At 67.9% G+C, this 111,992-nt stretch carries 107 protein-coding genes, 1 tRNA gene and 1 other RNA gene (2 of these 109 cut by a window edge); 61 read left to right on the top strand and 48 right to left on the bottom strand.

Features of this window, described 5'->3' with window-relative positions:
• Positions 1-402 carry the final stretch of a MocR-like transcription factor YczR gene (yczR, locus tag ACUYM2_RS02175; protein ID WP_481598578.1) on the top strand. The gene continues 1,095 nt to the left of window position 1, outside the view, so the window shows 402 of its 1,497 coding nt (coding positions 1,096-1,497); its start codon lies beyond the left edge, outside the window; the stop codon is at positions 400-402.
• A gap of 25 nt (positions 403-427) precedes the next feature.
• Here the strand turns inward: yczR and ACUYM2_RS02170 are convergent, their stop codons facing one another.
• Both ACUYM2_RS02170 and ACUYM2_RS02165 read right to left on the bottom strand, forming a co-directional pair.
• Positions 428-1,120 carry an SRPBCC family protein gene (locus tag ACUYM2_RS02170; protein WP_481598577.1) on the bottom strand — a complete coding sequence of 231 codons (693 nt, stop codon included), beginning with the start codon at positions 1,118-1,120 and terminating at the stop codon, positions 428-430.
• Positions 1,121-1,138: 18 nt separating this feature from the next.
• Entirely contained in the window at positions 1,139-1,753 is a 615-nt protein-coding gene (locus ACUYM2_RS02165) for a helix-turn-helix domain-containing protein (protein WP_481598576.1), read from the bottom strand.
• A 225-nt stretch (positions 1,754-1,978) separates the two neighbouring features.
• On the opposite strand from ACUYM2_RS02165, the gene ACUYM2_RS02160 reads away from it, so the two are divergent.
• Together ACUYM2_RS02160 and ACUYM2_RS02155 are read left to right on the top strand one after the other, a co-directional pair.
• Positions 1,979-2,959: an RluA family pseudouridine synthase gene (locus ACUYM2_RS02160; protein ID WP_481601381.1), complete on the top strand. Its 981-nt coding sequence runs from the start codon at positions 1,979-1,981 to the stop codon at positions 2,957-2,959.
• Positions 2,960-3,029: 70 nt separating this feature from the next.
• Positions 3,030-3,674 (top strand): DedA family protein, encoded by a 645-nt coding sequence (locus ACUYM2_RS02155; RefSeq protein ID WP_481598575.1) that lies wholly within the window; start codon positions 3,030-3,032, stop codon positions 3,672-3,674.
• Positions 3,675-3,703: 29 nt separating this feature from the next.
• Here the strand turns inward: ACUYM2_RS02155 and ACUYM2_RS02150 are convergent, their stop codons facing one another.
• From ACUYM2_RS02150 to ACUYM2_RS02140, 3 genes are all read right to left on the bottom strand, one after another.
• Positions 3,704-4,009, bottom strand: a complete 306-nt coding sequence (locus ACUYM2_RS02150; RefSeq protein ID WP_481598574.1) for a hypothetical protein — start codon at positions 4,007-4,009, stop codon at positions 3,704-3,706.
• A 238-nt stretch (positions 4,010-4,247) separates the two neighbouring features.
• The gene (ppc, locus tag ACUYM2_RS02145) at positions 4,248-7,067 is read right to left on the bottom strand and encodes a phosphoenolpyruvate carboxylase (RefSeq protein WP_481598573.1); all 2,820 of its coding nucleotides are present in this window, start codon (positions 7,065-7,067) and stop codon (positions 4,248-4,250) included.
• A gap of 218 nt (positions 7,068-7,285) precedes the next feature.
• Positions 7,286-7,966 carry an NADPH-dependent F420 reductase gene (locus tag ACUYM2_RS02140; RefSeq protein WP_481598572.1) on the bottom strand — a complete coding sequence of 227 codons (681 nt, stop codon included), beginning with the start codon at positions 7,964-7,966 and terminating at the stop codon, positions 7,286-7,288.
• A 186-nt stretch (positions 7,967-8,152) separates the two neighbouring features.
• On the opposite strand from ACUYM2_RS02140, the gene ACUYM2_RS02135 reads away from it, so the two are divergent.
• Together ACUYM2_RS02135 and ACUYM2_RS02130 are read left to right on the top strand one after the other, a co-directional pair.
• A complete protein-coding gene (locus ACUYM2_RS02135) occupies positions 8,153-8,788 on the top strand; it encodes a TetR/AcrR family transcriptional regulator (protein ID WP_481598571.1) in 636 nt (211 codons plus the stop codon).
• Between the two features lie 79 nt (positions 8,789-8,867).
• On the top strand, positions 8,868-9,695 hold the full coding sequence (locus ACUYM2_RS02130) for a DUF1684 domain-containing protein (RefSeq protein WP_481598570.1): 828 nt from the start codon (positions 8,868-8,870) through the stop codon (positions 9,693-9,695).
• 154 nt (positions 9,696-9,849) lie between these two features.
• Here ACUYM2_RS02130 and ACUYM2_RS02125 read toward each other — a convergent pair whose 3' ends face one another.
• Both ACUYM2_RS02125 and ACUYM2_RS02120 read right to left on the bottom strand, forming a co-directional pair.
• Positions 9,850-11,064: an acyl-CoA dehydrogenase family protein gene (locus ACUYM2_RS02125; protein WP_481598569.1), complete on the bottom strand. Its 1,215-nt coding sequence runs from the start codon at positions 11,062-11,064 to the stop codon at positions 9,850-9,852.
• Entirely contained in the window at positions 11,061-11,903 is an 843-nt protein-coding gene (locus tag ACUYM2_RS02120; RefSeq protein ID WP_481598568.1) for an SDR family NAD(P)-dependent oxidoreductase, read from the bottom strand. Before ACUYM2_RS02120 ends, ACUYM2_RS02125 begins: the two co-directional genes overlap by 4 nt.
• Positions 11,904-12,062: 159 nt before the next feature.
• Here ACUYM2_RS02120 and ACUYM2_RS02115 point away from each other — a divergent pair, with 159 nt between their 5' ends.
• From ACUYM2_RS02115 to ACUYM2_RS02095, 5 genes are all read left to right on the top strand, one after another.
• Entirely contained in the window at positions 12,063-13,301 is a 1,239-nt protein-coding gene (locus ACUYM2_RS02115; RefSeq protein ID WP_481598567.1) for a glycoside hydrolase family 76 protein, read from the top strand.
• Between the two features lie 166 nt (positions 13,302-13,467).
• Positions 13,468-14,520: an iron ABC transporter substrate-binding protein gene (locus ACUYM2_RS02110; protein ID WP_481598566.1), complete on the top strand. Its 1,053-nt coding sequence runs from the start codon at positions 13,468-13,470 to the stop codon at positions 14,518-14,520.
• Positions 14,521-14,523: 3 nt separating this feature from the next.
• Positions 14,524-16,116, top strand: coding sequence for an ABC transporter permease (locus ACUYM2_RS02105; protein WP_481598565.1), 1,593 nt, complete (start codon positions 14,524-14,526; stop codon positions 16,114-16,116).
• On the top strand, positions 16,113-17,288 hold the full coding sequence (locus ACUYM2_RS02100; RefSeq protein WP_481598564.1) for an ABC transporter ATP-binding protein: 1,176 nt from the start codon (positions 16,113-16,115) through the stop codon (positions 17,286-17,288). The genes ACUYM2_RS02105 and ACUYM2_RS02100 overlap by 4 nt, the downstream gene beginning before the upstream one ends.
• Before the next feature lie 96 nt (positions 17,289-17,384).
• Complete coding sequence (locus ACUYM2_RS02095; protein WP_481598563.1) at positions 17,385-19,301, top strand: glycogen debranching N-terminal domain-containing protein; 1,917 nt, start codon at positions 17,385-17,387, stop codon at positions 19,299-19,301.
• A gap of 79 nt (positions 19,302-19,380) precedes the next feature.
• On the opposite strand, the gene ACUYM2_RS02090 is transcribed toward ACUYM2_RS02095, so the two are convergent.
• Positions 19,381-19,998: a YdeI/OmpD-associated family protein gene (locus tag ACUYM2_RS02090; RefSeq protein ID WP_481598562.1), complete on the bottom strand. Its 618-nt coding sequence runs from the start codon at positions 19,996-19,998 to the stop codon at positions 19,381-19,383.
• Between the two features lie 42 nt (positions 19,999-20,040).
• Between ACUYM2_RS02090 and ACUYM2_RS02085 the strand changes: the two genes are divergently transcribed.
• From ACUYM2_RS02085 to ACUYM2_RS02060, 6 genes are all read left to right on the top strand, one after another.
• A complete protein-coding gene (locus tag ACUYM2_RS02085) occupies positions 20,041-20,835 on the top strand; it encodes a VOC family protein (RefSeq protein ID WP_481598561.1) in 795 nt (264 codons plus the stop codon).
• Positions 20,836-20,881: 46 nt separating this feature from the next.
• Entirely contained in the window at positions 20,882-21,421 is a 540-nt protein-coding gene (locus tag ACUYM2_RS02080; protein ID WP_481598560.1) for an NUDIX hydrolase family protein, read from the top strand.
• Between the two features lie 122 nt (positions 21,422-21,543).
• On the top strand, positions 21,544-22,620 hold the full coding sequence (locus ACUYM2_RS02075) for a DUF6707 family protein (protein ID WP_481598559.1): 1,077 nt from the start codon (positions 21,544-21,546) through the stop codon (positions 22,618-22,620).
• Between the two features lie 60 nt (positions 22,621-22,680).
• A complete protein-coding gene (locus ACUYM2_RS02070) occupies positions 22,681-23,406 on the top strand; it encodes an SRPBCC family protein (RefSeq protein WP_481598558.1) in 726 nt (241 codons plus the stop codon).
• 33 nt (positions 23,407-23,439) lie between these two features.
• A complete protein-coding gene (gene tgt / locus ACUYM2_RS02065; protein WP_481598557.1) occupies positions 23,440-24,738 on the top strand; it encodes a tRNA guanosine(34) transglycosylase Tgt in 1,299 nt (432 codons plus the stop codon).
• Positions 24,739-24,760: 22 nt separating this feature from the next.
• Positions 24,761-25,510: a dienelactone hydrolase family protein gene (locus tag ACUYM2_RS02060; protein WP_481598556.1), complete on the top strand. Its 750-nt coding sequence runs from the start codon at positions 24,761-24,763 to the stop codon at positions 25,508-25,510.
• Positions 25,511-25,540: 30 nt separating this feature from the next.
• Here ACUYM2_RS02060 and ACUYM2_RS02055 read toward each other — a convergent pair whose 3' ends face one another.
• Positions 25,541-26,236: a queuosine precursor transporter gene (locus ACUYM2_RS02055; protein WP_481598555.1), complete on the bottom strand. Its 696-nt coding sequence runs from the start codon at positions 26,234-26,236 to the stop codon at positions 25,541-25,543.
• A 269-nt stretch (positions 26,237-26,505) separates the two neighbouring features.
• On the opposite strand from ACUYM2_RS02055, the gene ACUYM2_RS02050 reads away from it, so the two are divergent.
• The gene (locus ACUYM2_RS02050; RefSeq protein ID WP_481598554.1) at positions 26,506-27,369 is read left to right on the top strand and encodes a hydroxymethylpyrimidine/phosphomethylpyrimidine kinase; all 864 of its coding nucleotides are present in this window, start codon (positions 26,506-26,508) and stop codon (positions 27,367-27,369) included.
• Positions 27,370-27,507: 138 nt separating this feature from the next.
• On the opposite strand, the gene ACUYM2_RS02045 is transcribed toward ACUYM2_RS02050, so the two are convergent.
• From ACUYM2_RS02045 to ACUYM2_RS02035, 3 genes are all read right to left on the bottom strand, one after another.
• The gene (locus ACUYM2_RS02045; protein ID WP_481598553.1) at positions 27,508-28,779 is read right to left on the bottom strand and encodes a serpin family protein; all 1,272 of its coding nucleotides are present in this window, start codon (positions 28,777-28,779) and stop codon (positions 27,508-27,510) included.
• A gap of 183 nt (positions 28,780-28,962) precedes the next feature.
• Positions 28,963-30,711 carry a pyruvate dehydrogenase gene (locus ACUYM2_RS02040; RefSeq protein WP_481598552.1) on the bottom strand — a complete coding sequence of 583 codons (1,749 nt, stop codon included), beginning with the start codon at positions 30,709-30,711 and terminating at the stop codon, positions 28,963-28,965.
• Between the two features lie 210 nt (positions 30,712-30,921).
• Positions 30,922-32,313 carry an MFS transporter gene (locus ACUYM2_RS02035; RefSeq protein ID WP_481598551.1) on the bottom strand — a complete coding sequence of 464 codons (1,392 nt, stop codon included), beginning with the start codon at positions 32,311-32,313 and terminating at the stop codon, positions 30,922-30,924.
• A gap of 193 nt (positions 32,314-32,506) precedes the next feature.
• Between ACUYM2_RS02035 and ACUYM2_RS02030 the strand changes: the two genes are divergently transcribed.
• From ACUYM2_RS02030 to ACUYM2_RS02020, 3 genes are all read left to right on the top strand, one after another.
• On the top strand, positions 32,507-33,175 hold the full coding sequence (locus tag ACUYM2_RS02030) for a response regulator transcription factor (RefSeq protein WP_481598550.1): 669 nt from the start codon (positions 32,507-32,509) through the stop codon (positions 33,173-33,175).
• 64 nt (positions 33,176-33,239) lie between these two features.
• Positions 33,240-34,676 carry a sensor histidine kinase gene (locus ACUYM2_RS02025; protein ID WP_481598549.1) on the top strand — a complete coding sequence of 479 codons (1,437 nt, stop codon included), beginning with the start codon at positions 33,240-33,242 and terminating at the stop codon, positions 34,674-34,676.
• Complete coding sequence (locus ACUYM2_RS02020; RefSeq protein ID WP_481598548.1) at positions 34,669-35,679, top strand: TAXI family TRAP transporter solute-binding subunit; 1,011 nt, start codon at positions 34,669-34,671, stop codon at positions 35,677-35,679. The genes ACUYM2_RS02025 and ACUYM2_RS02020 overlap by 8 nt, the downstream gene beginning before the upstream one ends.
• A gap of 15 nt (positions 35,680-35,694) precedes the next feature.
• Here the strand turns inward: ACUYM2_RS02020 and ACUYM2_RS02015 are convergent, their stop codons facing one another.
• Positions 35,695-37,206: a helix-turn-helix domain-containing protein gene (locus ACUYM2_RS02015; protein WP_481598547.1), complete on the bottom strand. Its 1,512-nt coding sequence runs from the start codon at positions 37,204-37,206 to the stop codon at positions 35,695-35,697.
• A gap of 141 nt (positions 37,207-37,347) precedes the next feature.
• On the opposite strand from ACUYM2_RS02015, the gene aceA reads away from it, so the two are divergent.
• A complete protein-coding gene (gene aceA, locus ACUYM2_RS02010) occupies positions 37,348-38,664 on the top strand; it encodes an isocitrate lyase (RefSeq protein WP_481598546.1) in 1,317 nt (438 codons plus the stop codon).
• 208 nt (positions 38,665-38,872) lie between these two features.
• Positions 38,873-40,537 (top strand): malate synthase A, encoded by a 1,665-nt coding sequence (gene aceB, locus ACUYM2_RS02005; RefSeq protein ID WP_481598545.1) that lies wholly within the window; start codon positions 38,873-38,875, stop codon positions 40,535-40,537.
• Positions 40,538-40,754: 217 nt separating this feature from the next.
• Here the strand turns inward: aceB and ACUYM2_RS02000 are convergent, their stop codons facing one another.
• Positions 40,755-41,903, bottom strand: coding sequence for an MFS transporter (locus ACUYM2_RS02000; RefSeq protein WP_481601380.1), 1,149 nt, complete (start codon positions 41,901-41,903; stop codon positions 40,755-40,757).
• Positions 41,904-42,097: 194 nt separating this feature from the next.
• Between ACUYM2_RS02000 and ACUYM2_RS01995 the strand changes: the two genes are divergently transcribed.
• Together ACUYM2_RS01995 and ACUYM2_RS01990 are read left to right on the top strand one after the other, a co-directional pair.
• Positions 42,098-42,634 carry an N-acetyltransferase family protein gene (locus ACUYM2_RS01995; RefSeq protein WP_481598544.1) on the top strand — a complete coding sequence of 179 codons (537 nt, stop codon included), beginning with the start codon at positions 42,098-42,100 and terminating at the stop codon, positions 42,632-42,634.
• Positions 42,635-42,826: 192 nt separating this feature from the next.
• Entirely contained in the window at positions 42,827-43,537 is a 711-nt protein-coding gene (locus tag ACUYM2_RS01990) for a DsbA family oxidoreductase (RefSeq protein ID WP_481598543.1), read from the top strand.
• A 160-nt stretch (positions 43,538-43,697) separates the two neighbouring features.
• Here the strand turns inward: ACUYM2_RS01990 and ACUYM2_RS01985 are convergent, their stop codons facing one another.
• Positions 43,698-43,955 carry a hypothetical protein gene (locus ACUYM2_RS01985; RefSeq protein ID WP_481598542.1) on the bottom strand — a complete coding sequence of 86 codons (258 nt, stop codon included), beginning with the start codon at positions 43,953-43,955 and terminating at the stop codon, positions 43,698-43,700.
• Positions 43,956-44,180: 225 nt separating this feature from the next.
• Here ACUYM2_RS01985 and ACUYM2_RS01980 point away from each other — a divergent pair, with 225 nt between their 5' ends.
• Positions 44,181-44,828 (top strand): TetR/AcrR family transcriptional regulator, encoded by a 648-nt coding sequence (locus ACUYM2_RS01980; protein ID WP_481598541.1) that lies wholly within the window; start codon positions 44,181-44,183, stop codon positions 44,826-44,828.
• A 51-nt stretch (positions 44,829-44,879) separates the two neighbouring features.
• Here ACUYM2_RS01980 and ACUYM2_RS01975 read toward each other — a convergent pair whose 3' ends face one another.
• The gene (locus ACUYM2_RS01975; protein ID WP_481598540.1) at positions 44,880-45,560 is read right to left on the bottom strand and encodes a LytR C-terminal domain-containing protein; all 681 of its coding nucleotides are present in this window, start codon (positions 45,558-45,560) and stop codon (positions 44,880-44,882) included.
• Positions 45,553-45,852, bottom strand: coding sequence for a type II toxin-antitoxin system VapB family antitoxin (locus tag ACUYM2_RS01970; RefSeq protein ID WP_232084840.1), 300 nt, complete (start codon positions 45,850-45,852; stop codon positions 45,553-45,555). Before ACUYM2_RS01970 ends, ACUYM2_RS01975 begins: the two co-directional genes overlap by 8 nt.
• A 213-nt stretch (positions 45,853-46,065) precedes the next feature.
• On the opposite strand from ACUYM2_RS01970, the gene ACUYM2_RS01965 reads away from it, so the two are divergent.
• Positions 46,066-46,977: a hypothetical protein gene (locus ACUYM2_RS01965; protein ID WP_481598539.1), complete on the top strand. Its 912-nt coding sequence runs from the start codon at positions 46,066-46,068 to the stop codon at positions 46,975-46,977.
• A gap of 38 nt (positions 46,978-47,015) precedes the next feature.
• Positions 47,016-48,656: a stealth family protein gene (locus ACUYM2_RS01960; RefSeq protein ID WP_481598538.1), complete on the top strand. Its 1,641-nt coding sequence runs from the start codon at positions 47,016-47,018 to the stop codon at positions 48,654-48,656.
• Positions 48,657-48,675: 19 nt separating this feature from the next.
• Here the strand turns inward: ACUYM2_RS01960 and ACUYM2_RS01955 are convergent, their stop codons facing one another.
• The 4 genes from ACUYM2_RS01955 to ACUYM2_RS01940 form a co-directional block, all read right to left on the bottom strand.
• Positions 48,676-49,620, bottom strand: coding sequence for a phosphodiesterase (locus tag ACUYM2_RS01955; RefSeq protein ID WP_481598537.1), 945 nt, complete (start codon positions 49,618-49,620; stop codon positions 48,676-48,678).
• A 197-nt stretch (positions 49,621-49,817) separates the two neighbouring features.
• Positions 49,818-51,029: a formaldehyde dehydrogenase, glutathione-independent gene (gene fdhA, locus ACUYM2_RS01950; RefSeq protein ID WP_481598536.1), complete on the bottom strand. Its 1,212-nt coding sequence runs from the start codon at positions 51,027-51,029 to the stop codon at positions 49,818-49,820.
• 286 nt (positions 51,030-51,315) lie between these two features.
• Entirely contained in the window at positions 51,316-51,801 is a 486-nt protein-coding gene (locus ACUYM2_RS01945; RefSeq protein ID WP_481598535.1) for a glutathione peroxidase, read from the bottom strand.
• Between the two features lie 98 nt (positions 51,802-51,899).
• Positions 51,900-53,258 (bottom strand): M23 family metallopeptidase, encoded by a 1,359-nt coding sequence (locus tag ACUYM2_RS01940; protein ID WP_481598534.1) that lies wholly within the window; start codon positions 53,256-53,258, stop codon positions 51,900-51,902.
• A 217-nt stretch (positions 53,259-53,475) separates the two neighbouring features.
• Between ACUYM2_RS01940 and ACUYM2_RS01935 the strand changes: the two genes are divergently transcribed.
• The gene (locus tag ACUYM2_RS01935; protein ID WP_481598533.1) at positions 53,476-54,387 is read left to right on the top strand and encodes an oxygenase MpaB family protein; all 912 of its coding nucleotides are present in this window, start codon (positions 53,476-53,478) and stop codon (positions 54,385-54,387) included.
• A 57-nt stretch (positions 54,388-54,444) separates the two neighbouring features.
• Here ACUYM2_RS01935 and ACUYM2_RS01930 read toward each other — a convergent pair.
• A tRNA-Ser gene (locus tag ACUYM2_RS01930) sits at positions 54,445-54,529 on the bottom strand.
• A 214-nt stretch (positions 54,530-54,743) separates the two neighbouring features.
• On the opposite strand from ACUYM2_RS01930, the gene ffs reads away from it, so the two are divergent.
• From ffs to ACUYM2_RS01905, 5 genes are all read left to right on the top strand, one after another.
• Positions 54,744-54,840, top strand: an RNA gene (gene ffs / locus ACUYM2_RS01925) — signal recognition particle sRNA small type.
• Between the two features lie 27 nt (positions 54,841-54,867).
• Positions 54,868-57,927 carry a DNA polymerase III subunit gamma and tau gene (locus ACUYM2_RS01920; protein ID WP_481598532.1) on the top strand — a complete coding sequence of 1,020 codons (3,060 nt, stop codon included), beginning with the start codon at positions 54,868-54,870 and terminating at the stop codon, positions 57,925-57,927.
• Positions 57,928-57,978: 51 nt separating this feature from the next.
• Complete coding sequence (gene recR, locus ACUYM2_RS01915; RefSeq protein WP_481598531.1) at positions 57,979-58,578, top strand: recombination mediator RecR; 600 nt, start codon at positions 57,979-57,981, stop codon at positions 58,576-58,578.
• Between the two features lie 6 nt (positions 58,579-58,584).
• A complete protein-coding gene (locus ACUYM2_RS01910; RefSeq protein ID WP_481598530.1) occupies positions 58,585-59,157 on the top strand; it encodes a GNAT family N-acetyltransferase in 573 nt (190 codons plus the stop codon).
• Positions 59,158-59,388: 231 nt separating this feature from the next.
• Complete coding sequence (locus tag ACUYM2_RS01905) at positions 59,389-60,747, top strand: aspartate kinase (protein WP_481598529.1); 1,359 nt, start codon at positions 59,389-59,391, stop codon at positions 60,745-60,747.
• Positions 60,748-60,844: 97 nt separating this feature from the next.
• On the opposite strand, the gene ACUYM2_RS01900 is transcribed toward ACUYM2_RS01905, so the two are convergent.
• Both ACUYM2_RS01900 and ACUYM2_RS01895 read right to left on the bottom strand, forming a co-directional pair.
• Positions 60,845-61,078, bottom strand: a complete 234-nt coding sequence (locus tag ACUYM2_RS01900) for a hypothetical protein (protein WP_481601379.1) — start codon at positions 61,076-61,078, stop codon at positions 60,845-60,847.
• 176 nt (positions 61,079-61,254) lie between these two features.
• Positions 61,255-61,479 (bottom strand): hypothetical protein, encoded by a 225-nt coding sequence (locus ACUYM2_RS01895; protein WP_481601378.1) that lies wholly within the window; start codon positions 61,477-61,479, stop codon positions 61,255-61,257.
• A gap of 81 nt (positions 61,480-61,560) precedes the next feature.
• On the opposite strand from ACUYM2_RS01895, the gene ACUYM2_RS01890 reads away from it, so the two are divergent.
• From ACUYM2_RS01890 to ACUYM2_RS01875, 4 genes are all read left to right on the top strand, one after another.
• Complete coding sequence (locus ACUYM2_RS01890; RefSeq protein ID WP_481598528.1) at positions 61,561-62,055, top strand: MarR family winged helix-turn-helix transcriptional regulator; 495 nt, start codon at positions 61,561-61,563, stop codon at positions 62,053-62,055.
• 69 nt (positions 62,056-62,124) lie between these two features.
• A complete protein-coding gene (locus ACUYM2_RS01885) occupies positions 62,125-62,673 on the top strand; it encodes an SSI family serine proteinase inhibitor (protein ID WP_481598527.1) in 549 nt (182 codons plus the stop codon).
• The gene (locus tag ACUYM2_RS01880) at positions 62,645-63,619 is read left to right on the top strand and encodes a 3-methyladenine DNA glycosylase (protein ID WP_481598526.1); all 975 of its coding nucleotides are present in this window, start codon (positions 62,645-62,647) and stop codon (positions 63,617-63,619) included. The genes ACUYM2_RS01885 and ACUYM2_RS01880 overlap by 29 nt, the downstream gene beginning before the upstream one ends.
• The gene (locus tag ACUYM2_RS01875) at positions 63,616-63,996 is read left to right on the top strand and encodes a serine protease inhibitor (protein ID WP_481598525.1); all 381 of its coding nucleotides are present in this window, start codon (positions 63,616-63,618) and stop codon (positions 63,994-63,996) included. Before ACUYM2_RS01880 ends, ACUYM2_RS01875 begins: the two co-directional genes overlap by 4 nt.
• A 68-nt stretch (positions 63,997-64,064) precedes the next feature.
• On the opposite strand, the gene ACUYM2_RS01870 is transcribed toward ACUYM2_RS01875, so the two are convergent.
• Together ACUYM2_RS01870 and ACUYM2_RS01865 are read right to left on the bottom strand one after the other, a co-directional pair.
• Entirely contained in the window at positions 64,065-67,325 is a 3,261-nt protein-coding gene (locus tag ACUYM2_RS01870) for a S8 family serine peptidase (protein WP_481598524.1), read from the bottom strand.
• 298 nt (positions 67,326-67,623) lie between these two features.
• Complete coding sequence (locus ACUYM2_RS01865; RefSeq protein ID WP_481598523.1) at positions 67,624-67,809, bottom strand: hypothetical protein; 186 nt, start codon at positions 67,807-67,809, stop codon at positions 67,624-67,626.
• 231 nt (positions 67,810-68,040) lie between these two features.
• On the opposite strand from ACUYM2_RS01865, the gene purS reads away from it, so the two are divergent.
• From purS to purL, 3 genes are read left to right on the top strand one after another with little or no spacing between them, the layout of a single operon-like run.
• A complete protein-coding gene (gene purS, locus ACUYM2_RS01860) occupies positions 68,041-68,292 on the top strand; it encodes a phosphoribosylformylglycinamidine synthase subunit PurS (protein WP_481598522.1) in 252 nt (83 codons plus the stop codon).
• A 1-nt stretch (position 68,293) separates the two neighbouring features.
• Positions 68,294-69,049 (top strand): phosphoribosylformylglycinamidine synthase subunit PurQ, encoded by a 756-nt coding sequence (gene purQ / locus ACUYM2_RS01855; protein WP_481598521.1) that lies wholly within the window; start codon positions 68,294-68,296, stop codon positions 69,047-69,049.
• Positions 69,049-71,382, top strand: a complete 2,334-nt coding sequence (gene purL / locus ACUYM2_RS01850; RefSeq protein WP_481598520.1) for a phosphoribosylformylglycinamidine synthase subunit PurL — start codon at positions 69,049-69,051, stop codon at positions 71,380-71,382. The genes purQ and purL overlap by 1 nt, the downstream gene beginning before the upstream one ends.
• A gap of 74 nt (positions 71,383-71,456) precedes the next feature.
• On the opposite strand, the gene ACUYM2_RS01845 is transcribed toward purL, so the two are convergent.
• From ACUYM2_RS01845 to ACUYM2_RS01795, 11 genes are all read right to left on the bottom strand, one after another.
• Positions 71,457-72,419 (bottom strand): endonuclease domain-containing protein, encoded by a 963-nt coding sequence (locus ACUYM2_RS01845; protein WP_481598519.1) that lies wholly within the window; start codon positions 72,417-72,419, stop codon positions 71,457-71,459.
• A 140-nt stretch (positions 72,420-72,559) separates the two neighbouring features.
• Complete coding sequence (locus tag ACUYM2_RS01840; protein ID WP_481598518.1) at positions 72,560-72,853, bottom strand: DUF503 domain-containing protein; 294 nt, start codon at positions 72,851-72,853, stop codon at positions 72,560-72,562.
• Positions 72,854-72,929: 76 nt separating this feature from the next.
• Positions 72,930-73,247, bottom strand: a complete 318-nt coding sequence (locus tag ACUYM2_RS01835) for a putative quinol monooxygenase (RefSeq protein WP_481598517.1) — start codon at positions 73,245-73,247, stop codon at positions 72,930-72,932.
• A gap of 60 nt (positions 73,248-73,307) precedes the next feature.
• Positions 73,308-73,910, bottom strand: coding sequence for a hypothetical protein (locus tag ACUYM2_RS01830; RefSeq protein ID WP_481598516.1), 603 nt, complete (start codon positions 73,908-73,910; stop codon positions 73,308-73,310).
• Positions 73,911-73,922: 12 nt separating this feature from the next.
• A complete protein-coding gene (locus tag ACUYM2_RS01825) occupies positions 73,923-74,474 on the bottom strand; it encodes a DUF1990 family protein (RefSeq protein ID WP_481598515.1) in 552 nt (183 codons plus the stop codon).
• The gene (locus ACUYM2_RS01820) at positions 74,471-74,884 is read right to left on the bottom strand and encodes an MmcQ/YjbR family DNA-binding protein (RefSeq protein ID WP_481598514.1); all 414 of its coding nucleotides are present in this window, start codon (positions 74,882-74,884) and stop codon (positions 74,471-74,473) included. Before ACUYM2_RS01820 ends, ACUYM2_RS01825 begins: the two co-directional genes overlap by 4 nt.
• A 45-nt stretch (positions 74,885-74,929) precedes the next feature.
• Entirely contained in the window at positions 74,930-75,355 is a 426-nt protein-coding gene (locus ACUYM2_RS01815) for a CoA-binding protein (protein ID WP_481598513.1), read from the bottom strand.
• Between the two features lie 117 nt (positions 75,356-75,472).
• On the bottom strand, positions 75,473-76,921 hold the full coding sequence (locus ACUYM2_RS01810) for a hypothetical protein (RefSeq protein WP_481598512.1): 1,449 nt from the start codon (positions 76,919-76,921) through the stop codon (positions 75,473-75,475).
• A 156-nt stretch (positions 76,922-77,077) separates the two neighbouring features.
• Positions 77,078-77,863 carry an amino acid ABC transporter ATP-binding protein gene (locus ACUYM2_RS01805; RefSeq protein ID WP_481598511.1) on the bottom strand — a complete coding sequence of 262 codons (786 nt, stop codon included), beginning with the start codon at positions 77,861-77,863 and terminating at the stop codon, positions 77,078-77,080.
• Positions 77,850-78,509 (bottom strand): amino acid ABC transporter permease, encoded by a 660-nt coding sequence (locus tag ACUYM2_RS01800; RefSeq protein WP_481601377.1) that lies wholly within the window; start codon positions 78,507-78,509, stop codon positions 77,850-77,852. The genes ACUYM2_RS01805 and ACUYM2_RS01800 overlap by 14 nt, the downstream gene beginning before the upstream one ends.
• A 39-nt stretch (positions 78,510-78,548) precedes the next feature.
• Positions 78,549-79,370 (bottom strand): amino acid ABC transporter substrate-binding protein, encoded by an 822-nt coding sequence (locus ACUYM2_RS01795; RefSeq protein ID WP_481598510.1) that lies wholly within the window; start codon positions 79,368-79,370, stop codon positions 78,549-78,551.
• 534 nt (positions 79,371-79,904) lie between these two features.
• Here ACUYM2_RS01795 and ACUYM2_RS01790 point away from each other — a divergent pair.
• The 7 genes from ACUYM2_RS01790 (at position 79,905) to ACUYM2_RS01760 (ending at position 87,861) form a co-directional block, all read left to right on the top strand.
• Positions 79,905-80,744, top strand: coding sequence for an ABC transporter ATP-binding protein (locus ACUYM2_RS01790; protein WP_481598509.1), 840 nt, complete (start codon positions 79,905-79,907; stop codon positions 80,742-80,744).
• Between the two features lie 127 nt (positions 80,745-80,871).
• Complete coding sequence (locus ACUYM2_RS01785; RefSeq protein ID WP_481598508.1) at positions 80,872-81,924, top strand: aliphatic sulfonate ABC transporter substrate-binding protein; 1,053 nt, start codon at positions 80,872-80,874, stop codon at positions 81,922-81,924.
• Complete coding sequence (locus tag ACUYM2_RS01780) at positions 81,924-82,835, top strand: ABC transporter permease (RefSeq protein WP_481598507.1); 912 nt, start codon at positions 81,924-81,926, stop codon at positions 82,833-82,835. Before ACUYM2_RS01785 ends, ACUYM2_RS01780 begins: the two co-directional genes overlap by 1 nt.
• A complete protein-coding gene (acs, locus tag ACUYM2_RS01775; protein WP_481598506.1) occupies positions 82,826-84,823 on the top strand; it encodes an acetate--CoA ligase in 1,998 nt (665 codons plus the stop codon). Before ACUYM2_RS01780 ends, acs begins: the two co-directional genes overlap by 10 nt.
• Positions 84,816-86,009, top strand: a complete 1,194-nt coding sequence (sfnG, locus tag ACUYM2_RS01770; protein WP_481598505.1) for a dimethylsulfone monooxygenase SfnG — start codon at positions 84,816-84,818, stop codon at positions 86,007-86,009. Before acs ends, sfnG begins: the two co-directional genes overlap by 8 nt.
• Positions 86,009-87,367, top strand: a complete 1,359-nt coding sequence (locus ACUYM2_RS01765) for an O-acetylhomoserine aminocarboxypropyltransferase/cysteine synthase family protein (RefSeq protein ID WP_481598504.1) — start codon at positions 86,009-86,011, stop codon at positions 87,365-87,367. Before sfnG ends, ACUYM2_RS01765 begins: the two co-directional genes overlap by 1 nt.
• Positions 87,364-87,861 carry a CoA-binding protein gene (locus ACUYM2_RS01760; RefSeq protein ID WP_441417916.1) on the top strand — a complete coding sequence of 166 codons (498 nt, stop codon included), beginning with the start codon at positions 87,364-87,366 and terminating at the stop codon, positions 87,859-87,861. Before ACUYM2_RS01765 ends, ACUYM2_RS01760 begins: the two co-directional genes overlap by 4 nt.
• 55 nt (positions 87,862-87,916) lie before the next feature.
• Here the strand turns inward: ACUYM2_RS01760 and ACUYM2_RS01755 are convergent, their stop codons facing one another.
• From ACUYM2_RS01755 to ACUYM2_RS01740, 4 genes are all read right to left on the bottom strand, one after another.
• The gene (locus tag ACUYM2_RS01755; RefSeq protein ID WP_481598503.1) at positions 87,917-88,600 is read right to left on the bottom strand and encodes a hypothetical protein; all 684 of its coding nucleotides are present in this window, start codon (positions 88,598-88,600) and stop codon (positions 87,917-87,919) included.
• The gene (locus tag ACUYM2_RS01750) at positions 88,597-89,145 is read right to left on the bottom strand and encodes an RNA polymerase sigma factor (protein WP_481598502.1); all 549 of its coding nucleotides are present in this window, start codon (positions 89,143-89,145) and stop codon (positions 88,597-88,599) included. The genes ACUYM2_RS01755 and ACUYM2_RS01750 overlap by 4 nt, the downstream gene beginning before the upstream one ends.
• An 88-nt stretch (positions 89,146-89,233) precedes the next feature.
• Positions 89,234-89,764, bottom strand: coding sequence for a hypothetical protein (locus ACUYM2_RS01745; RefSeq protein WP_481598501.1), 531 nt, complete (start codon positions 89,762-89,764; stop codon positions 89,234-89,236).
• 399 nt (positions 89,765-90,163) lie between these two features.
• A complete protein-coding gene (locus ACUYM2_RS01740; RefSeq protein ID WP_481598500.1) occupies positions 90,164-91,453 on the bottom strand; it encodes an adenylosuccinate synthase in 1,290 nt (429 codons plus the stop codon).
• A gap of 379 nt (positions 91,454-91,832) precedes the next feature.
• Between ACUYM2_RS01740 and ACUYM2_RS01735 the strand changes: the two genes are divergently transcribed.
• Positions 91,833-93,041, top strand: a complete 1,209-nt coding sequence (locus ACUYM2_RS01735) for a cobalamin-independent methionine synthase II family protein (protein WP_481598499.1) — start codon at positions 91,833-91,835, stop codon at positions 93,039-93,041.
• A gap of 199 nt (positions 93,042-93,240) precedes the next feature.
• On the top strand, positions 93,241-93,873 hold the full coding sequence (locus ACUYM2_RS01730) for a uracil-DNA glycosylase family protein (RefSeq protein ID WP_481598498.1): 633 nt from the start codon (positions 93,241-93,243) through the stop codon (positions 93,871-93,873).
• 65 nt (positions 93,874-93,938) lie between these two features.
• Here ACUYM2_RS01730 and ACUYM2_RS01725 read toward each other — a convergent pair whose 3' ends face one another.
• Together ACUYM2_RS01725 and fbaA are read right to left on the bottom strand one after the other, a co-directional pair.
• Positions 93,939-94,364, bottom strand: coding sequence for a DUF3151 domain-containing protein (locus ACUYM2_RS01725; RefSeq protein WP_481598497.1), 426 nt, complete (start codon positions 94,362-94,364; stop codon positions 93,939-93,941).
• A 2-nt stretch (positions 94,365-94,366) separates the two neighbouring features.
• The gene (gene fbaA / locus ACUYM2_RS01720) at positions 94,367-95,386 is read right to left on the bottom strand and encodes a class II fructose-bisphosphate aldolase (protein ID WP_146335914.1); all 1,020 of its coding nucleotides are present in this window, start codon (positions 95,384-95,386) and stop codon (positions 94,367-94,369) included.
• 262 nt (positions 95,387-95,648) lie between these two features.
• On the opposite strand from fbaA, the gene ACUYM2_RS01715 reads away from it, so the two are divergent.
• The 11 genes from ACUYM2_RS01715 (at position 95,649) to ACUYM2_RS01665 (ending at position 107,402) form a co-directional block, all read left to right on the top strand.
• A complete protein-coding gene (locus tag ACUYM2_RS01715; protein WP_481598496.1) occupies positions 95,649-96,659 on the top strand; it encodes an ROK family protein in 1,011 nt (336 codons plus the stop codon).
• Positions 96,656-97,444, top strand: coding sequence for a DeoR/GlpR family DNA-binding transcription regulator (locus ACUYM2_RS01710; RefSeq protein ID WP_481601376.1), 789 nt, complete (start codon positions 96,656-96,658; stop codon positions 97,442-97,444). Before ACUYM2_RS01715 ends, ACUYM2_RS01710 begins: the two co-directional genes overlap by 4 nt.
• A complete protein-coding gene (nagA, locus tag ACUYM2_RS01705; RefSeq protein WP_481598495.1) occupies positions 97,441-98,616 on the top strand; it encodes an N-acetylglucosamine-6-phosphate deacetylase in 1,176 nt (391 codons plus the stop codon). Before ACUYM2_RS01710 ends, nagA begins: the two co-directional genes overlap by 4 nt.
• Before the next feature lie 149 nt (positions 98,617-98,765).
• Entirely contained in the window at positions 98,766-100,070 is a 1,305-nt protein-coding gene (locus ACUYM2_RS01700; RefSeq protein WP_481598494.1) for a sugar ABC transporter substrate-binding protein, read from the top strand.
• 92 nt (positions 100,071-100,162) lie between these two features.
• The gene (locus ACUYM2_RS01695; protein WP_481601375.1) at positions 100,163-101,047 is read left to right on the top strand and encodes a carbohydrate ABC transporter permease; all 885 of its coding nucleotides are present in this window, start codon (positions 100,163-100,165) and stop codon (positions 101,045-101,047) included.
• Positions 101,044-101,874, top strand: coding sequence for a carbohydrate ABC transporter permease (locus ACUYM2_RS01690; protein WP_481598493.1), 831 nt, complete (start codon positions 101,044-101,046; stop codon positions 101,872-101,874). Before ACUYM2_RS01695 ends, ACUYM2_RS01690 begins: the two co-directional genes overlap by 4 nt.
• Positions 101,871-103,382: a glycoside hydrolase family 3 N-terminal domain-containing protein gene (locus tag ACUYM2_RS01685; RefSeq protein WP_481598492.1), complete on the top strand. Its 1,512-nt coding sequence runs from the start codon at positions 101,871-101,873 to the stop codon at positions 103,380-103,382. The genes ACUYM2_RS01690 and ACUYM2_RS01685 overlap by 4 nt, the downstream gene beginning before the upstream one ends.
• Positions 103,379-104,644: an anhydro-N-acetylmuramic acid kinase gene (locus tag ACUYM2_RS01680; protein ID WP_481598491.1), complete on the top strand. Its 1,266-nt coding sequence runs from the start codon at positions 103,379-103,381 to the stop codon at positions 104,642-104,644. The genes ACUYM2_RS01685 and ACUYM2_RS01680 overlap by 4 nt, the downstream gene beginning before the upstream one ends.
• On the top strand, positions 104,641-105,561 hold the full coding sequence (locus tag ACUYM2_RS01675) for an N-acetylglucosamine kinase (protein WP_481598490.1): 921 nt from the start codon (positions 104,641-104,643) through the stop codon (positions 105,559-105,561). Before ACUYM2_RS01680 ends, ACUYM2_RS01675 begins: the two co-directional genes overlap by 4 nt.
• Entirely contained in the window at positions 105,554-106,528 is a 975-nt protein-coding gene (gene murQ / locus ACUYM2_RS01670) for an N-acetylmuramic acid 6-phosphate etherase (protein ID WP_481598489.1), read from the top strand. Before ACUYM2_RS01675 ends, murQ begins: the two co-directional genes overlap by 8 nt.
• A complete protein-coding gene (locus ACUYM2_RS01665; protein ID WP_481598488.1) occupies positions 106,518-107,402 on the top strand; it encodes a MurR/RpiR family transcriptional regulator in 885 nt (294 codons plus the stop codon). The genes murQ and ACUYM2_RS01665 overlap by 11 nt, the downstream gene beginning before the upstream one ends.
• Here ACUYM2_RS01665 and ACUYM2_RS01660 read toward each other — a convergent pair.
• Both ACUYM2_RS01660 and ACUYM2_RS01655 read right to left on the bottom strand, forming a co-directional pair.
• Complete coding sequence (locus ACUYM2_RS01660; protein ID WP_481598487.1) at positions 107,399-108,184, bottom strand: glucosamine-6-phosphate deaminase; 786 nt, start codon at positions 108,182-108,184, stop codon at positions 107,399-107,401. The two genes, ACUYM2_RS01665 and ACUYM2_RS01660, sit on opposite strands and share 4 nt — an antisense overlap.
• An 87-nt stretch (positions 108,185-108,271) precedes the next feature.
• The gene (locus ACUYM2_RS01655; protein WP_481598486.1) at positions 108,272-108,958 is read right to left on the bottom strand and encodes a TrmH family RNA methyltransferase; all 687 of its coding nucleotides are present in this window, start codon (positions 108,956-108,958) and stop codon (positions 108,272-108,274) included.
• Positions 108,959-109,010: 52 nt separating this feature from the next.
• On the opposite strand from ACUYM2_RS01655, the gene ACUYM2_RS01650 reads away from it, so the two are divergent.
• Positions 109,011-109,877, top strand: coding sequence for an HAD-IIA family hydrolase (locus ACUYM2_RS01650; protein WP_481598485.1), 867 nt, complete (start codon positions 109,011-109,013; stop codon positions 109,875-109,877).
• A 24-nt stretch (positions 109,878-109,901) separates the two neighbouring features.
• On the opposite strand, the gene ACUYM2_RS01645 is transcribed toward ACUYM2_RS01650, so the two are convergent.
• From ACUYM2_RS01645 to ACUYM2_RS01635, 3 genes are all read right to left on the bottom strand, one after another.
• A complete protein-coding gene (locus tag ACUYM2_RS01645) occupies positions 109,902-110,942 on the bottom strand; it encodes an alpha/beta fold hydrolase (protein WP_481598484.1) in 1,041 nt (346 codons plus the stop codon).
• Between the two features lie 99 nt (positions 110,943-111,041).
• Complete coding sequence (locus tag ACUYM2_RS01640) at positions 111,042-111,593, bottom strand: hypothetical protein (RefSeq protein ID WP_481598483.1); 552 nt, start codon at positions 111,591-111,593, stop codon at positions 111,042-111,044.
• 108 nt (positions 111,594-111,701) lie between these two features.
• On the bottom strand, positions 111,702-111,992 hold the 3' end of the coding sequence (locus ACUYM2_RS01635) for a GAF and ANTAR domain-containing protein (protein WP_481598482.1). The gene runs 477 nt beyond the window's last position; 291 of the gene's 768 nt are visible here — the last part of the coding sequence; the start codon falls outside the window, past its right edge — the gene reads right to left on this strand; its stop codon occupies positions 111,702-111,704.

Genomic DNA, 111,992 nt, shown 5'->3' with positions numbered 1-111,992 from the left:
CTGGCCGCGGCGCATCTGGTTGACGACATGGCGGAGCCGCTGCCGGCCCGGCTCGCCGGACTGCGCGGTAACCGGGACACCCTGCTGGACCTGATCCGCGGGCACCTCCCGGAGTGGGAGCCGGAACGGCCCGTCGGCGGCCTGTCGATCTGGTGCCGGCTACCCGCGCCGGTCAGTACCGCCCTGGCGGTCATCGCCCCGGACTTCGGCATCCGGCTCGCCGCCGGGCCCAGGTTCGGCGTCGGCGGCGCCTTCGAGCGCTACCTGAGGCTGCCGTTCACCCTGCCGCCGGACCAACTGGAGTCCGCGGTGCTGGCCCTGCGCGCGGCCCAGGACCGGCTGGACCGCTCCCCGCAACTGCGCCGGAACCTGCCCGCCCCGGCCGCCGCAGCCATCGCCTGAGCCGCGGCCGGCGCAGGGGCGGGGCCTAGGCGTAGACCTTGTCGACGAATCCGCCCCACGCCTTGGCTGTCGCCCCGGAGTCCCCGCGGCCGCCAAAGTCGTGCACCGTCATGCCCACCGGCGCGCCGAAGGAGTTGCGCCCGAAGAACCGGTACATCGCGTCCGCGGACCGCAGTCCGAGGAAGTTCTCGTTGGAGAAGTCCACTTCACCGGCAAGGTGCCCGACGCCGTCGACGTCCAACTCCACGGTTTCCCCCTGGGCCGAGGCGGCGACGCCGAGTGCCTTCTTGAGCCGGTCGAAGCCGTCCGGGGACTGCGACGCGGCCGGCGCCTGGACATCCGTGAAGACCACGGGCTTGCCGTCGAAGTGCTTCATGTACTGGCCGAGGGTGTGCAGGTAGAACGCCGTGTGCTTGCTGGCGCCGTCGTACTGCCCGTCCCAGTTGTCCGTGAAGATGCCGCTGTGGACGTAATGCAGCCGCGCCCGGCCGCCGTCGAGCGGTTCCATCACGTGTTCGAGCTGGTTGAACCAGCCGTCCGGGCCCTCCATCCGCGACACCAGGTGGGACGGGTACTCCTCCACGGTCTTCACGTCCGGCCACTGGTCCGTCGGGAACATCCAGGCGGCCGTGCCGCGGGTGACGGCCTCCCACACCCGTTCCGGGGTGCCGGGCAGTTCGGTGTCATAGACGATTTCGAATTCCCGCTTCTCAGTCATGGTCCTGCTCCTTAGCCTTCAGGGTTTTAGGTGGGTTTTCAGTGCCGGGTGGAGTGCGACGACGAGGCGGTGCTTGCGTCCCGCTGGCGGGGAAGCTGCCGGGCCATGGGCCCCGCCGTCGTGGTACTTTTCCACGAGCCCGGCCACGGCGACGCCGAGTTCTTCGGCAAAGGCCGCACGGTCCGCCGCGGAACGGAAGGTGATCCCGCCGTCGATCGCGAAGGTGGCGAGTTTCTGCCTGGCCGCCGCGGCGCCCGCGATGAGCTGGCCCATTTCCTGGACCATGCGGGCCGCGAGCGCCAGCAGCCAGAAGGCGGAGAACCGGTCCGAGAAGCGGTGCGGGTCCGGGGCCACCGAGGCCAGGGCCGCCGGCGAAATCAGGTATGACGCCGCCGTCGCTCGCAGGATGCGTTCGGTGACGTTGCCGCGCCGCCGCTCCTCAACCAGCTCCACCAGGCCGTGCCGCTCCAGGGCCTTGAGGTGGTAATTCACCTTCTGCCGCGGCAGGCCCACCCTCGCGGCGAGCTGGGTTGCGGATCCCGGCTCGGCCAGCTCACGCAGGATCCGGGTCCGGATGGGGTCCAGGGACGCCTCCGCCGCGGCCGGGTCCTCGATCACCTCGATGTCCAACATGCTTCGAGTCTGCCCGCCGACAAATTTATTTGTCAAGAACTATTTTGTCGTCGGCACTGCCGGTTCGATGGTTTCCTGTCGATCCGATGCTGGGGAACGTCGTGCGGGGACGGGATCGTCAAATCGGGAGGAGATGGCCGACGGGGCGGCGCTGCGGGAGGGCCGGCGGCGGGCTGACTGGCGGTTCGCCGGGGTCGGGAGGGGGCAAAGTAGAATGGAGCGGTGATGCAATCCCCCCTGCCGGTGCGCGACGGCGTGAACGCGACCCGCCTGCGCCTGCCGGATGAGGGGCCGTGGGACACCGCCATGGACTACATGATGCACCGCTGGGGGCATATCGACCCGCAGGGCATCGAGGACCGCTTCGACGCCGGCGAGATCGTGGGCGAGGCCGGCGTGCCGTTGGACCGCACCACTCCGCTGCAGCGCCACACCTTCATCTGGTACTACCGCTCGTTGCCGCCGGAGACCCGCATCCCGGTGGAACTGGACATCCTGCACCAGGACGAGCACCTCCTGGTCGTGGATAAACCGCACTTCCTGCCCACCACCCCGGGCGGCACCTATGTCCAGGAGTCGGCCCTGGTGCGGCTGCGGAACCAGCTGCAGCTGCCGGACCTGATCCCAATGCACCGCCTGGACCGCATGACGGCCGGCATCCTGTTGCTCTCCACGAACCCCGAGACCCGCGGGAAGTACCAGGTGCTCTTCGAGAAGCGCCAGGTCCAGAAGGAATACGAGTGCGTGGCCGCCGCGGAACCCGCGCCTGGGCACCCCGCCGTCGACTTCCCCGTGGTGGTGCGGAACCGCATGACCAAGTCACGCAGCTATCTGCTCGCCGAGGTGATCGAGGGCGAACCGAACGCCGAAACCCGGATCGAGCGGTTGCGCACGTTCGCCGGGCCGGCCGACGTTGCCCAGACCGGCAGCACCCGGGCCGACGGTGCCCCGGCCAGTGCCGCGTCGCGCCGCGCGCTCTACCGGCTGGAGCCGCACTCCGGCAAAACCCACCAGCTCCGCGTCCACATGGCGTCGCTGGGACTCGGGATTGTCAACGACGCGTTTTATCCAGAGCTACTGGACAAGGCGCCGGACGACTACGCCAAGCCGCTCCAGCTCCTGGCCCGCGGCATCCGCTTCGTTGACCCCATCTCGGGCAACCCGGTGGAATACCGCAGCCGGCTCGAACTTTCCGAAGCCCGCTAGGCAGCACTCCAGCCGCCGCCACCCTCGGCCGGCATCAGCCGTGCAGCCGGATATGCGGTACCTTGTGCCCATGGACCTGGCCAACGCGGACACCTGGGGAGCCGCGATCTATTTCTGGATCATCCCTGTTGTCCTTGGCGACGCCATTTTCCCGCCGCTCCCCTCCGAAATGGTGGTCATCACCGCCGGCGCCCTGTCCGCCGACGGCCGCGCCAACGTGTTCCTGGTGGCAGTCCTCGCCGCCTTGGCCTCCTGGATCGGCGACCTTGTGGTCTTCCAGCTGTTCAAACGCCGCCTCAGCCACGTGCTGGACCGGTGGAGCTGGGGCCGGAAGTTCCACAGCGGCGTGCACCTGGCCATCGCCCGCGCGGGCCGTTCCTCGACCTACGGGGCCATCATCGGGATCCGTTTCATCCCCGGCGGAAGGTTGGCCACCACGGCCGCGGCGGGGATCGCCAACGTGTCCACCCGGGGGTTCAGTTTCTGCGCGGCGCTGGGCGGCTCGCTGTGGGCAGTCTGGTCGGTGGGCCTGGGGTACGTCACGGGCTCGGCCACCAAACTGCCGTTTTGGGCGAGCTCAATGATCGGGGTGGGTCTTGGCCTGGTGATCGGCGCCGTCGTCGGCGTGATCGTCACCCGCCGCCGCGGCGACCGCTCCCCCGTGGTGGAACCCGGCTCCCCCGCCGCGGACCCGGACGCGGAACTGGACTTTTAGCCCGGCAGCCCCTGTGCCCGGGGCCGCGGCTAGACCGGGGCCCAGCGGCCCCGGTTGCGCCGCAGCACGGTCAGCGGACCGGTCACGGCGACGCGTTCGACGGCGTCGCGCATCATGGCGGCCGACTCCAACGCCTGGCTGTTCTCCGCCGTGTAGGCCGTGGCCTCCACCAGGAAGCGCAGGTTTAGCTGCGGGACACCGCCGGCGATCTCCAGCTGGTTGGACTCCACATGGTGCCGCGTCCCGAGTGCCTCCACGGCCGCGGCCATCACGGCCTCCGGCGGGGTGCCCGGCTTGAGCGCGGTGATCTTGAGTCTGGTCTGGAACGACGGCATAAACCAACCCTAGCCGCCCCCTGCTGCGACCCTCCCGCAGATCCTGCCCGACTCGAACCGACCCTCCCGCAGATCCTGCCCGATTCAAACCGACCCTCCCGCAGATCCTGCCCGATTCAAACCGACCCTCCCGCAGATCCTGCCCGATTCAAGGGAAACGCCCACCACACCTGAGGGAGGATCCGGGAAACACCCACCACACCTGAGGGAGGATCGAAATTGGGGCGCGAGCTGAAGACTAGCCGGTGTTGCGCAGGCCCGCCGCGACGCCGTTGACGGTGATCAGCATGGCGCGCTGGAGGCGTTCGTCGATCTCGGCGTTGGGCATGTCCTCCCCGGTGGCGGCCTCGGCCCGGACGCGCCGCAGCAGCTCTACCTGCAGGTAGCTGATCGGGTCTAGGTACTGGTCGCGGATCTCCAGCGAGCGCTTGAGCGTGGGCTGCGCGTCGAGAAGAAGATCCTCGCCGGTGAGGTTTTGGATTTCGGCAACCGTCAGCTCGTACTCGGCCCGGATGGTGTGGAACAGGTGGTGCAGCTCCTCCGGGACCAGGGTCGAGACGTAGTAGCCGGCGATGTCCATGTCCGTTTTGGCGAGCGTCATCTCGACGTTGGAGAGCACCGAGCGGAAGAAGTGCCAGCCGTCCATCATCTCCGCAAGCTGGGCCGAGTGGCCCGCCTCGCGGGCGGCCTTGAGCCCGGAGCCGACGCCGAACCAGCCCGGCACGATCTGCCGTGACTGGGTCCAGCCGAACACCCACGGAATCGCCCGCAGGCCCTCCAGCCCGGCCCCGGAGTCGGGGCGTTTCGACGGCCGGGAGCCGATGTTCAGCGAGCCCAGCTGCTCCACCGGCGTGGACGACATGAAGTACGCCGGCAGGTCCGGGTCATCGATTAGCGTCCGGTAGCGGGCGAACGCGGCGTCGGAGATGGTCTCCATCACGTGGCCGTACCGCTCACGCTGGTCCTCCGAGGTACGCGGGGTGCGGTGCAGCGCCGAACCCTGCAGCACCGCGGCGAGGGAGAGCTCCAGGTTTTCGCGCGCGAGCTCGGGCAGCGAGTACTTGTCCGAGATAACCTCACCCTGTTCGGTGAACTTGATCTCGCCCTCAAGCACGCCGTTGGGCTGCGCCATGATCGCGTCGTAGGTCGGCCCGCCGCCGCGTCCCACGGAACCGCCGCGGCCATGGAACAGCCGCACCCGGACACCATGTTTGGCCGCCACATCGCGCAGCTTGCGCTGCGTCTTGTGGATTTCCCACTGGCTCGTCATCACGCCGGATTCCTTGTTGGAGTCCGAGTAGCCGAGCATGATTTCCTGCACGTCCCCGCGCAGCCGGACCAGCTCGCGGTAGGACGAATCGGAGAGCAGGGCGTCCACAATTTCGGCCGACGCGCGCAGCTCCTCCACGGTCTCGAGCAGCGGAGCGAAGCCGATCCTGGCATACGGCGCCTCGCCGAAGAGGTTCACCAGCCCGGCCTCGCGGGCCAGCACGGCCGCGGCCAGGACGTCGTCCGCGCCGCGGGTCATCGAAATGATGTAGGTCTCGATCACGTCCGGGCCGTAGGTGCGCAGGGCGCGGCGGATCTCGCGGAAGACGTCGTACGTACCGTCCGCGACGCCGTCGAGCTTGATCGGGTGGCCGGAGAGCGGGCGGCGGGACGCGAGCTCGGAGCCCAGTACTTCGAGCCGCTCGGCCCGGCTCAGCTCGGCGTACCGTACGCCCGGGCCGCCGAGGCGGTCCATCAGCTGGCCGACGGCGTCATGGTGGTGGTCCGCGTGTTCGCGGATGTCCAAGGTGGCAAGGTGCAGACCGAAGGACGCAATCGCGCGCCGGACCCGGGCCAGGGCGCCGTCGGCGGCAAGGCCGGCGTGGTGGTTCCGCAGCGAGGACTCGAGCAGGCCCAGCTCGGCCAGGAGCTCGGCGGTGGCCGCGTAGTCCCGGCCGGGCTCGTGGGCCGAGCCGGCGGTGACCCGGCGGCCGGTGTTCAGCAGTTTTGCCTTGATGCAGGTGAGCTTGAGCCGGTACGGTTCCTGCGCGTTGAGCTCCAGGACGCGCCGGTCCAGCCCGGGCAGGTTCTTGAGGTCGACGTCGATCGAGTCCAGCAGCGCCTGGTCGGCACCGGCCAGCGCGGTGGAGTTGGACAGGATGGAGATCAGCCCGTCGATCAGGCCGATGCTGATCCGGACGGCGTGCTGGTTCTGGATCTGCAGGATTTCGCGGGTGACGCCAGCGGTGACGTTGGGGTTGCCGTCCCGGTCGCCGCCGATCCAGGAGCCGAAGCGGATTGGCGCCTTGGCGGCCGGCAGGGTGACGCCGTGCTCGGTGAGGAGGTCGGACAGGTCCGAGAGCATCTCCGGCATGGCATCGCTGAGGATGCCGGTCAGGTAGTAGATCGCGTTGCGGGCCTCGTCCACGGGGGTGGGACGGACCTGGCGGAGCTCGTCCGTTTGCCACATCTGGTCGATCACCTCGGCCAGCTGGCGGTCCTGGCGGCGGCGGGCCGAGGTGCCTTCCGCAGTGGATTCGGCCAGCACGTCGGAGAGCCGACGGATCTTATCCAGCACTGACCGCCGGGACGCTTCGGTGGGATGCGCGGTGAAGATCGGCCGGACGTCGAGTTCGTTCACGACGTCCTGCAGCACCGCGGACCCGGCCTGGTCCGCGATCTCCGTGACGGCTTTGGCCAGCCAGCCGTCCTTTTCCTGCCGGCTGCGCAGCCCGCGGACCCGGTGGACCTGCTCGGCGGCGTTGGCCAGGTGGAAGTAGAAGGCAAAGGCCCGGACGAGGTCGGTGGCCTGGTCCAGCGGCAGGGAGCCGAGCAGTTCGCGGACCTGGGCGACGACGTCGTACGAGCTCCACGGCCCGGTCGCATCGGCGCCACCCCGCGCGGCCTCCTTGGATTCCTTGGTCAGCAGGCGCACCTGTTCCACCAGGTCAAGGAGTTCAGGGCCGTGCTGGCGGACCAGGGATTCGCCGAGGAGGGTGGACACCCGGCGGACGTCGGCGCGCAGTTCGGAGGCGAGGTCCGTGCCGGAAGTCAATGCAGTGTCAGCCATGGAAATCATCTTTCGAGGTTCGACTTGGCTCGTACACTGCGCTGGATACTGTGAGCCGGGTTACTTGTACCCATGGGATGTTACCCGGCTCACGCGGCGGCCGGGAATCCGTCTCAGATAGTGTCCGGCCCCTTGACGGCGGCGGCCCCGCCCAAGTAGTTCGCAGTTGTTGTCGTTCCGAACCACCAACCGACAACAACTGCGAGCCACGCAGGGCTTTAGCGGGCGATCTTGAAGTTGAAGTCCGCGTTGCCGAAGGCACCCCAGAGCCGCAGCCAGATCGGCAGGAGCATCTCCGTGCCACGGGCCGTGGTGATGTCACCCAGGTCGATGATGTCGCGGTGGCCAAGGTCCGCCAGCAGGCCGGCCACCACCGTCTTGGCCTCCGCGTCGTTGCCGGAGACGAACACCGAGTGGTCGCCGCCGGCCACACTGGCCGGGTCCACCATGACGCTGGCGTTCATCGTGTTGAGCGTCTTGACTACGCGGGCGTCGGGGAAGGCGCGCTGGATCTGCTCGCCGAGGCTGTCCGTGTTCACCGGGTTCAGCGACGGCGGGAAGCCCTGGGAGAAGTCGAGCGGGTTCGCGATGTCCACAACCACCTTGCCGGCCAGGTTGGCGGCGCCGGCTGCGGCCAGGGCGTCCAGGGAACCGGTCCCGTTGGTGGCGTTGACAATGATGTCGCTGCTGGCGGCGGCCTCGGCGAAGGCAGCCACGGAAATATCGCTGTGCGCCGCGTGCCACTGGGCGAACGGGACGCCGCCCATCGGGCCCGCCTCCGTCCGGGCCAGTGTGGCTTCCGGATCGCGGGTTCCGACCACGACGTCGTGGCCGAGCTTTGCCAGGGCGGCTGCCACGGCGGGACCGACAGCGCCGGTGCCGAAAACTGCAATTTTCATGGGGACCTCATTCGTGAAGGGTGCGTGGGGATACCTTGGAGTAGACAAGTTCGTCTACCCTCGTGCGGGACGCTACCAGACAGAACTGTCTACTGCAAGCGTCTCCGGCGGCAAGGCGGGGCCGGCGCCCTGTCGGCGCCCCGTCCCGGCCCGGCCCGAACAGACTGGTCTGTGTACCATGAAGTTATGACGCCGACAGCAGCCACCGCACCAACTGCCGCCGGGCCGCGCACGGTCCGGACCCCGGCGGGGCAGGCGAAAGACAAGATCCTGGCGACGGCATTCCGGCTCTTCTATGCCCAGGGCCTCCGGGCGGCCGGCATCGACACGATCATTGCCGAATCCGGCGTCGCGAAGGCCACCTTCTACAAGTACTTCCCGGCCAAGGACGACCTGATCCTCGCCTATCTGGAACAGGTGGACGGCGTCTGGACCGGGCAGCTGCACGCCGCCGCGGCAGCCGCGGGACCGGACCCCGCCGATCAATTGGTAGGCCTGTTCGACGCGCTGTCCACCGCCTGCCGCCGCGACGGCTACCGCGGCTGCGCCTTCATCAACGCCGCCGCCGAGTCGGCCTCAGGCACCCGCGTGCACGAGCGGACCGTCGCCCACAAACAGCACATCCTGGCCTGGATCCGTGACCTGGCGGAGAAGGCCGGCGCCCCGGCCCCGGACCGGCTGGCCCGGAGTCTGACGCTGGTCCTCGACGGCGGCCTCGCCAGCGGGGTGCTCGACGCCGACCCCGCCGCTGCCGCCGCCGCCCGCACCACCGCGGCCCAGCTGGTCGCAGCCGCCCTGGCACCTTCGCCCACCCCCAACTAACTCGCCGTTGCTGTCGTTTAGAGCCCTCAAAACGACAGCAACTGCGAGTTAGTTGGGCTGATCCCACTGGAGGGTTCCCTTGACCACCGATGTCTCCCCCACCGATGCCCAGCTTGCACGCTGGCAGCGCTTCCGCAACAGCCGTAACACGGCCCTCGCCAGTGATTACGGCTGGCTCACGCTGACCTCCTTCCAGTGGCTGCCGGAGTCCCCGGCCGCCGTCGAGCTCGTCCCCGGCCTGTGGTCCACGGACGGCACGACGGCGTTCCTCACCGCCGCCGCGGCGGACGGGCTGACGCTGGTGGAGACCGGAGAGCCCGTCGACGGGACCATCAGCACGGCGCTGGCCAACGAAGAGTCGCTGCTGTGGGTCCAGTTCGGCGGGCCGGACGGCCGGCAGGTCAGGGTGGAGCTCGCCATGCGGGCGGACAAGTACGCGCTCCGCACCCGGGATTCGACGTCGCCGGTGTTCACCGGGTTCGACGGCGTACCCACCTTCGATTACCGGCCGGACCTTGTCATCGAGGCGCGCTTCGAGCCCTACCCCGCACCCGTGGACGTGCCCATCGGCACCGCCAACCCTTTGGTGGACGGGGTGCACCGTTCCGTGGGCGAGCTCGTGTTCCGGCTTCCCGGCCAGGACCATGAGTGCCATCTACACGCCGAGGAGGAAAAGCTCGGCGCCCTGACGGTGACGTTCCACGACGAGACCAACGGGATCACGACGGACGAGTGGCGCAAGGTCTCCACCGCCAGGCCCAGGCCGGACGGGACCGTCATCCTGGACTTCAACCGGGCGATCAACTACCCCAGCGCCTTCACCCCGTACGGCACCTGCCCCATGCCGGTGAAGAACAACAGCCTGGATTACCGGATCGAAGCCGGCGAAAAGCAGCCCTTCACCTAACCGCCCGCAAGCGCGCACGGACACTTGAGGCCCCGCCCGCAAGCGCGAACGGACACTTGAGGCCCCGCCCGCAAGCGCGAACGGACACTTGAGGCCCCAAACCTCGCAGATTCAGGGGCCCCAAGTGTACGTTCGCGCTCTAAGGCGGGCGGGGCTAGACGATCGCGGACACCCCGGTCACGGCGCGGCCGACGATCAGGGTGTTGATCTCGTAGGAGCCCTCATAGGTATAGATCGCCTCGGCGTCGGCGAAGATCTTGGCCATCCGGTAGTCGGTGACGATCCCGTTGCCGCCCAGCAAGGACCTCCCCATCGCCACGGTTTCGCGCATCCGGGCACTCACATAGGACTTCGCCAGCGCCACCTGGGGCATGTCCGCCGCGCCGGTGTCCTGCAGCTGGGCAATCCGGACCATCATGCCCATGCTCGCCACCGCGTTGCCGAGCATGGTCACCAGTTGTTGCTGGACCAGCTGGAACTTGGCCAGCGGCCGGCCGAACTGGCGGCGTTCGACGGCGTACTGCCGGGCAACGTCGAACGCGGCCAGCTGCTGCCCCACGCCCTGCCAGGCGACCATGATCCGCGAGCCGCGCAGCAGCTCGTTGGTGTCCTCGAAGCTGTTGATCCCGGCGAAGCGGTCCGCCTCGGCCACCTGAACGTCGGTGAAGACGATGTCGGCGTTCTGCACGGTCCGCAGCGCGATCTTGTTTTCGATCCTGCTCCGGCGCACGCCGGGCAGTGTGGCGTCCACGATGAAGCCGCGGATGCCGCCGTCGGCCTCGTCGCGGGCCCAGACCAGCATGTAGTCGCAGAACGTTCCGTTGCCGATCCAGCGCTTGGCCCCGTTGAGCACCCAGTAGTCGCCGGACTCCCCGGACACGCGCCGCGCGGTAGTCTCCATCCCGCCGGCCACATCGGAACCGTGGTCCGGTTCCGTCAGTGCGAAGGCGCCGGTGGTGCGCAGGTTCGCCGCGTCCTCCAGCAGCCGGGCCTTCTGTTCCTCGGACCCGAAGCCGTAAAGCGATTCGACGAACAGGTCGTGGTGGACCAGGAAGAAGGTCGCCAGCGAGGTGTCCACCCGGGTGATCTCGCCGATCACGAGCCCGGCAAAGAGGTTGCTGTAGCCACGCTGGGCGGGGGTGCTGAGCTCCAGCGCGGCCAGCTTGGGCAGGATGTGCGCGGGGAACTCCGCCCGGTTCCACCATTCCGCGGCGTACGGCGCCACCTCGCGGGCCAGGAATTCCCGGAGCTCGGCCAGCTTCGCCTGCTCGGCGGCGCTGAGCAGGGATTCGAAGTCAAAGAAATCTGCGGACGGCAGACCGGCGAGGGCCGGGTCGACGGGGGCATCGCTGTCCACGGCGAGGGTCACTTCGGTCCCATCCGGATGGCGCCGTCGAGCCGGATGGTCTCGCCGTTGAGCATGGCGTTGTCCACGATGTGCGCGGCGAGGTTCGCATACTCGGCGGGCCGGCCCAACCGGGACGGGTGCGGCACTTGCCGCCCCAGCGAGTCCTGCGCCTCCTGCGGCAACCCGGCCATCATGGGGGTCTCGAAGATGCCGGGCGCGATCGTGACGACGCGGATCAGCGAGCGCGCCAGTTCACGGGCGACCGGCAGGGTCATCGCCGCCACGGCCCCCTTGGAAGCCGAGTAGGCCGGCTGCCCGATCTGCCCGTCGAACGCCGCAACCGACGCGGTGTTGATGATGACCCCGCGCTCTTCGCCGCCCAGCTCGGTGGCGACCGGCTCGGTGGCAGCCATCGCGGCAGCGGCGAGGCGGATGACATTGAAGGTGCCGACGAGGTTGATCTGGATGACCCGGCTGAAGGTCTCCAGGGGCAGCACACCGTCCCGACCCAGCACCTTGCCCGGAGTCGCGATCCCGGCGCAGTTCACCACGATCCGCAGCGGCCCCAGGGCGACGGCGGCGTCGACGGCGGCCTGCACCTGATCCTCGCTTGTGACGTCCGCGGGCACAAAGACGGCTCGGTGCGCCGGTTCCGGAGCAGAGCCGCCCGCCGGCGCGCCGCCACCGGCAGCACCGGCACTGGCAGACGCGTTGAGCTCGTCCGCGAGGGCGTCCCCGGCGGACGCCGGTAGATCCACGAGCACCACCGAGGCGCCGGCGCTGAACAGCCGCCGGGCCGTTGCGGCCCCCAGCCCGGAAGCGCCGCCCGTAATCAGCGCGACTGTACCCATGACGTCCATACATCCTCCTTGATGTGGCACCGCAACCCGGCCGTGGAACTGCGCGCAGCCGCCGGCACCGGGGAACATTAGTTAGTTCAGGTTAACTGGAATGCAAACATAGCGCACCTTCGGCCCCAGATTCCGCGCCGCAGCGGCCGCCGACACTAGGCTTGGCCCATGACCGCAGAAGCCGCCCACTCCCCCGCCCCGAACTGGTCTTTCCGCGCCGATGAAGCCGCGCGTTCGGTGACCCGGCTGTTCGGGCAGCGCCTCTTCTTCCTCCCCGGCACCCACATCGCGGCGATCAGCCGCCCCTCCGGCCGGCTCAGAAACCTGGCCCGGCCATGGCATTACTGGTGGCAGGCCCACTACGTGGACTGCCTCGTGGATACCGGCCGCCGCGAATTCGACGCCGAGGGCCACAACCCGGCCAAGTTCGACGGCGACAACTTGCCGAGCGCCGGCAAGCTCGCCTCCAGGCTGGTCACCGGCATCCGGCTGCGCAACTTCCTGACAGTCGTCAATAGCTACTACGACGACATGGCCTGGCTGGCCCTGGCCACCCTGCGGCTGGAGACGCTCGCCGAGGACACCCGCAAGACCTCCGGCCGACGGCGCAACGCCAAGGTGCTGAGGAGCCTCACCCTGCAATTCGATTCGGCCTCTACCGACGACCTCGGCGGCGGCACGTTCTGGAGCAAAAAGCGCGACTTCAAGAACACCCCGGCCACGGCGCCGGTGGCGCTGTACTACGCCCGGACCGGGCAGGCGGCGAAGGCGCAGGCCCTGCTGGACTGGTTGGACGCCAAGCTCTACGACCCGGAGCAGGGCATGTACCGGGACGGCCTCCGGATCGTCCCTGGCGGGGAGCTGGTGCTGGAGGGCGCCATCTACACCTACAACCAGGGCCCGGTCCTCGGTGCCCTGCTGGAGCTTGGCGGCGAGGCGAACCTGGAGCGTGCGGCGGCGCTCGTGGCCGCAGTGGGGCGCGGCCTCACCGTTGAGGCACCGCTGCTGGGTCGCCAAGGCACGGTGCTCCGCTCGGAGGGAACCGGCGACGGCGGACTCTTCACCGGGATCCTCGTCCGTTACCTGGCCCTGGCCGCCGTCGACGAGCGGCTGCCCGCCACGACCCGGACCGAGGCCGCCCTGCTGGTGACCGATACTGCGGAGGCTTTCTGGGAGGGCCGGCGCCTGGTCGCGGCGCAGGAGCCGCTGGCCCGCAACGGCGCCCGGCTGGTCTTCTCGGCCCGCCCCGAGCTGCCGGCGCGCCGGAGCTACCCGGCGGGGTCCGCCGTCGAGCTCTCTACCCAACTACAGGGGTGGATGGTGCTGGAGGCGGCGGCATCCATCGCGGATAAGCTGCCCGCTGCCGTGCCGCCGCCCGCGGCCCCGGAAGCCTCCCCCGGTAATTAAGTCACGCAATGGTTTCGTAATTCGTGTGATCCTCCTCACTTAAGGCACTCTCGGCTTGGTTGCTTAGGTTTGGCTAACCTACAGTTTTTCGTAGTGAGCATGCCCTAACTTCCCCGCTCACAGGGGGTTAGGCACCTACGACCTTTTCCTTGCAGAAAGTAGCCTCATGAAGATCCGCACCAATGCGCTGGCAGGCATTGCCCTCGCCGCCACCGCCGCGCTCGGCCTCGCAGCCTGTGGCTCCGGCGCCTCGACCTCCGGCAGCACTACCGGGGCCGACGGCAAGCCGGCCGGCGAGATTACGGTCTACAACGCCCAGCACGAATCCCTGACCAAGGAATGGGTGGACGCCTTCACGGCGGAGACCGGCATCAAGGTCACCCTGCGCCAGGGCGACGACACCGAGATGTCCAACCAGATCATCCAGGAAGGCGCGGCCTCCCGCGCCGACGTGTTCCTCACCGAGAACTCCCCCGCCATGGCCCAGGTGGAAAACGCCGGCCTGTTCGCGGACGTGGACCAGGCCACCGTTGACCAGGTCCCTGCGGAGTTCCGGCCCTCCACCAACAAGTGGACCGGCATCGCCGCCCGCTCCACCGTGCTGGTCTACGACAAGACCAAGCTAAGCGCGGACAAGCTGCCCAAGTCCATGCTGGACCTGGCCAAGCCCGAGTGGAAGGGCAAGTGGGCGGCCTCGCCGTCCGGCGCCGACTTCCGGGCGATCGTCTCCGCCCTGCTGGAACTCAAGGGCGAGGCTGCCACGGAGGAATGGCTCAAGGGCATGAAGGAGAACTACAAGTCCTACAAGGGCAACAGCACGGCCATGAAGGCCGTCAACGCCGGCGAGGTGGACGCCGCCCTGATCTACCACTACTACTACTACGGGGACCAGGCCAAGACCGGCGAGAATTCCAAGAACGTCACCCCGTACTACTTCAAGAACCAGGATCCCGGCGCGTTCGTCTCCGTTTCCGGCGGCGGCGTACTCAAGTCCTCGAAGAACGCGGCGGCCGCCCAGGCCTTCCTGAAATTCATCACCGGCAAGAAGGGCCAGGAAGTACTGCAGAAGGGCACCTCCTTCGAGTACGCGGTCGGCTCCGGCGTCCCTGCCAACGACAAGCTGGTGCCGCTCGCCGAACTCCAGGCGCCCAAGGTCGACCCGGCCAAGCTGAACTCCGCCAAGGTCACCGACCTGATGACCAAGGCAGGACTGCTCTAACCAGTGACGAAAACGCTGGCGGCTCCCGGGACCACCGGAAGCACGACGACGGCGGGCCGGGGCAAGCGCCCCCGCCCGCCTTTCGGCGTCTCCGTGGTAGCGATCCTGGCGGTCCTGATCGCCCTGTTTTCGCTGATCCCGCTCGGCTACGTGGCGGTCATGACGGTGGCCACCGGCTGGGACACCGCCGTCGGCCTGATCTTCCGCGCCCGGGTGGGCGAACTCCTGCTCAACACCGTGCTGCTCATGCTGATCACGGTGCCGCTCTGCGTGGTCCTGGGGGTCGGCGGCGCCTGGCTGGTGGAACGCACCAGCCTCAAGGGCCACAAGGTGTGGGCCGTGCTGCTCGCGGCGCCGCTGGCGATTCCGGCCTTCGTCAACAGCTACGCCTGGGTTTCCGCGGTGCCGTCGATGGGCGGGCTCTGGTCCGGTGTGCTGATCGCGACGCTGTCCTACTTCCCGCTGGTCTACATCCCTGCCGCCGCGACGCTCAGCCGTCTTGATCCGGCCATCGAGCAGTCCGCCGCCTCGCTGGGCCTGGGCGCCTGGCGCGCCTTCTTCCGTGTGGTGCTGCCCCAGCTGCGGATCGCAATGACCGGCGGCGCGCTGCTGGTCTCACTGCACCTGCTGGCCGAGTACGGTGCCTTCGCGATGATCCGCTTCGACACCTTCACCACCGCGATCATGGTCCAGTACCAGTCCACTTTCAATGGGACGGCCGGGAACATGCTCGCCAGCGTGCTCGTCTTCTTCTGCCTGATCCTGCTCCTGGTGGAGGTCCGCGGCCGGGGCACGGCCCGGTACGCCCGCGTCGGCTCCGGCGCCCAGGCCCGGGCGCTGCGCCTGCCGCTGCACTCCTACCAGCTGCCCGCCCAGCTGGCCCTGCTGGCTCTCACCGCCCTGGCTTTCGGGCTTCCGCTGACCTTCGTGCTGCGCTGGATCTACGCCGGCGGGCCGGACATCTGGGCCGCCGACGAGTTCCTGCCGGCGCTGCTGCAGACCCTCGGCTACGGGCTGGTCGGCGCGGCGGCCACCACCGTGGTCGCCTTCCCGATGGCCTACCTCGCGGTGCGGCATCCCAGCTGGTTCAGCAAGGCCCTGGAACTGTCGAACTATGTCACCAGCTCCATGCCCGGCATCGTGGTCGGCCTGGCTTTTGTGACCGTGAGCATCCGGGTGGCGCCGGACCTTTACCAGACCACCGCCCTGCTGATCTCCGCCTACGTGCTGCTGTTCCTGCCGCGGGCGCTGGTGAACATCCGTTCCGGGCTCGCGCAGGCGCCCAAGGAGCTCGACGAGGCCGCGCAGGCCCTCGGCAAGCCGCCGCTGCTGGCGTTCCTCCGGGTCACCCTGCGCCTCACCGCCCCGGCAGCGGCCGGCGGAGCCGCCCTCGTCTTCCTCGCGATCGTGAACGAACTGACGGCCACCCTGCTGCTCTCACCCAACGGGACCCGCACCCTGGCCACCGAATTCTGGAGCAAGAGCAGCGAAATCGACTATGCCGGTGCTGCGCCGTATGCCCTCCTGATGATCCTGATCTCGGCGCCGATGACCTACCTTCTCTTCCAGCAGTCCAAGAAAGCAGCGGGACAGTGACCGAACAAAACCCCTCACGGCTACCGGAACCCCGGATCGCCCCCTCGGTGGCGCCCAGCACCAACAGCCACCTGGAAGTCGAGGCCGTCACCAAGAACTTCGGCTCCCAGGCCGTCCTCAAAGGCGTCAACCTCTCCGTCGCCAAGGGCGGAACGACGGCGATCGTGGGCCCGTCCGGTTCGGGCAAGACCACGCTGCTGCGGCTGATCGCCGGCTTCGAACACCCGGACACCGGCAGCATCTCGCTCAACGGCACCAAGGTGGCCGGAGACGGCGTCTGGGTTCCCGCGCACAAGCGGCACGTCGGCTACGTGGCGCAGGATGGCGCCCTGTTCCCGCACCTGTCCGTGGGCCAAAACATCTCCTTTGGCCTGGATGCCGGCAAACTCCCCGGCGGCCACCGCGGGGTCAAAGACCGGGTCGCCGAGCTGCTCGAGATGGTCGCGCTGGACCCGGCCATGGCCCGACGGCGGCCCCACCAGCTCTCCGGCGGCCAGCAGCAGCGCGTCGCACTCGCCCGCGCCCTGGCCCGCGAGCCGGAGCTGATGCTGCTGGATGAGCCGTTTTCCGCCCTCGACGCCGGCCTGCGCGTCGCCACCCGCCGGGCCGTCGGCAAGGTGCTCCACGACGCCGGGGTGACCACCATCCTGGTCACCCACGACCAGGCCGAGGCGCTCTCCTTCGCCGACCAGGTGGCGGTGATGCGCGGCGGCAAGCTCGCGCAGATCGGCAACCCGTTTGTCGTCTACACCCGCCCGGCAGACCGGGCCACCGCGGAGTTCCTGGGCGACGCCGTCATCCTGGACGCCTGGATGGAGGGCTCCCTGGCCACCTGCTCGCTGGGCGGCATCCCGGTCCGGCGGCCGCCGGCGCAGGGCCGTGTCCAGCTGATGCTCCGGCCCGAGCAGATCCGGATCGCCGAGGACGGCCCCATCCGCGGCACCGTGGTGGACACGGACTACTTCGGCCCGGAAACCACGGTGCGGCTCAAACTCGCGGTCCCCCCGGTCCTGGCCGAGGGCGCCGTGGCCGACCACCGCTACCCCGGCGGCGGCGAGGTCATCACCATCCGGCACTGGAACGCGTCCATCGCCCGGCCCGGGACCGAACTGTGCCTGCGGGTGGTGGGGGAGGCCGTGGCCTTCCCGATGGACGACACCGCGCAGGACTGAGTCCTGACCGCTGGGCCGGCGGGGTCCGCGGGCGGAGCCGCTGCCGCACAGTGCGGTCCTAGGTCCGCCCCGGCCCTCCGGCATAGGCTGGGGCGCATGACTGTTCAGCCAGCACTTCACCGTCAGCACTGTTCCGTGGCCGCCCCCACCCAGGTGTGGCTCGACGCCGAGGGCCGGCTGGCCGGCGGCGGAACCGGCGGCAGCGGAACCCGCGGGCCAGGTACCGGCGCCGGCGAGTGGTTCACCGGACTGCTGCACGGGGACACCCGGATGCTGTGCCGCGCCGAGGTGACCGTCAACGGATTCGCGCCGGAACCGGCCACGGTGGAGGCCTCCCCCGGCGGCGTGCTCCGGGTCCGCGGACTCGTCCGCGGCATCGAGGGCCCCACCGAGGATCCCGCCGTCGAACTCCTGCAGACCTGGACCGTCACGCCCGGAGCCGTCCGGGTCTCATTGCGGCTGAGCACCTCGCTGGACGCCCTGGACGCGGAGATCGAGGTGCGGCTCGCGGCGGACTTCACCGACATGGCCGCCATCCGGCTCGGCCGCTACCGCGAGCCCATGCAGCCCTCCGCGGCTGACGATTCGACGCTGCGCTGGAGCGAGGGCGGCAAGACCCTGACGGTGTCGGCGCCCGGCCGGGTCACCGGCGGCGAGCGGCTCACCTGGCGCGGGACGGCGGGCCGCGGCAGGCCGCTGGAGGCCGAATGGCAGGCCGTGCTGGCCGACACCGACGACGCCGTGGTGGCCGCCCCGCCGCTGGCCTCCCGCCGCGTCCGGGCCGAGCCGGAGGGGCCGCTGGGACTGCTCCTGGAAAACTCCCTGGACGAACTCGACGGCCTCCGGCTGGCCACCCGGAAGGCACCCGACGCGCCGTTCCTGGCCGCTGGCGCGCCCTGGTACTTCACCCTCTTCGGCCGGGATTCGCTGTGGGCCGCCCGGCTGCTGTTGCCGTTCGACGCCGCCCTGGCCGCCGGAACCCTGCGCGCCCTGGCCGCCCACCAGGGCACGAAGACCGACGCCGCCGCGGCCGAGGAACCGGGCAAGATCCTGCACGAACTGCGCGCCAAGGAGCTGGTGCTGGAAAGCCAGGCGTTGCGGCTGCCGCCGGTGTACTTCGGGGCCGTGGACTCGACCCCGCTGTGGCTGTGCCTGCTGGGCGAACTGGGACGTGCCGGCACCGACGACGCCGCGGTCCGTTCCCTGCTGCCCAACGCCGCCCGCGCCGCGCAGTGGCTGCTGGCAGCCGGCACCGCCGGGAACACAGCCAACGGCGGCTTCCTCAGCTACCAGGACACCTCCGGGCACGGCCTGAGCAACCAGGGCTGGAAAGACTCCCGGGACGCCATGCAGTTCCGCGACGGCCGGCAAGCGGACGGCCCGATCGCCCTCGCCGAGGTGCAGGGCTACGCCTACCAGGCGGCGGTGGAGACGGCAGATCTCTTCGACGCTTACGGCGAACCCGGGGCCCAGGAGCTGCGGGACTTCGCCGCGGCGCTGCAGCGCAACTTCCGCGAGCGCTTCTGGGTGCAGGACGACGACGGCCGATTCCCCGCGATGGCGCTCGACGGCCACGGCGAACCGCTGGACATCCCGGGCTCCAACATGGGCCATTTGCTCGGCACCGGGATCCTGGACGCCGCGGAGGCGCGCCTGGTGGCGGACCGGCTGCTCAGCCCGGAGCTGTTCTCCGGTTACGGCCTGCACACCCTGTCCCGGCGGGCGGCGGGGTTCTGGCCGTTCAGCTACCACTGCGGCTCGGTCTGGAGCCACGACACCGCCATCGCGGTCAGGGGCCTGCTCAGCGAGGGGTTCACCGCCGAGGCCAGGGTTCTCGCAGAGGGACTGCTGGCGGCCGCAGGCTCACTCGGGCACCGGCTCCCGGAGCTTTTCGCCGGTGTCACGGCGGCGGAGTCGGGACGCGCGGTGCCGTATCCGGCCTCCTGCCATCCGCAGGCGTGGTCCTCCGCGTCCGCGGTGGTGCTGGCCCAGGCCCTCGGCGTGGCGTTCTAGAATTTTCGCGCGGCGGAGAGGCCGTCGTCCGGATCCGTCAGGAAGTCGGCTGCCGACGGCCTGCCGGGGCCCCGGACGGTTACTGGGCGGTTCCTGAGGGTCCCGGGTCCGGCCGCCGGGTTTGCGGGTACGGCGTCTCGTAGCGGGCGAGCATCTCCACGAAGCCAGCGATCTTACGCTCCCGGGTGGATGCCTGCTTCACCGCATTGGTGCGGTAGATCAGGGCGTACCGGTTCACCGACGTCAGGACCTCGAACATCGCCTGCGCCCGCGGGTCCGCCGCGATGGCCGCGGCCAGATCGTCCGGCACTTCGGCCGATGCCTGGCCGGCGTACGCCGCCTCCCAGCGCCCGTCGGTCTTGGCGCTCTCGACGGCGGCCCGTCCGGCCGGGGCCATCCGGCCGGCCGCCTCAAGACGTCCGACGCGCTCCACGTTCCGGGCCGACCAGACGCTTTTCGGGCCGCGGCGGGTCATCCGCTGGAAGGAAGTCTCGGCGTCCCGGCGCCTGCCCTGGCCGTCGATCCAGCCAAAGCAGAGCGCCTCCTGCAGGGCGGCCTCGTAGTCGAGTTCCGTCACCGAGCCGCCCTTCTTGTGCAGCACCAGCCACACCCCGGGGCTGTCCGCGTGGTGCGCTTCCAGCCATGCCCGCCACTCGGCGGCATCTTTGACCAGCAGTTCCTTTAGCTCGGCAGCCATGGCACCATTGTGCTCCCAGCCCGAACCACCAGGGAGATACCGATGCTGCGTGTCCGTCCCATTCATTTCACCTCCCGACTGGACCAGTGGGAGCGCCTGCTGACCGACCTGGGCATGGTCAAGACCGTCGACGAGCCCACCTGGCGGGAGTTCGACGCCGGTGCGGGCCGCCTGGCGCTGCATTTCGTCGAAGAGGGGTCCGCGGAGGATGGCACCACCTCGTTCGGCGTCGAGGTCGGCGACCTGGCGGAATTCGCCCGGCGGACCAGCGAAGCCGGCGCGCCGGCCGGCCCGGACACCGCCGCCAGCACCACCGCAGAACTCATTGAAGCGGACCACGGCCCCTCGTGCCGGGTCACCGCCCGGGACGGGTTCAGCTTCCTCGCTGACCCCGCCACGCGCGCGTCCGACGGCAGCTGGGCCGGCGCCGCGGACGCGGAAGCGGGGCTCGCCGTCGTCGCCGTCTGGTTCGCGGAGGACCCGACGGCGGCGACCGAGACCCTGCGGGACATCGGCGCGCGCCCCCGGCCGGTGCCGGACGCTGGCGGCGCCCGGACTGACACCGGCGAGAGCGAGGCGTTTACGGCGAAGAACGGCGGGGTCCTGATGGTCGGTGCGGCTGCCGGATCCGCGCCGGGCACCGCGCGCGCCGGGCTGGGTTTCGAGTACGACGGCGACCTTGAGGGGCTGCGGGAGCGGCTCGCCGAGGCGGGACATGAGGTGGCGGCCGTGGAGGATGCCGCCGTGCCCCTGCTGCACGTGGGCAACCCGGATGCGGACGGCAACGCTGCCCACCCGCACGCCCTCTGGATCTCCGCGGCCCCGGCGGACGCCTAGTCCAGCCGACCACGCCCGGGGAACGCGGATGGGGTAGAACTTAACCATGAACGTTCGCACTCCCGACCCCAATCCCGGCTGGCTTTCCGACGACGATCTGTTTGAAGCCCGCGGCCGGCTTCCCATGGTTTACGTCGAGGCCGTGCCGGTCCGGCTTGACCCGCTCGGGTTTGTGAACGAAGTCGGCACCCTGCTGCAGGCCGAAGCCGACGGCACCATGGTCCGTTCCCTGGTGTCGGGCCGGGTGCTGTACCGCGAGACCATCCGGGCCGCCCTGCTGCGCCACATGGAAAAGGACCTTGGTCCGCTCGCCTTCCCCCAGCTTCCGATCAGCCCGGTCCCCTTCACGGTGGCCGAATACTTCCCGTCCCCGTCCCACACCGGATTCACTGACGACCGGCAGCACGCCGTCGCGCTGGCCTACATCATCCCCGTTACCGGCGAATGCTCCCCGCGCCAGGACGCCCTGGAACTGACCTGGATGACGCCGGAGGAAGTGATGAGCTCGGACGTGCAGCTGGAGTTCAGCGGCGGCCGCGGCGCCCTGATCCGGCAGGCTCTGGCGTTCGCCGGCGTCGGCCACTAGGGGTCTCCGCTCCGGAGCAGCCGGACCGCGCCGGGACGCCCGGACTTCCACCGCGTCCCCGACTTCGCACACCGGTCTTTGTAGACTGTTCAGCGGACCGAATGAGAATTTAAGGACTCCAGATGACCCACCCCACAGCCTCACTGAACTACAGCGAACGGCAGGCGGGATCTCTGCGGACCGGGGATCTGCTACTCCTGCCCGATGCCGTGCGCACCGCCGAAATCCAGCGGGTCGACGTCGACAACGACGATTTTGGCTCCCCCGCGATCGTGCGCGCCACCCTCACCGGAGGCGGCGTGCTGCGGATCGCCGCCGGCTCCGTGGTCCTGGTCCGGGACGCCGCGCCGGAAGCGCCGGAGTTGTCCTCCGCTGACTCCCCTGCCGACGACGCCGGCCAGCTGGCCGACGATACTCCCGGGTCGGCCGCCGGCGAACCCTCCTCTCCTTCCGCCGACGACGGCCCGGACCTACAGCTGGTCCAGCCCCGCGCCCCGGAGGACGGCAGCCCGACGGCGGCTTCCGCCGTCGTCGTTCCTCCCCTGCCGGTAGCCCCGCCGGCTACCAGCGGTCCCAGCGAAGCGGACCTGGCCCTGATCCCCTTTGCCGGGGGGACCCCCGAGTCTGTCGTGGCGGCCGCAGCCGAGGCGCACCCCGATGCGCTGGGTGTGCTGCTGCTCAGCGACCGGCTCACCAAGGGCATCAACACCAAGTCAGGCAGCTGCCTCAAGGACCTCAGCGACCTGGCCCACGAGCTGTTCGTGGCACTTAAGGACGCCGACAACGCCCTCGCCGTGGCGGACCTGCTCAACGTATTGCCTTTCGACGGCAACCCCGGCCGCTGGGCTTCCGTGGGGGCGTCCCTCGCATTAGCCAGTTACATCTGCCGGCAGCGCGGCGAAGAGGAACGCGCGGCGGTCTACGAGAAGTTCCTCCGGGCGCCGGACGCGATGGAAACCGACCCGTTCAAGGCCCGGATCAACGCCAAGGTGCGCCAGCGCTCACTCAACGAACCGAACCTGTACGACAAGGAAATTTTCCGCGCCATCGACAGTTCCAACCCCGACGCGGAACGCGAATGGCGGCTGCTCCGACTCGAGGCGCTCCTTTTCCTGCGCGCCCACGGAGGCTCGCAGACCATCGGCGGCCCCGAACTCGAACGCCGGATCGGCAACGAACTCGAGTCCGTCCGCGGCTGAACGCGGCCGGTGAACGTTCGGCCCTACCCCGGCACGCCCGGCCGCGGTAAATTCACCCTCATGACGAACAATCTCAGCGTGGTGATCAACTCTGACGCGGCGCAGGTCTGGACGATGCTGCGCGAACCCGCGAAGGTGGCCCAGTGGCACGGATGGGAGGCCGACGACCAGGCCGCCGAGATCAACGCGATCTACTTCAGTCCCAACGTGGTTGAGAGTGCGGACCACACCTCCCTCGTCGTCGACGGCGGCGACATTTTCACCCTCAAACCGGTCCCCGCCGGCACCGAAGTCAGCGTGACGCGCGCGGCGATCGACCACAACTCGGAGTGGGCGGCCTGGGACGAGGACATCACCCAGGGCTGGCTGACCTTCCTGCACCAGCTCCGCTTCGCGCTGGAGCGGCACCCGCACGGCAAACGGCGGACACTCTTCTTCTCAGTGCCTGGCACCGGGGGCTCCGCGATCGACAAACTGGGCCTGTCCGAGGTTCCCGCCCCTGGCGAGCCGTATTCGCTCACCCTGGCCACCGGCGAGGAGATTGCCGGGAAGGTCTGGTTCCGGAGCGACCACCAGGTGGGCCTGACGGTCCACGGCTACGCCGAGCACGGCGACGGCCTGGTGATCGTGGCGGACCAGCCCGCCATCCCGGATGTCCGGCCCGACGGCGGCTCGCTGGTGATCGTCTCCACTTACGAGCTCGGCGCGCACCAGCTGGAGTCCATCCGCACCCACTGGGACAACTGGCGGGCTGAGAACTACCCCACATCGGAACCGCTGCACTGAGGGTTCCGCCGTGTTAGCTGGCACACTTGAACGGTGCCAGCGAATTCTGAACCCGCCTCCTCGTCCCTGCAGCCTGCCCGGCAATCCGAGTTTTCCTTCCGGGTGGGCAAGCGCCTGAGCGAAACCTGCGCGCCGTCGGGCCCGCAGATAGCGGCAAACGGCGGGGAGTTCCTGGGCCGCACCGGCACCATCACCACCCCGCACGGCGAGATCCAGACCCCGGCGTTCATCGCCGTCGGCACCAAAGCCACGGTCAAGTCCGTGCTGCCCGAAGCCGTCGCCGACCTCGGCGCGCAGGCCGTGCTGGCCAACGCGTACCACCTCTACCTGCAGCCCGGCGCGGACGTCCTGGACGAGGCCGGCGGGCTGGGCGCATTCATGAACTGGCGCGGGCCCACGTTCACGGACTCCGGCGGCTTCCAGGTGATGAGCCTGGGTTCGGGGTTCAAGAAGGTCATCGACATGAAATCGGTGGACACGTCCGGGCCGGACGACGCCGTGGCCCCCGGCAAGGAGCGGCTGGCCCACGTCGACGAGGAAGGCGTGTGGTTCAAGAGCCACCTCAACGGCGACCGGCACCGCTTCAGCCCCGAGATTTCCATGAACGTGCAGCACCAGATCGGCGCCGACATCATGTTCGCCTTCGATGAGCTGACCACCCTGCAGAATTCCCGGGGCTACCAGGAGGAGTCCCTGGAGCGCACCCGGCGCTGGGCCGAACGCTGCATCACCGAGCATTTCCGGCTCACGGATGAGCGCGCCGGCAAGCCCTACCAGGCGCTGTTCGGCGTCATCCAGGGCGCCCAGTACGAGGACCTCCGCCGCAAGGCCTGCCGGGACCTCGGCGCCATGAACTTCGACGGCTTCGGCATCGGCGGGGCGCTGGAGAAGGAGAACCTGGGCACGATCGTGCGCTGGTGCAACGAGGAACTGCCGGAAAACAAACCCCGGCACCTGCTGGGCATCTCCGAGCCGGACGACATCTTCACCGCGATCGAGAACGGCGCCGACACCTTTGACTGCGTCTCCCCCACCCGGGTGGCCCGGAACTCGGCGTTCTACCACCCCACCGGCCGGTACAACCTCTCCGGCGCCATGTACAAGCGCGACTTCGGCCCGCTGCAGGAAGGCTGCGACTGCTACGCCTGCCTGAACTACTCGCGGGCCTACATCCACCACCTGTTCAAGGCCAAGGAAATGGTCTCGGCCACCCTGATCTCAATCCACAACGAACGCTTCGTGGTGAAAATGGTCGATGACGCCCGCCTCGCCATCGATGACGGCACCTTCTTCGAGTTCAAGGCCGAGACCCTGGCCCGGTACTACTCCTAGACAGTTCGGCTAGGCTGGCCGGATGCTAATCGAGATCCCCGCCGCAGACGGCACAGCCGAGGCCCTGGTGGCCCGCCCCTCCACCGGCACGGGGCCGTTCCCCGGTGTCATCCTCTACATGGACGCCTTCGGCCTGCGCCCCCGCATCCAGGACATGGCGCAGCGCATCGCCGACTGGGGCTATGTGGTCCTGGCCCCGAACGTCTTCTACCGCGAAGGAACGGCGGCCGAACTGGCCCCGGACCTGGACATGACCACGCCGGAGGGCCGCGAGGCGGCGGGCGCGGCAGCCTTCCCCCGGGTCGGACGCCTCACCACGGACAAGGCGCTGCCGGACATTGACGCGTGGATCGCTGCCCTGGGCCGGCTCGACGGCGTCGCCCCCGGCCCGGTCGGTGTGACCGGTTACTGCATGGGTGCACGGCTTGCCGTCCGCACCGCAACCGCCCACCCGGAGGCTGTGGCCGCCTGCGGCGGCTTCCACGGCGGCGGCCTGGCGACCGAGGAGCCGGACAGCCCCCACCTGGGACTCGGCAACGCCCGCGCCCGGTTCGTCTTCGGCCACGCCGATCACGATCGGAGCATGGATCAGGACGCGGTTGCGCGGCTGGGCCAGGCCCTGGACGCCGCCGGCCTCAAGGCCGCCAACGAGATCTACGCCGGGGCACCGCACGGCTATTCGATGGCGGACACGTCCGCGTTCCATCCGGAGGCCACGGAACGGCACTTCCGCGAGCTCCGCGACCTCCTCGACGGGGCGCTCCAGGCCTGACGGACGGCCCGGGCTGCGGAGCGGAAGCGCCTACGCCCCGTAGCTCGGTTCGCGCTTCTTGACCCAGCCGATCGCGAGCGTCGTCAGCGGGACGAAGGCGAACTCCACCAGGGTCTTGTAGAGGAAGCCCACCAGGACGTAGTTCACGAACATCGCGACGTCGGTAATGCCGATCACGGACGCGGCGATGCTGCAGAAGATCAGCGTGTCCACGAATTCGCCCGCCACGGAGGACCCCATGATGCGGGCCCAGAGGGACTTCTCCCCGGTCCGGGCCTTCATCCTCACCAGGATCCAGGAGTTGATCGTCTGGCCGGCGAGGAAGGCCAGCAGTGAGGCGAGCACGATCTGCGGGACCGGCCCCAGGGCGCCCTCCAGCGCGGACTGCTTGGCGGCGCCGTACTCGTCGGCGAAGCCGGGCAGCGCGATGATGATCCAGTAGCAGAGGGACGCGAAGACGGACAGCGCGAAGCTGGTGATGATGGCCTTGCGCGCCACCTTGAAGCCGTAGACCTCGCTGATGACGTCGCCCAGGATGTAGGCCAGCGGGAAGAGGAAGAACCCGCCGTCGGTGATGATCGGGCCGATGGCCACGCCCTTGGACGCCCCGATGTTGGACAGGATCAGCACCACGGCCATGACGGCCAGCATGATGCCGAAATAGGGGGATCCGATCGAGGCGAACCTCGGCGGGGCCGCAGCCGGAAAGGTCTTGGCGGAAGTCATGGGTGTTCCATTCGTAGTGGTTCGCTCAGCGGCCCGGGACGCGTGAACGCGCCCGGGCGGCCGGCTGTATTAGCACTGGAGGGTTCCTGCGGCACAGGGCCCGGAACCGCCTCCATTCTCCCACCTGCGCAGCGCCCTAGCGGAGCGGCCCCGGAACAAGACAGCAAAACCGACCGCTACCACGTTCCCCGTGATCCAAAACACTCGGGTTTGATCAGGTTGGTCATCAGCACAATGCCGGCGGTTTTCCCGAGTGGCAGGATGGGTTCATGACTTCTTACGCCGTGGACAACGTGACCTCCGACGCCAGCGCCTACCCCGCCGTCGCCCTCACCATCGCCGGATCCGAGGCCACCGGCGGCGCCGGCGCGCAGGCAGACCTGAAGACGTTCCAAGAGCTCGGCGTCTTCGGCGTCGCAACCTTGACCTGCATCGTGTCCTTCGATCCGAAGGACAACTGGAACCACCGCTTCGTGGCCATGGATCAGCAGGTCATCGCCGACCAGCTGGAGGCGACGACGGCGGCATACGGCGCCGCGTCCGGCGCACCGTCCGTGCTGGACACCGTGAAAATCGGCATGCTGGGCAGCCCGGCGACGATTTCCACGGTGGCGTCGGCGCTGACCGACTCTGCTTTCAGGAACGTGGTGCTGGACCCGGTACTGATCTGCAAGGGCCAGGAGCCGGGCCACGCCCTGGACACCGACGAGGCGCTCAAGGCGCAGATCCTGCCGCTGGCCACTTTCGTCACGCCGAACCACTTCGAGGCCGAGTCGCTCTCCGGGCTGGAGATTACCGACGTCGACTCGCTCAAGGCCGCCGCCGTCCGCATCCACGAACTCAGCGGCGCCGCGGTGCTGGCCAAGGGCGGCGTGCGCCTCGCCGGGCCCGACGCCGTCGACGTCTACTACGACGGCGGGACGCTGGAGATCCTCTCCGCCCCGAAGGTGGGCGAGGTGGCCGTTTCCGGCGCCGGCTGCTCACTGGCCGCCGCCGTGACGGCCGAGCTGGCCAAGGGCGCCACACCGCTGGAGGCCGCCCGCACGGCGAAGGACTTTGTCACCGCGGGGATCCGGAACCGGGTGGCCTCGGGCGCACCGTTCGATGCGCTCTGGCAGGGCGGCCCGCGCTAGCTGTCCCCGGGCGACGCTCCCTCACCTCTGGCAGCTACCCTCCGGACGCTCCCTCACCTCTGGCGACTTCCGCCCGGACGCTCCCTCACCCTGCTGAGGGAGCGTCCGGTTTTGGCCTGCAGAACCTGAGGGAGCGTCTCAGGGTGCGCTGGGGTTCGACACCCTGCCCATGAACAGCGGCAGCCCGGTCTCGACGTGCACGATCTCGTACTGGAACGGCCGGTCGAAACGGATCACCTTCTCGACGGCGGTGCCGCTCACCGCCCGCGCGTTGATCTGGGTCACGGCGGCGGCAACCGTTCCTTTTTCCGCGACGGTAATGCTGGCTGACTGGCCGGCCTCGGTGATTTTGAGGCCGCGCTGGATCGAGTTGAAGTCGGTCTGGGTCTTGAGCATGTCCTGCAGCCCGAGTTCGGCGAAGACCCCGCGGAGCTCGAAGCTGCTCTTGTGGTCCCACCGTGGCAGGAGGATTTGCGTGGGCGAGGGAACCGCCGTCGCAAGGGCCCGCTCCACGTCGGCCAGCTCCTGCGCGTCGAGCCTGGAAGGCCCGGCATCCGGCAGCACCAGACGCAGCACAAATCCCTCCGCGTAGGGAAGGTCCACCGCTTGCCAGCCCGTGCCCTGGGCGGAAGTGAGCTCCAGGAGCCCGGACATGGTGGGGACCGAAACTTGATGACCGTCCGCCGTCGTGAAAGGCCGGTCGGAGGTGTCCGCCGGGTCGAAGGGGACCTTCCACGCCGAGGCGAAGTACACCGCGTTGAGCACGCTGAGAGTGTTTTTACGGTTGTACTTCGCGGGCGCCTTCTTGATCCGCCCGCCGGTGTTCTGGTCTACCCACGCGTCGATCGCCGGCCTGGTGGTGTCCTCATCCTGGAAGTCCACCGGGTACACGCCGGTGCCGTAGTACCGGGCCAAGGAGTCCAGATACCGTTCCCCGGTGGGCGCCCCCTTGTCCACGAACAGGCCGTTGGCAGTGTGCAGGACCGGCCGTCGCGGGGGGTTGTTTTCGTCCACCGAGCCTGGGTCGCCGTCGAAGGCATCCAGGGAACCGAGCAGCGCGTTCAAGGCTTCGTCGCGGCGCTGCGCGGGAAGACCCAGGACTTTGTCCATTTCGGCGGCCGTCGCCCCGGTCGCACCTGTCCGGAGCATGGCGAAGGCAATCAGCAGGCTGCCCGGGGACGAAACCACGTTCCCGTTTCCGGCGCCCCCGCCGTCCGACAGGAGCGCGGCGCCGAGCTTCCGCGCCGAGGTCCGGAGCTGGGCCAGCTCGGCCGGGTAGTCGGAGCTGCCCGCAAAGACGCGTTCGACGCCGCCGGCCTTGAGCAGCGCAGGCGGCGCGGCCGAGCAGGCCGACAGGACCAGCGCCACGGCCGCCGACGCACTAAGGCGTGCCCGAATCTTCTGTTTCATCGCGCCCCCCAAGGCCCGCACAACCGCGTGGAACGGCGGGGATCCGCCTGGGGCCAGTCAAGCACCGGGAGCCGCCCCGCGCTAGACCTTGGCCGTTTCGACGGTCCCCTGCCCGGCGATGCGTCCCCGACGTCGAACCCGAACGGAACCGTCGAAACGGAGGTGGGCCGCCGCCGAACCGCGTCAGCGCCGAGGAATATTGCGCAGGTTGCTGCGGGCCATGCTCACGGCCTCGCCGGCGCCCCGGTTCAGCACCACCTTGGACATGGCCGTGGCAAAGCCCAGGATCTGCGCGCCCTTGATCTTCGGCGGGATCGAGAGTGCCTTGGGATCCGTCATCAGCTCCACCAGGGACGGCCCGGGGTGCGCGAACGCTTCCCGGTAAGCGGCTTCGATCCGGGACGGGTCCGTGACGCGGACGGCGTGGAACCCGAGGGCCCGGGCAACCTCCGCATAGTTGGCGTCCGGGACGTCGACGCCGAAATCGGGCAGCCCGTCGACCAGCATCTCCAGCTTGACCATGCCGAGGGTCGAGTTGTTGAACACCACCACGTTGACCGGCAGCCGGTGGGCCGCGACCGTGATCAGCTCCCCCAGCAGCATGGACAGGCCGCCGTCGCCGGAGACCGAAACTACCTGGCGTCCCGGGTAGGCCAGCTGGGCGCCGATGGCGTGCGGCAGCGCATTGGCCATGGAACCGTGCAGGTACGAACCGATCAGCCGGCGGGTGCCCAGCGGGTTGATGTACCGGGCGGTCCAGACGTTGCACATGCCCGTATCGGCAGTGAAGACCGCATCCTCCGCCGCGACCTGGTCCAGCAGAGAGGCCGCGTACTCGGGGTGGATCGGCTGGGTTTTTTCGACCTTGCGGGTGTACGCGCCGACGGCCTTGTTCATCAGCCGGTCGTGCTTCTTGAGCATCGCGTCGAGGAAGCGGCGGCTCTTCTTCGGCTTCAGCAGGGGCATAAGAGCCGCGAGCGTCGGCAGTACGTCACCATGCACGGCGACGTCGACGTCGGTCCGCCGGCCCAGGTTCTGCGCGGCGCGGTCCACCTGAGCGGTCCGGGTCCCGGGAAGGAATTGGTCGTAGGGGAAGTCCGTGCCGAGCAGGACCAGCAGGTCCGCGTCCTCGATCCCTTCGGCCGCGGCGCCGTAACCGAGCAGGCCGGTCATGCCGATGTCGTAGGGGTTGTCGTACTGCATGAAGTCCTTGCCGCGCAGCGAGTGTCCGATCGGTGCGGCGATCAGTCCGGCGAGCGCGACCACCTCGTCGTGCGCGCCGTCGACGCCGGCCCCGGCGAAGATGGCGACCTTCCCGGCGCCGTTGATGGCGTCCGCCAGCTCCCGCACGCTGGCGGGGTCGGGCACCAGCACGGCCGGCCGGAAGGCTGCCGGCGCCGGGGTTTCCGCGGTCGCCTCCAGCCCGGCAACGTCGCCGGGCAGCGTCACGACGGCAACGCCGCGGAGGGCGACGGCGTGCTGGATGGCGCTGTGCATCACCCGCGGCGCCTGTTCGGCGGTGCTGATGAGTTCGGAGTACACCGAGCACTCGTTGAAGAGCCGGTCCGGGTGGGTTTCCTGGAAGAAGCTGCTGCCGATCTGCTTGCTCGGGATGTGCGAGGCGATGGCGAGGACCGGCGCGCCGGACCGGTTGGCGTCGTAGAGTCCGTTGATCAGGTGCAGGTTGCCCGGTCCGCAGGAACCGGCGCAGACCGCGAGCCGGCCGGTCAGCTGGGCTTCGGCGGCGGCGGCGAAGGCCGCGGCCTCCTCGTGCCGGACGTGGATCCAGTCGATCCCGCCCTTCGCCGCGCCGCCGGTCTTCCGGACGGCGTCGACGATCGGATTGAGGCTGTCACCGACAATTCCGTAGATCCGCTGCACGCCGGCAGCCTGGAGTTGTTCGACAAGCTGGGTGGAAAGTTCCTTGGCCATGGGTGCACGCTCCCGCGAGGTGGATCGATGAGCTGACACTGGCCAATATAGTCTGCCCGCCCGAACCCGCAGCGGCGGTTCGTTCCCAAGTGTCCTCGCGTGCTCTCTGGCTTTTTTGGACCGAAACCCGGATGCACCCTCAACAAATGAGGGAGCATCCGGGTTTTCGGGGCCGGACCTGAGGGAGCGTCCGGGCTTTCGGGGCCGGGGCTATGCGTCCAGGAGGTCCCGGTCTTTTCCGGCCTTGGGCTCGGCGGTCCAGGCGTGGCCTTGCTCGTGGTCAAGGTGCGTGGATTTCTTGTTCTTCAGCGCGAAGATGTAGACCAGCAGCGAGATGGCGATGGCCACGGTGACGTAGGTGAAGAACAGTTCCTCCTGGTTGACCTTCTGCAGGGCCGCGCCGATCAGCGGCACAGTGCCGCCGAAGAGCGAGTTCGCGATCGCGTAGCCCAGCCCGACGCCCAGGGCGCGGATGGAAGCCGGGAAAAGTTCCGCCTTCACCAGGGCGTTGATCGAGGTGTAGCCGCCGACAATCAGCAGCCCGCCCATCATCAGCAGGAACGCCGTGAACGGATCCTTGGTCCCGGCCAGGGTAGAGAGGAGAGGCCAGGTGAAGAGCACTCCGGTAATGCCGAACCACAGCAGCAGCGGCTTGCGGCCCACCTTGTCCGAGATGATGCCGTAAACCGGCTGGAGCAGCATGAAGATGAACAGCGCCCAGAAGTTGATCACCGAGGTCTCGGTCTTCGCGATGCCGGAGGTGTCATTCATGAACTTAAGGATGAAGTTGGTGTACGTGTAGAACGCCACCGTGCCGCCGAGCGTGATGCCGATGCAGATCATCAGCGGCTTCCAGTAGCTGGTGAACAGCAGCTTCATGGTTCCGGGCTGGGCCTGCCCCGGAACGGCGGGGGCCTTGGCGGCTTCGATCTGTTCGGCCGAGACCGTTTCCTCCATGGAGCGCCGCAGCCACAGCACGATGAGCGCCGCGACGCCGCCGATCGCGAACGGAATCCGCCAGCCCCACTCGCCCAGGTCGGCCTTGGGCATGACATTCTGCAGGACGACGAGGACCAGCAGGGCCAGCATCTGGCCGCCGATCAGGGTGACGTACTGGAAGCTGGAGAAGAAGCCGCGACGCTTGCTGGTGGCAGCCTCGGACATGTAGGTGGCGCTGGTGCCGTACTCGCCGCCCACCGAGAAGCCCTGGATCACGCGGATGAGGACCAGCAGGATCATCGCCCACAGGCCGATCTGCTGCTGCGTGGGGAGGATGGCGATCGCGAAGGAGCCGGCGGACATCATCGTCACGCTCAGCGTCAGCGCGGCCTTGCGGCCCTTGCGGTCCGCATAGCGTCCAAAGAACCAGGCGCCGATGGGGCGCATCAGGAACGACGTCGAGAAGACGGCCATGGCCTCAAGGCCGGCCTGCAGGTCGTCCGTGGGATTGAAGAAGTGTGATTGGAAATACGCTGCGAAGACGGTGTAGACGTAGAGGTCGTACCACTCCACGAGGTTGCCGGCAGATCCTTTGAGGATGTTGCCCACCGCCCGCCGGGTCTGGGCCGCCTCTGTGGGGGGCGCGGCTTGTTGGGTGCTCATCGGTGAGTTCCTCCTTGACGTGATTGACCCCCCTGAAGAGGGACGACTTCGTCAAAACTATGCGTGATGCAGCGCACAGCCACGGTCGGGCGCTATTTCCTAACACTTCCTTAGGTTTGGCCGCCGCCGGGCTGGGGTAATGTCCAAAGCTGGGGGCTTGGTTTTTCGGCGACAAAATAGAAGGAACACGGCAATGGAATTGCTTATCGTCGAGGACGACGACGCAATGGCCGCTGCCCTGCTGGCCGCCGTCGCCACCGCCGGGCACAATGCCACCAGGGTTTCCCTCGGAGCCGATGCACTTCTCTCCCACCGGCGGTTTGAGGTCATCCTGCTGGACCTCGGGCTGCCGGACATGGACGGCCTTGAGGTGCTTCGGAAACTTCGCCAGGTCACCTTCTGTCCCATTCTGATCCTCACCGCGCGCGACGATGAACGCAGTGTGGTGCTGGGGCTGCGCTCAGGAGCCGACGACTATCTGGTGAAGCCGGTGAAGCTCGTGGAACTGCTGGCCCGCATCGAGGCGGTCACCAGACGGGCGGGGCGCAACAGCGCAAGCGTGCCCCATGCAATCGTTCTGGGCGACCTGGAGATCGACCTCGACCGCAGGACTGCGGCGGTGGGCTCCGCACCGGTGCCGCTGACAGCTACCGAGTTCGACCTGCTTGCGCTGCTCGCCAGGCATGCTGGGTCGGTGGTCACCCGGGAGCAGATCCTGGATGCCCTGTGGGGTGACGCCTTCCTGGCCTCCTCACGGTCCCTGGATGTGCACCTGACGGGGCTTCGGGGGAAGCTGCGGAAACCCGGCTTCATCATCAACGTCCGCGGCGTCGGCTACCGCATTGAAGCGGACGCGAAATGATCACTGCGGAAGCTGTGGCCGGCGTCGAAGCTGCGGGACCGGTTGACGCAGGGCCGGCGGATCCGTGAGGCTGCGGGTACTGGGCGTGCTCGCCGCGCTCTGCCTGGTCCTGGTGTTCCTGGCCAGCAGTGCCATTCTGGCGTCGGCGGCCAGGGAACTTACGCAGGAGCTGCAGATCAACAGGGTGGCCTCCCTGAACCGGGTGGCGCAGGTGGCCTATGATGCCGCCGCGGACGGTGACGTCGCGCGGCTGCAGCGGGAAATGGACAACTACTCGAACCTCTACGGCGAAGGAATGCTGGTCAGCCTTCAGCAGGGGACGGTACGCTCAGGGGGCCTCAGCGAGGACCGGCCTGACGTCCGGGAGGCGCTGGCGCGGGCCAGGTTGAACCTCAACGACACCACGTTGGCTCCCCTCAGCCCGTTCGGTCCCGATTCAAAGGTAATTTCGCGCTCCTTCGGCAGCGCCAGCCAGGTCCTGGGGGCGGTCGTCCTTGACGTGAACCTCGAAGTGGCGCGGCAGAAGCTTAACGAGCGCTGGCTAGCCGTCGGGATCGCTGCCGCAGCGGCCGCAACGGTGCTCCTACTCGGCGCTGCGCGCGTGAGCCGTTGGGTGCTGCGCCCGGTCCATCGGCTGAACGCCGCCGCGAACGAGCTGGCGGAGACCGGACGCGCGGGCCGCCTTCCCGAGGACGGGCCGCCCGAGCTGAGGGAACTGAGCCGGTCCTTTACTGCAATGGCCCGGACGGTCAGCGGCAGCATCGAATCACAGCGGCAGCTGATCGCTGACACCTCGCACCAGCTGCGCAATCCCGTGGCCGCGCTGCGCCTCCGGATGGACCTCCTCCAGCTTGAGCTTCAGACTGCTAGGGAACATGATGCCGCGGCCAGCGTCCAAGCTGAACTTGAACGGGTGGAGGAGATCCTGGACGGCGTCCTCAAGTTGGCAGCAGCCGAACACCGTGCTTTCGAGGACTCTGCCAAGCTCTTCCACACCCCTGTCTCGGCCGGAGGCCATAGCCTGATTGATCCCTTTCCCATTCTGCAGGAGGAAGTTGAGCGGGCCGCCCCTTCGGCTAAGAGCGCCGGCGTCCGGCTGGCGGCTGCCGAGCAGCCCGCCGCCCCGGCGCTAGTGGCGTGCAATCCGGCCGAACTCGCCCAAATGGCGGGCGAGCTGCTCAACAACGCCATCAAGTACGCTCCAGGGGCCACAGTCCGGACCGCTGTCCTGATCCGGGGGGACCTGGTGTCGATTGAGGTGTCCGACGACGGGCCCGGACTTTCCGTTGAAGAACGGGCAGCAGCGACCACCCGTTTCTGGCGGGCTCAGCAGCATCCCGGTATCAGCGGCAGCGGGCTGGGCATGACCATTGTGGACCGCCTGGCGGGAGCCAACGGCGGCCGCCTCCTGCTTCGGGAGGCTGCACCGCACGGTCTTGCTGCCTGCCTGGAGTTCCCGGCCGCCAAGGCGCCCTCCAGTGAGGAACCCCGCCGTGGCTGACCCGGATGGCGGCCTGGCCCTTTCCCGGCGGTCCGTCCTGAAGAGCGGGCTGGCGCTTGGCCTGGCGGCGCTGGTTCCAGCCGGCCTGGCCGGATGCACCGAAGGTCAGCGTCCGGACCGCATCACCGTGGCCGGGGGTGAACCGGGCGGGTTCTACCTTGAGTTTTCGACCCTCTTGGCCGCGTCCCTGCAGCGCCACGGCGTCGCAGCCCATGCGCAGGCCCTTTCCACCGGCGGCAGCCTGGACAATCTGGCGCGGCTTCGCTCCGGCGAGGCCACGTTCGCCGTGGCCTTGGCCGACGCTGCCGCACAGCAGCCATCAGCGCCAGCCGGCGCCGGCGCCCAGGTTTGCGCCCTGGGCAAGGTCTATGAAAACTACGTCCACTGCGTGGTGCGCAAAAGCAGCGGTATCCGCAGTTTCGGCGAGCTCGCGGGCCGCACCGTTGCGGTCGGCGAGCCCGGCTCCGGGACCTCATTGACCACACCCAGGCTTATCGCAGCGGCTGGACTCGCCACCTCGCCAGCAGGTTCAGCAGCAACACGGACGAGTGTCGCCGTCGTCAGCCTGGGACTGAACGACGGGATCGCGGCGCTGAAGGCGGAAACCGTGGATGCCCTGTTCTGGTCCGGCGGGGTGCCGACCGCCGCCATAGCCGCGGCCCAGAGGGCCGTGCCCCTGGACCTGCTGGACCTCTCCGGCCTGTTGCCCCGGCTGCGGTCGGAATACGGGCCCTTCTATGACCGGGTTCTGGTGCCCGCGGGAAGCTACGCCGGCATTCCTGCCGTGTGGACTGTGGGGGCCGCCAACCTGCTCCTGTGCCGCGCCGATCTGGACGCGGTGACGGTGGAGCGGACGGTGGACCTGCTGGTGCACCGAGCCAACGAGCTGGTGCCCCAGTCCAGCCTTGGCCTGCAGTTCCTGAGCCCCGAAACCCTCATCAACACAGCGGGCATTCCGCTGCATCCTGCGGCTGCTTCCGCCTACCGGACCCTGCACGGGTAGGTGCGGCCGGCAGTTTCAGTTCCCGGAGTGGGCCTGCAGGAAGGAGTACACCTCGGTCTCGTCCACGCCGGGGAAGGCACCGGGCGGCATCGCCGCGAGCAGGTGTGAGTGGGCCCGGGCCGAAGGCCAGGCGTTGCCGGCCCACTCCGCGGTCAGCGACGCCGGTGGCCTGCGGCAGCAGCTCTCGTCCGGGCAGGTTGACTTGGACCGCTCGGTCGTGTCCCGGCCACGGAACCACTTCACCTGCGCGTAGGGCACCCCCACGGAGAGCGAAAACTCCCCGTTCGCGGACCGCTCCGTCCGGGCCGTGCACCAGTAAGTCCCGGCCGGGGTGTCGGTGTACTGGTTGTAGGCGCTGAATTTGTCCGGCACGTCGAACACCACGCGGGAGGTCCAGTTCTTGCACGAGGGCTGGCCCTCGATGGCCCCGGTGTGGTCCTGCGGAAACGTCACGCCGTCGTTCTCATAGGCCTTGTAGATGATGCCGCTTTTGTGCGTCTTCTGGAAGTGCGTGCGCAGGTCCAGGTGTTGCGTGGCGAGGTTGGTGAACCGGTGCGCGGCGGTCTCGTAGGACACGGCGAACGCATCCCTAATGTCTTCCACCGCGATTTCCTTGGCCGCCTTGGCCTTCTGCAGGAATTCCACGGTGGCCTGCTCCGGCAGCAACAGCGCCGCGGCGAAGTAGTTGGTCGCGACCCGCTGCATCAGGAAGTCCCCGTAGTTCGTGGGCGTCTGGTGGCCCAGCACGTAGTGGCCCAGGGCCTGGAGCAGCACCGAACGCGGGTCGTGGTCGCTGCGGGCATTCTGCGTGAGGTAAATTCGTCGGTTCTTGAGATCTGTCACCGAACGGGTGGAATGCGGCAGGTCACCCACGTGGTGCAGGCTGAATCCGAGGTGCCCGGCGATGTCCGCAATCACGTGGTGGGACAACGGCCCGCTGGTGTGACCCACCGAGGCCAGGACCTTCTGCGCCTCCGCCTCGTATTCGGGGAAGTAGTTGTTCCGCTCCCGCATCATGGCCCGCAGTTCCCCGTTGGCGCGCCGGGCTTCCTCCGGCGTCGCGACCTGCTCGTTGAGCCGCCGTTCCAGCTCATGCTGCAGCCCCACCATGGACTCCAGCACGTCCATCGGCAGCCGCGAACTGATGCGGATCTTGGGCAGCTTCAGGGACTCGTAGATGGGGCTGCGCTGGTAACGCTCCAGCTCAATCTCCAGGGCCGCCCGCCGGTTCGGCGGTTCCGCGCCGAGCAGCTCGTCGATGCTGACGCCCAGCGCCGCCGCGAGCTGCTGGAGCAGGCCGAGCTTGGGCTCGCGCTTGCCGTTTTCGATCAGGCTCAGCTGGCTGGGGGCCGTTCCCACCGTGGCGCTCAGATCATCGAGCGTGAGCCCGGCTGCCTTGCGCAGGTGCCGGACCCTTCGGCCCATGCTGATGACATCCACCTCGGGTTCGGCGGGGAGGGACGGGGACACTGCCTGACGGTTCCAGCTGCTTGGATGCATTTCTTGAGAATACGGGAAGAAGTGCATTTCTTTCCATAGATTTCCCCTAGCAACCCCCTTGAAAGTAAAGAAAAGTAGATCTCACAGAAAGATTCACTACCCCGGGACAACCTGCCAGGCCTTGCAGAGACGCAGACTGGCGGGCCGGGACCCATCAAGGAGACAAAGATGACTGCAGCATTTGAGCCCACCCAGCAGACGCCCGAACAGCAGGCCGCCGCCCTGGAGCTCGAGTGGGCTGCCAACCCGCGCTGGGAAGGTGTCACTCGGGATTACTCGGCGTCCGACGTCGTCCGCCTCCGCGGCCGCGTCTCCGAGGAACACACGCTGGCCCGCCGCGGTTCCGAGAAGCTGTGGAAGCAGCTGACCGAGGAACACAAGGAAGGCAAGTACACCAACGCCCTCGGCGCCCTGACCGGCAACCAGGCCGTGCAGCAGGTCAAGGCCGGCCTGCGCGCCATCTACCTTTCCGGCTGGCAGGTTGCCGCCGACGCGAACAACTCCGGCCACACCTACCCGGACCAGTCGCTTTACCCGGCCAACTCCGTCCCCACCGTGGTCCGCCGCATCAACAACGCTCTGCTCCGCGCGGACCAGATCGAGTTCTCCGAGGGCATCCAGACCGTTGAGGACTGGATGGTGCCGATCGTCGCCGACGCCGAGGCCGGCTTCGGCGGACCGCTGAACGCCTACGAGCTGATGAAGTCCATGATCCAGGCCGGCGCCTCGGGCGTGCACTGGGAGGACCAGCTCGCCTCCGAGAAGAAGTGCGGCCACCTCGGCGGCAAGGTCCTGATCCCCACCCAGCAGCACGTCCGCACGCTGAACGCCGCCCGCCTCGCCGCCGACGTCGCCGGCACACCGTCGGTCATCATCGCCCGCACCGACGCCGAGGCAGCCACCCTGATCACCTCCGACGTCGACGAGCGCGACCAGGAATTCATCACGGGCGAACGGACCGCCGAGGGCTTCTACAAAGTCCGCAACGGGATCGAACCCTGCATCGCCCGGGCCAAGGCCTACGCACCGTACTCCGACCTCATCTGGATGGAGACGGGCACCCCGGACCTGGAGCTGGCCCGCAAGTTCGCCGAATCGGTCAAGGCCGAGTTCCCGGACCAGATGCTCTCCTACAACTGCTCGCCGTCGTTCAACTGGCGCAAGCACCTCGACGACGCCACGATCGCGAAGTTCCAGCGTGAACTCGGCGCCATGGGCTTCACCTTCCAGTTCATCACCCTGGCCGGCTTCCACGCCCTGAACTACTCGATGTTCGACCTCGCCCACGGTTACGCCCGGGAAGGCATGAGCGCCTACGTCGAGCTGCAGGAGAAGGAATTCGCCTCCGAAGCCCGCGGCTACACCGCCACCAAGCACCAGCGCGAAGTCGGCACCGGCTACTTCGACGACATCGCCACCGCGCTCAACCCGAACGCATCCACCCTGGCCCTGGTGGGATCCACCGAAGAAGGCCAGTTCCACTAGAACTCACGACGGCGGTTCTCGCCTCCGGCCTTCGGTCCGGCATTGCTCTGCCTGCTATTCCCCGTGTCCGGGTCCGACCTCGCTGAGCGAGGACAGACCCGGACACAGGGCCCCTTTTACGCAGGCTGCCGCAACACCGGCACCTTCGGCCTCGCGCGCACGTCACCATTCGCCGTCGCCCTTGCTTCTTCTCTGAGGAGAGATTGAAATGAACAGCTTCACTGACAACTTCACTATCAACGGGATCACCTTGACCGCGCAGCCCATCTGCCGGCAGAACGAAGTGCTGACGCCGGACGCGCTGGCGTTTGTCGCCAAGCTGCACCGGGCGACGGCGGAGCGCCGGCAGGAGCTGTTGCGGGCCCGGCAGGAGCGTCGCCAGCAGATCAGCAAGGGCCAGGACCCGCGGTTCCTCCCCGAGACCGAGTCCATCCGCAACGATCCGGACTGGCGCGTCGCTCCCCCGGCGCCGGGCCTGACGGACCGCCGCGTCGAGATCACCGGCCCGGTGGACAAGAAGATGACCGTCAATGCGCTGAACTCCGGCGCCAAGGTTTGGCTAGCGGACATGGAGGACTCCTCCACGCCGTCGTGGCGCAATGTCATCCAGGGCCAGCTGAACCTGACCGATGCGCTGGAGCGCCGGATCGACTTCACCTCCCCGGAGGGCAAGGAGTACAAGCTCCGCTCCGCCGAGGAGCTGCCCACGATCGTGGTCCGGCCCCGCGGCTGGCACCTGCCGGAAAAGCACATGATTATTGACGGCACCCCGGTGGCCGGCGGCATCGTCGACTTCGGCCTGTACTTCTTCCACAACGCCCGCCGCCTGATCGCCCAGGGCAAGGGCCCGTACTTCTACCTGCCGAAGATCGAGAACCACCTCGAGGCACGGCTGTGGAACGACATCTTCATCCTGGCCCAGGACCTGCTGGGCATCCCGCAGGGCACCATCCGGGCCACAGTGCTGATCGAGACCATCACTGCCGCGTTCGAGATGGAGGAGATCCTTTTCGAACTGCGCGAGCACGCTGCGGGCCTGAATGCGGGCCGTTGGGACTACATCTTCTCGCTGATCAAGAACTTCCGCACCCGCGGGCCGCGCTATGTGCTGCCGGACCGCGGCCAGGTCACGATGACGCAGCCGTTTATGCGCGCCTACACGGAGCAGCTCGTGCGGGCCTGCCACAAGCGCGGCGCCATGGCGATCGGCGGCATGGCCGCGGCCGTCCCCAACCGCAAGGACGAGGAAGCCAACGCGGTCGCCTTCGAGAAGGTGCGCGCCGACAAAACCCGCGAGGCAGCCGACGGCTTCGACGGCTCGTGGGTGGCGCACCCGGACCTGGTGCCGGTGTGCCGCGAGGTGTTCGACGCCGTCCTCGGCGACCGTCCGAACCAGCTGGACCGCCTCCGCGAGGACGTCACGCCGGATGACCGCGCGCTGATCGACATCTCCTCCACCACGGGCACGATCACCGAGCAGGGCGTGCGGAACAACATCGAGGTTGGCATCCGCTACATCGAGTCCTGGCTGCGCGGCAACGGCGCGGTGGCCATCCATAACCTGATGGAGGACGCCGCGACCGCGGAAATCTCCCGCTCGCAGCTGTGGCAGTGGATTTTCTCCCGGGCCATCACGGACGCGGGCGATGTCATCACCCGCGAATGGGTCGAGGACATGCTGGATGAGGAGTTCGCCAAGCTGGAGCGCTTCGAGGGCGACCGCTTCGCCGACGCGCGGGACATCTTCGAGGAGGTCACGCTCGGCAACGAGTTCCCGGCCTTCCTGACGCTGCCGGCCTACGACCGCTTCCTGCACGAAGCCCGCGACGGCACCGAGCACACTGCCAGTGGTGCGGGCCTCGTGGCCGTCTAGAATTCCGTCCGCCGGGCTGCCATGCCCTTCGCAACAGGCTCCCCGAAATCCGGGGCGGCAGCCCGGCAACGGAAGACCCTCCCCCGATCACCCGACAACGGCGTCGAGCGGACACTTGAGGCCCATGTTTTTTTCATAGCATGGGCCTCAAGTGTCCGTTCGCGCGGATCGGTGGCGCGGATCGGTGGCGCAGGCGGGCGGCGCCAGGCAGGGTGAATCAGTGCGCCTTCGGGATGTGGCGCAGGGACAGCGAACAGCCCAGGATGAACAAGGCCACCGAGCCCAGGATCATCAGCAGCGGTCCGGTCCAGGAATCCGAGATGCCGTGCACGTAACCGAGCAGGGTGGGCGCCACGGCGCCGAAGCTATAGCCGGCCCCCTGGACGACCGCGGACATCCGCCCCGCCGAGGCCTGGTCGCGGGCCAGCCGAATGATGGCGATGAAGATCAGGGTGATGCCGCCGCCCTGGGCCACCCCACCGGCGGAGGACCACAGCCACCACAGCTCGGGAGCTAGCAGGAGCCCCAACGGTACCGTCAGCCACAGCGCCCCCAAGGTGAGGCCGACCGTCGTCGTGCTGGCAAAGCGCGCCGCAAACGGAACGCCCAGTCCGCCGGCGATCGCCAGGATCTGAAAGATCGAGGACCCGGCGCCGGCCGCCGCAGGAGCCAGGCCCAGTTCGTCGGCCAGAAGGCTCGGCAACCAGGCCGTCACACCGTAGTAGGAGAAGGCCTGGCCGGCGAAACCCGCGGTCAGTGCCACGGTGATCCAGCGCGACGCCGGCGGCCCGGCCGGCCGGGTTGGATCCGCCCCGGGGATCGCTTCGGGCCGGAATGAGCTGCTCCCGGCAGCCAGCACCCAGACGGCTGCGGCCGCGACCGCGAAGAGGGCGCACGCCGCAATGGCCGGACGCCAGCCCAGCAGCTCCGCCAGCGGCGCGGTGATCATGGATGTGGCAAAGGAGCCGATGTTCAGCGCCGCGGTGTAGATGCCCATGGCGGCGCCCTGCTTGGCCGGGCTGAAGTCACGGCGGATGATCAGCGGGACCACGATATTGCCGATGGTGATGGCGACGCCCAGGATTACGGTGCCCAGCATCACCAGCGCACCCCCGCCCGCGGAGCGGACCACGACGCCGAGCAGCACCCCCGCCAGGGTCAGCGTGATCGCGAACTCCGGGCCCAGCTTCCGGCCCGTCAGCGAGGCCAGCGGGGCTGCGAGCGCGAAGCAGAGGACCGGGATGCCGGTCAGGAACCCGATTTCGACCGGCGAGAACCCCAGGTCCTGCCGCATGCGCCCCACCACCGGCGCCACCGCGACAAACGGCCCGCGCATATTGAGGGCGATGAGGCCGATGGCGATCATCAGCAGCGAACCACGCGGAATCCTCGCCAGGGCGCTCACCCTGCCATCCGCGGGCCGGTAACCGGGCAGAAGTATGTTTTCATCAGTCCCATTGCTATCACGCGCCGCCGCGGGCCGCGCCGCACCCGCCGGAAAATGACGGCACCGGCTTCACGAAGGTCACGCCACGTGGTCGGCGGACTAGGGTTTTTGGCATGACGCACCTCATCCGGAAGGCCACCGCCGTCGACGCCGGCCCGCTGGCCGAACTGGCTGCCATCACCTTTCCGCTCGCCTGCCCGCCGGAGTCCCGTGCCGAGGACATCGCCGCCCACCTGGCGAACACGCTCAGCGAAGCCAACTTCCGGGAGTACCTCGCCGATCCGGATGTCACGGTGCTGGTGATCGATGCGGGCGGGAAGCTCCGCGGCTACAGCCTGCTCCTGGACCGGCGCACGGAGGATCCGGAGGTGGCCGCCGTCCTGGACGCCGGGCCGAACACGGAGCTGAGCAAGTGCTACGTCCATCCGGACCACCACGGCGTGGGCGCGGCGGCGGAGCTGATGCAGGCCAGCATCGCCGCGGCGGCCGAGGCAGGCGCCCGCGGCCTTTGGCTCGGGGTGAACAGCCAGAATGCCCGTGCCATCAGGTTTTACGAGAAGTCCGGCTTCCGGAAAGTCGGCACGAAGTCGTTCAGGCTGGGGAACACCGTGGAGCACGACTTCGTCATGGAGCGCCAGCTCGCGCCTTGACCCTGTCCCCTCCCCCGTCCCGCACGCACCCGCACGAACGTACACTTGGGGCCCAAAAATCCTCGTTTCCAGGGCCCCAAGTGTCCGTTCACGCGTGGCGGGCCGGGAGGCGGGGCCCCAACTGTCCGTTCGCGCTGTGTGACCTGGCGGGCTGGCGGGAATGGGCCCGGACCTGGCGCGGTTGTCGCCAGCATGAAGATTGAGATTTGGTCCGACGTGGCCTGCCCCTGGTGCTACATTGGCAAGCGCCGCTTTGAAACCGCCCTTGCTGCGTTCCCACACCGCGACGACGTCCAGGTGCAGTGGCGCAGCTTCCAGCTGGACCCCTCCCTACCGGAGCACTACGACGGCACCGAGCTGGATTACCTGAGCACCCGCAAGGGCATGGCTCCGGAGCAGGTCAGCGGCATGTTCGAGCACGTGGCGGCGCAGGCCAGCGCCGAGGGTCTCAACTACCGGTTCGACGACGTCGTGGTGGCCAACAGCTTCACGGCCCACCGCCTGATCCACCTCGCCGCGGCGCACGGGAAGCAGGATGCCGCCAAGGAACGGTTGCTCAGCGACCACTTCGAGCACGGCCGCGACATCGGCAGCCGCGAATACCTCACCTCGCTGGGACTTGAGCTCGGGATCGACGCCGGGGAGCTGGAGGAACTGTTCAGTACGGACATATACGCCGACGCCGTCCGGCAGGACTTCGCAGAGGCCCGTGCCCTGGGCGTCAGCGGCGTGCCGTTCTTCGTCATCGACCGCAAGTACGGCCTCTCGGGCGCCCAGCCCGCGGAAACCTTCACCGCTGCCCTCGACCAGGCCTGGCAGGAAAGCCACCCGCTGGTCATGGTCGACGCCGGCACGACCGGTCCGGACGGCGTCGCATGCGGCCCGGACGGGTGCGCTATCTGAGGCGACGCGCCTGGGCGGACGCCCCCGCTCCTGCGCGAACGTACACTTGCGGCCCCAAAAAGCCGCCAGCGCGGGCAGCAAGTGTACGTTCGCGCTTCAGGCGCGGGCCGCAAGTGTACGTTCGCGCTTCAGCCGCGGGCCGCAAGTGTACGTTCGCGCTTCAGGCGGGCTGGGCCAGGGCGGCGGTGAGCCCGGACCCCGGCCCCGAGGCCGGGGCACACCGGACGATCTCCAGCGCCTCGACGTCGAGCAGCTTCCGGGCGCCGGTCCGCGAGTCCAGCATCCAGAACAGTTCCATCAGCGGGACAGTTTGCGTGACCCGTCCGCGGTGGAACAGTTTGCCGTTGTGCCACGCCTCGATTTCGTCCCCGACGGCCAGTTCCCCGCATGTCCGGATTGCCGTGTCGTCGACATCCATTGCCAGCTCCTCCCCATCAGCGCCCCGCGCCGGGGCTCCGTTGCCCCCAGCATGCACGGGCGAGGTTTCGGGGGCGTTTCCGGGACGTGATTTTCTTGCGACGTGCGCCTGCCCTGCCCCCGGTTACCGCCGGCGGGCGCGCGCGGCAAGGAATTGCATCAGTACACATGAAGGGTGCCGCGTACCGCCGGTACTTTTACTGACAGATCGCGCTAAAGTGTCCGTATGCCCAGGATTTCGGCCGCGAGCAACGCCGCCCAACGAGCCGAGACCCAGCGCCGTATCCTGACCGCTTTCGGTGAACTGCTCTTCACGCACGGGCTGCCCGGCCTGACCATGACCGACGTCGCCCGGCACGCCCGGATCGGCCGCACGGCCGTCTACAACTACTACGCGGACATTGAAGAGCTCCTTATTGCCTACGCGCTGGACGAGACCGAGCGTTTCCTCGTCGAGCTGCGCGATTCCCTGGCATCGTTGGAGAATCCCGTGGAACGGCTGGCGCTCTACGTGCGTGCCCAGGTGGCGGACCTGAGCCGGCGCCACCTGCCGCCGGGCCCGGCAATGGGGGCCGTCCTCTCCCCCGCGTCCTTCGCCAAGCTGGCGGACCATGTGGGCGAACTCAGCCTGCTGCTGCAGGACATTCTGCGCGACGGCATGGCACAGGGCTACCTCCCCGAGGCGGACATCTCCCAGCTGGCCCAGCTCATCCACGGCACACTCTCCTCGAGTGCCGCCCGCGGCGACGGCGCCGGCCCGGACCCGCAAGCGGAGGCCCGGATCGCCCGGACAGTGCGCTTCATCCAACTCGGTGCCGGCGCCCGGTTCGACGACGCCGGCCGTCCCCTCCGGCTCAGCGCCCAGCCGCGCTAGCTGCGCCGGCGAGCGCGGCACGCCTGATTTCGGCCGACCGCGCCGGTCGGCTCAAGGTTTGGGGCTGACTGGCACGATCGTCGGCACGACGGGCAGGGCGGGGTCCTCGACTATTCGTCGGGTCTCCCGCGGGCAGCTGAGCTTGCCCGGCGTCTGGTCCACGAGTGCCGGCTTGGCCAGTGCCTTGAAGTCGCCGGTCAGGATGACGTCCACGCTCGGGTCGTTGCGCCCGTCCTGGACGTAGTCCGAGCCGGGGAGGTTGCGCTGGACGCTAAACGCCGCAGACTGGCCCGCGGCCCCGGAGACGACCAGCGCCACACCGCGGTACCCGGACTCGGTGTTGCCCACCGCGCCCACCACGAACTTGCGGGCCAGGAACTCGTTGGCCACGGCCCGGGCCAGCCCCGGCCGGCTCGTGGAGTTGTAGACGTTGACCTTGACCTTGCCGTTCGGCGTGTAGTTGTACGTCGCATCGGGGCAAAGCGACGCCGCGGCCTGGCCGCGCGCCGCCGTCGGGATCTTGATCTGGCCGTTCATGACCGCCAGGGCCACCACAATGGCCGCGGCGACCAGCCCCACCAGGAGCACCAGGACGACGCCGTGCAGGATGCGGCGCCGTGTCCTAATCGGGTTTTCCTGTTCGTCCCGTTCCGCGAAAGTGGCGCGCAGGTCGGAGCCTGTGATGACGTTGTGCCCGTGCAGGACCCTGGGGTCCTTGGGCCGTCTAGCCACTAATCACCAGGACGCGGGCGTGGATCGCGGTGCGCTGGTGCAGGGCGGTGCGGACGGCCCGGTGCAGGCCGTCCTCCAGGTACAGCACGCCGCGGAATTCCACGACGTGAGGGAAGAGGTCCCCGAAGAACGTCGAGTCTTCGGCCAGCAGCGCTTCCAGGTCCAGGGTGCGTTTGGTGGTCACGAGTTCGTCCAGGCGGACCGGGCGCGGCGGCAGCGCCGCCCAGTCCTTGGGCGTGTTGAAACCATGGTCAGGGTACGGGCGTCCCTCGCCCACAGCTTTGAAGATCACCATGCAAGCCTAAGGAAGATCCCGGGCCAGGGGAATCGAAGAGGCCACGGCGCCGGAGGTTGTGGCCAAACAGTGACCATTTGTCACTGCCGTGCGCGGGTGTGTCACCGGCTTGAACGGAAGTGTCACAGCAATTTCACGACCGGCCGTAGGCGGGGCGTCACGAGACCGCCGCCGGAGGCGAAGTTCCGGCCCGGCTGAGAGAATGGAAGCATGACTGAATCCGAGACTTCCGCCCCGCCGCTTTCGGCCCCCCCGCTGGCCCTGCTGCTCGACGTCGACGGTCCCGTGGCACGTCCACTCACCCGCACCGTCCAGCCGGGAATCATCGCGGATCTGTTGGCCCTCGCGGCCGCCGGGATTCCGGTCATCTTCAACACCGGCCGGTCGGATGCCTTTATCCGCGAGCAGGTGATGGAGCCGATGATCGCCGCCGGGATGCCGGCCGGGATCCTCATCCACGCCATCTGCGAGAAGGGTGCGGTGTGGTTCAGCTACACCGCCAGCGGTCCCGGTGCGGTCCACGTGGACCGGGAACTCGCCATCCCACAGGCGTTCGGTGACGACGTGCGGCGGCTCGTGGCGGAGGACTACGCCACCCACATGTTCTATGACGAGACCAAGCGGGCCATGGTCTCCGTGGAGCAGCACATCGCGGTCGCCAATTCCGACTACCGCGAGGAACAGGCCCTGTTCGACGCCGATGCCATGGAACTGATGGGCCGGCACGGCCTGGGTGTGGTGCGGCTGGACCACCATGCCCCGAACAGCGATGACCGGATCGACTACCGCGTGGACCCCACCATCATCTCCACCGACATCGAATCCGTCCGGCTGGGAAAGGACCTCGGTGCGAGCCGGGCCGTGGAACTGCTGGCGGCCCAGGGCATCACCCCGCAGGCGTGGCGGACCGTGGGCGACTCACGCACGGACTACGCCATGGCCGACTGGCTGCACCATAACGACCACCCCGTGAAGCACGTGGACGTCCGTCCCGCCGACGGCGTTCCGGACAAGCCGTACGGGATCCTGACCGCGGCCGATTTAGGCCTGGGCGATGAGGTCATCCACGACGACGCCGGCGCGGCGTTCCTGCGCCACTGGCGGAACGCCCTGCCCGGCTGAGACCCGGCGCGCCGGGCCGTTTTGCGGGCCGGGTTATTATGCAAGTAGAGACCCATGCACCTTCACCAGCTCGGAGAATCGACATTACAGACGCATTGATCCAGGACGAGATTTACTACGGCAGCCAGGCAACCGAGGACAACCACGCCCACGCGGAGGTCACCTCGCCGGCCGCCGTGGCCAGGCTCCGGACGCGCCCGGACGTGGTGCGCCGGCACGGTAGATATGCACTGATCAATGAGAACCGCACGCCCTACCAGGCCATGGTCGAGGACCTGTTGTTCCTGCGTTCCGTCCTGGCCGGGGCAAACCTGGATTACCTCCTGGTCCGCGGCAACAACGACCGCCCGGTGATATCCGTGGACTGGAAAAACCGCCGTGAACTCCGCGCCGCCCTGGTGGAGGCCTGCCGGGATGAGCCGTTTTATTCGATGACCGTGGACGCCAAGAAGAAGTCCTCGGTGCTGGTCGGGGACGGGGAGCTCTCACTCAACCGCCAGGCCCGGATCTTCCGGCTGTACCGGCCCCGGGTTGAACCGGAGGGCGGCCTGGAGTTCGGCGCCTCGGCCGGCGTCCAGCTGGAGCTCTGGAGCTTCGAGGGCGACGAGCTGATCCTGCCGATCGAAAACTCCCTGACCCGCCGGACCCTGCTGGCCCAGGACGCCGTCCGCGGCACCGTGGAACGCTACGGCCACACCTGGCCCACCATCGAGAACATGTTCGCCGACCACGCCAGCGACATCAGCTTCGACATCGACCTGGTCTTCTCCTGGGTGGACGGCAGCTCGCCCGAATACATCGCGGCCCGCCGCGCCCGGATGGCCGGCGTCGTTGTGGGCGAGGGAGACGACCACGAGGCGCGCTTCCGCCAGATCAATGAGCTGAAGTACGCCCTGCGCTCGGTTTACATGTTCGCGCCGTGGATCCGACGGATCTTCATTGCGACCGACTCGCCCGCCCCGGAGTGGCTCGCTGACCACCCGAGCGTGACGATCGTCCGCAGCGAGGAGTTCTTCGCCGACCCCTCGGTGCTGCCGACGCACAATTCGCAGGCGGTTGAATCCCAGCTCCACCACATTGAAGGCCTTTCCGAGCACTTCCTGTATTCCAATGACGACATGTTCTTTGGCCGGGCCGTCCGGCCCGACATGTTCTTCACCCCGGGCGGCATCACCAAGTTCATCGAGGCGGAGACGCGCATCGGGCTGGGAGACAACGACGCCGAGCGCAGCGGCTTTGAGAACGCGGCGCGGGTCAACCGCAAGCTGCTCTGGGACCGCTTCGGGCGCATCACCACCCGGCACCTGGAACACACCGCCGCACCGCTCCGGCGCAGCGTGGTCGCCCAGATGGAGCAGGAATTCCCGGCCGAGTTCGCGAAGACGGCGGCCAGCCGGTTCCGGGCCGCGGACAACATCTCCGTGACGAACTCGTTCTACCACTACTACGCACTATTGACTGGGCGGGCCGTAACCCAGACCGCCGCCAAGGTGCGGTACGTGGATACGACTGCCCGCGCGGGGCTGAACTACCTGCCCAAGCTGCTCTCCAAGCGGAACATGGATTTCTTCTGCCTCAACGACGGCAGCTTCCCCGAGGTGGCGGCCGAGGAGCGCGCCGAACTGGTGACCGACTTCCTGGAGAAATACTTCCCGATCAAGGCGCCCTGGGAGAAGTAGCGCCGACGGCAGCGGCCGGTTAGTTCCGGGTGGTGAGCCGCCGGTGTCCGGGGGCCTGGGCCGGATCTTCGAGCCTCGCCTGCCGCGGAATTCGGATTCCGGCGGCGGCGATGCGCCGCCGGACCTCTTCGGCCGTGACGAACTCGCCGACCGCAGGCAGGGTGTCGCCGACCTGAACCACGGAGTGCACGATCGTGTGCTCGTAGACATGGACGAGGTTGAAGGACTGCCCGCTGTCCCGCCCCCGGCTGCCGCCGACGGGGACGTTCAGGTCCTGGGTGTAGCACGTGGCGGACGCTACCGAGACGGGGATGCCGGCGAACATGGCGGTGGTGGAATAGTGCAGGTGGCCGCCCAGGATAGTGCGCACGTCGGAGTTCCGCAGGACCCCCGCGAGCGCGGCCTGGCCGCGGAGCTCGACCAGCACAGCGAGTTCCAGCACGGAGGGCACCGGCGGGTGGTGCAGGGCAAGGATGGTGCCGTCCGGCGCCGGCGTCGCAAGCTCCGCTGCGAGCCACTCCAGTTGCGCGGGGCTGAGCTCGCCGTGATGGAACCCTGGCACCGAGGTGTCCAGCGTGATGATCCGCAAGCCGTTGATGAAGTAGCTGTGGTCCACAGGGGCGTCGTCGGCGGGCTGGTCCAGCAGTCCGGTCCGGAAATTGGCCCGGTCGTCGTGGTTACCCATCGCCCAAATGACTTTGGCGCCCATCGCCTTGCAGGCAGGGTCCACGATGGCGCGAAGCTTTGCGTAAGCCTCCGCCTCGCCGCGGTCGGCCAGGTCGCCGGTGAAGATCACGGCTTCGGGGCGCGCGCCGGAGGCATGGACTTGATCGAAAAGTTGTCTGAGCCGGGAATCGCCGTCAACCACACCGTGCAGGGGATCCGTACCGCCCAGCAAATGCGGATCGCTCAAGTGGAGGAGGAAATGACGTGGCCGGGGGTGCTCGGCCTCGATGAGCTCCATTGCAACCTTCCTGGTTGGGTGGGGGCAATTGCCTCCAGCGTCCCTCTCAGTTAGATCTATCCAACCAGACATTCGGCCGGCAATGTGCAAACTCCAGTAGGCATGTTTGAAAAAAGGCAATAATCGAGTAGTCCGGCGGGCACATACCTGCTCTGGTATATGCCCGCCGGAGAGTGGATTACTCGGTGACGTCGCGGCTAGCTGAGGTAGCCGTTCGGATTGAGCACGTACTTCGTAGCGGCGCCGGCGTCGAACTCGGCGTAGCCCTTGGGTGCGTCCTCGAGCGAGATCGCCTTGGCGTTGACGTTCTTTGCGATGTGGACCTTGTCATGCAGGATCGCCATCATGAGCCCGCGGTTGTACTTCATCACGGGGCACTGCCCGGTGGTGAAGCTCAGCGACTTGGCCCAGCCGGTGCCCAGGCTCAGGGAGAGCGCACCCTTCTTGGCCGCCTCGTCGACGCCGCCCGGGTCCCCTGTGACGTAGAGGCCCGGAATGCCGAGGGCCCCGCCGGCCGCCGTGATTTCCATCAGCGAATTCAGCACCGTTGCCGGCGCTTCCTTGGCGTCATGGCCGTGCCCCTTGGCTTCGAAGCCGACGGCATCGACGCCGCAGTCGACCTCGGGGACTCCCAGGATCTGCTCGATCTGCTCGGCCGGTCCGCCCTGGGACAGGTTGACGGTCTCACAGCCGAAGCTGCGCGCCTGCTTGAGCCGGTCCTCGTTCATGTCCCCGACAATCACGACGGCGGCGCCCAGCAGCTGCGCACTCGTGGCCGCCGCGAGGCCCACGGGTCCGGCCCCGGCGATGTAGACGGTGGAGCCGACGCCGACGCCGGCAGTGACGGCGCCGTGGAAGCCGGTGGGGAAGATGTCCGACAGCATGGTCAGGTCCATGATCTTCTCAAGGGCCTGGTCCCGGTCGGGGAACTTCAGCAGGTTCCAGTCCGCGTAGGGGACCAGGACGTAGTTGGCCTGGCCTCCTACCCAGCCGCCCATGTCCACGTACCCGTACGCGGCGCCGGGGCGGGCGGGATTGACGTTCAGGCAGATGCCCGTCTTGCGTTCCTTGCAGTTCCGGCAGCGGCCACAGGCGATGTTGAAGGGAACGGAACAGATGTCCCCCACCTTGATGAACTCCACATCCGGGCCGACTTCCACGACTTCGCCAGTGATTTCGTGGCCCAGCACCAGGTCGACCGGGGCGGTGGTGCGGCCGCGGACCATGTGCTGGTCCGAGCCGCAGATGTTCGTGGCAACGGTTTTGAGGATTACGCCATGGCGCACCGGGCGGCCCACGTTGGCGGGGTTGACCCCCGGGCCGTCTTTGAGTTCGAAGGTGGGGTAGTCAATGTCGATCAGTTCGACTTTTCCGGGCCCCTTGTAGGCAACGGCTTTGTTTCCTGTCATCACTTTCCTCCTGGTTTCACGGACCCCCAAAGTTGAGTGCCCAGTTGTGATTCACGAAGCATTCTGATGCACCCTCCCCGGGGCCTATATCGGCTGCGCTGCCGACGGGCGGACGTGTCTGCGCCGCGGGTATGCCCGGTATGACGGAGGGTGTCGCCAGTCTAGGACGGAAGCAGGCTTTGGGGTAGGGCCCCTTGTGCCCTTGCGGGCCCGCTGCCCGCTGAGGTGGCCCGCGGAGGCCGGGCGCGGCTCAGCTGAGCGGCCGGGGCCGGGGCCGGGCGCGGGCTCAGCCGAGTGCCTGCCGCACTGCCTCGACGATCTCCGGCGAGTCCGGCTCGACGGTCGGCGCGAAGCGAGCCACGATCTCGCCGTCGCGGTTCACCAGGAACTTCTCAAAGTTCCATTTCACGAGCCCGGGCAGCAGGCCGTTCTTGAACTTGGTCAGTTGCGCATAAAGCGGATGCTGGTTCCTGCCGCGGACGTTGGCCTTCGTGGTCAGCGGGAAGGTCACGCCGAAGTTGCGTTCGCAGAACTCGGCGATTTCCGCGTCGGCGCCCGGCTCCTGCCCGGCGAATTGGTTGCACGGGACGCCCAAGACGGTGAAGCCTTCCCCCCGGAACTTGTTGTGGAGGGCCTCCAGCCCGGCGTACTGCGGCGTGAAACCGCACTGGGATGCCACGTTCACCACCAGGACCACCTGGCCCCGGAACCGGCCAAAGTCCGTTTCGGTGCCGTCGTTGAGGGTCAGCGGGATGGGATGCAGGGACGTCATGGGGTGGTTTCCTCACGGGCACGGGGCAGGACAGTTCTTGACTGTACTTCGGCACCGGAGGGCGCGGGTATGGGTCCGGGATACACCGGACCGGCGGGCTATTTCGCCGGGGAGGCGACAGGCGCAAGCGTGCCCGTCGGCTTGGTGGCCGTCGTTTCCTGCGGGGCTGCCGTCTGCGTGGACGCCGGAGCGGGGGCCGACGCCGGAGCGGGGGCCGACGCCGGAGCGGTCGCCGCGGTGGTGGGCGTTGCGGTCGACGCCGGCGGCTCGGCGGGTGCCGGCGCAGTCGTCGCGGGGTAGGTTGGCGCCGTCGTCGGGGTCGGCGTCGGGGTTGACGTCGCTGACGCGGACGCGGACGGGGTCGGCGTCGCAGTCGGGGTCGGCGTCGGGGTGACAAAGGGCGCTGGCGTCACGGTGGGGGTCGGCGCCGGCGTCGCAGTGGCAGGGGGCGCCGTCGGCGTCGGCGTCACTGTGGCGGTCGGTGACGGCTTGGCCGCGGCGGTGTCCGGAACCGCGGCCACCTTTGTCTCCTGCACCCCGCCGGTGACAGCGTGGGTGTGATCCTCCGCCACCGGAACCGCCCAGTCCGCGCTGGCGCTCCCCGCGCTGCCGGCCCCCTGTTTGCCGGTGCCCGGGGCATAGCTGACCATCTGGATATCGTCGAGCCGGTCCACCTGCCGGGTGGGCAGGAATTTCCAGTCCAACGGGTTGGCGTGCGAACCGTTGAGGATCGTCTCGAAGTGAAGGTGGCAGCCCGTGGACGAACCAGTGGTGCCCACCCTGGCTATTACCTCGTCGACGCCCACCGATTCGCCCTTCTTCACGGCGATGCCTTGGAGGTGGTTGTACGTGGTGATGAGGCCGTTGCCGTGGTCGATTTCCACCCGGTTGCCGCCGCCCCACGGGTGCCATCCGACGGCACGCACCACACCGGCGTCGGCCGAATACACCCGGGTCCCGCACGGGGCCGCAAAATCCTGGCCCCAGTGGAACTCGCCGGCGGTCCCGGTCAGCGGGCTGGTGCGCAGGCCAAACGGGGATGACTCCGTCAGCGTCTCGAGCGGAGCCATCAGGAAACCTTTGGGCGGCCGCTGCAGGCCGGCCGACGCCACCCGGAGCTCGATCTTGCCGTCTTTGGACCGGGTCTGGACAGTGGTCCGGGCAAAGGACACCATCGCACGGCGGTCCACGGTCAGCACCGACGACCTCCGCCCGGCGCCCGCCGGATCAGCGGATTCGTCGGTTCCGGGATCCAGCAACCCTGGGCCGGGAGAGCCGGTGGCCAGCAGCGGCTGCGACACCGCCCGGGCTGCATCGCGGGCGGAGTGACCGGCAGGTGCCGGAGGCCCGAAAACCAGCAGGGCGACGGCCACGCCTGTGGCCGCCGCCAGGGAGCGCGCGACAGCCCGTGAAGTCTTGGACTGCCCACTCGTTGAGTTTCCCCAGTGTTTTCCCACGATGCGACTCCCGCGATTCTGTCCGCCAGGCCCCCGTCCCAACGGACCCACCCTCTATGTGAACACACTCCGCCGGGTCTGGGAACCTCCGGATTGCCCGGCTTCGGGGCGGTTTTCTACGGATTTGGGGCCAGCGTTCGGCAGTCTGTCGGGCGCCCCAGTAGCCCCGCCCGGAAAACAGGTACCGACCCCGCTCCGGCCGGGTAAGAATAGGAGTATGCGCAATGTCCTCAGGGAGTGGCAGACCGAACTCAAACAGACGTTCACCGGAACCCGGGACGCGGTTCCGGAGTGGGTTGGTCGTCTTGCCGAGGGCGACGACGCCGGTTTCCACCTTCCCGGCTCTGCCGTCTGGGCGGTGCACGGGGACATGCCGACGATTGTCGCCGGCATCCGCGCGCTGCTCATGCAGGCCCTCCACCCAGGCGCCCTGGCCGGAGTGCACGACCATTCCCGCTTCCGCGAAGACCCCCTGGGCCGGCTCGCCGGGACAATCCGCTGGATTTTCACCGTCTCGTACGGTTCTACCGGCGCGGCCCGCGCCGCGTCCGGCTGGGTCCTGCGGCTGCACGAGTCGGTGCGCGGGAACTACATCGACGGCCACGGCGTGGCCCGGCCATACTCGGCGAACGACCCGGAACTGCTCCGCTGGGTGCACATCGCCTTCACCGACGCGTTCCTGTCCACGCACAAGATCTGGGGCAGGCCGATTCCCGGCGGCCCGGATGCCTACGTGCGGGAATGGGCGCAGGCGGGGACCCTGATGGGAGTGGACTCGCCGCCCGTGAGCGAGGCGGAAATGCGCCGGCAACTTGACCGCTGGTACGACGACGGCGACCTCAGTTCGGGCGCGAAGGTCGCCGAAACGGTGGCCTTCATCCGCGATCCCCCGCTGCACCCGGCCCTCAAACCCGGCTATCGGGTGCTCTTTGCGGCCGCGGTGGCAAGCCTCGAGCCCAAGTACCGGGACATGCTGGGGCTGCGGACGGCGCGGCTTGGCCTCATTCCATTGCCGGTGAAGCTCGCCACCAAGGTTACGCTCGGCGTCGTTCACCTTGCCTTGGGCAAAGTCGGCCCGAGCGAGCAGGCCGCCCGCGAACGGCTGCGCCGCCTTGGGTTCGCGGGTTAGGCGCGGCACGGGCCGCGGGCGCAAAATGGCCCCGGTCCAAAGGACCGGGGCCAGCCGCGGAGAATGGGGGATTTGAACCCCCGAGGGCGTTAACCCAACACGCGTTCCAGGCGTGCGCCATAGGCCGCTAGGCGAATTCTCCAGTAGCTTTTGAATCAAAAGCAGATACTAGACTACCTGAACTTCACGACTAAGCCCAATTGAGGCCTCGGCCACGCCGCCACGGGACATGCCCCACGCCCCGGACTAACACTGGACATAGTGCCCACCAGCCCACTCCTGCGCCCGAAAAATGAGCATGTCCCAGGGCCAGCCAGGCGGATTCGGGGCACACCCGATCGTCGGGTAAACTAGTCAACGGCCCCTCATGTGGCGTCATCCTGTTGAACTCCCCCAGGACCGGAAGGTAGCAAGGGTAAATGGGCTCTGGCGGGTGCATGGGGGGTCTTTTATGTCTGTGCCGATTGGTAGGGTTTATCTGTGACTGTTACTACCGCTCTTTACCGCAGATACCGTCCCGATTCGTTCGCGGACGTTATCGGGCAGGAACATGTCACCGAGCCGCTGATGACGGCCCTGCGGAAGAACCGCGTCAACCATGCCTACCTCTTTTCCGGCCCCCGCGGCTGCGGTAAAACCACCTCCGCCCGCATCCTGGCGCGCTGCCTGAACTGCGCCGAAGGCCCCACCGACACCCCGTGCGGCGTCTGCCCCAGCTGCGTTGAACTGGCCCGCGGCGGCGCCGGTTCGCTCGACGTCATCGAGATCGACGCCGCCAGCCACGGCGGCGTGGACGACGCCCGTGACCTGCGCGAACGCGCCACCTACGCCCCGGTCCGTGACCGCTACAAGATCTTCATCATTGACGAAGCCCACATGGTGACGTCGGCCGGCTTCAACGCGCTGCTCAAGATCGTCGAAGAACCGCCGGAGCACATCAAGTTCATCTTCGCCACCACGGAGCCGGACAAGGTGATCGGCACCATCCGGTCCCGCACCCACCACTACCCGTTCCGGCTGGTCCCGCCGGAACCCCTCATGGCGTACCTGGAACTGCTCTGCCGCCAGGAGAACGTGCCCGTGGCCCCGGGCGTGCTCTCGCTCGTCATCCGCGCCGGAGGCGGCTCCGTGCGCGACTCGCTCTCCGTGCTGGACCAGCTGATGGCCGGAGCCGGCCCCAACGGCCTGGACTATGAACTGGCCGTAGCCCTGCTGGGCTACACGCACGCCTCCCTGCTGGACGACGTCGTCGAGGCCGTTGCTGCCTCCGACGCCGCCACCGTGTTCCGCGCCGTCGACCGCGTCATCCAGACCGGCCACGACCCCCGCCGCTTCGTCGAGGACCTGCTCGAGCGTTTCCGTGACCTCATCATCGTGCAGGCCATGCCGGAGAGCGCCCAGTCGATCCTCCGCGGCATGCCGGCGGACCAGATCGCGCGGATGCAGAACCAGGCCCACAACCTCGGCGCCGCCGAACTCTCCCGCGCCGCGGATGTCACCAACACCGCGCTCACCGAGATGACCGGGGCCACCTCCCCGCGGCTGCACCTTGAACTGCTGTGCGCCCGTATCCTGCTGCCGAGCTCCGAGCAGACCGAGCGCGGCATCGCCGCCCGGATCGACCGGGTGGAGCGGCGACTGAATTACGCCGGGAACGACGTCGGGACACCTGCCGCTGCGCCGGCCGCCGCACCTGCTGTGGCACCGGCAGCCGTTGCTCCCGCGCCCGCCGGACCGGCTACCCGCCCGGTGGCTGCACCCGCCCCGGACGCCAGCCCCGAGCCGGCAGCGGCCATGCAGGAAGCGCCGCCGGAACGGCCGCCGCTCACGGCGCCCCGTGTCAGCACCCAGGACTGGCCGGTGGAGGCACCCGCGTCCGTGAACGGCGCCGCCCGCCCGGTCGCGCCCTCGGGGGCCGCCCCGGAAACCCCGCCGGCCCGGGCCACCGGCCCGGAGCCGGCCCCCGCGGCGGCGACCGCACCAGCGGCTGCTGCCCCGGCGCCCGCACCCGCCCAGCAGCCCCAGCCATCCTCTTCGGCTCCGACCGAACCGGCAGCACCCGCCGCGCCTCCGGCTGGCAGCGTCCCCGCGGGAGCACCCGTCGCCGCCCCAGCCCCCGCGTCCGCGCCCGCCCCGGCGTCCGGACCCGACGTCGAGGTCCTGCGCCGCGCCTGGCCAGAGATCCTGCAGACCCTGACCAAGATCAAGCGCAGCACCTGGGCGCTGGTCGAACCCAATGCGCAGGTCGGCCACTTCGAGGGCCAGGTCCTGACGCTGTCCTTCACCACATCCGGGCTCGCCGGCGCCTTCGGCCGGGCAGACCACGCCGAAAACCTGCGCCAGGCGATCCACAAGACGATCGGCATCGACTGCCAGATCACAGCCGTGGCCGGCGGCAGCAACAGCGCAGCGAGCTCTGAGCCAAACCCAAAAGCGCCCGCTAGCCGGGAGGCACCGGCCACCTCGGCGGACGTTGCCTGGGGCCTTGCCCCCGCGGCCGGGGCCGCGCAGGAGTCCCCGACCGTCTCCGCGGACAGCACCGCAGACATGACCGGGGCCGGCCCTGCCGCAACAGCGGACTCACCCGCACCCGCACGCTCACCCGCGCCCGAACCGCAGCCTGACCGGGAACCGGCCCACCACGCAGCGACCCCGGCGGGGGCAGCGCCGCGCACCGGCCCGTCCGCCGGGTCCGCCGGCGAACCGCCCGAAGAATCATCGTCCGATGCCGGTGGCTCCTACTCCTACCCGGACGACGACTGGGGCCCGCCACGGGACGAGGATGCGCCGCCGCTGGATGAAGAGCCGCCCATGGACTGGGATCCCTCAGTCCCGGCGGCCGTCCGTCCCGCACCCGCACCCGCAACCGCACCGGCAGCCCCGCGCGCCCCGGCACGCACCCGCAAAGGCAACGACGGGCCCGCCGGCACCGCTCAGGCACCTGCCCGCCCTGCCCAGGACGCGGCCGAGGACCCGTGGGCGCGCGCCGTCGAGGAGTCGCCCGGGATCTGGACCGTCGGCACCGAACTGAACGTGGGGCGCCACCCCTCGCCCAAGGCCGAGGCTGAGCCGGCGCCGCGCGATCCGGAACCGGAGCCGCCGCACTACGAGCCCGCTGCCGCGCAGATTCCCGAACCGGTCGGCGCCTTCTCGGCCGGATCCGGATCCAGCCACACCGGCTCGCCGGACACCCGGGTGCCCCCGCCCCAGTTCGTCCTTTCCGGCGCCGGGCCCGTGGTCACCACTGCCGCGGCCGCCCCGGTCGTGGCCACGGCTCCGGTCGGCGCGCCTCCGGCCTCCGAACGGCAGAGCCTCTACCAGCGCCTGTCCAACAGCCCTGAAGCGGAGGCCGGACGCGCCAAGGCACCCGCGCGCGCCGCGGTGGCGGCCACCAGCTATGAACAGGACATCCCCAGCGCCGACGATGAAACGATCGAGGAATCCGGCGTCTTCGGCCGCGCCGCCGTCGAGCGTATTCTGGGCGGGAAGCTGCTCGAAGAGCGCTCCCTGGACGGAAGCCCGCTGGCGCCGCGCTTCTAGCCCTCCCGGTGGCCACCCGGCCCACCACTCCCCCCAACGAACGAGGACATTGTGTACGAAGGTGCAGTTCAGGAGCTGATCGACGAGCTCGGCCGCCTTCCCGGCGTCGGGCCCAAGTCCGCCCAGCGGCTCGCCTTCCACATCCTCGAAGCCGACCCGCAGGACATGAAACGTCTGGTCGAGGCCATCACCACGGTCAAGGAGCGGGTCAAGTTCTGCACGGTCTGCGGCAATGTCACCGAGCAGGAACTGTGCAACATCTGCCGCGACCCGCGCCGCGACCCGTCCGTGATTTGCGTTGTGGAGGAGTCCAAGGACGTGCTCGCGGTGGAGCGCACGCGGTCCTTCCGCGGCCGGTACCACGTACTGGGCGGCGCGATTAACCCGATTGCCGGGATCGGCCCGGAACAGCTGCGGATCCGGGAGCTGCTCACCCGGCTCAACGACGGCGCCATCCAGGAAATCATCATCGCGACGGACCCCAACCTCGAGGGCGAGGCCACCGCCACCTACCTGGCCCGGATGCTCAAGTCGATCGGCATCGCCGTCACCCGGCTCGCGTCCGGCCTTCCGGTCGGCGGAGACCTCGAGTACGCCGACGAAGTCACGCTGGGCCGCGCCATCGAGGGCCGCCGCAACGCGCTGAGCTGACGATCCGTGCCAGCCGCCGCCACCGTTCCCGCCCCGATCGGCACCCCGCGACTGATCGTGCGGCCGTTGACCGCCGACGGCGCCCTCCTGCGGTTCCGCGGCAACCCCGACGCCGTGCGGTACCTGTCCCATGCGGCGCTCAGCCCGGACGAGAACAGCGCCAGGCTGCGGAAGATGCTCACTACATCGGCCGCCTCGACCGCGGAATGGTTCAACGAGGGCTGGGCCATCCAGCTCCGCTCCAGCGGTGAGGTGATCGGCGACGGCCGGACCTGGAACTCCGACGCCCCTCCAGCCCCGGGAAAAATCCCGGCGGACACGGCGAGCCTTGGCTACATCCTGCACCCGGACCACCACGGGCTCGGCCTCGGCCGGGAAGCCGCCGCCGCCCTGGTGGAGTGGTTGTTCACGGCCCGCCAAAGCCGGACGGTCTTCGCCGGCGTCTACGAGCCCAACCTCCCCTCGCGCAGGCTGCTGGAAAGCCTGGGCTTCGGGCCGGACCGCTACTTCACCGCGCTCCAGGACACCGCGGGAAAGAAGCTTCCGTCCTGGCGCTACCGGCTCGACCGGCCCGAGTGACCCCGCAGGTCCTGTCCAACCCCACGACCGCGTGACCCAAGTGACCTGTGTGGCCCCTGCACCGCGTCACGTGCGTCCAGCAGCGGCCCTCGCCTGTCTGGCGTTCAGTCACAATTCAACTCCGGACCGCCGGCGGCGATAAACTTGGCTGAGAAGCCGCCGTCGCGCCATTTGGCTGCGCCGTTTCGTAGCTTCGCCCAGAAACCCCGATGATCCAGTGAGGGTGCGCGCATGAGTTTGCCCACTACCGAAGTCCACCCCGGACCGCTGCCGCAGGAGCTGCCCGCCATCCCTGCCGCCACCAAGCACCTCGTCGTGAAGAAGTTCGGCGGTTCCTCGGTGGCGGACGCGGAGGGTATCAAGCGGGTTGCGCGGCGCGTCGTGGACGCCCACAACGCCGGCGACGAGGTCGTCGTCGTGGTTTCCGCCATGGGCGACACCACCGACGAACTCCTCGACCTGGCCGCCCAGGTGACCGACTCCGCCCCGGCCCGGGAAATGGACATGCTCCTTTCCGCCGGTGAGCGCATCTCGATGGCCCTGCTCGCCATGGCCATCAACAAGTACGGCGCCTCCGCCCAGTCCTTCACCGGCTCGCAGGCCGGCATGATCACCGACGGCATCCACGGCAAGGCCCGGATCATCGACGTCGACCCGCACCGGATCCGCACGGCCCTGGACAAGGGCCACATCGCGATTGTTGCCGGCTTCCAGGGCATGAGCCGCACCACGAACGAGATCACCACCCTCGGCCGGGGCGGTTCGGACACGACGGCGGTGGCACTGGCCGCGGCACTCGATGCCGACGTCTGCGAGATTTTCACCGACGTTGACGGGATTTACACCGCGGACCCGCGCGTGGTGCCCTCAGCCCGGAAGATCGACCGGATCTCCAGCGAGGAAATGCTGGAGCTCGCGGCTTCCGGCGCCAAGATCCTGCACCTGCGCTGCGTTGAATATGCACGCCGCTTCGGGGTGCCGCTGCACGTCCGGTCCTCATTCAGCCAGAACGAAGGCACCTGGGTCCTGCCCAGCGCCGATGACAAGATCACAATTCAAGAGGGAGTTGCCTTGGAGCAGCCAATCATCTCCGGCGTTGCACACGACCGTTCCGAAGCCAAGGTCACGGTAGTCGGCGTCCCGGACATCCCCGGCAAGGCCGCCGCCATCTTCCAGGTCATCGCCGATGCGCACTCCAACATCGACATGATCGTCCAGAACGTCTCCACCCACGGCACCGGCCGGACGGACATCTCCTTCACGCTGCCGATCGTCGAGGGCGCCGACGCCCTGGCCGCCCTTCGCGCCGCCCAGGCCGAGATCGGCTTCGAGAACATTGAATACAACGAGCAGATCGGCAAGCTGTCCCTGATCGGCGCCGGAATGCGCTCGCACCCGGGCGTCTCGGCACGGTTCTTCGCCGCGCTCTCCGAGGCGGGGATCAACATCAACATGATCTCCACCTCCGAAATCCGCATCTCCGTGGTAACCCACGCCGACCTGCTGGACGACGCCGTGCGAGCCATCCACAAGGCATTCGACCTGGACAGCGAGGACGAAGCCACCGTATACGGCGGCACCGGCCGCTAGGACTTCTCCGGCCGCCGGACCGGCCCAGGGGTAACGTACAAAAGGGAGCGGCAGTTGCCGCTCCCTCTTGTGTCACTGCCCTGCTTCCGAGGCGGGATCAGACTTGTTCCTTCGGGAGGTCCTCCCGCCGGACGGCGTAGCGATGCCCCTGTGCGTCGGTCTCCACTTCGAAGCCGGCGAGTTCGGTTTCCGAGGCTGCCTCGAAGTCATCGTGCTTATGGAGGACCGGCGCGGAATAGTCCCCGCGCGAGGCGGGCCCAAAGAGGAAGCGCACCCAGGACGACGGGTGCAGATGCCGGCTCAGTACAGCTTTCCTCAGCGCACGTGCCATATTTCCCACCCCCTCTCCTGCTGACAGGCCAAGCGGAACAGCGGTGGCGCGGGCGGCGCCAGTGCCCCTATTTTACGCCCGACGGCGGCAAAAGGCATGGCGGACGGCGGCGGGAAAAGGCGCGGTGTGCGCCTGGCCCCGACGACAGCGCCGCGGAAGCCACCGTGGCCGGCCGCCTAGCGCAGCGACTTGTCCTCGGGGTTGCGGGGCACCACGTAGGTGCTGCCGTCGGGCCGGTGGAGCGTCTCCCACTGCTGGGTCTCGGCCTGCCGCTGCGCCAGCAGCTGGCGGTTTTGCTCGGTCATCTCGTGGCCGAGGGAGGTGCGGCTGGCGGGCCCAAAGACTGCCCGCAGCTTGCCAGTTGCCCGCATGAACCGCTGGACGGTGTTTTCCTTCGCCATCGCTACCCACTCCTCGTCGATCCAGATGTACTCCCAGTGTACTCTAATCATTAGTGCACTAACTATTCATAGGAGGCCCCCTTGAGTAACGCCACCGGAACCCCGGGATCGGCCCTCGCCGCGTCCGTGAACGACGACCTCCTGCTGGAACACCAGCTCTGCTTTGCCCTCACCGTCGCCTCCCGCAGCGTGGTGGGCGCTTACAAGCCGGTCCTCGACAAGCTGGGCCTCACCCACCCGCAGTACCTGGTGATGCTCTGCCTGTGGGAATCCAGCCCCCGGACGGTCCGCGACATCAGCGACGCCCTCGCCCAGGAACCCGCGACGATTTCGCCGCTGCTGCGGCGACTGGAAGCGGCGGGCTACATCACCCGGCAACGGGCAGAAGGCAACGAGCGCAGCCTCGCCGTGCGGCTGACCCCGCGTGGAACAGCGCTGCGGCAGCAGGCGACGGCGGTTCCCGGCACCATGATGGCCCTGCTGGGCCTGGACCGGGAGCAGGTGGGTGATCTGCATGCCGCCATGATGCGGCTGATCGCCGCCACCCGGGCGGCCGGGGACGTGACCGCCCCGTAGGGTACTTCCGGCCCGGCCCACGACCCCGCGGCGGCGCTAGAATGGGGCTGAGACCGAGGAGAAGAGCCCATGCGCAAGAACCTGATTCCCACCGCGCTCATCCTGATGACGGCCGTCGGACTGGCCGCCTGCGCGCCGGGCGGCGGACCCGCGCCGAGCGCGTCGTCCACCGGGACGGCGTCCGCCTCGTCACCGGGCGGCACGCCCTCCGCCGACGCTGAAACCACCGTCCCGGCGCCCTCGCCGTCGGCTGAGTTCCCTTCCGCCGGGCCCGGGCAGGGCAACGCCGAACTTGCCATCATGGTCACGCCCGCCCAGGGCGCGAAGGCCGTCAATTACACCCTCGTCTGCCGGAACGGGGCTCCGGCGGCTGAAAGCAAGCATCCGAAGGCGGCGGCTGCCTGCACGGCCCTGAAGCAGAACGCGGCCCTCCTCAGCCCCGGACCGCGGCCCACGGACCAGGCCTGCACCCAGCAGTACGGCGGCCCGCAACAGGCAACCGTCACCGGCTCGGTGGACGGCAAAGCCGTCGAATCAAAGTTCAGCCGGACGGACGGCTGCAAGATCGCCGCTTGGAATGCCGCCAAGGATGTTCTGGGATCCAGCGGTGGAGCCTAAGCTGCAGCACCTCCCACAGGACGCCTGGCTGGCGCGCGAGGCAGCCCACCAGCAACGCGTCCGGACCTACTCGGACCCCTACCTCGCCCGGCGGTCGGCCGGCCAGAAACACCCGGTGGAGGACTTCCTCTTCACCTACTACACCCAGAAGCCCGGCCAGCTGCTGCGCTGGCACCCGGGCGCCGGCGTCGTGCTGTCCGGACCCGCGGCAGCGGAGCGCTCCGGCTGGAAGTACTACCGTGTCCCCGACGCCGGTGAACTGGCCGCTGCGGGACTGGCGCCGGGAACGGAGGCGGTGACGATCGACGTCGAACGGTTCCTCAGCGAGCGGCGCGATGCCCTGCAGTTTGCCGGCATCATCCTCGCGGGAACGGCTGCGCGGCCTGCCCAGTTCGGTTGCTTCGGGCTGCACGAGTGGGCGATGGTCTACCGGCAGGACAAGTTTGAGCTGCGGCATGAGTACCTGAAACTGCGGCTCGGTTCCGAGCGGACCGACCGGGTGGTCGAGGACAACCGGATCCGGTGCTCACACTTCGATGCGTTCCGCTTTTACACCCCCGACGCGGTGCCGCTGAACGCCCTGGCGCCAAGCCGGGAGAACCAGCGGACCATGGAACAACCCGGATGCCTCCACGCGAACATGGACCTGTACAAGTGGGCGTACAAACTGGCTCCCACGCTGCCCAGCGAGCTGGTGATGGACTGCTTCGAGCTATCCTGGCGGATCCGCGCCATGGATATGCGCGCCTCCCCCTATGAGCTGAGCGAATGGGGCTACCCGGCCATCCGGATCGAGACACCGGACGGCAAGGCCGAATACGTGGAGCTCCAACGGGAATTCGCCGCCGCCTCGCAGGAGCTGCGCAGGCGGCTGCTGCACGAACTCACACCGCTGCTGGGCACCGCCGCGGCCCCTCAATCCACAGTCCCGGAAGGACGCTTATGACTGACCCCACCGGACCGGGCAGCCGGCCCGACGTCGACCTCACCATCCGGCTGACTGAGGCGCCGGGCGCCCCGGAGTTCAGCTTCCGGCTGCTCGCCGATCACGGCGCAGTCGGTGAGGGATCCACGCTGCCGGATCCCGCCGCCGCGCTCGAGGCCCTCCGGCAGTACGGCGAGGAAATCTTCTTCCCCCAGCCGGGGCCGCCCCGGCTATGCACTCAGCAGTACGGCGGCCCGCAAGTGGCCGTGGTCACCGGGCGCTACCGGGGCCGGGAGGTGCACAGCGAATTCAGCCGCACCGACGGCTGCGAAATTGCCCGCTGGCGTGCCATGGCACCGCTGCTGGGCGGCGCGGCGGGATCCACCGGAGCCAGCTGAAAAGGCATTAAACAGCGATGGCCGGCGGTGAAAACCGCCGGCCATCGCTGTTGTTAGCTGTTCAAGGTTTAGATTGCGTTGTTCGGGGTCCGGAACAGATCCGCGTTCTGGAGCTTGCCCTTCTCCTTCTTCACTTTCTTGCCCTTGTCCTTCTTGTCCTTCTTGTCCTTGCCGTGATGGCTGCCCTGGTCGCCACTGTCGCCGGGGCCGTCATTGCTGTCCTGGTCCTCTGACGTCGGCGGAACAACCACAGCGCCCGCCGAGGTGACCAGCACGCTGACGAACGTCGGCTCACTGGCACCTGCGTACGTCACTCGGCCGATGTAGGAACCAACAGCCAGGCCCTTCCAGTGCAGCGTGACTTGGCCGGCCACTCCGTTGGGGAGCCGGAGCGGATTCGGGGTCAGCGTCGCATTGCCGACGTTAGCGCCCAGGACGGCCGCATCGACGCTTGCCTTGGTGGCCTGGCCGTTGGGGCTGGCGTAAAGGTTTACGAAGATCCGGTACGTTCCCGGAGCCGGGTTGGGGAGGGACAGGGACTCGCTCGCCGAGGACGTCGCGACCTGAACCAGCTCGTTGGCCGGGGTCACGATGTACATGTCGAAGTCCGCGTTCGGGTCCGAGGACAGGGCGGAGAACTTGGCCAGCGGGGCGCCGGCCGGTACCTGGACCGTCTTTCCGAAGTTCGACTCATCGTTGGCCCCGAGGATCGCGTCCCCCGGGATCAGCTCGATAGCTGTGGAGTCGGCCTTGGACAGCCCGTCGAGGGTCATGTTGATCGGACTGTTGCTGCCGGAGACCACCTTGATGGCGCCGGAACCGGTGCCGCCTGCGGAAGTGAAGGCCACATCGCTGGCCGCCACGACGGCCTGCGGGCGAACCGCGACCGGGGATGCGACGTTCTTGTTCGCACCCTGCCAGGTCAGCGTTCCCATGGCGAACTTGCCCAGGGCAGCGTTCTGGTTCTCGAAGGAGACCTTGAAGGTCTTCTTGTCGCCCGCCGAGCCGAAGGTCAGGATGGACGGCGTCACGGTAACCTTCACGCCCGGCACATCAGCCTTGACGCGGTAGGTGCCCGGTGTCAGGGCGGTCAGCGTGCGGGTGACCTCGATCTTGCCGGTGAGGTTGCCCAGCGCGAAGGACGGTACGTTCATGTCCCGCGGCTTGGTGGTGCCCAGACCCGGCATGCCGAGGTCGACGCCGGTGCCCTGGATGAACTTCAGGTAGTCCTCATCGTTGGCGTCATAGACCAGGCCCGGATCCAGCACCCTGGCCGGGTCGACCTGGCCTGCACCCGTGGCGAAGACATCGGTGTCCTTGCTTCCGTTGGGAAGCTTGACGTCGCTCGCGGTGGTCATCATCGCGGACTTCACCATGGCCGGGGACCACTTCGGGTTCTTGCCGAGGATCAGAGCACCGAATCCTGCCACGTGCGGTGCAGCCATGGAGGTGCCTGACATGAAGCCGAAGTTGTCGCCGCCCGTGCCGATCGGCGAGACGCCGGCCAGCACGGCAACGCCGGGAGCGGCGACATCCGGCTTCAACAGGTCCGAACCGGTGGCGAGCAGCGGGCCGCGGGAGGAGAAGCCGGCAATCTGCGGCTGGGCCTCGAGCGGAAGCCCGGTGGTGTCCTTATTGACCAGGGAGACGGTGATCGCCGGGTTCGCGGCCACCTTGGCCTTGATGGCCTCGGTGGCCGGCGGGTTCACGTGGACGGTCGGGACGGAGTGCTTGTCCGTATCCAGGGAGGAGTTGCTCAGGTTCACCAGGATCATGCCGACGCCGCCGCCGCGTTTGACCTCAGCGCTCTTGGCCACCCGGTCGAAGACGCCGCGGTCGCAGACCACAACCTTGCCGGCAACCTTCGCCGGATCCAGGGTGTCCGGACCGCAGAGGGCCGCATTGGCATCACCGGCGGTCAGGGCCGCGTTAGCAGCCAGCAGAACGCCGGCGCCCTTGACTTCACGATTCATGATGCTCGCGCCGCGGAACTTGGTGCCGTCGGCGAATTCGACCGTGCCCTGGAGCTCCTGGGAAAAGCTGCTGGCGGCAACCGTGGTCAGCCAGGGGGCGCCGTGATTAACCGTGCTGGCGGTCGGGCCGGAGTTGCCGGCCGACGCAGCGACGAAGATGCCCGCGGACGCGGCCGACAGGAATGCCATGGACACAGGATCCGTCGTGGTGGTAGCGGAGCCGGAGATCGAGTAATTCAGCACGTCGACGCCGTCCTGAATTGCCTGATCGATTGCGGCCACGGAAGCTGACGAGTAGCACCCGCCGGTATTGGGGTTCGTGTCTTCCCAGCAGACCTTGTAGACGGAGAGCTTGGCAGCCGGGGCCATACCGCTCGTCAGCCCGAAGCTACGGCCGTCAACGAACGTCTCTACATTGGCGTTGCCTGCGGCGGTGCTGGCCGTGTGCGTGCCGTGGCTGGCCACATCGACCGGGGAAATCTTCTCGAGCGGCGACCGGTTCTCGGGCGTTACATAGCTCAGGAAGTCGTCGGCGAAGTAGTGCGCCGCCAGCACCTTCGAGTTGCAGGCCGAACCATCAAAGTCCGCCCCGGTTCCTACGCCCTTCTGGCACTCGCCAACGAAGGTGTCGCCGTCGGACTTGAGCATGGCGATCTTGCCGTCATCGGTGCGGTAAGGCACCCCGACGACGGGAGAGCCCACCAGGGGCTTGACCTCTTCGCCGGCGAAGAAAGCGCTACCCGGCGTGTAGCCGGTGTCAATGACACCGACGACGACGCCCTTGCCTGCTGCGCCTTGGCCGCCGAACTTGGTGTTCCACGTTCCGTTGGCGCCGCTGAGCTTGAGGAAATCAGTGCTGGAGTAGTCCGGGGCGTTTTCTGTGTCGGGGGCAACCACCAGCACGTCCGGATTCTTCGCCAGCTTGATTGCCTGGTCTGACGTCAGGGTCGCACTGAAGCCGTTGACCGCCGAGGTGAACTGCCGCTTGATCGACACGTTCTGCTCCCGGGCGACTTCGGCCTGCTTCCGCTCGAGGTGGGCCTCGTACTGCCGGACGGCCGGCTTCTTGGTGTCAAGCTTTTTGCCGTGCTGCGGCTTGGTGGCCGCCAGACCAGGCGTACCGCCATCGTAAGTGGCTGCCGGCTTCTCGGCCAGCACCACGATGTAGCGCCCGTCCCGGTAGCTGGCGGGGTCCAGATTCTTTTGCGAGACTCCGGCCACCGCCGCCCCCTGGGCGGGAGCCGCCGTGGCGGGCGCAATGGCAACGGTCGAAAGGAGAACCGGCAAGCCCAGGGTCAGTGCCGCGGCCCTCCGGAGTCCCCCGCTTCGAAGGAAGCTCTTTCCTGGTGATTTCACGAGTGGTTTGAACCTTTCAGAAGGAACGGTCCCGGCGCCATTGCCGGGGTCGACGGACTGGTACAGGTTCGGGATTAGGAGTTGACTCTCGCCCCCCGGCGGATACCAGCCGATTCATACAGTACAGACTGAGAGCCGGATATGACATAGGCCACAGAAGACTAATCAAAATCAGTCACACTCCTCGACAAGAGGCGCCTCTGCGGGGCACGGCAAGGCCGGGACGGCGGGGCCGTCCCGGCCTGGTGGGGTTCCGGGCTGGCCCGCCAAGCGCAGGCTGCCGGCGGCGTCGGCGGGGCTACTGCCGGGGCGTGCGGACGACCTCGCTGATCCAGGCCCTCGTTTTGTCATCGAGGGGACCGGCGACTTTGCTTTCCCGTGCGGCGCGGTCGGCTCTGACCTTCTGCAGCACCATCCTGCCAAGGCCTGCAAAAACGGCGGCTGCGACCACGGGAAGCAGTACGGATTTCGGTTTCTCAGCCATCCGCCCATCCTACTGACGGCATCCGGCCCGGACCAGAGCCGGGCCGGCCAGTCCGGCCGCCCGGTCACGAATGCGGCATGGTGCACGGCGCCCGGTAGAATGAGGGTGCAAGCTCGCGGAGCGCCCGTTCCATGTTGTTCTTAAACACCGTTGTCACCGCACACCGGATCGGCGTGAGACGGCACAACTCCGCTGCGCCCTTACCCAATGCTCACGCACAGGAGTTGCCGGATGCCCCGGATCGTTGTCGACGTCATGCCCAAGCCCGAGATTCTCGACCCGCAGGGGAAGGCCATCGTGGGTGCGCTGCCCCGCCTGGGCTTCACCGCCTTCAGCGCTGTCCGCCAGGGCAAGCGTTTCGAACTGACCGTCGACGGCGAGGTAACCGAGGAGATCCTGGCCCAGGCCCGGAGCGCCGCCGAAACCCTGCTCTCCAACCCGGTCATCGAAGACGTCGTCAACGTCGAGGTCGTCGAGGCCTGAGATGACTGAACTCCCCCTGATCGGTGAGGCCGTCGCCGTCGCCGCGCACCCCCCGCTCGCTGGTGCGAAGATCGGCGTCGTCACCTTCCCCGGCACCCTCGATGACCGCGACGCCGCCCGCGCGGTGCTCCTGGCCGGCGCCACCCCGGTGGCGCTCTGGCACGCCGACACCAGCCTGGGCGACGTCGACGCCGTCATCATTCCCGGCGGCTTCTCCTACGGCGACTACCTCCGTGCCGGCGCCATTTCCCGTTTCGCGCCGCTGATGGCGAAGGTCATCGACGCCGCCAACTCGGACGCCAAACTGCCCGTCCTCGGCATCTGCAACGGCTTCCAGATCCTCACCGAGTCGCACCTGCTGCCCGGCTCGATGATCAAGAACGACCACCTGAAGTTCCTTTGCCGCGACCAGGTCCTGCGGGTTGAGAACAACACCACCGACTGGACCCGCGACTACGCCACCGGCCAGGAAATCACCGTGCCGCTGAAGAACCAGGACGGCCAGTACATCGCGGACGAGAAGACCCTCGACGCGCTTGAGGCGGAAGGCCGCGTGGTGTTCCGCTACGTCGGCTGGAACCCGAACGGCTCCCGCCGTGACATCGCCGGCATCTCCAACGCGGCCGGGAACGTCGTGGGACTCATGCCGCACCCCGAGCACGCCGTCGAGGCCGGCTTCGGCCCGGAGCTCGGCTCCGGTACCGAGGGCCTGGGCTTCTTCACCTCTGTCCTGAACAAGATCGTGGGAGACAACTAATGACGGAGACACCCGCCGTGGCAGCGCCCGCGGAGACCGCCAAGAAGTTCAACATCGACACCGTGGAGAACGCGGCTCAGACCCCTGACGTCGAACTCCCCTGGGCCGAGCTGGGCCTGAAGCAGAACGAGTTCGACGAGGTCGTCAAGGTCCTGGGCCGGCGCCCGACCGGCGCCGAGCTCGCCATGTACTCCGTGATGTGGAGCGAGCACTGCTCCTACAAGTCTTCCAAGAACCACCTGCGCCAGTTCGGCGAAAAGGTCACCGAGGAGATGAAGAAGGACATGCTGGTGGGCATCGGCGAGAACGCCGGTGTGACCAACCTGGGCGACGGCTGGGCCGTGACCTTCAAGATCGAGTCGCATAATTCGCCGTCGTTCGTGGAGCCCTACCAGGGTGCGGCGACCGGCATCGGCGGGATCGTCCGCGACATCATCTCGATGGGCGCCCGCCCGGTGGCCGTGATGGATCCCCTGCGTTTCGGCGCCATCGACCACCCGGACACCGCCCGCGTCATGCACGGCGCCGTGGCCGGCATCGGCGGTTACGGCAATTCGCTGGGCCTGCCGAACATCGGCGGCGAGATGGTCTTCGACTCCGTCTACCAGGGCAACCCGCTGGTCAACGCTCTCGCCGTCGGCGTCATGCGGCACGAGGACATCCGCCTCGCCAACGCCTCCGGCAAGGGCAACAAGGTGGTGCTGTTCGGTGCCCGCACCGGCGGCGACGGAATCGGCGGCGCCTCCGTGCTGGCCTCCGAGTCCTTCGACGACACCAAGCCCTCCAAGCGCCCCGCCGTGCAGGTAGGTGACCCTTTCGCCGAGAAGGTCCTGATCGAGTGCTGCCTGGAACTGTTCAAGGGGTCCCTGGTTGAGGGCATCCAGGACCTGGGCGCCGCCGGCATCTCCTGCGCCACGTCCGAGCTCGCGTCCAACGGCGACGGCGGCATGGAAGTCGAGCTGACCTCCGTCCTGCTCCGCGACCCCACCCTGACGCCGGGCGAGATCCTGATGTCCGAGTCGCAGGAACGCATGATGGCCGTGGTCACCCCGGAGAACATCGGCGCGTTCGAAGCGGTCATGGACAAGTGGGCCGTGGAGTACTCCTGGCTGGGCGAAGTCACCGACACGGGCCGCCTGATCATCACCTGGGACGGCGAAGTGATTGTCGACGTCGACCCGCGCACCGTGGCCCACGACGGCCCGGTCTACGACCGCCCGTACGCCCGCCCTGAGTGGCAGGACGCAGTCCAGGCAGACTCCTTCACCGGCTCCGTGCAGGATACCGGCCGCCCCGCCGCGCCGGCGGAACTGGCCGCCGCGGTCACCGAGCTCGTCGCATCGCCGAACATGTGCTCCAAGTCCTGGATCACCGACCAGTACGACCGCTACGTCGGCGGCAACACCGCCATGGCGTTCCCGGACGACGCCGGGGTGGTCCGGGTCGACGAGGAAACCGGCCTGGGCGTGGCCCTGGCCACCGACGCCAACGGCCGCTACACCTACCTCGACCCGTACCACGGTGCGCAGCTGGCCCTGGCCGAGGCGTACCGCAACGTGGCCACCTCCGGCGCCGTGCCGATGGCTGTCAGCGACTGCCTGAACTTCGGCTCCCCCGAGGATCCGGACGTCATGTGGCAGCTCGCCGAAGCCATCCGCGGCCTGTCGGATGCCTGCATGGTGCTGGGCATCCCCGTCACCGGCGGCAACGTCTCGCTCTACAACCAGACCGGCAGCGTGCCGATCCACCCCTCCCCCGTCGTCGCCGTGCTGGGCAAGCTCGACGACGTCGCGCGCCGCACCCCCTCGGGCTGGCGCGAGGACGGCCAGGCGATCTACCTGCTGGGCACGACGGCGGCGGAACTGAATGGCTCCGAATGGTCCAACCTGCGCGGACACCTGGGCGGACTGCCGCCCAAGGTGGACCTCGCCGCCGAACGCGAGCTTGGTGAGATCCTGATCAACGCCTCCCGCGACGGCATGGTGGACTCAGCGCACGATCTCTCCGAAGGCGGTCTCGCGGCAGCCCTCGCAGAGTCCGCGCTGCGCTACGGCGTCGGCGCCCGCATCTCGCTGCAGGACGTCCTGGACCGCGACGGCGTGGACCTGTTCACCGCGCTGTTCTCCGAGTCGCAGGGCCGCGCCATCGTGGCGGTGCCGCGCTCGGAGGAGATCCGCTTCAAGGACATGTGCACCGCCCGCGGTTTCGCGCACGTCCGGATCGGCGTCGTGGATGCCGAGAGCGGCAGGCTGGAGATCAACGGTGTGGATACCCTGAGCCTGGATGCGCTCCGCGAAGCCCATGAAGGGACCCTGCCGAAGTACTTCGGCTGACCCCACTCGCACCCGCCACCCGCCACATCCATCGACTGCTCCGTAACCGCCCTTCTGACACCTCAGAACGACGTTTACGGAGCAGTCGTTTTGGTTTTCCCGGGCGGGCGCCATCCGGCTTGGATGAGCGCGGTCCGGATCTTGGCCACCGCGGCCTTGGCATCGTCGGGCATGTGCCGCTTGGAGATCCGGACTTCGGTCCAGCCGAGGGCCGCGTAGCGCTCGGACCGGGCGATGTCCCGGACAACCTGCCCTTCGTCGCCGTGGTGCCCGCCTTCGTACTCGATGCCGATTCGGTATTCCCGGTACGACAAGTCGGGTTCGTGGTGGCGTGTACCGGCGTCGTCGATGATCGGCACGTTCAGTTCGGGCTCCGGCAGGCCGGCCCGGACCACGGCAAGCCTGAGCAGCGACTCCTGCGGCGAATCCGAGCCGACGCGGATGAGCCGGATCGCTTCCCTGGCCTTCCGGATACCGCGCTTTCCTTTGTGCCGGTCGATCATCCGCTGCAAATCCTCGAGGCTGCATAGCGGCAGTTCCCTGCCCTCGAACTCACGACGCGGAACCCGGACGCAACTGTCGCCGGCCACGACCAGTTCATCTACGGTCAGCATCTCGGCCAGGTCCAGCCAGGTCCGCTCCGGCGTGGTGAGGGGGATCCCGTTGAGGATTGTGACCTCGTCCTCGTAAAGCTTCATCCGGTGGACGATCACATATGGCCGGTTGAGATGGGCGGCCCCCTCGGGTCTAATCAGGTGGTACATCTCCGGTCCCTCCTTTGCCTGACGCGCCGGAAGCGAACCAAGCTCCGCCGCGGTGAGGTGCGAGGCGGCGCATCGCTCATTGACCTCAATGAAAGGCCGCACTCTCACGATCAGTGGAAGGCCAGGCGTCGGGCCAGCGGAACGGATCCCCCGGCCCAGCGTGGCGAGCGAGCGGTGGCGAAGCCGCTTGGACGACACCCCGGCGGCGGCGGCCTCGGCCACCGTGAAGGGGCGTCCGTGAAAGTCATCCGGCAGTGGCAGCGCGGTTTTCATGGCTTCATCAGAGCAGAATGGCGCTGCGGCCGGAGAAGTTATCCACAGCGCCCGTCGGTTGCTCCACAAGTGCCCGTTATGAAGCATCAAAAGGGCGCCGACGGAGCAATCGACGGGGTCAAAGGGCACCCCGACGGGGGTCAGTCGTCGCTGCGCAGTTCGCGCTGGCGGGCGCTGAGCAGCTCGAGTTCCGGCCTTGCGGCCACGAAGCGCTCGACGGCGGCGAGCACGTCCACGAGATGGGCCCGGTCGGCTGCGACCAGGCCCGCGCCCAGCTGCGTGCGCCGGTACTGCTCGTGGTCTCCGACCTCGGCCACGGAAACCTCGAAGCGGCGCTTGAGTTCGGCCAGCACCGGGCGCACCACGGACCGTTTCTCCTTGAGGCTGTGAACGTCGCCCAACAGGATGTCGAATTCGATCCATCCGATCCACATGCCACAAGCTTATCGATTGCTCCGTAACTGCCACTTTGAGGCCTCAAAAGGGCCGTTACGGAGCAATCGATGGGGGCTAGACGGTGAGTTCGCCCATCCGGTCCCAGCCTTCGCCGTCGAGCTGGCGGCTGATGATCCGGGGGGTTTCCTGCAGCGCCTGCGGCATGTCGGCCATGGCCTGCTTGAAGTGGCTGCTGTTGACGTGGTCCCCGGCGGCGTCGTCCTTGAAGGCCTCGACCAGGACGAACTCGTTGGGGTCTTCCACGCTGCGGGACCAGTCGAACCACAGGTTGCCGGGCTCCTGCCGGGTGGCCTGGGTGAAGTTCTCTACAAGGCCGAGCCAGCGCTCGGACCAGTCGGGCTTGACCTTGAATTTAACGACGATGAAGATCACGGCTGGGCCTTTCGGTGGGGGTACATCGGTCTTCCATTCTTACAGGTGCCGGCCTGCGGCTCAGCAGGCGTCGATGGCAGCGCGGGCCAGTTCCTGCTGCTGCGGCGTGCCCACCCGTTCGGCCCACTGCTCGGCGAGCTGGAACTCGACCATCGCCTCGGCGCAACGTCCCCGCTCATGCAGGGACCAGCCCAGATTGTTGTGCAGCGCCACCATCCACCGTCTGGTCCGGGCGTCATGCACCGTGGACGCGTACTCCAGGGCGCTGCGGGTCCACATCTCGGAATGCGCGGTGTCCGCGATCGCCAGCATGTGCAGGGCGTCCACGGCCAGGAAGTCCTCGCCCAGGTGGTCGGCGAGTTCGGCGGCCTGTTCGAACAGCGGGACCGCCATTTCGGGATGGCCGCTGGAGTTCAGCAGCCGGCCGCGTTCCAGCAGCACCCGGACGGCCACTGTTGGCTCGTCAGCGTCGATGGCGTCCAGCAGGGCGTCGGCTTCCTCGTAGCGTCCCTGGAGCCCGATGGCCCGGCCCAGCTGGGTGGCGAACTCGGCCCGCTCGTCGTCGTCATAAGCCGGATCCTCGGTTGCCGCACGGAAGCGGGCCTCCGAAAGGCCGGGATCGTCAAAGTTCCAGAATCGGTCAAGGGTCTGTTGATTCAGCATGTTCTGCTCCTCTCAGTTCTCGCCGGCGGCCAGTTCCTGTGCACTCCTAAGGTATCGGGAAGTGATGAGCCGGCGCGCCCGGGCGGTGACGGCGCCGCCGGCAGCGTAAAACCAGTTGGCGGGAGCACCGAAGGCCGTGACTTTGACCAGCACCCGGCCCTGGTCGTCGAGCAAAACTTCGAACGCTTCCTCGCCCCGGACCGGATGGCCGGGCAGTGTCCCGTAGCCGAAGCCGGCCGACTGCGGGCCGCCGCCGGGAACGGGCCGGCGCACCCAGACCACCTCGCACGGCGCGTTGATCCGGAACGGTCCGACGCCGAACCCGCTCACCACGCGGGTCCCGGGGAGCACCACGTCCGACTCCGCCCGGACCCGCAGCCCGGCCCGCCGGTGCAGCTGCCAGGTCAGTACACCGTGGACCGCCCGGCGGTAGGACGCCTCTCCCTCGCCCAGGCAGGCCTGGGTGACGAGGCACTCCATGCCTTCCGGCGCAGTGCCGTTCTCGGTGGAACCGATCCCGGGATAGTCCAATTCGCCGCCGGCGATCCGCGGTTGCCGCGTCACCCGAACTCCCCGCGGCGGGCAAGCCGTGCCCAGCCGAGCTGTTCCTGCTGGCGGCGGCTCAAGGTGGCGACCACGAGGTCGTAGGAGTCCTCGATCATGTCCCGGATCATGGAGTCGGGCAGGGCGCCGTCCAGCCGGACCCCGTTCCAGTGCCGTTTGTTCAAGTGCCACGCACCGGTGATTTCCGGGTGCGCGGCGCGCAACTGTTCGGCGAGGGCGGGTTCACATTTCAGGCTCACCGCCAGGTCCTCCGGGTCCAGTGCGGACAGGGCAAACATTTTCGCCTCGTGCCGCGCCCCGCCGGGCACCGAGGCGCGGACCTTGAAGACCGCGGTGTCCGGCCCGAACGGGTAGTCCTCGAAGGCGCCTGGGAAACCCAGGCAAAGCCCGCGGAGTGCTGCTGCGTCCATGCACCAAGCCTAGCCGGACGGCGCTGGAGGCCAGAGCCCGGGCGGTCAGAGACCGTACCGCGGTGCCTCCTGGGCGGGACAGGCGTTCATGACCACGTCCAGGCCGGCCGCCTTGGCCCGGGCGGCGGCGGCTTCGTCGATGACTCCCAACTGCAGCCAGACCGCTTTAGCCCCCACCGCGATCGCCTGGTCCACCACGTCCCCCACCTTCCCCGAGTTCACGAAGCAGTCCACGACGTCGAGCGGCTGCTTCGCCGCGGGGATGTCGGACAGCCTTGCATAGCCCGTCTGTCCATGGACCGGGTCGGCCGGGAGATTGACCGGGATGATCTCCATGCCCAGCCGGTCCCGGATGAACAGGGAGGTGTCAAAGGCGGCGCGCCACTGGTTGGTGGTCAGTCCCACGACCGCCCACCTGCCCTTGGTGCGCAGGAGGCGTTCGATGACTGCGGGGTCGTTCACGTGGGTCATCTGCACAGCCTACGTCGCGTCCCCGACAGGGCAGCAACAGCAGCCCACACCGGCATGCCTGTCCGGGAGCCATACCGGCGGGGACTGCCGGAGTGACGGACCGGCGCTGCGCTGTGGTTAGGGCTTCTTGCCGGCGAGGATCTTCCTGGCAGCGTCGCCGCGGGCTCCGTTGCAGTTCTTCGTGCCGTAGCCGCTGCGGCGGATGTCGCCGCCCATCGCGGAGGCCATGCAGTCGGCCAGCTGCTCGACGCCTGGCACAGGGCGGGTCCCGTAGATGGCGTTCATCCTCTTCACCAGCTGGTTGTAGTCGGAGTACACCTTGAAGGAGAGGATGTGCGCGCACTCGTGCAGCGAGACGAACTTCAGGGACGCCTGGTCCGGGATGCCGGTTCCCATCTGGATCTGCCGGCTGAGTGAGTGGGCGTAGCTCCAGGCTCCGGGAATGAGGGTGATGACCTGATTCGGGCAGTAGCGCTTCATGTAGTCGTAGGAGGCCTTCTTGTACCCGGTGTACCGGGCCGGGTCCACGTGCTCGATCGTCGAGGTCGCTGACGTCCAGGCCTTTTCCCGGGTAGTCGCGTCGACACTGACCCGGTACTTGCGCACGATCGTCCCTGCGGTGAGCGGTGTTTTCACCGACGCGCGGTAGCCGTTGGCTTTCGTGAACGACAAAGTCTGGAGGGTGACCCATTTGCCCGCGCGGTACTCCTGCAGGCGGCCTGTGCGGGAGGTGTACGTGTTGCCGAGCTGGTACGTGTCGGACCACTGGGTCTTGGCAGCTACCCGGCCGTCCGCGGTTCTGAACGGCTTACCGCCGGCGCTGAAGGGCGCGAACACGTTCGTGGCCAGCCGCTTATACGTGAGCGTCCTGACCGGCGAGGTGGAGAGCGTCTTGCCCGCGCTGAGCAGCAATGCCCGGAACGATGCGGCGCCCTCGGCCTTGAAGGTGTACGCGGTGAACTCTGCCCAGGATTCGTTGGCCGCGAGCTGTCTTGAGGTCCAGACGGTCCGCCACACTCCACCGTCGTTGCGCTGCAGTGCAAGGGTGGTGCCGGTCTTTCCTGTTACCAGCCCGGTGAACGTGAGCGTCTTGGCCGGCAGGCTGGCGTCGTTGTAGTTCACGAAGTCGATTTTCGGGACGACCGGGGGCGACGGAATCACCGGCTGGGACCACACCGTCCAGTTCGACCCCCACGCGACTTCGGTCCCGTTCTTCAGGGCCACGGCCTGAAGCTGAACGACGCCCGAGGCCGAAGCGCCGTACGGGGCGACGACCGTGTACGTGGCTGTCGTGGCCGGCGTCGAAGCCGCCCAGGAGGTGTCCTTGCCACCGATCGTGATGTTCAGCCGGGCGGTCAGGCCAATGCCGTTGGTCATCTTGATGGTGACGGTGTTACCGGCGCCGGGCTCCAGATCGATCGTTGGTCCCGCGGCGGCTTCAAGCGTGGGAGCCCGCATTGTCTCTGCGGCAAGGGCCGGTCCCGCCGGCGTCAGCAGCCCGGCAGCCATGGCAAGTACGGCGGCCGCGGCCGCGACGGACCGGCGCAAAAGTCCTGTGTTGTTCAATTCCCCCACCTCGTTGGAAAGACGCAGGGGATGGCCCAAGCCGGGACCCGGCCAGCATGAATGTTCCCCCACCGCAGACTCTAGCTGCGAACTGCGAGTTTTGTCCCGTTTCCGGCCAACCTCGTCCGCTGGTTCACACGAAGCGGGCCGTGGCGCCTAGAAGGGGTTCAACAGCCGGTCGACGAACTGTCTGGTGCGTTCCTCCCGCGGTTCGCGAAGTACGGTGTCCGGGTGGCCGCGTTCCACGACGACTCCGCCGTCCATGAAGATGACTTCGTCGGCCACCTCGCGGGCGAATGCGAGCTCGTGGGTGACTACGACCATGGTCCAGCCCTCGTCCGCGAGTTCCTTGATGACGGTCAGGACGTCGCCGACGAGCTCCGGGTCGAGCGCCGAGGTCGGCTCATCAAAAAGCAGCAGCTGGGGGCGCAGGGCCAGCGCGCGCACGATGCCGACGCGCTGTTGCTGGCCGCCGGAGAGCTCGAAGGGGTAGTTGTTTTCCTTGTCCGCGAGACCGACGCGGGCGAGTAGCTCGCGGGCCTCCTTGACGGCCTCCGCCTTGGGCCGCTTTTGCACTTGGACGGGGCCCTCGATGACGTTCTCCAGGGTGGTCTTGTGCGGGAAGAGGTTGTAGTGCTGGAACACCATCGCGCTGCGGTCCCGCATGGCGGCCAGCTGCTTCTTGGATGCCTTGGCGGCAAAGTCGACCGTGAGGTCGCCAGTGAACTCCACGATCCCGGCGTCCGGGATTTCGAGACCGTTGAGGCAGCGCAGGACTGTCGTCTTCCCGGAACCGGAGGGCCCGATCAGGGTGACCACCTCGCCCCGGCGGACGTTCAGGTCGATGGATTTCAGCACTTCATGCTGCCCAAACGCCTTCCGGAGTCCGCGGACGGACAGCAGCGGCGTGGCGTCCGGAAGATTGGATTCAGTGGGCGACATAGCGGTCCAATCTCTTCTCGAGGACTGACTGGCCGCCGGCGAGGACCAGGCAGATGATCCAGTAAATGACGGCCGCTTCCAGATAGAGCAGCATGAATTCCTGGCTGAAGGCCGCCACCTGCTGGGCCTGGCGGAACAGTTCGGTCACCAGAATCAGCGACGCTAAGGACGTGTCCTTGACCAGGCTGATGAAGGTGTTGGACAGGGGCGGGACCGAGACGCGCGCGGCCTGCGGCAGGATGATCCGCACCAGTGACTGGCGCCGCGACATCCCGATGGTGTGGCCGGCCTCCCACTGGCCCTTCGGAACGGACAAAATCGCCGCCCGGATAACCTCGGCGGCGTAGCCGCCCACGTTCAGGGAGAAGGCGATGATCGCGCTGGGCCACGGACTGATGGTGATGCCGACGGACGGCAGCCCGTAGAAGATGACAAACAGCTGAACCAAGAGCGGCGTGCCGCGGATCACCGAGATGTAGATCCGGGCGATCGAGGAAAGGACGGGATTGCGGCTGAGCCGCATCAGGGCGACCAACAGGGCCAGCAGCAACCCTAGGGCGAACGACGCCAGCGCCACGGGAATGGTGCCGGTAATGGCACCCGACAGGATGGGTCCCAGGGAACCCCACACGAGGTCCCAGTTGATCGTCATGGCCTTGCGCGTTCGTTGGCGGTTTCCATGCGGCTACTTGGTGACGTCAGCGTTGAAGTACCTCTGCGAGATTTTCTTGAGGGTGCCGTCGGCCTGGAGTGCGGTGAGGGCCTTGTCGACGGCGGCGGTCAGGCTGGTTGAGCCTTTGCGGAACGCGAAGGCGCTGAGCGACTTGTCCGTGGTCTCGGCGGCGATCTTGATGCTGTCATCCCGGGCCGTCTTCTGCTGGTCCAGGTAGGTCAGCTTGTCGTTAATGGTGGCATCGACCCGTCCCTGCTTAAGCAGCGTGATCGCCTGTGCCCAGCCCTCGACGGCCTGGACGTTGGCCCCGCTCTGCTGTGCCAGCTTGTACCAGTTGCTGGTCAGAGACTGCGCCGTCGTCTTGCCTTTCAGGCTGTCGAAGGAAGTGATGTCTGCGTTGTCCGACTTGGTGACGATGACGCCCGTGCTAACGGTGTACGGGGTAGAGAAGTCGTACTTGGCCTTGCGTTCGTCGGTGATCGAGACCTGGTTGGCGACGACGTCGAACCGCTTGGCTTCGAGGCCGGCGAAGATGGCATCGAACTGTGTCTCCTGGAAAGCCGGCTTGACGCCGAGCTTCCCGGCTACGGCCGTAATGATTTCAATGTCGTAACCCGTGAGTTCGCCGCTGCCGTTGGCATGGAAGGAAAAGGGCTTGTAGGTGCCTTCCGTGCCGACCCTGAGCACGCCCGCACTTTTGACGTCGCTCAACGAGGTGTCCGGGCCGCCCGCAGGCGCTGAACTGGAAGGAGTCGTAGACGCCGACCCGCATCCGGCCAAGGCGAGTCCTGCAGCTGCGATGAGGCCGATAACGGAAAGTCGTGTGCGCTTCATGGTGGTCCTTCGTCGAGGCGCCGGCAGGGCAGCCAGCTTGGCCGCATGGCGGCCTTCTTACATGTGACGATAGCAAGACCCCTCGTGCACGGAAGACCCTAAATGACGGTCTGTGACGCCTTGCAGGGGGAGGGTTTGACGAAATGGACGTGACGCTGGGCGCCGGAGCAACCCTGCGGCTCCCCCACCCCGGAAAACTGGCAGCGGGTTCCATTCGAATTGACCGGAGGCTGGCGAAAGTCCTCAAGGAGGGCTTGGCCGAACAATCGACCGACCGCAAGAGCACAAGGACCAGGTGTCCGAATATTACGCGGCGGATTTGGGAGAATCCGGCACATCCGTTTTAGTGGATAGTGACCATCCCGAGCGGCCGAGAGACCTGGATCGATGAAGCCGCAGCAACCCTGGTCGTCGGACTCCCTCCCCGGGACCCGCCGATAACAAGGCAGCGAGCCACGGGAACGGCCGGACTGACCACCCGGACCGAAGGCTCGTTCCGTAGGGTGCTACTGCCAGGACCGATGGAGTATCCCTATGACTGCTGTCCTGTCCACCTCCCCCGCCGAGGCGTCCGCGGACGCCCACGCCGGTGATGCCACCCGCACCCCGGCCCTCCCCGTGTCCTTCCGCGGCCTGCGCCGCGCGTTCGGTTCCGGCGCCGAGGCGCACACCGTACTCCGCGACGTGAACTTCGACGTCCGCGCCGGTGAAGTCCTTGCCATCCTCGGCACATCCGGCTGCGGCAAATCCACGCTGCTGCGCGCCGCCGCGGGCCTCGATGCCCCCAGCGCCGGCAGCGTCGAGATCGACGGCGCCCCGGTCCAGGGCGTTGATCCACGCTGCGCCTTCGCCTTCCAGGAGCCCCGCCTGCTGCCGTGGCACACCCTGCAGGCCAACATCGCCATCGGGCTGCCCACCGGCGTCAGTGCCAAAGCCGGCAAGGCCAAGGTCGCCCGGCTCCTGGAACTCGTGGGACTGCAGGACTTCGCCAAGCACCGGCCCCGCGAGGTCTCCGGCGGCATGGCCCAGCGCGCCTCGCTGGCCCGGGCCCTGGCCCGCAACCCCGGCGTCCTGCTGCTCGACGAACCCTTCGGCGCCCTCGACGCCCTGACCCGGATCAAGATGCAGGACCTGCTGCTGGATGTCCACCGGGCGGAGCCGACCACGGTGCTGCTGGTGACCCACGACGTTGATGAGGCCCTTCAGCTGGCCGACCGCATTATCGTCCTCGGCAAGGAAACCAAGGCGGCCCCGGGCGCCACCATCGTCCGCACCGTCACCGTCCCCGGCGAACGCCCCCGGGGCCGTGCCTCTGCCGAGCTGGCCCGAATGCGGGCCTCGCTCCTGGCCAGCCTCGGCGTCGACGGCCACTAGCCGCCCCGCCGCCAGCACCTCCGCCGGGCACCTTCCCGGCCGCGCCGCGCACCTTGCCCGCCGCTGCCACCCTCCGCACCGTTCGTCATCCCTCCGCACCGTTCGCACCGTTCTCAAAGGAACCTCCATGCCTTTCCGCACAACCAGCCTCCGCCCAGCCACCCGCCGCTCGTTCCTCACGGCCACCGCGGTCTCCGCCGCGCTGGCCCTCACCGGCTGCGTCGCCGGCGAAGGCTCCGGCCAGACCGCCGCCAACGCAGCTGCCGGGAGCAGCACGCTGAACATCGACTTCGCGACGTACAACCCGCTGAGCCTCGTGATCAAAAAGAAGGGCTGGCTCGAGGCCTCCCTCAAGGACCAGGGCGTGAACGTCAAGTGGGTGCAGTCGGCCGGCTCCAACAAGGCCAACGAGGCGCTGCGGTCCGGCGCGATCGACGTCGGGTCCACCGCCGGCTCGGCCGCCCTCCTGGCCAAGGCCAACGGATCGCCGATCAAGGCCATCGACATCTTCTCCCAGCCCGAGTGGGCGGCGCTGGTGACCAAGCCCGGCTCCGGCATCACCAAGGTCGCCGATCTCAAGGGCAAATCGGTGGCCGCCACCAAGGGCACCGATCCGTACTTCTTTCTGCTCCAGTCCCTCTCCGAAGCCGGGCTGTCCGCCAAGGACGTCACCGTGCAGAACCTGCAGCACGCCGACGGCCGCGCCGCCCTGGAGAACGGCTCGGTGGATGCCTGGTCCGGCCTCGACCCGATCATGGCCGGCGCGGAGCAGAAGGGCGCCAAGCTCTTCTACCGCAACCTTTCGTTCAATACCTACGGCTTCCTGAACGCCACCGAATCCTTCCTCAAGGACAAGCCGGCGCAGGCGCAGGCCGTCGTCAACGCCTACGAGAAGGCCCGCGCCTGGGCCGCGGCCAACCCGGACGAGACAGCGCAGATCCTCGCCGAGGCCGCCAGCCTCGACCCTGCCGTCGCGAAGACCGTTGTGCTGCAGCGCAGCAACCTCGACGTCGACCCGTCACCGGGCGAAGCCCAGCGCAAGGTCCTCGCCAAGATTGGCCCGACCTTTGTGGAGACCGGGGACGTCGCGAGCCAGAAGCAGATCGACGACGCCGTCGCCAACCTTCTCGATGACTCGCTGGTGAAGAAGGCGGACCCGTCCGCCATCAAGGATTCCTGATGAGCCACCTCGGAAATCCCCTTCTCACCGGCAACAGTGTTGCGGACGGGCGCGCTGCAGCCGTCCCCGCAACTCCAGCAGACGCCGCCCGGCCAGCCTCCCCCCTCACGGGCGGAAGCGGCTCCCCGGCGAACGGATGGTCCCCCGCCGGGATCCTGGCCAACGGCTGGGCGCGTCTGCTCCTTGGATTGATCATTCCGGCAGCGGTACTGGTCGCCTGGCAGCTCTCCACGGCGGCTGGGGTGTTCAGCGTAGTCCAGCTGCCACCGCCGGCCATGGTGCTGGAGGCCGGCCTGGACCTGCTCCAACGCGGCCAGCTCGGCCAGCACATCGCCATCTCCACCCAGCGGGTGCTGATCGGCTTCGCCGCCGGCGCGGCGCTGGGGCTGGTGTTCGGGTCGCTGGTGGGCCTGTCCCGGTTCGCCGACGCCCTGCTGGCCCCCACCGTCGGCGCGCTCCGGGCCGTCCCGTCGCTGGCCTGGGTGCCGCTGCTGATCCTCTGGATGAAGATCGGCGAGGATTCCAAAATCACGCTGATCCTGATCGGCGCATTCTTCCCCGTCTTCACCACGGTCTCGCTGGCCCTGCGCCACGTGGACCGGAACCTCGTGGAAGCCGCGCGGGCGTTCGGGCTCAAAGGCGTGAAGCTGCTGACCACGGTCCAACTCCCCGCCGTCGTGCCCGCCGTGTTCTCCGGCCTCCGGCTCGCGCTGGCCCAGGCCTGGCTGTTCCTGGTGGCGGCCGAACTCATCGCCTCCTCGATGGGGCTGGGCTTCCTGTTGACGGATTCGCAGAACAACGGGCGCACGGACAGGCTCCTGCTGGCGATCGTGCTGCTCGCCGTGATCGGCAAGGTCACCGATGCGCTGCTGGGCCTGGCCGAAAAATGGGCGGTGAAACGATGGGCGTAGCGACGGAAACAGCACCGGCCGGCTTCCCGGCCACCGAGGCCGAGCGCATCTCCTTCTGGGAGGCGGCCGCCCTCCGGCTCGACTGGGACGACGTACCGGGGCAGGGCAAGCCCTGGCACACCGCGCACCGCCGCGTCCCGGCCGACCCGGACTCCGGCACCGGTCCGCAGATCAGCTGGTTCGACGGCGGGAAGCTCAACGTCGCCTACAACTGCGTCGACCGCCATGTAGCGGCGGGACACGGGGACAGGGTGGCCCTGTTCTTCGAGGGCGAGCCGGGCGACCGCCGGACCATCACCTACGCCGAACTCCAGCGCGAGGTGGCCAAGGCCGCCAACGCCCTGCTGGAGCTGGGCATCACCAAGGGCGACCGGGTGGTCATCTACCTTCCGGTGATCCCCGAAACGGTGATCATCACCCTCGCCGTGGCCCGCATCGGCGCCATCCATTCGCTGGTGTTCGGCGGTTTCTCCGCCAAGGCGCTCAGGTTCCGGGTGGAGGACACCGGCGCCAAACTGCTGGTCACCTCCGACGGGCAGTTCCGCCGGGGTGCGGGCGTCCCGGTCAAGGGAAATGCGGACGCGGCCGTCGCCGGGGACAACGCGATCGAGCACGTCCTCGTGGTCAACCGCACCACCGCACCGGAACTCCTGGACAGCGTCCCAATGACGGCAGGCCGCGACGTGTGGTGGCACGACGCCGTCGGGACCGCCTCGGCGGTCCACGAAGCCGAGGCCTTCGACGCCGAGACGCCGTTGTTCATCATGTACACCTCCGGCACCACCGGAAAACCCAAGGGCCTGGTCCACACCTCCGGCGGCTACCTCACGCAGGCATCCTGGAGCTTCGAGCACCTCTTCAGCAACCCGGACCCTGCCCTCCGCGACCGGGACGTCCACTGGTGCACGGCAGACCTGGCCTGGGTCACCGCCCACACCTACGAGCTCTACGGCCCGCTCTCCAACGGCGCCACCCAGGTGATCTTCGAGGGCACCCCCAACACCCCGCACCCGGGCCGGCACTTCGAAATCATCGAACGCTACGGCGTCACGCAGTATTACACCGCCCCCACTTTGGTCCGCTCGCTGATGGGCTGGTTCCCGGACGGCGTCCCGGACGGCTACGACCTGTCCTCCATCCGCGTGCTCGGCACCGTCGGCGAAGCCGTCAACCCGGAGGCGTGGCGCTGGTTCCGCGATAACGTCGGCGCCGGCACCGCCCCCGTGGTGGACACCTGGTGGCAGTCCGAAACCGGCGCCACCATCCTCTCCCCCGCCCCTACGGACGCGGCCTTCAAACCCGGGTGCGCGGCCCGCCCGCTGCCCGGCGTCGGAACCCGGATCGTGGACGAGGCCGGCAACACCGTTCCGCCCGGCGTCCAGGGCTTCATCGTGGTGGACGCGCCAGGGCCCGCTATCGCCCGGACGGTGTGGGGGAACCCCCGGCGCTACTTCGACTCCTACTGGCGCCAGTACGCCGAGCAGGGCTGGTTCCTCGCCGGCGACGGCGCCAAGTACGACGACGACGGCGACATCTGGATCCTCGGGCGGGTGGACGACACCCTCAACGTCTCCGGGCACCTCCTCTCCACGATCGAGATCGAGTCGGCCCTCGTCGCGCATCAGGACGTAGTGGAGGCCGGGGTCTGCCCCGTCGCGGACCCCCAGACCGGCCATGCCATCGTCGCGTTTGTCGTCCTGAAGGATTCGGCGGCTACGGAGGACATCGCCTCCGAATTGAAAGCTCACGTGGCAAAGGCGATCGGGCCGATCGCGAAGCCGCGCGACGTCGTCGTCGCCGCCGATGTGCCGAAGACCCGCAGCGGCAAAATCATGCGCCGGCTGCTGACCCAGCTGTTCGAGGGAACCGAACTCGGCGACACCACGTCGCTGCAGAACGAACCGTCGATCGCCGGCATCCAGCAGGTGCTGCGTGAGCGCAAAACCACGTCAGGAAACACCCCCGAAGTTAGGAACACCCATGACTGACATCAGCAGCGTCGCCCGTCTTTCCGAACCGCTCAAGTTCGCGTACTGGGTCCCCAACGTCTCCGGCGGTCTGGTGGTTTCCACCATCGAACAGCGCACCGGCTGGGACTTCGACTACAACAAGAAGCTGGCCCGTATCGCGGAGAACTCCGGCTTCGAGTACGCCCTGACCCAGACCCGCTACGCCGCCTCCTACGGCGCGGACAAGCAGCACGAGGCCACCGCCTTCAGCCTCGGCCTGCTCGCCGCTACCGAACGGCTTAAGGTCATCGCAGCCGTCCACCCGGGCATGTGGCACCCCGGTGTGCTGGCGAAGTACCTGATCACCGCGGACCACATCTCCAACGGCCGGGCCGCCGTGAACATCGTTTCCGGCTGGCTCAAGGCGGAGTTCGAGAACTTCGGCCTGGAATGGCTCGAGCACGACGAGCGCTACGTCCGCACCGAGGAGTTCATCCGGGTGCTCCGAGGCCTGCTGACCGAGAAGAACTTCAGCCAGTCCGGCAAGTACTACAACATCAACGACTTCACCCTGCAACCGGCCCCGGTGGACGTGCCGGGACGCCCGCACCCGGAGATTTTCTTCGGCGGGAACTCTACCGCGGCGCAGGCCACGGCAGGCCGGGTGGCGGACTGGTACTTCTCCAACGGCAAAGACCTTGACGGATTCAAGGAGAACATCGCCGGCGTCGTGGCCTCCGCTGGCGAGAGCCGCCGGGGCACGGAGGGGGCCCTTTCCGCTCCGCGGTTCGGCCTGAACGGTTTCGTCATCGCCCGGGATTCCGAAAAGGAAGCCCGCGACACCCTCCGCGAGATTGTCGCGAAGGCACACAGGCCCGCCGTCGAAGGCTTCCGCGACGCCGTCCAGGAGGCCGGCGCGTCCACCAAGGACGGCAAGGGGATGTGGGCCGACTCCAGCTTCGAGGACCTGATTCAGTACAATGACGGCTTCAAGACCCAGCTGATCGGCACGCCGGAGCAGATCGCGGAACGGATCGTCGAGTACAAGAAGATCGGTGTGAACCTGCTCCTGACCTGCTACCTGCACTTCCAGGAGGAGGTGCAGGCGTTCGGCCAGGACATCCTGCCCATCGTGCGCGAACTCGAGGCCGACCTCGCCCGCAAGCACGGCACCGAGCTCAACCTTTCCGGCACTCAGGCAACCAAGATTGGGGTAGACGCATAATGGCTGACCGTACCTTTGGGTTCCGTACCCGCGCCCTGCACGCCGGCGGCACCCCCGACGCCGAACACGGCGCCCGGGCCGTACCGATCTACCAGACCACCTCCTTCGTGTTCAAGGACACCCAGGACGCCGCCAACCTCTTCGCGCTGCAGAAGTACGGCAACATCTACTCCCGGATCGGCAACCCCACCGTCGCGGCGTTCGAAGAGCGCATCGCGTCGCTCGAGGGCGGGATCGGCGCGGTGGCTACCTCCTCGGGTATGGCCGCGGAATTCATCACCTTCGCCGCGCTTACCCAGTCCGGCGACCACATCGTCGCGGCCTCCCAGCTCTACGGCGGCACGGTGACCCAGCTGGACGTCACGCTGCGCCGCTTCGGCGTGGACACCACGTTCGTCGCCGGCACCGATCCGGCAGACTACGCCGCGGCGGTCCGGGACAACACCAAGGCGATCTTTGTCGAAGTGGTGGCCAACCCGTCGTCGGAGGTCCAGGACCTCGAGGGGCTGGCAAAGGTGGCGCGCGACGCCGGCATCCCGCTGGTCGTCGACGCCACCTTGAGCACCCCGTACCTGGTGCGCCCGATCGAACACGGAGCGGACATCGTGATCCACTCGGCCACCAAGTTCCTCGGCGGCCACGGCACCACGCTGGGCGGCGTCATCGTCGAAAGCGGCCGCTTCAACTGGGGCAACGGCAAGTTCCCGACCATGACAGAACCGGTCGCCTCCTACGGCAATGTCTCGTGGTGGGGAAACTTCGGCGAGTACGGTTTCCTCACCAAACTACGCTGTGAGCAGCTGCGCGACATCGGACCCGCGCTCTCCCCGCAGTCGGCATTCCAGCTGCTGCAGGGCGTGGAGACGCTGCCGCAGCGACTGGACGAACACCTGAAGAACGCCCAGGCGGTGGCCGAGTGGCTTGAAGCCGACGAGCGTGTGGCCTACGTGAACTACTCCGGTTTGCCCTCGCACCCGCACTTCGAGCGGGCCCGGAAGTACCTGCCGTTAGGCCCCGGCTCGGTGTTTTCCTTCGGCGTCAAGGGCGGCCGTGCCGCGGGCCAGAAGTTCATCGAGTCCCTGCAGCTGGCCTCGCACCTGGCCAACGTGGGCGACTCGCGGACCCTGGTGATCCACCCCGGCTCCACGACCCACCAGCAGCTCAGCCCGGCACAGCTCGAATCCGCCGGCGTCCCGGAAGACCTGGTCCGGATTTCGATCGGACTGGAGGACCTCGAGGACATCCTTTGGGACCTCGACCAGGCCCTGGACGCGGCGTCGGAAGCGCCCGAAGAGCCCGAAGAGCCCGCGACGGCTGCCCTGCCGACGGACGCCTGCACGATCGGAGCAAACGCATGAGCACCGAAGAAACCCGGACCTGGACCGGCCCGTCCGCACCGGAGCGCCTGGCCCTGCTGCGCCAGGCGAAATCGATCGCGATTGTGGGCGCCTCGGACAAACCCTCCCGGGCGAGCTACTTCGTGGCGACCTACCTGCAGTCCTCGACCCGGTACAAGGTCTATTTCGTGAACCCGGTGGTCAAGGAAATCCTGGGCGAGCCGACCTACGCGTCGCTCGCGGACCTGCCGGAGAGCCCGGACATCGTGGATGTGTTCCGCAAGCACGATGACCTGCCCGGCGTGCTGGACGAGGCCATCGCCGCAGGCGCCAAGACGCTGTGGCTGCAGCTGGGCTCCTGGCACGAGGACGTGGCGAAGGAAGCCGAGGCGGCCGGGCTCGACGTCGTGATGGACCGCTGCGTGAAGATCGAGCACGCCCGCTTCCACGGCGGACTGCACCTGGCCGGCTTCGACACCGGGGTCATCTCCTCGAAGCGGCAGGTCCTGGCCTAAACGAGGTCTCTTAACCCAGCTACTTGGGTTAACCGGGGCGCGCGAGTGGGGCGGGCTACGGCTTGGTGGTGGGGGCCGGCGCCGGCAGTCCGGGCAGGGACGGGGCCGTCGGCAGCGGGGTTGGGGCGAGGCGCCGGCCGTTCTCGCCGGGAAGCCGGGGCTTCACCGGGCGCCGGTCCGGGGTCGGGAGCGACCCGCCACGGCCGACGGCGGGAGGTGTGGCGGCAGCGCCGCCGTGGCTCAGCGCCTTGGCGGTCCCCTCGGGTGACGGCTGGGCGGGGGAAGCCACGGCCGGGGGCGCCGCGGTCGTGGCCGGAGCCGGGGCTGCCGGCACGGCGGGGAGGTCCGACGGCGTGGGTGCGGAAGGCGCCGGCGTCCGGGTGGGGGCTGCGGGCTGGAAAATGACACTGAGGGTGTTGCCCACGTTTTCGCGGAAGTCGTGGCTGGAGGCCGCCACCGCACCGGCGCCCAGGCTCATGGCACCGACGACGGCGCCGCCGATGAGGGCCATCCGGCGTTTGCGGCCCCGACGGCGGTCGGCCAGGCTGCCGACGCCGGCGGGCAGGTCCCCGGCGCCGAGCAGCGCCGCGAGGTCCGCGCGGGGCTCAGGTGCCCGCTCCGGGACGAGGCCCTGCAGCTGCTCGAGGGTGTTGCGCAGTTCGCCGGCAGCTTCGAGGCCGGAGTCACGGAGCATCGCCTGGATGCTGCCATCCTGCTGGGGGTTGCGCGTGCCGGTCATGATGCTGCGTGGTCCTTTTCGGTTACGAGCTCGCGCAGGGCAATGAGCCCGCGCCGCTGAAGCTGTTTGATGGCACCCGGGGTCTTGCCCATGATGCCGGCCACCTGATCGATGGAGAGGTCTGCGACGATCCGCAGGACCAGGACTTCCCGTTGCTCGTCGTTGAGGCGGGAGAGTGTGTGGGACAGGCCGCCCAGCGAACCGAGCGCTTCGTCCTCGGCGGAGGCGGAAGAGCGGACGTCGTTCAACGGATCGTATTCGGCCTGGTTTGGCGTGCGTTCGGCGCGGCGGTGGTGGTCGACCAGCCGGGCGTGGGCGACCGAGAAGATAAAGGTCCGCAATCCGGCGTGGCCGCCGGTCACGTTCGCCAGCTTCGGCAGCACGTCCACGAAGACGTCCTGGGTGAGGGCCTCGGCGTCGTCAACGCCCTTGGCCCGGAAGTAGCCGAGCACCGCCGGGGACAGTGCGGTATAGACGGCGCTGAACCCTGACGGGTCACCAGCCAAAGCTGCTGACAGATCGTCGTCGCTCAGCTGGTCTGCCAAGAGGCGTTCCTTCCGTTTACTGCTGGGGGTGCGGCCCCCGATAGTTTAGCGGCCGCACCCCGTCGCCTCCGAGAGAGGCGTTTGGTGCTTACTTGTCGAGCTTGGGCAGCTCGACCGACGGGTCGGCCGGCCCGGCCGGGACAGCCGGGGCGCCCTTGGCGGCGGGGACAGCCGGGGTGGCGACGGTCACGCCGGCGTGGGCCTTTGCCTCGGCGGCGCCCTTGGCGTTGGCGGCACCCTCGACGGCGGCGCCGTCGTTGTCGGCGGACACGGTGCCGTCAGCGGCGCCTTCGGCATCTTCGGTGCCATCGACGTCGGCGTCCGCCTTGGCGGTGCCCTCGACGTCGGCGTCCGCCTTGGCGGTGCCCTCGACGTCGTCGTCCCCGGAGCCCTCAACGTTCGGGGTGGCCTGAACAGCCGGGGCGGGCGGAGTGGAGGACAGCTCCGTGGTGACCGGAACAGCCGGGACGGCAGGGGTGGCGGGCGTAGCGTGGTTCACTTCAGCCTGCTGGGTGCTGGAGGTCTGGGCCGCGTTGGCCAGGCCGATTCCGGAGAAACCTCCGACCGCGAGAATCGCGGCGCCGACAGCAATCTTGGTGGTCTTGCTAACACTCTTCATGTAAAACGTACATCCTTTGGTTGTTTGAAGGCCGGCCGGCACCTGATGGGGGCAGGCGCCGGCCGGCACTTACGGTCGAAGTCCTGTCGGCGCCCATGGGGGCAGGCGCCCGTCGGATCTCGGTCGAAGTCCGCAGCGCCTGATGGGGCAGGCGCCGGGCGGATCTTTCACCACAAGGCCGTCCGTACCTGATGGGGGGACCAGGGCTCCGGGCGGCGCTTACAAAGGGGTAATCGCCGGGGCACTCCGAAAGGTTACGCACCTCCCGGAAGTTTTTTGTTTCTCTTTCGACGGGCGCTCCAAGTGGCCCGTCTCCGGCCCATAACGGCGGCCCTTAACGACGGCGGCGGGTCACCCATGTCAGGTGACCCGCCGCCGTGGGACGTCAGTTAGCCGGTATTAGTCGTTGATCAGGTCGTTGACCACGATCGTCTGGTCGCGGTCCGGGCCGACGCCGATCGCGGAGAACCGCGTGCCGGAGAGCTTCTCGAGGGCCAGCACGTAGTTGCGGGCGTTCTCCGGCAAGTCGTCCAGGGTGCGGGCGCCGGTGATGTCTTCGGTCCAGCCCTCGAAGTACTCGAAGATCGGCTTGGCGTGGTGGAATTCGGTCTGCGTCATCGGCATTTCGTCGTGCCGCACGCCGTCGACGTCGTAGGCCACGCAGACCGGGATCTGCTCAATGCCGGTGAGCACGTCCAGCTTGGTGACGAAGTAGTCGGTGAAGCCGTTGACGCGGGAAGCGTGGCGGGCCAGGACGGCGTCGTACCAGCCGCAGCGGCGCGGGCGGCCGGTGTTGACACCGAACTCACCGCCGGTCTTCTGCAGGTACATGCCCATCTCATCGAACAGTTCCGTGGGGAACGGCCCGGCCCCGACGCGCGTCGTGTAGGCCTTGATGATGCCGATGGAGCGGGAGATCCGGGTGGGGCCGATGCCCGAGCCGACGGAGGCGCCGCCCGCGGTGGGGTTCGAGGAGGTCACGAACGGGTAGGTGCCGTGGTCGACGTCGAGGAAGGTGGCCTGGCCGCCCTCCATGAGGACCACCTTCCCCTCGTCCAGCGCCTTGTTCAGCACGAAGGTGCTGTCGATGACCAGCGGGCGCAGGCGTTCGGCGAAGGACAGGAAGTACTCCACGATCTCGTCCACCTCGATGTCGCGGCGGTTGTAGACCTTGACCAGCAGTTCGTTCTTCTGCCGCAGCGAGCCCTCGACCTTCTGGCGCAGGATGGAGGCGTCGAAGACGTCCTGCACGCGGATGCCGAGGCGGGCGACCTTGTCCATGTAGGCCGGGCCGATGCCGCGGCCGGTGGTGCCGATCGCGCGGCTGCCGAGGAACCGTTCGGTGACCTTGTCCAGCACCTGGTGGTAGGGCGCCACAAGGTGGGCGTTGGCGGAGACGCGCAGCTTGGAGGTGTCAGCGCCGCGGGCTTCAAGGCCGTCGATCTCCTGGAACAGGGCTTCTAGGTTCACCACGCAACCGTTGCCGATCACCGGGACCGCGTTAGGGCTCAGGATGCCGGCAGGAAGGAGCTTCAGCTCATACTTCTCACCGCCCACGACGACGGTGTGCCCGGCGTTGTTGCCGCCGTTGGGCTTGACGACGTAGTCGACACGGCCGCCGAGCAGGTCGGTGGCCTTACCTTTGCCTTCGTCGCCCCATTGGGCTCCGACGATCACGATTGCTGGCATGGGATCCTCCCCCATTCGTTCGGGCCGAACTGTACGTGATTGACCAGGTGGTCAGCGCAGCTCAGCGCCGTTCATGAGAATGCCCCGAATCTACCGCTGTGCTCTTACCATCAACGCCAGAGTCCGGGGCTCTTACCACCCAAGTTTAGCCGAAAACGGTGGCCGGCACCGTTTTGGCTCCCTGCGCGGAGGGCCGCGACACATAGTGGGCACAACTTGCGGTGCTGGCGCGGCGTGGAATTAAGTGGGAGTGACCATCCCGAGCGGCCGAGGGACCTGGACCGTTGACGCCGCAGCAACCCCGCCTTCCGCGGCCCGCCCTGCGCGGCCTCGACCGGCCACGGTGCTACCGCCAGGACCGATGGAAAGGAACCGCACCATGTCCCAGAACACCGACCACATCCGCGTCACCCACGCCGGATCGTTGCCCCGTACCCCCGAGCTCATCGCCGCCAACGAAGCGAAGGAAGCCGACGGCATCAGCCCCGAATTCCTGGACCTGCTGGAAACCTCGGTGGTGGACGTCGTCCAGCGCCAGAAGGACCTGGGCATCGACATCCCCAACGACGGCGAGTACGGGCATGCCATGGCCAGCTCGGTCGATTACGGCGCCTGGTGGAACTACTCGTTCGCCCGGCTTGGCGGCCTCGAACCGACGGATGTGGACCGCTGGGCCGACGCCGCGGTGCACCGCTCCAGCCCCGGCCACATTGTCCTGACCTCGTTCCCGGACCGACGCGACCGGCAGGCCTTCAACGACGCCTACAACGACCCCTCCTCCGGGATCCTGGCCCACCGCAAGGCCGTCACGCAGCCGAAGATCGCGGGCCCGCTGACCTACACCGGGCAGGCGCTCGTGGCCTCGGACATCACCAACCTCAAGACCGGCCTGGCCGCGGCCGGCCTCACCGAGGGCTTCGTCGCGTCCCTCTCCCCCGGGTCCTGCGCCCGTGTCGCGAACGAGTACTACAAGAGCGACGAGGAACTCCTCTACGCCTGCGCCGACGCGATGCGCGAGGAATACAAGGCCATCATCGACGCCGGCCTGACGGTCCAGCTCGACGATCCCTCCCTCGCTGAGAGCTGGGACCAGATCAACCCGGAGCCGAGCCTCGAGGACTACCTGAAGTTCATCCAGCTGCGGGTCGAGGCCACCAACTGGGCGCTGCGTGACCTCCCGCAGGACAAGATCCGGCTGCACGTCTGCTGGGGCTCCTGGCACGGCCCGCACACCACGGACATCCCTTTCGCGGACATCGTCGATTCCGTCCTGCAGGTCAACGCCGGCGCGTACTCCTTCGAGGCGGCCAACGTGCGGCACGAACACGAATGGCGGGTCTGGGAGGACACCAAGCTTCCCGAGGGCAAGTCGATCATTCCGGGGGTCGTCTCGCACGCCACCAACGTCGTGGAGCACCCCGACCTGGTGGCCGACCGGATCGTGCGCTTCGCGGAACTGGTGGGCCGCGAAAACGTGATCGCCTCCACGGACTGCGGCCTCGGCGGGCGCGTCCATCCGCAGATCGCCTTCGCCAAGCTCGAGGCCCTCGGCGAGGGCGCCCGGCGGGCCAGCAAGCGGCTCTGGTAGCCGGTCCGGGCGGATGGCGGTTGCCGGCCGCCCGGCCGACTCGCCGGGCATTTCGCGGGGCTTGATAGACTGGTAGAGACCGAACAGGAATCGGTCCACACCACATTTTCAAACCACACTGGCCTCCGCGCGTCCCTCCTTTGGCGTGCCTGCAACCGGTCTGGCAGCGTTACCAATCCCGCAGGAGACCCAGCAATACATGACAGCACTGGCCACTGAAAATTTCCGCGAACAGCTCCTGAGCCGCCGTTACGAAGCTAACGTCGCGCCGGTCAACGAACTGTGCGACGCACTCCAGACCGCCAAAGCTGGCACCACGGTCCCCTACGTGGATCCCGCCCACGACATTGACGAGTGCCGCATCATCAGCCTCTACTCGAACATCGGCACCGCCGATCAGTCCGGCTTCATCACCGCCGGCGACGAGGAAGCCGCCACCCGCATGCTCGGCATCCAGTGGAAACTGGGCCTGCGCCCGGAGTTTGTCATGCCGTGGAACGTCCACCCGTGGCATGTGGACGGCGAGCCGAACGGCAAGTTCACGCCGGACCAGATCTCGGCCGGCCTCAAGCCGCTGCTGAAGTTCCTCGCCCTGGTGCCGCGCGCCTCCGTGATCGTGGCGCACGGCACCGAGGCCAACCGCCTGGCCAACCTGCTGCTCAAGACCGAGGTGCCGATGATCTGGCGCCGCGGCCTGAAGACGTACAAGGTCCGCTCGCTCAGCGGCCGCGCGTTCGCCGGCACCCCGGCCCGGCAGGAGCAGTACCTCGAGGAAATGCGCGTCGCCTACGCCGATGCCATGGCCCGCACCGGTCTGGCCAAGGCCAGCTGACCCTTCCGCGAAACGACGGCGGGCGCCCACCGAAAGGTGGGCGCCCGCCGTCGTTGTCTAACCCGTCAGCCCTCGGCTTCGATGGCCGCCTTGGCGGTGGGGTCGGAGTCCTTCAGGAACTTCTCGATCCGCTCCGGCTCCTCGGCCTCGCCGATCGCCGCGGAGGCGCGGCCCAGCGAGTAGAGCGCGCGCAGGAAGCCGCGGTTGGGTTCGTGCTCCCACGGGATCAGGCCGACGCCGCGCCAGCCGTTGCGGCGCAGCGAATCCAGGCCGCGGTGGTAGCCGACCCGGGCGTAGGCGTAGGAATCAATGGTCCGGCCTTCCTTCCACGCTTCCTCGGCCAGCACGGCCCAGAGCAGCGAGGACGTCGGGTGCTTCTCCACCAGGTCCAGCGCCTCCTGGCCCGCGTCCAGCCCCGCGTTGACCTCGGTCTCGGCGGGCAGCAGGGTGGGCTCGGGGCCCATCAGGTTCTTACGGAACTCGTCCGACACGGCTAGAACGTCTTGCCGGTAGAGCCGAGCTGCTGGGCGGCCTCAACCACGCGGGCAGCCAGGCCGGCTTCGGCGGACGCGCCCCAGACGCGGGGGTCGTACAGCTTCTTGTTGCCGACCTCGCCGTCGACCTTCAGGACGCCGTCGTAGTTGCGGAACATGTGGTCGGCGACCGGGCGGGTGTAGGCGTACTGGGTGTCGGTGTCGATGTTCATCTTGATCACGCCGTAGGAGACCGCGTCCGCGATTTCCTGCTCGGAGGATCCGGAGCCGCCGTGGAAGACGAGGTCGAACGGGCTGGTCTTGCCGATCTTCGCGCCGACCTGCTCCTGGATGTCCTTGAGGATCTCCGGGCGCAGCTTGACGCCGCCGGGCTTGTACACGCCGTGCACGTTGCCGAAGGTCAGGGCTGTGATGTAGCGGCCGTTCTCGCCGGAGCCGAGGGCGTCGATGGTTGCGAGGGCGTCCTCGACCGTGGTGTAAAGCTTGTCGTTGATGGCGTTCTCGACGCCGTCTTCCTCGCCGCCGACGGTGCCGATCTCGACCTCGAGGATCATCTTGGCCGCGGCGGTGCGCTCGAGCAGCTCCCGGGCGATCCGGAGGTTCTCCTGCAGGGTTTCGGCCGAGCCGTCCCACATGTGCGAGTTGAAGAGCGGGTTGCGGCCGGCCTTGACCTCGGCCTCGGAGGCGGCGAGCAGCGGCAGGACGAAGCCGTCGAGCTTGTCCTTGGGGCAGTGGTCCGTGTGCAGGGCGATGTTGACGCCGTAGTTTTTGGCGACCTCGCGGGCGAACGCGGCAAAGCCCAGCGAGCCGGCCACCATGTCCTTGGTGGACGCGCCGGACCAGTAGGCGGCGCCGCCCGTGGAGACCTGGACGATGCCGTCGGACTCGGCCTCGGCGAAACCGCGGAGGGCGGCGTTCAGGGTCTGGGAGGAGGTGACGTTGACGGCCGGGAATGCGAAGCCGCCCGTCTTTGCGCGGTCGATCATCTCGGAGTAGATCTCTGGGGTTGCAATGGGCATGCTGACTCCTAAAGTGAATTTCGTCTGCGGGCTGGGTTGACCCTGGAGTGAACCTCGTCGGCTACCAACCATCCTAGCCATTCCTGCCCCACGGCAGTGTTTCCGGTCACGCCGGGGTTGTAACACTGGCCCCGCCGGCATGGCACGCCACGGCGGTTTTCCGGAAGGCAGCGCCCTCAAGTCTGAGCTAAAGTGACCGGGTGCTGGTGGTTGCGATCAGGATCGATCGTTGCGCTGGCACTTAACGACGAGGAGACATGTCATGGCCGAAGATCTGTCGTGGGATGCGCCACTGCTCGGCGCCGGGCCGGCCGTTCTCGCCTATGACATTGGTGGCACCGATACGAAGGCGGCGCTGTTCGACTCCGCAGGGCGGATGCTCGGGCTCAGCCGCACCGCAACTCCCCTTCGCGGGGCGCGGACGGGTGAAGCCGTGCTGGATCTGGTCGAAAAAATCGCTGCCGGATTTGCCCGGGACTACCCCGGCGTTCATCCACAGGCCGTCGGCATGGTCGCCCCTGGCATCGTCGACGACGGCTCCGGAGTCGGCGTCCGCTCATCGAACTTAGGCTGGGAGAATGTGCCGTTCAAGGTGCTGGCGGAGTCGCGCCTAAACCTCCCTGCGTCCTTCTCGCACGATGTGCGTGCCGCCGGGGAAGCAGAGCAGCGCCTTGGCGCGGCCCAACCTTTCCGGGACGTCGTGGTCATCGTGATCGGCACCGGCATCGCGGCATCGATTATCCTGAACGGCCGGGCCCACGTGGCAGGCGGTTTCGCCGGCGAGATCGGCCATTCGATTGTCGACCCGCGCGGTGACTTGTGCCCCTGCGGCGCCACCGGGTGCCTTGAAACCATTGCGTCGGCCGGGGCCATCGTGCGCCGCTACGCTCAGGCCGCGGGCCGATCTTCCGAGCCTGCCCCGACCGATGCGAAGCAGGTCCTCGCCCTCGCCCGCGCCGGCGACCCGCATGCCCGGCGCGTCTGGGACGAAGCCGTCGACGCCCTTGCGCTGGTCATCGAGCAACTGGTCTCGGTGCTGGCCCCGGAGGCCATTGTCATCGGCGGCGGGCTGGCCCAAGCCGGAGACGCCCTGTTCGCGCCCCTGCGGGACCGTGTCGGCGCTCTGCTCAGCTTCCACCGCCCCCCTCGGCTGCTCCCAGCACGGATCGGTGAGAACGCCGGGCTCATCGGCGCGGCGCTACGTGCCAGGGCAGCCGCCGAAGGCCCGGCCGCCAACGGCGCTCTAGCCCTGAAAGGAACCGCATGTCCATGAACCGCTCCGAGCGCCTCGCCGCGGTACTCGACCTGCTAGCCGAATCCGGGCACCTGGAGGTCGACGACATCATCACCCGTCTCGGCGTCTCCGCGGCGACCGCGCGGCGGGACCTCGACACCCTCGCCTCCCAGCAGCTGCTTACGCGCACGCGCGGTGGGGCAACCGGGCAGTCCGTCGCCTACGACCTTCCACTGCGGTACAAACGCGAGCAGAACGCACCGCAGAAGCTCCGGATCGCCCGCGCAGCCAGTTCGCTCGTGGCGCGCGGCGCCGTCGTGGGGCTCTGCGGCGGCACAACAAGCACAGCCATCGCCGAGGTACTTAGCGCCAGACCGGACATCATGGAGGCGTCGCCGCACGCCACACTGACGGTCGTCACCAACGCCCTCAACATCGCAGCCCAGTTGGCGATGCGCCCGCAGATCAAGACGGTGGTGACCGGCGGTGTGGTGCATTCGCGCTCGTACGAACTGGTCGGTTCCTACAGCGACGCCGTGCTGCAGCAAGTGCGCTTGGACATCGCCTTCATCGGCGTGAACGGCATCGATCCTCTGGCTGGGCCCTCCGTGAATGACGAACGGGAGGCTGCGGTGAATTCCTTGATGACAGAGCGCGCGGCAAGGGCGATGATCGTAGCCGACTCCAGCAAGATCGGACGAATAGCATTTGCCGGACTGGGCGCGCTGCACCGCTTCGATGGGCTCATCACGGATCCGGGGATCACGCCGGAGCAGCTGGCTGCCTTTGCCGACCAGAATTTCGAGGTGATCGTCGCATCATGATCCGCCCTGCCACCCGCATCATCCACTCTGCGCACCTGGTATCAGGCGGGCTGACTACCGCCGACGCCTGGGTCGCCTTCACCGGCGATACGGTGTCTGGCCTCGGATCCGGGGACGGCTGGCGTGCTCTGGGCACCCCATCGGTGGAAGTGACGGATGCCGCCGGCCGCTGGCTCACCCCCGGCTTCATAGACATCCACTGCCACGGCGGCGGCGGCTTCGCCTTCGATAACGGAGCCGACGCTATCCGCGATGCTCTTGCCGTGCACCACCGCTACGGCACGACCCGCGCGGTGCTCTCCCTCGTCACTGCCCGCCAGGGCGAGCTCGAGTCCCGTCTCGCTGCCGTCGCCGACGTGGTCGAAGCCAACCCGCTCGTGCTCGGCGCGCACCTTGAGGGCCCCTTCCTCGACAACGCCTTCCGCGGCGCGCACGACCCGGCACTGCTCCGCGCTCCTGACGGCGATTCGATGGCCCGGCTCCTCACCGCGGCGCGGGGACACCTTCGCCAGTGGACGCTCGCACCCGAGCTGCCCGGCGCCCGGGAGGCAATCCGCACGCTCGTCGACGCCGGTGTCGCCGTCGCCGTCGGGCACAGCGCCGCCGACTATGCCACCGCTCTGGCAGCATTTGAAGCCGGCGCCTCGATCCTGACGCACGCCTTCAATGGCATGCGCGGCATCCACCACCGCGCGCCCGGTCCTGTTGCGGCAGCAACCCGCTCCCCCGGGGTGACGCTGGAGATTATCAACGACGGCGTGCATGTCCATCCGGAGGTGGTCCGCCTTGCCTTTGCCGGCGCACCCGGCCGCATTGCCCTGATCACCGACGCGATGGCTGCCGCCGGCTCTGGGGATGGCGAGTACATGCTTGGGTCCCTGGCCGTCACCGTCTCCGGAGGCATTGCCCGCCTGAGCAGCGCGACCGCAGCCGACGGGGCCATCGCCGGCTCCACGCTCACCCTCGACGCAGCTCTGCGTAGAGCGGTGACTGAAGTGGGCATCCCGATTGAAGAGGCGGTCACCGCGGTGACCACCACTCCCGCCCGTGCCATTGGGCGCAGCGGCGACCTCGGACGGCTCGAGGTCGGCTACGCCGCCGACGCGGTTCTGCTCGACGGTGGGCTATCCGTCGATGCGGTCTTCGCAGCAGGCCGGCTTATGCCGGTGTAGCGGCAAGCTTCCAACTGTGGAGGTCCAGACCTCCAGCAGAGACGACCGCATGCAGAAAATAATTTGCGTGAATTGCGTCACGCATGGATAATTATTTTCACACCAGCCGGACCGGGTCGTCCGCTATCACGTTTCAATGAGGAGACTGCATGCATAAGCGCTATCTTTCCGCCGCCGTGGCCGCCGTCGTCGCCCTGGCACTGTCAGCCTGTGGCGGCGCCGCGGGCGGCGGTTCCACAGGCGGCGCAACGGACGCCAAAGGCCAAACGCTCAACGTCTGGATCATGAAAGGCACCAACCCCGATTCCGAGGCGTTCTTCGACTCCGTCGGCCAGGAGTTCACGAAGGAGACCGGCGCGAAGCTCAACGTCGAATACGTGCAGTGGGCCGGCGCCCATGACCGGTTCGTCACCGCGATAGCCGGCAGCACAACTCCGGATGTCGCCGAGACCGGGAACACATGGACGGCAGAGTTCGCCGATTCAGGTGCGCTTGCACCGATTGGCGACAAAGTGAAGGACGCGGGCCTCGACGGCGACCTCGTCAAAGGCCTCGCCGAATCCGGCACCTACGACGGCGAGCTGTACGGTATGCCCTGGTACGCCGGGGTTCGCTCGATCATTTACCGGACAGACGTGTTCAAGGAGCTTGGCCTGACCCCGCCCACCAACTGGCAGGAACTCGTTGACGTGGCCACAGTCATCAAGACCAAGCGCCCGGACCTGATCCCCTTCCCGGTTCCCGGCGACGCCGAGATGCTCGCCTATCCGTGGGTTTGGGGCGCGGGCGGCGACGTGTCGGTCCAAAAGGGCGACAGTTGGGAGTCCGGACTGGCCAGCGACAAGGCACGCGAGGGCATCCGGTTCTACACGGACCTGGCCACCAAACACGGCTTCTCCACCGCTGGTGCGACCACCTGGAAGGAGACCGACGTGCTCGACAACTTCACGCAGGGCAAGGTCGCCATGGCGATCTCCGGCTCGTGGACCCCGGCGACCATCCTCGCGAAAGCCCCGGAGCTCAAGGGCAAGCTGGGCGCTATCCCCATCCCCGGCAAGGACAGCGGCATCAGCCCCTCGGTCCTGGGCGGGTCGCACCTGAGCGTCTTCAACACGGCCAAGAACAAGGACCTCGCCTGGGCCTTCGTCAAGTTGATGAGCACCGGCAAGTTCGCCCGGGACTGGGCCAGCAAGAGCGGTTACTTCCCCGGCCAAAAGTCGCTGCTGGACGACACCATTAAGTCGGACGACCCGCTGGTAAAGTCATTCGCCAAGCAAATGGTCGACGGCGGCGCTTCCGTTCCCGTCACGCCCAAGTTCGGTGCGGTTCAGGCCAAGAAGACCACCAACTCGATGATCCAGGCCATCCTCTCCGGCCAGAAGACCGTCGATGAGGCCACGTCGAGTGCCGCAGCCGAGATGGACGCCATCATGAACGGCAAGAAGACCCCGTGACCGTAGGGCTCAAGCAGCCGGCCGTGGACGAGGGACGCAAGCCCCTGCCGTCCACGGGCGGCCGCCCGCCGAAACGCCGGCGGCTCGTCACTATGGCCAAGGCCAGGCCGTGGCTGCTGCTCGCCCCCGCGCTGGCCCTGCTGGCCGGACTTCTGCTCTGGCCGCTCGCACGGGTCTTCATGTTCTCCTTGCAGGATTACGGCCTGCGGCAGATCGTCAGCGGCAAGACAAAATTCATCGGCCTGGACAACTACTCCGAGGTCTTCGGGGACTCCTCCCTGTGGACCGTGGTGCTGCCCAACACGATCGGGTTCGCCATCGTGGCGGTCGCTTCGACCGTCATCTTCGGAACTCTGGTCGCCCTGCTCATGGCCTCGCTCAGCCCGCTCTGGCGCACTGTCGTCGGGAGCGCCGTTATGGTCGCCTGGGCCATGCCGGCGGTGACCGGAACGTATGTCTGGATCTGGATCTTCGACGCCGACCAAGGGCTCGTCAACGCGACTCTCAAGGGCCTCGGCCTCATGGACGAATCGTTCAACTGGTTCACCAACCCGGTGACCTTCTACGGGATCGTGGCGTTGAACATCGTGCACCATGGCTTCCCGTTCGTCGCCATCACCGTGCTCGCCGGACTGCTGGGCGTACCGAAGGAGATGCTTGAGGCCGCGGAGATGGACGGGGCCGGACCGGTCCGGCGCTTCTTCCAGATCACGTACCCCACCATCAAGCCGGTGTTTTCGGTTGTGGTCATCCTCTCGACCATCTGGGACTTCAAGGTGTTCGCCCAGATCTACCTCATGCCCGGCGGGTCAGGATCCAACCGGGAGGTACTCAACCTCGGTGTCTGGTCATACGTTGAGTCGTTCGGGCAGAACCGCTACGGCTTCGGAGCGGCCATCGCCGTGCTCCTGACGGTGCTGCTCCTGATCATCACCGCCATCTACGTCCGCACCCTGTTCAAGGAGGAAAAGGTATGAGGCACCGCTCGCTCAGCCGGAGGCTGGTCAAGGCCGTGCTGGTCGCCCTCCTCCTGGTCTTCACGCTCTTCCCCGCGTACTGGATGATCTCCAGCTCCTTTGACGCTCAGGCCTCCAGCGGCGGCCAGTCCCTGCTTCCGCAGGAGTTCACTCTCGCCAACTACCAGTACGTGCTCACCGAAGGCGGGTTCGGCACCTTCCTTCGCAATTCGGCCGTCGTCGCCTTCTTCACGGTGACCATCTCGGGAATTGTGGCACTGCTGGCCGCCGTCGCGGTGGCGCGCTTCCGTTTCAAGTTCCGCACCGGCATCCTGATCATGGTGCTCACCGTGCAGATGGTGCCGCTTGAGGCCTTGGTTATCCCCCTGTTCGTGCAGGTGCGCGACCTGCAACTGCTCAACTCGCTGGTCGGGCTCGTGATAGTTTATCTGGCCTTCTCCCTGCCGTTCGCGATCTGGATGCTGCGCGGCTTCGTCGCCGCTGTCCCGGTCGAGCTGGAAGAGGCGGCCTACATCGATGGCGCCACCTGGGGCCGCATGTTCCGCTCGGTCCTTCTGCCGCTCGTGGCACCCGGGCTTGTCGCGACCAGCGTCTTTTCCTTCATCGTTGCCTGGAACGAGTTCATATTTGCGATGACCCTTCTCGGCGGGGCAGCCGAGAACTACACCGTGGCTATTGGCCTCAAACAATTCTTCGGCGTACATGCCAATGATTGGGGACCGGTCATGGCCGCCTCGACCATCATCACCATTCCGGTGATGGTCTTCTTCGTCTTCGTCCAGGGCAAGCTCAGCAATGGCCTGGTGGCGGGAGCCGTAAAGGGATGACCGCAGCCACAGACCCCGCCCTGCGCCGGCTCGTCAACGGCGTTCTTTGGCCAGGATTCACCGGCCAGCACGTTTCCCCTTGGCTGGCCCGGGCGCTCGATGAAGGCCTCGCTGGCGTGGTCTACTTCGGCCAGAACATCGACGCGTCGGACGCCGGGCAGCCGGCGCGACTCTCTGCCGAGTTTCGGAGCATTCGGCCCGGAGTCCTCATCGGCATCGATGAGGAGGGCGGCAGCGTGTCCCGGCTCGACGCTGCACGGGGATCACTCCTCCCGGGGCACGCACAGCTGGGCCACCTCGACGACACCGAGGCCACCCGGGCTGTCAGCCGGATGATCGGACGACGGGCCGCGTCAGCGGGCGCCAACGTTGTGCTGGGCCCGGTGGCCGATGTGAACACGAATCCGGCGAACCCGGTGATTGGCGTGCGGGCGTTTGGCCCTGACACGCCTCTTGTGTCGCGGCATGTCGCTGCGTTTGTCCACGGCCTCCAGGAATCCGGAGTGGCCGCCTGCGTCAAGCACTTCCCGGGACACGGGGACACGCAGACCGACTCCCACCTGTCCCTCCCCCGGCTCAACCTCTCTTGGGCCGAGATCGAGCGTGACCATCTGCCGCCTTTCCTCGAGGCAGTCGCCGCCGGAGTTCGGGCCGTGATGACAGCACACATCGTGGTGCCGGAAAGCGGCGACCTGCCCGCGACCCTCAACCCGGCCATCCTCGCCGCACTACGCGGGACCGGCTTTACCGGCACAATTGTGACCGATGCCCTCGACATGGCAGCAATCCGGGCCTCTTTCGGGGCCGGTCCGGGCGCAGTGCTCGCCCTGGTGGCCGGAGCCGAACTGCTCTGCATCGGCAATCCGTCCAACCTCGGGCCGAACGGAGGCCGCAGCACCGACGAGGAAGACTACCTCGAGGTGCGCAAGGCCCTCTTCGAGGCCCTCGACGACGGCGTGCTCACCGCCGGCGTCCTTGAACGGGCGGGTGAATCGGCCGCGCGGCTGGCACTGCCCGCCGGCCCCGCGGAACCCGGGGGTTCCGCGCCGGGCATAGCCGGAAGCCTCCCCGACCCTGCGTTCATGGTGCGGGAGGCAATCACGGTGCACGGCGCCGCGTCAATCGTTCAGCGCCGCCTGGCGCTGCTCGATCTAAGGGCACATGCCACCTTCGCCGTGGCATCCGCCGCCGATCCGTTTGCCGCGAGTCTTGCGCTCGATTTTGAACTGGACCGTTTAGCGCCTGGTACCGACGACGCTGCGCTGACCGAGACGGTCACGAGCCTCCCACGCGGCACCGGCTTGGCCGTGCTGGTGGACCGGATTGCCTGCGCGGGGGCGCAACGGGATGCCCTGACCCGGATAGCCTGCCTCCGCCCGGACGCCGTCGTCATCAACGCCGGACTGCCCTCCCGTGAGGACCCGCCGCTTGCTCTTATTGACGCACGGGGAACCTCAAGAGTCACCGCCGACACAGTCCGCGACATTCTCCGCGGTGCTACACCATGAGGATCCTGTCCCTTCAGTCCGGGACTTCCGCCGACGGCATTGATGTAGCGATCGTCGATATCGATACGGATAGCGCCCGGGGCGCCCGGAACGGCCGCACACCGTGGTTGACCGTGCGCCCGCTGCTCACCCGCACCGTGGAGTGGGCCCCAGAACTGCGCACGCGCCTGCTCGCCCTGGCGGACGGCGGTCGCGTCGATGCCGATGAGCTGTGCCGGCTGGACACCCTCGCTGGCCAAGAGTTTGCCTCGGCCGCTCAAGCCGCCATGCAGGATCTCGGCACAGCCGTGGACCTGGTTGTCTCGCATGGACAAACGGTCTTCCACTGGGTCGACGGCACTCACGCCCGCGGAACGCTGCAACTGGGCGAGGCCGCCTGGATTGCCGAAGCCGCCGCCGCGCCCGTGCTGTGCAACCTCCGCGCGGCCGACATCGCAGCGGGAGGCGAAGGCGCTCCGCTGATGGGCATCTTCGACCGGGCGTGGCTGGCGGCATCGGAGGCCGACGACGACGCCGCCGCCGCGACCGTCAACCTGGGCGGGATCGCGAACCTGTCGGTCGTGAGCTCCAGCGGGACCATGGTGGCCTGGGATACCGGTCCCGGCAACGTTCTGATCGACGCGGTTGTCGCCCGTGCCACGAACGGCGCCCGCGGCTTCGACGCCGACGGCCAGCTCGCGGCCGCCGGCCAGGTCAATCCCGGGCTCCTCTCCGCCCTGCTCCAGCATCCCTATCTTCGAAGGCCCGCGCCGAAATCGACCGGTCGGGAGACATTCGGGCTTCAGTTCGTGGATTCCGCCATCGCAGCGGCCAAAGGAGGTTCTCCGCTGTCCCTTGAAGATCTCGTAGCAACGCTCACCCGGCTGACCGCCCGCTCCGTAGCGGACTCCCTGCGTACCGGCACCGTCGAACGGCCCGGCCGCCTGATCGCCTCCGGCGGCGGCGTGCGCAACCCCTCGCTCATGTCCGCCCTTGGTGCGGAAGTCGCCCGGACCGGAATCTCGCTGGTCTCCTCGGACGTCTGCGGAATTGAGCCCGACTTCAAGGAGTCGCTGATGTTTGCCCTGCTCGGCTTCCTCAGCTGGCACGGAGTTACGTGCGAACTGCCGGCTACCGCGCCAGGCCGCGCCCGCGTGGCCGGGCAAATCGCCCCCGGACCACGGCCGCTTCGGATGCCAGCGCCGCTGGCGGGCATCCGCGGCCTGCGCGTGCTGCCGATGGACGCCCGCACTCCGGCTGACGCAGCGGCGGTAACGCGATGAGCGGGCCGACGGTGTTGGCTGTCGACCTGGGCAAGACGTCCTGCCGGGTCCGCCTCAGCCGCGGCGACGCGGTGCTCGACGAGGCAGCGCACGAGGGCGCACCGGGCCTTGCCGACGAACATGGCCAAGGTTTGGCACGATACGCAATCCTCGGCGCTGTTTCCCGCCTGGCTCGTGGCATCCCGGAACCGCGGGACCTCGACTGCATCGGTATCGGCGCGGCCGGCGCCCTGGCAGCGCCGGATGCCGTCCGCGGTCTTCTGAAGGAGCTGAGGGCCGATTTCGACGTCCCGCTGGCCCTCATCAGCGACGGCCTCGCCGCGCATGTCGGCGCGTTCGCAGGCGGCCCCGGCACCGTCCTCATCGCAGGCACGGGGTCCGTCGTCTTCGCCGTCGACGACGCAGGGCTAATTCGGCAGATAGACGGGCTGGGCCCGTGGCTCGGTGATGAAGGCAGCGGACGCTGGATCGGCCAGGAGGGGCTGCAGGCGGCCCTCCGTGCCAGCGACGGGCGTGGACCGGCAACCTCGCTCTGCGCCGCCGCTGCCGAGCTCGCCGGCGGCCTCCCCGCCCTGCCAGGTTGGGTCTCGTCCGCCGGCACTCCCGCGCGGACTATCGGCACGTTCGCCCCCACCGTCATCACCCACGCCACCCGGGGCGACGGCGTGGCGACAGCAATCGTCGCGGAGGCGTGCGTCCGGCTCGCCCGCAGCTGCGCTGCGGCGGAGCCCGACACCGGACAAGTTTGCGCCGCTGGCGGTCTCGTGTCCCATCCCTACTTCCGTGCCGTCCTCGATGCGGCCCTGACCGATGTCGGCCTCTCGCTCATCTCCCCCCTGGGAGACGCCCTGGCCGGAGCCACCCTGATTGCCCACTCCCGTGCCCTACCCCATGAGAAGAGAATCACCCGTGGCTAAGCCGCACCTCCAAAATCAGCCTGACAACGCCCCTCTACGCGAATCACTGGCAACGCTCTCCACGGAACAGGTCAGCGACCGGCATCCGGATCTCGACATGCTCTCGACCGCAGACCTCGTGCGCGCGATGAACGAGGAGGACGCCGCCGTCGCAGCCGCTGTCAATCGCGCCGGCCCCGCCATCGCAGCCACGATCGACGGCATAGTCAGCCGTATGAGCACTGGCGGACGTTTGATCTACGTCGGCGCGGGGACCGCCGGTCGGATGGGTATCCTCGACGCCAGTGAGGCGCCACCGACTTTCGGCACCAGCCGCGAACAGGTGATCGGCGTCATCGCCGGCGGTCCCGGCGCCATTCACGCCGCCGTTGAAAATGCCGAGGACGACGACGACGCCGGTGCAGCCGACCTACGCGCTTTATCCGTTTCGGCCGCGGACGCAGTGATCGGCATTTCCGCGTCCGGCCGCACACCGTACGTGCTCGGTGCCGTTAAGTACGCCTCGTCCGTCGGCGCGTTCACCGCCGGGCTCTCCTGCAACGCGCCATCGGACCTTGGCCGGGCCTGCGACGTGGCCATCAACATTGTCGTAGGTCCGGAGATCCTCACCGGGTCGACCCGACTCAAGGCAGGCACGGCGCAGAAAATGGTCCTGAATATGCTCAGCACTATCACGATGGTCCGGCTGGGCAAGACTTACCGCAACCTGATGGTGGACATGCAGGCCACGAACGGGAAGCTGCGCGCCCGCGCCGAGAGAACCGTTATGCTGGCAACGCATGCGAGCGCGGTCGACGCCGCCCGAGCGCTCCTTGCCGTCGATGGATCCGTCAAGGCAGCTATTTTAATGCTGCTGACGGATCTTGAACCTGGCGCCGCCATCCAGATCCTGGCGGAGCACCGAGGGTTCCTCAACGAGGCCGTCGGCGCGGCGCTGACCAACGGAGGGAGTGCGCATGGCCGCTAATGCCTTGCTCATGCTGAGGCAGGCACTGCCCGGCCTCAGCACAACGGAGTCCAGGGTCGCCCAGGCTGTCATTGACGATCCGACCATTCTCGACCGCACAATCACCGAGGTCGCTGCGCTGTGTAGGACCTCGCCGGGCACAGTGGCACGGTTCTGCCAAAAACTGGGCTTCTCGGGCTATCGGGACTTCCGCATCGAAGTAGCGGCGGCGGCAGGCCGTGAGCAGGCACAGCGCGATCGATTCCAGGTCGATGACGGCGAAATCAACCGGACCGACAGCGCCGAAGACGTCGTCACCAAAATCGCCTACCAGGAGGTGCTGGCGATCGAGGAGACGGCTAAGGCGCTTGACCTCGAGACCCTTGACCGGGTCGCGGCTGCCATCGCAGCCTCCACCCGCATAGACGTCTATGGCTCCGGCTCGAGCGGGCTGACCGCCCAGGACCTGCAGCAGAAGCTGTATCGAATCGGGCTCTCGGCAACCGCCTTCTCCGACATGCACCTCGCCTGGGCTTCCGCGGCTCTCCAACGGCCGGGCGGCGTCGCCCTTGCCGTCTCCCATTCCGGCCTCACCACCGAGACGTGCAATGCGTTGAAGATCGCGCGGGCCGCCGGCGCGACGACGGTGGGAATCACGAATTTCCCCGATTCGCCGTTGACCGAATACTGCGATTTCGTCCTCACCACGCAGACGCGGGAGAACCGCTATCGCGCGGGTGCCATGTCTAGCCGGATCGCCCAGCTGGCCGTAGTGGACATCCTCTTCGTTCGCATCGCCCAATCAATGTACGACGACATGACTGAGTCGCTTCGGCTCACCTACGAAGCTGTCCGGAGCCACCGGAGGCAGCCAGACGATCGGTCCGCGAGCTAGATCCCCTGCCACGCCGGCTTGTTGGCCCAGGCATATCGGAAGTAGTCGAGGTTCGCGAGCAGGCCTGCGGCCGCCTCGTCGGCGACCACCGTGACGTGCGGATGCAGCTGAATTGCCGAGCCTGGCTGGCTGGACGTAACCGGGCCCTCGACGGCGGCAGCCAGCGCGGCCGCCTTCCCCGCCCCGAAGGCGAGAAGCACAAGGTGGCGCGCACGAAGGATGGTGCCGATTCCTTGGGTAATGCAGTGGATAGGCACCTCGTCGGGCGAGGCAAAGAACCGGGCGTTGTCCGCCCGCGTCTGAGGCGTGAGCGTCTTCACTCGGGTCAACGATGCAAACGATGAACCCGGCTCGTTGAAGCCCAGATGACCGGTACGGCCGATCCCCAGGAGTTGCAGGTCCACTCCCCCGGCATCGATGATCGCCTGCTCGTATTCGGTTCCGGCGGTGGGCAGCGCAGCCAAATCACTGTTGGGCACGCGAATATTGCCCGGCGTGAGCCCAAGCGGTACCACGACCTCACGGTCAATGACCGCGCGGTAGCTCTCCGGGTGCCCCGCCGGCAGGCCGACGTACTCATCGAGCGAAAAGCCGCGCACCATGCGGACGTCCAACGGTCGGGCGCTGAGCGATCGGCTCAGCGCCCGGTAGACAGTCAGCGGCGTCGACCCGGTCGCGAGACCCAGCACCGCGTCGCGTTTGGTCTCGATCAGGGCGCGTATCGACTCTGCGACGAGTTCGCCTGCGGCCTGCTCGTGCTCAACCACAATGACTTCAGCCATATAGAATTCCACCCTCGGATGATTGCTTTTGATCTAACAATAGCTAATTCAATCAACACTAGTCAGCAGGGGCGGTGCTTCGGGCGGTTACCCCGGCAGCTGGTTGAAGACGTGCCGGCGGATCCAGGCGTGCATCGCGATCGCGGCCGCCGAGGCCGCGTTGATGGAGCGCGTGGACCCGAACTGCTCGATCGAAAGCGTCGCAACGGCAGCCTCGTGGACCTCCGGCGTCAGGCCGGGCCCTTCCTGGCCGAACACCAGCACACAGTCCCGGGGCAGCTCGTAGGTTTCCAGGGGGACGGAATCGGGGAAGATGTCGATCCCGATCACGGCCAGGCCTTCCCCCTGCGCCCAGGCGACAAACTCCTCCACGGTGGCGTGGTGGCGGACGTGCTGGTAGCGGTCGGTGACCATGGCCCCGCGGCGGTTCCACCGGCGTCGTCCGATGATGTGGACTTCCTTAGCCAGGAACGCGTTGGCGGTGCGGACGACGGTGCCGATGTTCATGTCGTGCTGCCAGTTTTCGATGGCGATGTGGAAGTTGTGGCGCCGCGAGTCCAGCTCCGCCACGATCGCCTCGTGCTTCCAGTACCTGTACTTGTCCACCACGTTGCGGCGGTCACCGTCCGCCAGCAGGTCCGGGTCCCAGTGTTCGCCCTCCGGCCACTGCCCCTGCCAGGGACCGACGCCGACTTCCGCCTTGGGCTCCGCCTCACCGTCCGGAGCGGCAGGGGTGCCGGCGGGGTGGTCGCTGGGTGTCTCGGGTTCAGTCACGACTCAACAGTAGACTGGGACCTGTTGCGGCACACTATCGGCGGAGGGCACCATGGCGGATCAGCACGAAGACCTCGGGACAGACCGGCTTTCGAACCCGGACGAGGCACGGTCCACGTCCTCGGTGTACCGCAGCGGCCAGGAAATTGAGTGCTGGCTGACAGACATGGACGGCGTGCTGGTCCACGAAAACCAGCCGATCCCGGGTGCCTCGGAACTCATCCAGCGGTGGGTGGATACGTCCAGGCGGTTCCTGGTTCTGACCAACAATTCGATCTTCACTCCCCGAGACCTTGCCGCCAGGCTGAAAAGCTCCGGACTGGAAATCCCGGAGGAGAACATCTGGACCTCGGCCCTCGCGACGGCCCAGTTCCTCAAGGACCAGGTGCGCGGCTCCGAATCGGGCAACCGCGCCTACACCATCGGCGAGGCCGGGCTGACGACGGCGCTGCATGAGGCCGGTTTCATCCTCACCGACCAGGACCCCGACTTTGTAGTGCTGGGCGAGACCCGGACTTATTCCTTCGAAGCCATCACGATGGCCATCCGCCTGATCCTGGGCGGCGCGCGCTTCATCGCGACCAACCCGGATGCCACGGGCCCTTCCAAGGACGGCCCGATGCCCGCCACGGGTGCGATCGCGGCGCTGATCACCAAGGCGACCGGCCGCGAGCCCTACATAGTAGGCAAGCCGAACCCGATGATGTTCCGCTCGGCGATGAACCAGATCGACGCCCATTCGGAGACCACCGCCATGATTGGCGACCGGATGGACACCGACATCATCGCCGGCATGGAGGCGGGGCTGCACACGGTGCTGGTGCTCAGCGGCATCACCCACAAGGACGACATCGCGGCCTACCCGTTCCGGCCCAACCAGATCCTTAACTCGGTGGCCGACCTGAAAAACCAGATCTGACCGACCGTTTTGGGGCGGCCGTTGCTAGATTGCGGTCTTCTTGCCCCCGCCGGAGGCGAGCGGCAGGAACTCGTCCTGGAGCTCCTCGATGAGCGGCCGGTAGACGAAGGGGTTCCACTGCGGGCTGGCGTGGGCCGGGCGTGCGCCGTCGGTTTGCAGCGAATCCGAGACCATGTTCGCCTTGAACCGCAGCATCCAGGTGTCCCGCGCGGTTTCGTAATTGACGGTCCGGTCCCGGGGGTTGCCGATGAAGGCCATCTTCGCGGTTCCAAGCTTGCCGACGAACCGGTTCAGGTCGAAGTGGTAGATATAGGCCGATTCCGTCTGGATCAGCACACTGGACGGGGCGATCGGCGAGAGCTGCTCCATGGTCTGGTCCAGGATCTGGCCCCAGCTGCGTTCGTGCTTGTTGAGCAGCCGCTCGCCGAGTTCGTAGCCGCCGCGCAGCACGGTGGGGAACCGGAAACCGCTCTCGTAGAGGAACACCACCCCGTCGAACCAGCTCTGGTCCAGCACGTCGTACCGGCTGGACGGACTGGAGTCCAGCAGGATGAGTGCCACCTGGACGCCGTGCAACTCCAGCAGCCGGGCGGCGACCTGCACCGCGACCATACCGCCGAAGCTGTGGCCATAGAAGTAGACGGTGTCCAGCTGGTAGGCGCGGATGTGCTCGATAACCGCGATCACGATCTTGTCGATGTCCATGCCAACGTTGGAATAGCCGACGGCGGCCAGCTGGCCGCGTTTGGTCAGCGCCCCGCGCAGCGAGTTTAGGATCCACTGCGCTTCTTCCCAGCTGGTCTTGTACCCGGGAAAGAGGAACCAGGAGGCGTGGGGGAAATAAAGCTCCGCGACGTCGTCGGGCACCATCAGGATCTTGTTCACGCGCCGCTCGGCCTGTACCCGGCGGGTGAACAGCATGTCCGCGGCCAGGACGGAGGCAGCACTCGTCCCGACCAGGAAGTTCCGCCGGGAGAACCGCTTGAGTTCCGCGGCGTGCCGGAGCACGCGGGCCTCCTCGTTCCGGCGTCCGCGCCCGTCGTTCTCTTCTGTCGCATGCGGCACACCTCTACCGTAGCCACTACGCAGCTGCAGCAGAAAACGGCAGCTGCAGGAGAAAACGCAGGGTGGGCCCTGCCCAGGCGGCCTGCGGGTATCCCCGGCTTAGGCCGGTTCGGGCTCGCGGCCGGCTTCGCGCCGGGTGAGTTCCAGGCTGATGTCCTCGTACCGGGCCAGGAGCTCCGAGGGTGCACCGGTGGCCGGGTCGTCGAGCCTGCCGAAGACGCAGTCGCTGGCCGCCAGCAATTCGTCGTCGGAGTAGCGGGCCAGCGTCCGGGTCCCGGACGCATGGAGGGAGGCGGTGAAGTCCCCGGAGAGGTCCAGCGGCTGGAACACCTTGCCGAAGTCGTCGCCGAACATCTGCAGTTCCAGCGAAACCCCGGCCGCGACGGTCAGGGCTCCGGCCACGTCCAGCTGGCCGAACCGGCCGTCAATGGCGTTGAGGTCGTTGCGCAGGCCCGCCAGGGCAGCTGATTCGACGAAGGCGGCGTGGCCGAGATCCACGCGGATATGGGAGCTGATGCCCATGCGGCGGATGCGCTGGATCAGCTGGATCAGTGCCGGACGGGAAGTTTGGCTGAGGCTCCCCCGGACATCAATCCGGATGACATCTGAGGCGACATCGAGCTTGACCTGGGCGTTAAGAGAGTGGTCCATAGGTACTCCAAAAGAAAGTGTCTATGGCCGACGGCTCAACCTCATTCAGCCTAACTGCCCGACGGGAAGGGCACAAGTCCCTGTTTTCGCGGCTTGTTTTCCGGTCGGTTATCCGGTGGCCTGCCGTCCGGGCTCCTGGAAGTGGGTCCGCGTGGCGGAGCCGCCGACGGACTCCACCAGCGAGGTGGCGATGTCCCGCAGCTTGACGTTGCCGTTGCTTGACGCGTCCGTGAGGATCCGCACCGCGGCCTCCTGGCTGCAGCGGTTCTGCGCCATCACAATCCCGATGGCCATGTCGATGACGGTGCGCGATTCCAGCGTGGCCCGGAGGTTGGTGGCACTGTCCGTGTGCAGCGAAAAACGCACGGCCATGCGCAGCGCCTGGGAGATCTGCCGGGT

The organism is Arthrobacter sp. SD1074B, assembly GCF_056780195.1.
The sequence above is the reverse complement of the archived record's forward strand: the minus strand, read 5'-3'. Positions and strand labels throughout refer to the sequence as shown.

Excerpts from the sequence above, each read along its gene's own strand:
- ACUYM2_RS02170 (WP_481598577.1), bottom strand. The coding sequence starts at position 1,120 with ATGACTGAGAAGCGGGAATTCGAAATCGTCTATGACACCGAACTGCCC.
- ACUYM2_RS02165 (WP_481598576.1), bottom strand. The coding sequence starts at position 1,753 with ATGTTGGACATCGAGGTGATCGAGGACCCGGCCGCGGCGGAGGCGTCC.
- ACUYM2_RS02160 (WP_481601381.1), top strand. The coding sequence starts at position 1,979 with ATGCAATCCCCCCTGCCGGTGCGCGACGGCGTGAACGCGACCCGCCTG.
- ACUYM2_RS02155 (WP_481598575.1), top strand. The coding sequence starts at position 3,030 with ATGGACCTGGCCAACGCGGACACCTGGGGAGCCGCGATCTATTTCTGG.
- ACUYM2_RS02150 (WP_481598574.1), bottom strand. The coding sequence starts at position 4,009 with ATGCCGTCGTTCCAGACCAGACTCAAGATCACCGCGCTCAAGCCGGGC.
- ppc (WP_481598573.1), bottom strand. The coding sequence starts at position 7,067 with ATGGCTGACACTGCATTGACTTCCGGCACGGACCTCGCCTCCGAACTG.
- ACUYM2_RS02140 (WP_481598572.1), bottom strand. The coding sequence starts at position 7,966 with ATGAAAATTGCAGTTTTCGGCACCGGCGCTGTCGGTCCCGCCGTGGCA.
- ACUYM2_RS02135 (WP_481598571.1), top strand. The coding sequence starts at position 8,153 with ATGACGCCGACAGCAGCCACCGCACCAACTGCCGCCGGGCCGCGCACG.
- ACUYM2_RS02120 (WP_481598568.1), bottom strand. The coding sequence starts at position 11,903 with ATGGACGTCATGGGTACAGTCGCGCTGATTACGGGCGGCGCTTCCGGG.
- ACUYM2_RS02115 (WP_481598567.1), top strand. The coding sequence starts at position 12,063 with ATGACCGCAGAAGCCGCCCACTCCCCCGCCCCGAACTGGTCTTTCCGC.
- ACUYM2_RS02110 (WP_481598566.1), top strand. The coding sequence starts at position 13,468 with ATGAAGATCCGCACCAATGCGCTGGCAGGCATTGCCCTCGCCGCCACC.
- ACUYM2_RS02095 (WP_481598563.1), top strand. The coding sequence starts at position 17,385 with ATGACTGTTCAGCCAGCACTTCACCGTCAGCACTGTTCCGTGGCCGCC.
- ACUYM2_RS02090 (WP_481598562.1), bottom strand. The coding sequence starts at position 19,998 with ATGGCTGCCGAGCTAAAGGAACTGCTGGTCAAAGATGCCGCCGAGTGG.
- ACUYM2_RS02085 (WP_481598561.1), top strand. The coding sequence starts at position 20,041 with ATGCTGCGTGTCCGTCCCATTCATTTCACCTCCCGACTGGACCAGTGG.
- ACUYM2_RS02080 (WP_481598560.1), top strand. The coding sequence starts at position 20,882 with ATGAACGTTCGCACTCCCGACCCCAATCCCGGCTGGCTTTCCGACGAC.
- ACUYM2_RS02075 (WP_481598559.1), top strand. The coding sequence starts at position 21,544 with ATGACCCACCCCACAGCCTCACTGAACTACAGCGAACGGCAGGCGGGA.
- ACUYM2_RS02070 (WP_481598558.1), top strand. The coding sequence starts at position 22,681 with ATGACGAACAATCTCAGCGTGGTGATCAACTCTGACGCGGCGCAGGTC.
- ACUYM2_RS02060 (WP_481598556.1), top strand. The coding sequence starts at position 24,761 with ATGCTAATCGAGATCCCCGCCGCAGACGGCACAGCCGAGGCCCTGGTG.
- ACUYM2_RS02055 (WP_481598555.1), bottom strand. The coding sequence starts at position 26,236 with ATGACTTCCGCCAAGACCTTTCCGGCTGCGGCCCCGCCGAGGTTCGCC.
- ACUYM2_RS02050 (WP_481598554.1), top strand. The coding sequence starts at position 26,506 with ATGACTTCTTACGCCGTGGACAACGTGACCTCCGACGCCAGCGCCTAC.
- ACUYM2_RS02045 (WP_481598553.1), bottom strand. The coding sequence starts at position 28,779 with ATGAAACAGAAGATTCGGGCACGCCTTAGTGCGTCGGCGGCCGTGGCG.
- ACUYM2_RS02040 (WP_481598552.1), bottom strand. The coding sequence starts at position 30,711 with ATGGCCAAGGAACTTTCCACCCAGCTTGTCGAACAACTCCAGGCTGCC.
- ACUYM2_RS02035 (WP_481598551.1), bottom strand. The coding sequence starts at position 32,313 with ATGAGCACCCAACAAGCCGCGCCCCCCACAGAGGCGGCCCAGACCCGG.
- ACUYM2_RS02030 (WP_481598550.1), top strand. The coding sequence starts at position 32,507 with ATGGAATTGCTTATCGTCGAGGACGACGACGCAATGGCCGCTGCCCTG.
- ACUYM2_RS02015 (WP_481598547.1), bottom strand. The coding sequence starts at position 37,206 with ATGCACTTCTTCCCGTATTCTCAAGAAATGCATCCAAGCAGCTGGAAC.
- aceA (WP_481598546.1), top strand. The coding sequence starts at position 37,348 with ATGACTGCAGCATTTGAGCCCACCCAGCAGACGCCCGAACAGCAGGCC.
- aceB (WP_481598545.1), top strand. The coding sequence starts at position 38,873 with ATGAACAGCTTCACTGACAACTTCACTATCAACGGGATCACCTTGACC.
- ACUYM2_RS02000 (WP_481601380.1), bottom strand. The coding sequence starts at position 41,903 with ATGATCGCCATCGGCCTCATCGCCCTCAATATGCGCGGGCCGTTTGTC.
- ACUYM2_RS01995 (WP_481598544.1), top strand. The coding sequence starts at position 42,098 with ATGACGCACCTCATCCGGAAGGCCACCGCCGTCGACGCCGGCCCGCTG.
- ACUYM2_RS01990 (WP_481598543.1), top strand. The coding sequence starts at position 42,827 with ATGAAGATTGAGATTTGGTCCGACGTGGCCTGCCCCTGGTGCTACATT.
- ACUYM2_RS01985 (WP_481598542.1), bottom strand. The coding sequence starts at position 43,955 with ATGGATGTCGACGACACGGCAATCCGGACATGCGGGGAACTGGCCGTC.
- ACUYM2_RS01980 (WP_481598541.1), top strand. The coding sequence starts at position 44,181 with ATGCCCAGGATTTCGGCCGCGAGCAACGCCGCCCAACGAGCCGAGACC.
- ACUYM2_RS01965 (WP_481598539.1), top strand. The coding sequence starts at position 46,066 with ATGACTGAATCCGAGACTTCCGCCCCGCCGCTTTCGGCCCCCCCGCTG.
- ACUYM2_RS01960 (WP_481598538.1), top strand. The coding sequence starts at position 47,016 with ATGCAAGTAGAGACCCATGCACCTTCACCAGCTCGGAGAATCGACATT.
- ACUYM2_RS01955 (WP_481598537.1), bottom strand. The coding sequence starts at position 49,620 with ATGGAGCTCATCGAGGCCGAGCACCCCCGGCCACGTCATTTCCTCCTC.
- fdhA (WP_481598536.1), bottom strand. The coding sequence starts at position 51,029 with ATGACAGGAAACAAAGCCGTTGCCTACAAGGGGCCCGGAAAAGTCGAA.
- ACUYM2_RS01945 (WP_481598535.1), bottom strand. The coding sequence starts at position 51,801 with ATGACGTCCCTGCATCCCATCCCGCTGACCCTCAACGACGGCACCGAA.
- ACUYM2_RS01935 (WP_481598533.1), top strand. The coding sequence starts at position 53,476 with ATGCGCAATGTCCTCAGGGAGTGGCAGACCGAACTCAAACAGACGTTC.
- ACUYM2_RS01905 (WP_481598529.1), top strand. The coding sequence starts at position 59,389 with ATGAGTTTGCCCACTACCGAAGTCCACCCCGGACCGCTGCCGCAGGAG.
- ACUYM2_RS01900 (WP_481601379.1), bottom strand. The coding sequence starts at position 61,078 with ATGGCACGTGCGCTGAGGAAAGCTGTACTGAGCCGGCATCTGCACCCG.
- ACUYM2_RS01895 (WP_481601378.1), bottom strand. The coding sequence starts at position 61,479 with ATGGCGAAGGAAAACACCGTCCAGCGGTTCATGCGGGCAACTGGCAAG.
- ACUYM2_RS01885 (WP_481598527.1), top strand. The coding sequence starts at position 62,125 with ATGCGCAAGAACCTGATTCCCACCGCGCTCATCCTGATGACGGCCGTC.
- ACUYM2_RS01880 (WP_481598526.1), top strand. The coding sequence starts at position 62,645 with ATGTTCTGGGATCCAGCGGTGGAGCCTAAGCTGCAGCACCTCCCACAG.
- ACUYM2_RS01875 (WP_481598525.1), top strand. The coding sequence starts at position 63,616 with ATGACTGACCCCACCGGACCGGGCAGCCGGCCCGACGTCGACCTCACC.
- ACUYM2_RS01865 (WP_481598523.1), bottom strand. The coding sequence starts at position 67,809 with ATGGCTGAGAAACCGAAATCCGTACTGCTTCCCGTGGTCGCAGCCGCC.
- purS (WP_481598522.1), top strand. The coding sequence starts at position 68,041 with ATGCCCCGGATCGTTGTCGACGTCATGCCCAAGCCCGAGATTCTCGAC.
- purQ (WP_481598521.1), top strand. The coding sequence starts at position 68,294 with ATGACTGAACTCCCCCTGATCGGTGAGGCCGTCGCCGTCGCCGCGCAC.
- purL (WP_481598520.1), top strand. The coding sequence starts at position 69,049 with ATGACGGAGACACCCGCCGTGGCAGCGCCCGCGGAGACCGCCAAGAAG.
- ACUYM2_RS01845 (WP_481598519.1), bottom strand. The coding sequence starts at position 72,419 with ATGAAAACCGCGCTGCCACTGCCGGATGACTTTCACGGACGCCCCTTC.
- ACUYM2_RS01840 (WP_481598518.1), bottom strand. The coding sequence starts at position 72,853 with ATGTGGATCGGATGGATCGAATTCGACATCCTGTTGGGCGACGTTCAC.
- ACUYM2_RS01830 (WP_481598516.1), bottom strand. The coding sequence starts at position 73,910 with ATGCTGAATCAACAGACCCTTGACCGATTCTGGAACTTTGACGATCCC.
- ACUYM2_RS01820 (WP_481598514.1), bottom strand. The coding sequence starts at position 74,884 with ATGGACGCAGCAGCACTCCGCGGGCTTTGCCTGGGTTTCCCAGGCGCC.
- ACUYM2_RS01815 (WP_481598513.1), bottom strand. The coding sequence starts at position 75,355 with ATGACCCACGTGAACGACCCCGCAGTCATCGAACGCCTCCTGCGCACC.
- ACUYM2_RS01805 (WP_481598511.1), bottom strand. The coding sequence starts at position 77,863 with ATGTCGCCCACTGAATCCAATCTTCCGGACGCCACGCCGCTGCTGTCC.
- ACUYM2_RS01795 (WP_481598510.1), bottom strand. The coding sequence starts at position 79,370 with ATGAAGCGCACACGACTTTCCGTTATCGGCCTCATCGCAGCTGCAGGA.
- ACUYM2_RS01790 (WP_481598509.1), top strand. The coding sequence starts at position 79,905 with ATGACTGCTGTCCTGTCCACCTCCCCCGCCGAGGCGTCCGCGGACGCC.
- ACUYM2_RS01785 (WP_481598508.1), top strand. The coding sequence starts at position 80,872 with ATGCCTTTCCGCACAACCAGCCTCCGCCCAGCCACCCGCCGCTCGTTC.
- ACUYM2_RS01780 (WP_481598507.1), top strand. The coding sequence starts at position 81,924 with ATGAGCCACCTCGGAAATCCCCTTCTCACCGGCAACAGTGTTGCGGAC.
- acs (WP_481598506.1), top strand. The coding sequence starts at position 82,826 with ATGGGCGTAGCGACGGAAACAGCACCGGCCGGCTTCCCGGCCACCGAG.
- sfnG (WP_481598505.1), top strand. The coding sequence starts at position 84,816 with ATGACTGACATCAGCAGCGTCGCCCGTCTTTCCGAACCGCTCAAGTTC.
- ACUYM2_RS01765 (WP_481598504.1), top strand. The coding sequence starts at position 86,009 with ATGGCTGACCGTACCTTTGGGTTCCGTACCCGCGCCCTGCACGCCGGC.
- ACUYM2_RS01760 (WP_441417916.1), top strand. The coding sequence starts at position 87,364 with ATGAGCACCGAAGAAACCCGGACCTGGACCGGCCCGTCCGCACCGGAG.
- ACUYM2_RS01755 (WP_481598503.1), bottom strand. The coding sequence starts at position 88,600 with ATGACCGGCACGCGCAACCCCCAGCAGGATGGCAGCATCCAGGCGATG.
- ACUYM2_RS01745 (WP_481598501.1), bottom strand. The coding sequence starts at position 89,764 with ATGAAGAGTGTTAGCAAGACCACCAAGATTGCTGTCGGCGCCGCGATT.
- ACUYM2_RS01740 (WP_481598500.1), bottom strand. The coding sequence starts at position 91,453 with ATGCCAGCAATCGTGATCGTCGGAGCCCAATGGGGCGACGAAGGCAAA.
- ACUYM2_RS01735 (WP_481598499.1), top strand. The coding sequence starts at position 91,833 with ATGTCCCAGAACACCGACCACATCCGCGTCACCCACGCCGGATCGTTG.
- ACUYM2_RS01730 (WP_481598498.1), top strand. The coding sequence starts at position 93,241 with ATGACAGCACTGGCCACTGAAAATTTCCGCGAACAGCTCCTGAGCCGC.
- fbaA (WP_146335914.1), bottom strand. The coding sequence starts at position 95,386 with ATGCCCATTGCAACCCCAGAGATCTACTCCGAGATGATCGACCGCGCA.
- ACUYM2_RS01715 (WP_481598496.1), top strand. The coding sequence starts at position 95,649 with ATGGCCGAAGATCTGTCGTGGGATGCGCCACTGCTCGGCGCCGGGCCG.
- ACUYM2_RS01710 (WP_481601376.1), top strand. The coding sequence starts at position 96,656 with ATGAACCGCTCCGAGCGCCTCGCCGCGGTACTCGACCTGCTAGCCGAA.
- nagA (WP_481598495.1), top strand. The coding sequence starts at position 97,441 with ATGATCCGCCCTGCCACCCGCATCATCCACTCTGCGCACCTGGTATCA.
- ACUYM2_RS01700 (WP_481598494.1), top strand. The coding sequence starts at position 98,766 with ATGCATAAGCGCTATCTTTCCGCCGCCGTGGCCGCCGTCGTCGCCCTG.
- ACUYM2_RS01695 (WP_481601375.1), top strand. The coding sequence starts at position 100,163 with ATGGCCAAGGCCAGGCCGTGGCTGCTGCTCGCCCCCGCGCTGGCCCTG.
- ACUYM2_RS01690 (WP_481598493.1), top strand. The coding sequence starts at position 101,044 with ATGAGGCACCGCTCGCTCAGCCGGAGGCTGGTCAAGGCCGTGCTGGTC.
- ACUYM2_RS01685 (WP_481598492.1), top strand. The coding sequence starts at position 101,871 with ATGACCGCAGCCACAGACCCCGCCCTGCGCCGGCTCGTCAACGGCGTT.
- ACUYM2_RS01680 (WP_481598491.1), top strand. The coding sequence starts at position 103,379 with ATGAGGATCCTGTCCCTTCAGTCCGGGACTTCCGCCGACGGCATTGAT.
- ACUYM2_RS01675 (WP_481598490.1), top strand. The coding sequence starts at position 104,641 with ATGAGCGGGCCGACGGTGTTGGCTGTCGACCTGGGCAAGACGTCCTGC.
- ACUYM2_RS01665 (WP_481598488.1), top strand. The coding sequence starts at position 106,518 with ATGGCCGCTAATGCCTTGCTCATGCTGAGGCAGGCACTGCCCGGCCTC.
- ACUYM2_RS01660 (WP_481598487.1), bottom strand. The coding sequence starts at position 108,184 with ATGGCTGAAGTCATTGTGGTTGAGCACGAGCAGGCCGCAGGCGAACTC.
- ACUYM2_RS01650 (WP_481598485.1), top strand. The coding sequence starts at position 109,011 with ATGGCGGATCAGCACGAAGACCTCGGGACAGACCGGCTTTCGAACCCG.
- ACUYM2_RS01640 (WP_481598483.1), bottom strand. The coding sequence starts at position 111,593 with ATGGACCACTCTCTTAACGCCCAGGTCAAGCTCGATGTCGCCTCAGAT.